Origin of the sequence: Maricaulis sp. (genome assembly GCF_048269565.1) — a bacterium.
Taxonomy (GTDB): domain Bacteria; phylum Pseudomonadota; class Alphaproteobacteria; order Caulobacterales; family Maricaulaceae; genus Maricaulis.
In genome coordinates this window covers 1-99,276 of sequence record NZ_JBLXIK010000008.1, presented here as the reverse complement: position 1 = coordinate 99,276, position 99,276 = coordinate 1, and the positions used below count along the sequence as shown (strand labels likewise).

91 protein-coding genes and 1 riboswitch are annotated in these 99,276 nt (G+C 63.9%); of the genes, 49 read left to right on the top strand and 42 right to left on the bottom strand.

The window, feature by feature from the left end; genetic code table 11:
• Positions 1-200: 200 nt before the first annotated feature.
• Positions 201-878: a DsbA family oxidoreductase gene (locus ACN0YL_RS13425; RefSeq protein WP_417498324.1), complete on the bottom strand. Its 678-nt coding sequence runs from the start codon at positions 876-878 to the stop codon at positions 201-203.
• Between the two features lie 310 nt (positions 879-1,188).
• Positions 1,189-2,694, bottom strand: coding sequence for a UbiD family decarboxylase (locus ACN0YL_RS13420; protein WP_417498323.1), 1,506 nt, complete (start codon positions 2,692-2,694; stop codon positions 1,189-1,191).
• A gap of 263 nt (positions 2,695-2,957) precedes the next feature.
• Between ACN0YL_RS13420 and ACN0YL_RS13415 the strand changes: the two genes are divergently transcribed.
• On the top strand, positions 2,958-3,401 hold the full coding sequence (locus tag ACN0YL_RS13415) for a BLUF domain-containing protein (RefSeq protein WP_417498322.1): 444 nt from the start codon (positions 2,958-2,960) through the stop codon (positions 3,399-3,401).
• Here ACN0YL_RS13415 and ACN0YL_RS13410 read toward each other — a convergent pair.
• The 7 genes from ACN0YL_RS13410 to ubiA form a co-directional block, all read right to left on the bottom strand.
• Entirely contained in the window at positions 3,398-4,816 is a 1,419-nt protein-coding gene (locus ACN0YL_RS13410; RefSeq protein WP_417498321.1) for a serine hydrolase domain-containing protein, read from the bottom strand. The genes ACN0YL_RS13415 and ACN0YL_RS13410 overlap by 4 nt on opposite strands.
• 27 nt (positions 4,817-4,843) lie before the next feature.
• The gene (locus ACN0YL_RS13405) at positions 4,844-5,614 is read right to left on the bottom strand and encodes an enoyl-CoA hydratase (RefSeq protein ID WP_417498320.1); all 771 of its coding nucleotides are present in this window, start codon (positions 5,612-5,614) and stop codon (positions 4,844-4,846) included.
• 123 nt (positions 5,615-5,737) lie between these two features.
• Positions 5,738-6,169: a MarR family winged helix-turn-helix transcriptional regulator gene (locus ACN0YL_RS13400; protein WP_417492592.1), complete on the bottom strand. Its 432-nt coding sequence runs from the start codon at positions 6,167-6,169 to the stop codon at positions 5,738-5,740.
• A gap of 41 nt (positions 6,170-6,210) precedes the next feature.
• Positions 6,211-6,861, bottom strand: a complete 651-nt coding sequence (locus tag ACN0YL_RS13395; protein ID WP_417498319.1) for a class I SAM-dependent methyltransferase — start codon at positions 6,859-6,861, stop codon at positions 6,211-6,213.
• 65 nt (positions 6,862-6,926) lie between these two features.
• The gene (locus tag ACN0YL_RS13390) at positions 6,927-8,345 is read right to left on the bottom strand and encodes a M16 family metallopeptidase (RefSeq protein WP_417498318.1); all 1,419 of its coding nucleotides are present in this window, start codon (positions 8,343-8,345) and stop codon (positions 6,927-6,929) included.
• Positions 8,346-8,370: 25 nt separating this feature from the next.
• Positions 8,371-9,807, bottom strand: coding sequence for a M16 family metallopeptidase (locus tag ACN0YL_RS13385; protein ID WP_417498317.1), 1,437 nt, complete (start codon positions 9,805-9,807; stop codon positions 8,371-8,373).
• 111 nt (positions 9,808-9,918) lie between these two features.
• Positions 9,919-10,845 carry a 4-hydroxybenzoate octaprenyltransferase gene (ubiA, locus tag ACN0YL_RS13380; RefSeq protein WP_417492588.1) on the bottom strand — a complete coding sequence of 309 codons (927 nt, stop codon included), beginning with the start codon at positions 10,843-10,845 and terminating at the stop codon, positions 9,919-9,921.
• A gap of 79 nt (positions 10,846-10,924) precedes the next feature.
• Between ubiA and ACN0YL_RS13375 the strand changes: the two genes are divergently transcribed.
• The 3 genes from ACN0YL_RS13375 (at position 10,925) to ACN0YL_RS13365 (ending at position 15,107) form a co-directional block, all read left to right on the top strand.
• The gene (locus tag ACN0YL_RS13375) at positions 10,925-11,689 is read left to right on the top strand and encodes a 16S rRNA (uracil(1498)-N(3))-methyltransferase (protein WP_417498316.1); all 765 of its coding nucleotides are present in this window, start codon (positions 10,925-10,927) and stop codon (positions 11,687-11,689) included.
• Positions 11,690-11,785: 96 nt separating this feature from the next.
• A complete protein-coding gene (locus ACN0YL_RS13370) occupies positions 11,786-13,162 on the top strand; it encodes a glutamate--cysteine ligase (protein ID WP_417498315.1) in 1,377 nt (458 codons plus the stop codon).
• Positions 13,163-13,298: 136 nt separating this feature from the next.
• Positions 13,299-15,107 (top strand): peptide MFS transporter, encoded by a 1,809-nt coding sequence (locus ACN0YL_RS13365; RefSeq protein WP_417467129.1) that lies wholly within the window; start codon positions 13,299-13,301, stop codon positions 15,105-15,107.
• 71 nt (positions 15,108-15,178) lie between these two features.
• Here ACN0YL_RS13365 and ACN0YL_RS13360 read toward each other — a convergent pair whose 3' ends face one another.
• The 4 genes from ACN0YL_RS13360 to tldD all read right to left on the bottom strand — a co-directional run bounded on the left by ACN0YL_RS13360 (position 15,179) and on the right by tldD (position 22,331).
• Complete coding sequence (locus ACN0YL_RS13360; protein ID WP_417498314.1) at positions 15,179-16,096, bottom strand: aspartyl protease family protein; 918 nt, start codon at positions 16,094-16,096, stop codon at positions 15,179-15,181.
• Between the two features lie 223 nt (positions 16,097-16,319).
• Positions 16,320-18,437 carry a TonB-dependent receptor plug domain-containing protein gene (locus tag ACN0YL_RS13355; RefSeq protein WP_417498313.1) on the bottom strand — a complete coding sequence of 706 codons (2,118 nt, stop codon included), beginning with the start codon at positions 18,435-18,437 and terminating at the stop codon, positions 16,320-16,322.
• Between the two features lie 200 nt (positions 18,438-18,637).
• A complete protein-coding gene (locus ACN0YL_RS13350) occupies positions 18,638-20,701 on the bottom strand; it encodes a TonB-dependent receptor plug domain-containing protein (RefSeq protein WP_417498312.1) in 2,064 nt (687 codons plus the stop codon).
• Between the two features lie 217 nt (positions 20,702-20,918).
• The gene (gene tldD / locus ACN0YL_RS13345; RefSeq protein ID WP_417498311.1) at positions 20,919-22,331 is read right to left on the bottom strand and encodes a metalloprotease TldD; all 1,413 of its coding nucleotides are present in this window, start codon (positions 22,329-22,331) and stop codon (positions 20,919-20,921) included.
• Between the two features lie 410 nt (positions 22,332-22,741).
• Between tldD and coxB the strand changes: the two genes are divergently transcribed.
• The 10 genes from coxB to ACN0YL_RS13295 all read left to right on the top strand — a co-directional run bounded on the left by coxB (position 22,742) and on the right by ACN0YL_RS13295 (position 30,763).
• Entirely contained in the window at positions 22,742-23,578 is an 837-nt protein-coding gene (gene coxB, locus ACN0YL_RS13340; RefSeq protein ID WP_417467119.1) for a cytochrome c oxidase subunit II, read from the top strand.
• A 14-nt stretch (positions 23,579-23,592) separates the two neighbouring features.
• The gene (gene ctaD / locus ACN0YL_RS13335; protein WP_417498310.1) at positions 23,593-25,221 is read left to right on the top strand and encodes a cytochrome c oxidase subunit I; all 1,629 of its coding nucleotides are present in this window, start codon (positions 23,593-23,595) and stop codon (positions 25,219-25,221) included.
• A gap of 5 nt (positions 25,222-25,226) precedes the next feature.
• A complete protein-coding gene (locus ACN0YL_RS13330) occupies positions 25,227-26,222 on the top strand; it encodes a heme o synthase (RefSeq protein WP_417492579.1) in 996 nt (331 codons plus the stop codon).
• On the top strand, positions 26,219-26,440 hold the full coding sequence (locus ACN0YL_RS13325; protein WP_417467114.1) for a protoheme IX farnesyltransferase: 222 nt from the start codon (positions 26,219-26,221) through the stop codon (positions 26,438-26,440). Before ACN0YL_RS13330 ends, ACN0YL_RS13325 begins: the two co-directional genes overlap by 4 nt.
• The gene (locus ACN0YL_RS13320) at positions 26,437-27,000 is read left to right on the top strand and encodes a cytochrome c oxidase assembly protein (protein WP_417492578.1); all 564 of its coding nucleotides are present in this window, start codon (positions 26,437-26,439) and stop codon (positions 26,998-27,000) included. Before ACN0YL_RS13325 ends, ACN0YL_RS13320 begins: the two co-directional genes overlap by 4 nt.
• A 70-nt stretch (positions 27,001-27,070) precedes the next feature.
• On the top strand, positions 27,071-27,910 hold the full coding sequence (locus ACN0YL_RS13315) for a cytochrome c oxidase subunit 3 (protein WP_417492577.1): 840 nt from the start codon (positions 27,071-27,073) through the stop codon (positions 27,908-27,910).
• Positions 27,911-27,987: 77 nt separating this feature from the next.
• Positions 27,988-28,284, top strand: a complete 297-nt coding sequence (locus tag ACN0YL_RS13310; RefSeq protein WP_417467108.1) for a DUF983 domain-containing protein — start codon at positions 27,988-27,990, stop codon at positions 28,282-28,284.
• A 33-nt stretch (positions 28,285-28,317) separates the two neighbouring features.
• The gene (locus ACN0YL_RS13305; protein ID WP_417498309.1) at positions 28,318-28,992 is read left to right on the top strand and encodes an SURF1 family protein; all 675 of its coding nucleotides are present in this window, start codon (positions 28,318-28,320) and stop codon (positions 28,990-28,992) included.
• A gap of 59 nt (positions 28,993-29,051) precedes the next feature.
• Complete coding sequence (locus tag ACN0YL_RS13300; RefSeq protein ID WP_417467104.1) at positions 29,052-29,630, top strand: GNAT family N-acetyltransferase; 579 nt, start codon at positions 29,052-29,054, stop codon at positions 29,628-29,630.
• Entirely contained in the window at positions 29,627-30,763 is a 1,137-nt protein-coding gene (locus ACN0YL_RS13295) for an EAL domain-containing protein (RefSeq protein ID WP_417498308.1), read from the top strand. Before ACN0YL_RS13300 ends, ACN0YL_RS13295 begins: the two co-directional genes overlap by 4 nt.
• Positions 30,764-30,767: 4 nt before the next feature.
• Here ACN0YL_RS13295 and ACN0YL_RS13290 read toward each other — a convergent pair whose 3' ends face one another.
• Positions 30,768-31,355 (bottom strand): YqgE/AlgH family protein, encoded by a 588-nt coding sequence (locus ACN0YL_RS13290; protein ID WP_417498307.1) that lies wholly within the window; start codon positions 31,353-31,355, stop codon positions 30,768-30,770.
• A gap of 98 nt (positions 31,356-31,453) precedes the next feature.
• On the opposite strand from ACN0YL_RS13290, the gene ACN0YL_RS13285 reads away from it, so the two are divergent.
• The 4 genes from ACN0YL_RS13285 (at position 31,454) to ACN0YL_RS13270 (ending at position 36,848) form a co-directional block, all read left to right on the top strand.
• A complete protein-coding gene (locus tag ACN0YL_RS13285) occupies positions 31,454-31,936 on the top strand; it encodes a peroxiredoxin (protein ID WP_417467099.1) in 483 nt (160 codons plus the stop codon).
• 62 nt (positions 31,937-31,998) lie between these two features.
• Positions 31,999-32,931, top strand: a complete 933-nt coding sequence (locus ACN0YL_RS13280; RefSeq protein WP_417492573.1) for an SPFH domain-containing protein — start codon at positions 31,999-32,001, stop codon at positions 32,929-32,931.
• Positions 32,932-32,961: 30 nt separating this feature from the next.
• Entirely contained in the window at positions 32,962-33,426 is a 465-nt protein-coding gene (locus ACN0YL_RS13275; protein WP_417498306.1) for an NfeD family protein, read from the top strand.
• Positions 33,427-33,533: 107 nt separating this feature from the next.
• Complete coding sequence (locus ACN0YL_RS13270; RefSeq protein ID WP_417498305.1) at positions 33,534-36,848, top strand: PAS domain-containing protein; 3,315 nt, start codon at positions 33,534-33,536, stop codon at positions 36,846-36,848.
• A 30-nt stretch (positions 36,849-36,878) separates the two neighbouring features.
• On the opposite strand, the gene rnhA is transcribed toward ACN0YL_RS13270, so the two are convergent.
• The 3 genes from rnhA to ispH are packed head-to-tail and all read right to left on the bottom strand — an operon-like array spanning position 36,879 to position 38,714.
• Entirely contained in the window at positions 36,879-37,340 is a 462-nt protein-coding gene (gene rnhA, locus ACN0YL_RS13265; protein ID WP_417498304.1) for a ribonuclease HI, read from the bottom strand.
• Complete coding sequence (locus tag ACN0YL_RS13260; RefSeq protein WP_417498303.1) at positions 37,337-37,762, bottom strand: DUF1801 domain-containing protein; 426 nt, start codon at positions 37,760-37,762, stop codon at positions 37,337-37,339. Before ACN0YL_RS13260 ends, rnhA begins: the two co-directional genes overlap by 4 nt.
• Positions 37,763-37,766: 4 nt before the next feature.
• Complete coding sequence (ispH, locus tag ACN0YL_RS13255; RefSeq protein WP_417492568.1) at positions 37,767-38,714, bottom strand: 4-hydroxy-3-methylbut-2-enyl diphosphate reductase; 948 nt, start codon at positions 38,712-38,714, stop codon at positions 37,767-37,769.
• Between the two features lie 122 nt (positions 38,715-38,836).
• Between ispH and ACN0YL_RS13250 the strand changes: the two genes are divergently transcribed.
• The 8 genes from ACN0YL_RS13250 (at position 38,837) to ACN0YL_RS13215 (ending at position 47,305) form a co-directional block, all read left to right on the top strand.
• Entirely contained in the window at positions 38,837-39,400 is a 564-nt protein-coding gene (locus ACN0YL_RS13250; RefSeq protein WP_417498302.1) for a hypothetical protein, read from the top strand.
• A gap of 4 nt (positions 39,401-39,404) precedes the next feature.
• On the top strand, positions 39,405-41,168 hold the full coding sequence (gene argS / locus ACN0YL_RS13245) for an arginine--tRNA ligase (protein WP_417498301.1): 1,764 nt from the start codon (positions 39,405-39,407) through the stop codon (positions 41,166-41,168).
• A 75-nt stretch (positions 41,169-41,243) separates the two neighbouring features.
• Complete coding sequence (locus ACN0YL_RS13240; protein WP_417498300.1) at positions 41,244-41,630, top strand: hypothetical protein; 387 nt, start codon at positions 41,244-41,246, stop codon at positions 41,628-41,630.
• A 169-nt stretch (positions 41,631-41,799) separates the two neighbouring features.
• A riboswitch (glycine riboswitch) is annotated at positions 41,800-41,889 on the top strand.
• A gap of 167 nt (positions 41,890-42,056) precedes the next feature.
• Positions 42,057-43,154, top strand: a complete 1,098-nt coding sequence (gcvT, locus tag ACN0YL_RS13235) for a glycine cleavage system aminomethyltransferase GcvT (RefSeq protein WP_417498299.1) — start codon at positions 42,057-42,059, stop codon at positions 43,152-43,154.
• Positions 43,155-43,208: 54 nt separating this feature from the next.
• Positions 43,209-43,574, top strand: a complete 366-nt coding sequence (gene gcvH, locus ACN0YL_RS13230) for a glycine cleavage system protein GcvH (RefSeq protein ID WP_417498298.1) — start codon at positions 43,209-43,211, stop codon at positions 43,572-43,574.
• A gap of 10 nt (positions 43,575-43,584) precedes the next feature.
• Positions 43,585-44,928 (top strand): aminomethyl-transferring glycine dehydrogenase subunit GcvPA, encoded by a 1,344-nt coding sequence (gene gcvPA, locus ACN0YL_RS13225; RefSeq protein ID WP_417498297.1) that lies wholly within the window; start codon positions 43,585-43,587, stop codon positions 44,926-44,928.
• The gene (gene gcvPB, locus ACN0YL_RS13220; protein WP_417498296.1) at positions 44,928-46,517 is read left to right on the top strand and encodes an aminomethyl-transferring glycine dehydrogenase subunit GcvPB; all 1,590 of its coding nucleotides are present in this window, start codon (positions 44,928-44,930) and stop codon (positions 46,515-46,517) included. Before gcvPA ends, gcvPB begins: the two co-directional genes overlap by 1 nt.
• A gap of 494 nt (positions 46,518-47,011) precedes the next feature.
• Entirely contained in the window at positions 47,012-47,305 is a 294-nt protein-coding gene (locus ACN0YL_RS13215) for a hypothetical protein (RefSeq protein ID WP_417467076.1), read from the top strand.
• 86 nt (positions 47,306-47,391) lie between these two features.
• On the opposite strand, the gene ACN0YL_RS13210 is transcribed toward ACN0YL_RS13215, so the two are convergent.
• The 9 genes from ACN0YL_RS13210 to ACN0YL_RS13170 all read right to left on the bottom strand — a co-directional run bounded on the left by ACN0YL_RS13210 (position 47,392) and on the right by ACN0YL_RS13170 (position 55,675).
• Positions 47,392-47,895, bottom strand: a complete 504-nt coding sequence (locus ACN0YL_RS13210) for a F0F1 ATP synthase subunit B (protein WP_417498295.1) — start codon at positions 47,893-47,895, stop codon at positions 47,392-47,394.
• Positions 47,896-47,907: 12 nt separating this feature from the next.
• The gene (locus ACN0YL_RS13205; RefSeq protein WP_417498294.1) at positions 47,908-48,507 is read right to left on the bottom strand and encodes a hypothetical protein; all 600 of its coding nucleotides are present in this window, start codon (positions 48,505-48,507) and stop codon (positions 47,908-47,910) included.
• 43 nt (positions 48,508-48,550) lie between these two features.
• A complete protein-coding gene (locus ACN0YL_RS13200; RefSeq protein ID WP_339739028.1) occupies positions 48,551-48,775 on the bottom strand; it encodes a F0F1 ATP synthase subunit C in 225 nt (74 codons plus the stop codon).
• Positions 48,776-48,823: 48 nt separating this feature from the next.
• Entirely contained in the window at positions 48,824-49,585 is a 762-nt protein-coding gene (locus tag ACN0YL_RS13195) for a F0F1 ATP synthase subunit A (protein ID WP_417467071.1), read from the bottom strand.
• A complete protein-coding gene (locus tag ACN0YL_RS13190; protein ID WP_417492559.1) occupies positions 49,586-49,906 on the bottom strand; it encodes an AtpZ/AtpI family protein in 321 nt (106 codons plus the stop codon).
• Positions 49,907-50,092: 186 nt separating this feature from the next.
• A complete protein-coding gene (gene smc, locus ACN0YL_RS13185) occupies positions 50,093-53,539 on the bottom strand; it encodes a chromosome segregation protein SMC (RefSeq protein ID WP_417498293.1) in 3,447 nt (1,148 codons plus the stop codon).
• A 68-nt stretch (positions 53,540-53,607) separates the two neighbouring features.
• Positions 53,608-54,357: a thioredoxin domain-containing protein gene (locus ACN0YL_RS13180; RefSeq protein WP_417498292.1), complete on the bottom strand. Its 750-nt coding sequence runs from the start codon at positions 54,355-54,357 to the stop codon at positions 53,608-53,610.
• A gap of 4 nt (positions 54,358-54,361) precedes the next feature.
• Positions 54,362-55,123, bottom strand: coding sequence for a thioredoxin domain-containing protein (locus tag ACN0YL_RS13175; RefSeq protein WP_417498291.1), 762 nt, complete (start codon positions 55,121-55,123; stop codon positions 54,362-54,364).
• A gap of 18 nt (positions 55,124-55,141) precedes the next feature.
• Positions 55,142-55,675: a DciA family protein gene (locus ACN0YL_RS13170; protein ID WP_417492555.1), complete on the bottom strand. Its 534-nt coding sequence runs from the start codon at positions 55,673-55,675 to the stop codon at positions 55,142-55,144.
• Between the two features lie 47 nt (positions 55,676-55,722).
• On the opposite strand from ACN0YL_RS13170, the gene mutY reads away from it, so the two are divergent.
• Positions 55,723-56,787 carry an A/G-specific adenine glycosylase gene (gene mutY, locus ACN0YL_RS13165; protein WP_417498290.1) on the top strand — a complete coding sequence of 355 codons (1,065 nt, stop codon included), beginning with the start codon at positions 55,723-55,725 and terminating at the stop codon, positions 56,785-56,787.
• Here the strand turns inward: mutY and ACN0YL_RS13160 are convergent.
• From ACN0YL_RS13160 to ACN0YL_RS13115, 10 genes are all read right to left on the bottom strand, one after another.
• Positions 56,784-57,863 (bottom strand): site-specific DNA-methyltransferase, encoded by a 1,080-nt coding sequence (locus tag ACN0YL_RS13160; protein WP_417467059.1) that lies wholly within the window; start codon positions 57,861-57,863, stop codon positions 56,784-56,786. The genes mutY and ACN0YL_RS13160 overlap by 4 nt on opposite strands.
• Positions 57,864-57,981: 118 nt before the next feature.
• Complete coding sequence (locus ACN0YL_RS13155; protein WP_417492552.1) at positions 57,982-58,590, bottom strand: ribonuclease HII; 609 nt, start codon at positions 58,588-58,590, stop codon at positions 57,982-57,984.
• Between the two features lie 86 nt (positions 58,591-58,676).
• On the bottom strand, positions 58,677-59,882 hold the full coding sequence (locus ACN0YL_RS13150) for a hypothetical protein (protein WP_417492551.1): 1,206 nt from the start codon (positions 59,880-59,882) through the stop codon (positions 58,677-58,679).
• Between the two features lie 50 nt (positions 59,883-59,932).
• Entirely contained in the window at positions 59,933-60,763 is an 831-nt protein-coding gene (locus tag ACN0YL_RS13145; RefSeq protein ID WP_417492550.1) for a peptidylprolyl isomerase, read from the bottom strand.
• Positions 60,760-61,464, bottom strand: a complete 705-nt coding sequence (gene narI / locus ACN0YL_RS13140) for a respiratory nitrate reductase subunit gamma (RefSeq protein ID WP_417498289.1) — start codon at positions 61,462-61,464, stop codon at positions 60,760-60,762. The genes ACN0YL_RS13145 and narI overlap by 4 nt, the downstream gene beginning before the upstream one ends.
• Before the next feature lie 12 nt (positions 61,465-61,476).
• The gene (gene narJ, locus ACN0YL_RS13135) at positions 61,477-62,169 is read right to left on the bottom strand and encodes a nitrate reductase molybdenum cofactor assembly chaperone (protein ID WP_417492548.1); all 693 of its coding nucleotides are present in this window, start codon (positions 62,167-62,169) and stop codon (positions 61,477-61,479) included.
• The gene (gene narH / locus ACN0YL_RS13130; protein WP_417498288.1) at positions 62,169-63,695 is read right to left on the bottom strand and encodes a nitrate reductase subunit beta; all 1,527 of its coding nucleotides are present in this window, start codon (positions 63,693-63,695) and stop codon (positions 62,169-62,171) included. The genes narJ and narH overlap by 1 nt, the downstream gene beginning before the upstream one ends.
• Positions 63,692-67,429, bottom strand: coding sequence for a nitrate reductase subunit alpha (locus ACN0YL_RS13125; RefSeq protein ID WP_417492546.1), 3,738 nt, complete (start codon positions 67,427-67,429; stop codon positions 63,692-63,694). The genes narH and ACN0YL_RS13125 overlap by 4 nt, the downstream gene beginning before the upstream one ends.
• Before the next feature lie 9 nt (positions 67,430-67,438).
• Positions 67,439-69,046: an antiporter gene (locus ACN0YL_RS13120; protein ID WP_417492545.1), complete on the bottom strand. Its 1,608-nt coding sequence runs from the start codon at positions 69,044-69,046 to the stop codon at positions 67,439-67,441.
• A gap of 92 nt (positions 69,047-69,138) precedes the next feature.
• Positions 69,139-70,464, bottom strand: a complete 1,326-nt coding sequence (locus tag ACN0YL_RS13115; protein WP_417498287.1) for an MFS transporter — start codon at positions 70,462-70,464, stop codon at positions 69,139-69,141.
• 296 nt (positions 70,465-70,760) lie between these two features.
• Between ACN0YL_RS13115 and ACN0YL_RS13110 the strand changes: the two genes are divergently transcribed.
• From ACN0YL_RS13110 to ACN0YL_RS13095, 4 genes are all read left to right on the top strand, one after another.
• On the top strand, positions 70,761-71,408 hold the full coding sequence (locus ACN0YL_RS13110) for a helix-turn-helix domain-containing protein (protein ID WP_417498286.1): 648 nt from the start codon (positions 70,761-70,763) through the stop codon (positions 71,406-71,408).
• On the top strand, positions 71,392-71,943 hold the full coding sequence (mobA, locus tag ACN0YL_RS13105) for a molybdenum cofactor guanylyltransferase (RefSeq protein ID WP_417498285.1): 552 nt from the start codon (positions 71,392-71,394) through the stop codon (positions 71,941-71,943). Before ACN0YL_RS13110 ends, mobA begins: the two co-directional genes overlap by 17 nt.
• Before the next feature lie 89 nt (positions 71,944-72,032).
• Complete coding sequence (gene moaA, locus ACN0YL_RS13100) at positions 72,033-73,076, top strand: GTP 3',8-cyclase MoaA (RefSeq protein WP_417498284.1); 1,044 nt, start codon at positions 72,033-72,035, stop codon at positions 73,074-73,076.
• 2 nt (positions 73,077-73,078) lie between these two features.
• Positions 73,079-73,327, top strand: coding sequence for a MoaD/ThiS family protein (locus ACN0YL_RS13095; protein WP_417491120.1), 249 nt, complete (start codon positions 73,079-73,081; stop codon positions 73,325-73,327).
• On the opposite strand, the gene ACN0YL_RS13090 is transcribed toward ACN0YL_RS13095, so the two are convergent.
• From ACN0YL_RS13090 to ACN0YL_RS13075, 4 genes are all read right to left on the bottom strand, one after another.
• The gene (locus tag ACN0YL_RS13090; protein ID WP_417498283.1) at positions 73,324-74,517 is read right to left on the bottom strand and encodes an NnrS family protein; all 1,194 of its coding nucleotides are present in this window, start codon (positions 74,515-74,517) and stop codon (positions 73,324-73,326) included. The two genes, ACN0YL_RS13095 and ACN0YL_RS13090, sit on opposite strands and share 4 nt — an antisense overlap.
• Positions 74,518-74,903: 386 nt before the next feature.
• The gene (locus tag ACN0YL_RS13085; protein ID WP_417498282.1) at positions 74,904-76,064 is read right to left on the bottom strand and encodes a methyl-accepting chemotaxis protein; all 1,161 of its coding nucleotides are present in this window, start codon (positions 76,062-76,064) and stop codon (positions 74,904-74,906) included.
• 48 nt (positions 76,065-76,112) lie between these two features.
• On the bottom strand, positions 76,113-76,691 hold the full coding sequence (locus ACN0YL_RS13080; protein ID WP_417491123.1) for a PAS domain-containing protein: 579 nt from the start codon (positions 76,689-76,691) through the stop codon (positions 76,113-76,115).
• Positions 76,692-77,139: 448 nt separating this feature from the next.
• Positions 77,140-77,937 (bottom strand): uracil-DNA glycosylase, encoded by a 798-nt coding sequence (locus ACN0YL_RS13075; RefSeq protein ID WP_417498281.1) that lies wholly within the window; start codon positions 77,935-77,937, stop codon positions 77,140-77,142.
• Between the two features lie 240 nt (positions 77,938-78,177).
• Between ACN0YL_RS13075 and ACN0YL_RS13070 the strand changes: the two genes are divergently transcribed.
• From ACN0YL_RS13070 to ACN0YL_RS13055, 4 genes are read left to right on the top strand one after another with little or no spacing between them, the layout of a single operon-like run.
• On the top strand, positions 78,178-79,851 hold the full coding sequence (locus ACN0YL_RS13070) for an electron transfer flavoprotein-ubiquinone oxidoreductase (RefSeq protein WP_417498280.1): 1,674 nt from the start codon (positions 78,178-78,180) through the stop codon (positions 79,849-79,851).
• Positions 79,852-79,904: 53 nt separating this feature from the next.
• Positions 79,905-81,617 carry a tetratricopeptide repeat protein gene (locus tag ACN0YL_RS13065; protein WP_417498279.1) on the top strand — a complete coding sequence of 571 codons (1,713 nt, stop codon included), beginning with the start codon at positions 79,905-79,907 and terminating at the stop codon, positions 81,615-81,617.
• Positions 81,614-82,501, top strand: coding sequence for a 4-(cytidine 5'-diphospho)-2-C-methyl-D-erythritol kinase (locus tag ACN0YL_RS13060; protein WP_417498278.1), 888 nt, complete (start codon positions 81,614-81,616; stop codon positions 82,499-82,501). Before ACN0YL_RS13065 ends, ACN0YL_RS13060 begins: the two co-directional genes overlap by 4 nt.
• On the top strand, positions 82,494-83,504 hold the full coding sequence (locus tag ACN0YL_RS13055; RefSeq protein WP_417498277.1) for a hypothetical protein: 1,011 nt from the start codon (positions 82,494-82,496) through the stop codon (positions 83,502-83,504). Before ACN0YL_RS13060 ends, ACN0YL_RS13055 begins: the two co-directional genes overlap by 8 nt.
• A 13-nt stretch (positions 83,505-83,517) precedes the next feature.
• Here the strand turns inward: ACN0YL_RS13055 and ACN0YL_RS13050 are convergent, their stop codons facing one another.
• Complete coding sequence (locus ACN0YL_RS13050; RefSeq protein ID WP_417498276.1) at positions 83,518-84,513, bottom strand: polyprenyl synthetase family protein; 996 nt, start codon at positions 84,511-84,513, stop codon at positions 83,518-83,520.
• A gap of 144 nt (positions 84,514-84,657) precedes the next feature.
• On the opposite strand from ACN0YL_RS13050, the gene ACN0YL_RS13045 reads away from it, so the two are divergent.
• The 14 genes from ACN0YL_RS13045 (at position 84,658) to ACN0YL_RS12980 (ending at position 98,619) form a co-directional block, all read left to right on the top strand.
• Complete coding sequence (locus tag ACN0YL_RS13045; RefSeq protein WP_417469671.1) at positions 84,658-84,873, top strand: DUF2007 domain-containing protein; 216 nt, start codon at positions 84,658-84,660, stop codon at positions 84,871-84,873.
• A complete protein-coding gene (locus ACN0YL_RS13040) occupies positions 84,870-85,607 on the top strand; it encodes a tRNA1(Val) (adenine(37)-N6)-methyltransferase (RefSeq protein WP_417498275.1) in 738 nt (245 codons plus the stop codon). The genes ACN0YL_RS13045 and ACN0YL_RS13040 overlap by 4 nt, the downstream gene beginning before the upstream one ends.
• A gap of 121 nt (positions 85,608-85,728) precedes the next feature.
• Positions 85,729-86,616: a glycine--tRNA ligase subunit alpha gene (locus tag ACN0YL_RS13035; protein WP_417498274.1), complete on the top strand. Its 888-nt coding sequence runs from the start codon at positions 85,729-85,731 to the stop codon at positions 86,614-86,616.
• Positions 86,616-87,074 carry a GFA family protein gene (locus ACN0YL_RS13030; protein WP_417491131.1) on the top strand — a complete coding sequence of 153 codons (459 nt, stop codon included), beginning with the start codon at positions 86,616-86,618 and terminating at the stop codon, positions 87,072-87,074. The genes ACN0YL_RS13035 and ACN0YL_RS13030 overlap by 1 nt, the downstream gene beginning before the upstream one ends.
• A 17-nt stretch (positions 87,075-87,091) precedes the next feature.
• A complete protein-coding gene (gltS, locus tag ACN0YL_RS13025) occupies positions 87,092-88,306 on the top strand; it encodes a sodium/glutamate symporter (RefSeq protein ID WP_417498273.1) in 1,215 nt (404 codons plus the stop codon).
• Between the two features lie 21 nt (positions 88,307-88,327).
• Positions 88,328-90,529 carry a glycine--tRNA ligase subunit beta gene (gene glyS / locus ACN0YL_RS13020; protein WP_417498272.1) on the top strand — a complete coding sequence of 734 codons (2,202 nt, stop codon included), beginning with the start codon at positions 88,328-88,330 and terminating at the stop codon, positions 90,527-90,529.
• 15 nt (positions 90,530-90,544) lie between these two features.
• Positions 90,545-93,220: a pyruvate, phosphate dikinase gene (gene ppdK / locus ACN0YL_RS13015; RefSeq protein WP_417498271.1), complete on the top strand. Its 2,676-nt coding sequence runs from the start codon at positions 90,545-90,547 to the stop codon at positions 93,218-93,220.
• Between the two features lie 200 nt (positions 93,221-93,420).
• Positions 93,421-94,188, top strand: coding sequence for a cell wall hydrolase (locus tag ACN0YL_RS13010; protein WP_417491135.1), 768 nt, complete (start codon positions 93,421-93,423; stop codon positions 94,186-94,188).
• A 192-nt stretch (positions 94,189-94,380) separates the two neighbouring features.
• Complete coding sequence (locus ACN0YL_RS13005; RefSeq protein ID WP_417498270.1) at positions 94,381-95,262, top strand: hypothetical protein; 882 nt, start codon at positions 94,381-94,383, stop codon at positions 95,260-95,262.
• A gap of 377 nt (positions 95,263-95,639) precedes the next feature.
• On the top strand, positions 95,640-96,152 hold the full coding sequence (locus tag ACN0YL_RS13000) for a curlin-associated protein (protein ID WP_417469686.1): 513 nt from the start codon (positions 95,640-95,642) through the stop codon (positions 96,150-96,152).
• A gap of 96 nt (positions 96,153-96,248) precedes the next feature.
• Positions 96,249-96,638 (top strand): curli-like amyloid fiber formation chaperone CsgH, encoded by a 390-nt coding sequence (gene csgH, locus ACN0YL_RS12995; RefSeq protein ID WP_417491137.1) that lies wholly within the window; start codon positions 96,249-96,251, stop codon positions 96,636-96,638.
• A 131-nt stretch (positions 96,639-96,769) separates the two neighbouring features.
• Positions 96,770-97,282 (top strand): DUF1993 domain-containing protein, encoded by a 513-nt coding sequence (locus ACN0YL_RS12990; RefSeq protein WP_417498269.1) that lies wholly within the window; start codon positions 96,770-96,772, stop codon positions 97,280-97,282.
• A gap of 79 nt (positions 97,283-97,361) precedes the next feature.
• Positions 97,362-97,925 (top strand): SRPBCC domain-containing protein, encoded by a 564-nt coding sequence (locus ACN0YL_RS12985; protein WP_417498268.1) that lies wholly within the window; start codon positions 97,362-97,364, stop codon positions 97,923-97,925.
• 58 nt (positions 97,926-97,983) lie between these two features.
• Positions 97,984-98,619 carry an LON peptidase substrate-binding domain-containing protein gene (locus ACN0YL_RS12980; protein ID WP_417498267.1) on the top strand — a complete coding sequence of 212 codons (636 nt, stop codon included), beginning with the start codon at positions 97,984-97,986 and terminating at the stop codon, positions 98,617-98,619.
• A 3-nt stretch (positions 98,620-98,622) separates the two neighbouring features.
• Here ACN0YL_RS12980 and ACN0YL_RS12975 read toward each other — a convergent pair whose 3' ends face one another.
• A complete protein-coding gene (locus ACN0YL_RS12975) occupies positions 98,623-99,009 on the bottom strand; it encodes a hypothetical protein (protein WP_417469696.1) in 387 nt (128 codons plus the stop codon).
• Positions 99,010-99,276: the final 267 nt, after the last annotated feature.

Sequence of the window (99,276 nt, the reverse complement as noted above, 5' to 3'; positions counted from 1 at the left end):
GCCATCTGCCGACCGCCGCGCCTGCCATCCTCACCAGCTCCGACCGCTTCGCGGCCACCTCTTCCATCAAGGAAGAGGAGGGAGATCATCGAAGCGGGTGAGATCAAACGCCCACCTCTTCCTTGATGGAAGAGGTGCGCCGGACGTAGTCCGGGGCGGAGCTGGTGGCGGCCTCGCAGTGACGTTTGCAGGCTGTCACCTCAGCACCAGCTCGCCTGGTCTTCCGGCGGGTTGCGCAGCAGTTCGAGCACATTGGCTTCGATCAGCCGGTAGCCGACATTGCCGAACAGGCGCTGGCGGCCCTCATTCATGACAAAGGTCGGGCTGCCCTTGATGGCGTGGTCGCTGCAGGTCTGGTAGTCGCGCAGCAGGGCGGTGATCGCTTCCGATGTGCACAGTTTTTCCTCGATGCGGGCGCGCGCGACGCCGAGCGCGTCGGCGATGGTGCACTGGACCTCGTAGCTGGAAATATCCTGACCCTGCTCGAAAAAGCGGCAGCGCAGCGCCCACGCAGCCTTGGCCGAGGCGCGTTCCGGCCAGGGCAGGGCGACGCCATCCTCGGTCTCGATCAGCTCGATTGCCTTGACGAAAAGGTGCGCACTCGCCGAGGAGCGCGGCCGCGCCTCGAGCCAGACGCGCGGATTGAGTTCGACATGGGGAAATTGCGCCACCACCTCGCAAAGATGCGCATTGAAGCCGTCAAACCCCTTGCCGCCTTCGATCTTGCCCCAGGCATCGGAGAAGACCGAACAGAAATGCGATTCGATCTCTATTCTGTCGCCGAACTTGGTGACCAGCTGATCGAGGCGCCGTTGCCCGATCCAGGCCCAGACGCAGAGGATATCGGAATAGTAGGTGATCTTGATGGGGGCGGGCATGGCGGGCCGGATGCTGCGGTCGGGAGCGATCTGTTTGCCTCATGCCAGACGCACTGGCGATGCGGCATATCGAGCCAGAGTTTGGCGCCCAGCCGGGACATGCTCCGGCGTCCAGCCGGTGCGTGTCCCGACTTGGTGAGGTCTCGATGGCCGCCCCGGTTTCGCGCGACCGCCGGTCAGTCCGCAGGCGTCGCGTCCGGAACCTCGCGAGTCGGGACACGCACCGGCAGAGCCGGAGCATGTCCCGGGTGCGAGACCGGGGCTTTGGTTCCACCCTGCGCTGGAATGACGGTTGGAGAATTTGGTTGGATTAAAGCTTCAACCCCAACTCCCCCCACATCGCATCAACCCGCGCCTTCGTCGCCTCATCCATATCCAGCTTTTCGCCCCACTCGCGCTGGGTCTCGTTGCCGACCTTGTTGGTGGCATCGAGGCCGATCTTGCTGCCCAGTCCGGAGACCGGCGAGGCGAAGTCGAGATAGTCGATCGGGGTGTTTTCGACGGTGACGATGTCGCGGGCCGGGTCCATGCGGGTGGAGACGGCCCACATCACGTCTTTCCAGTCGCGCGGGTTGATGTCGTCATCCACGACGATGATCCATTTGGTGTACATGAACTGGCGCAGGAAGGACCAGGCGCCCATCATCACGCGCTTGGCATGGCCGGCATAGGCCTTCTTCATCGAGATGACGGCGATGCGGTAGGAACAGCCTTCGGGCGGCAGCCAGAAATCGAGGATTTCCGGATATTGCTGCTGCAAGAGCGGGATGAAGACCTCGTTGAGGGCTTCGCCGAGGACTGAAGGCTCGTCGGGCGGGCGGCCGGTATAGGTCGACAGATAGATCGGATCCCGGCGCATGGTGATGGCGCTGATCCTGAAGACCGGGAAATGCTCGACGGAATTATAATAGCCGGTGTGGTCGCCATAGGGTCCTTCCGGGCCGTATTCGTCGAGCATGACATGGCCCTCGAGCACGATCTCGGCCTCGGCGGGCACTTTCAGTGGCACGGTCTTGCAGTCGACCAGTTCCACCTTCTGGCCGCGCAGGATTCCTGCGAACTGGTATTCCGACAGCGTGTCGGGGATGGGGGTGACGGCGGCGAGAATGGTGCCGGGATCGGCACCGAGCACGACGGCGCAGGGCAGGGGATCGGGCTTCTTGTCTTTCCAGCGGGCGAAATGCTGCGCTCCGCCGCGATGCTTGAGCCAGCGCATCAGGGTGTGATCCTTGCCCAGCTTCTGCATGCGGTAAATGCCGAGATTATAGTCGTCCTGCTTGTCGGATGAGGGGCCCTTGGTGACGACGAGCGGCCAGGTGATCAGCGGTGCCGGCTCGCCCGGCCAGCAGGTCTGGATCGGCAGGCGGTCGAGATCGATCTCGTCGCCGGTGAGGACAATATCCTGGCAGGGCGCCGATTTGACGGTCTTCGGCCGCATCGACATCACCGTCTTGGCCAACGGCAAGAGCTCGATAGCGCCCTTGAAATCGCGCGGCGGCTCGGGCTGGCGCAGGAAGGCGAGCAATTCGCCGACTTCGCGCAGCTCGCCGGCCGTCGAGCGCGGCTTGCCGCCGAGCGTCACCGCCTGGGCGACGCGGCGCACGGTGCCGAACAGATTGACCAGCACCGGCATTTCGCTTTTGACGCCCTGCTCATTGACGACATTCTCGAACAGCAGCGCCGGGCCGCCGGCGTGCAGGGTGCGCTTGTGGATCTCGGTGATCTCCAGATCGGTCGAGACCTGCGTCGTGATGCGCACGAGGTCGCCATCACGCTCGAGCTGGTCGATGAAGTCGCGCAGGGATTTACAGGCCATGTCGGGGTCTCGCTTGCACCGGGTGTAGAAACTGCAACTTCGCCGCAGAAAATGCCAGTGCGCGATGCGCCGCAGCCATGGGTTGGTTGTTTGTAAAAACCTGAGTGTGGCAAGGCATTTGCCGGCCGGCAGGCGCTCGGGCCGCCTCGATTGTCTCAGGTTTTATACGTGTTTGAGTGAAATTATCACCGTCTTTGAGACGAAGCCTTCAAGCCTTCACGCTACTCAGCAGCGGACAGGATTTTGAACGGGTAGCGGCGACGATGTTGTACAGGGCGGTGATGGTCTCGAAAGCGCAGGTCGATCTGGGCGTGGGTGCGCTCAATGGCGAGTTGGGCAGTGTCCTGGCCTGTTGCATGAAGGCGAGCACTGACCGGCAAATGACCGGCGCCCTGGTCTGGGATTATGGCTGGTTCATGGAAGAGCTCGAGGGCGAACGCGAAGTGCTGGAGGCGTTCTGGCACGGCATTGCCGGCGACCCCCGTCATGCCGATCCGCAACGCCTTGAATTCGTGCCGCTGCTGAAACGACGATATCAGACCTGGTCGGTGGGCACCTCGCGCCGCGGCCCCGCCAATCATGCCCTGATCAAAACCCTCCGCCGCAATGTCCCGACCGCCGGTGAGGTGCGGACTCACGTCCGCACCGTCATCGCCTCCGGTCTGGTTGCGGAATCGCCGCCGCTGGTGTGTGTGGCGCGCGCCTAGAGGGGCTCGTCTTCGCTGGCCCCGGCCTCTGGCACCTCAACCGGTGGCACCTCAACCGGTGCCGGGGGGCGCAATGCATCGACGACTTCGCGCGCCAGACGTCCGGAGCGTGAACTGACGCCGATCGTCGCCCCGAAGCGCACGATCACCAGCTCCTGCGCGGGCAGGACATAGCCCCACTGGCCCTGGAAGCCGCTCATCATGATGGTTTCCGGCGGCAGGCCCGTGGCCTCGGTCGGCAGCCAGAACCCCATGCCATAACCGCCGCCCGACCCCGGTGTCGGCTCGGCGACGATTGAATACCAGTCTTCCGGCAGGATGCGGGTGCCATTGGCGACGCCATTGTCGAGATAGAGCTGGCCCAGCCGCGCCCAGTCCTGGGCGGTGGCATACATGTAGGACGAGCCCTGGAAGACGCCATTCTCGCCCGGTTCCATGATGGCGGAATAGATGCCGAGCGGTTCATAGATGCGCGCCCGCAGGGCGGCGATCTGTTCCGGCAGGCTGTCGCCGAGCCGGCGCTGCATGGTGTCGGAGGCGAGGATGGTATTGCCGCTCATATATTGCCAGTGATCGCCGGGCGCATGCAGGCGTTCACGGGTGGCGGCGAAATGCGGCATGTCCCACGCCGTGAACAGCATCTGCGAATTGGGATCCATGCCGTTATTGAGCTCGGCAATCGCCAGTCCGCCGGTCATGCGCAACAGGCTTTCGACCGTGATGTCGGCGAGGCGCGGGTCGCCGACCGCGGCCAGGGCCGGGATATCGCCCTCGGCGCGGATGTCGAGCATTCCGTCCTGGACCATGGAGCCGGCCAGGGTGGTGATGACGCTCTTGGTCATCGACCAGCCATGGAAGCGGGTTTCGCGGCTGGCACCGGGAGCATAATGCTCGGCGACGAGCCGGCCCTGGTGCAGGATGGCGACGCCAAGCGTATTGCGGCTGTCCTGCGCGGCATCATCGAAAGCGCCCAGCACGGCGGCGTCGAGCGCCTCGCGGTCGAACCAGGCATCGCGGTGGGCGGTATCCAGCTCCATCGGCATGAAGTCATGCGCGACCGGGACGGTCAGGTCGGGATCGAAGCCATGGCCGCCATGCACCAGGGTGCAGCCGAGCCCGTCACGCCAGACCGCGCGCTGGGTCCAGAACAGGCCGAGGAAATTCGCGGTGACCTGGTGATTGTCGGCATCGATATGGTGGGTCAGCACGCTGCCGGCATCGCCGAGCAGCGGGTCGAGATACATCGCCCGCGCCTGGTCCGGATCAAGGCCGGAGACCCAGGTGAGTGAACACATCTGCTTGGCGACAATCCCGGTCGCCGAGGGCAGATAGATCTGCCCGATCGGTGACAGGTTGAGTGCGGCCAGGCCGGCGGCCAGAACGGCGCCGCTGGCGCCCAGAATGATACGCAGCATGTGATCGCTCCCCCTGATCGGTTCAGTCTAGCCGAAATTCGAGAAATCCGGCTTGCGGCGTTCCATGAAGGCCGTTGCCGCCTCGGTGAATTCTTCCGAGCGCAGCAATTCGGCGAACATGCCGCCTTCCAGCGTGATGCGCTCCTGGATGGCTTCGGGCGGGCGGCGCATCAATTCCTTGGCGGCGCGCAGCGAGCCGGGAGCCTTGGCGGCGAGATTGGCAGCGCTGGCCCGCGCCAGCGCCTCGACATCATCGGCGACCTCATTGATCAGCCCGTAGCGCGCGGCCTTGCCGGCATCCCAGGTCGAGCCCAGCAGCAGCAAATCGGCCGCGATGACATGGCCGAACATGCGCGGCATCACCTGGCTGGAGCCGTATTCCGGCGCCAGGGCGAGATCGACGAAAGGGGTCTTGAATGTGGCGCGCGGCGAGGCATAGACCAGATCGCAATGCATCAGCATTGTCACGCCAATGCCGATGGCGAGGCCGTCGACGGCGGCGACGACGGGCTTTTTCGCATTCAGCAGCGCGCGCATGAAGCACTCGACCGGCGGTACATCGCCACCACCGATATGCGGCGGGGCCTGCATGAAATCGACCAGGTCATTGCCGGCGGTGAAAATGCCGCCGGCACCGGCGATGATGAAGACACGGATGGCCGGATCGGCATCGCCGCTTTCCAGCGCGTGGGCTGCAGCGGAATACATCGGTCGCGTCAGGGCGTTCTTCTTGTCGGGACGGTTGAATCGGATTGTGCGGACACCTTCGGCGTCCTCGACCAGAACCAGCTCGCTCATCGCAGTCTCCCATTTGATTTTGCGGCAGACTAGAGCATCCCGCGGGCGCTTGGCCAACGCTTTTGCGCTTACGTATGCGTCAAGCAGGCTTGGCGATCAGGCCTGCCGGGCGGGCTGTCGCGATCAGCTTTCCGTGGCCAGCCGGGTGAGGACGCGGTGCAGCATGTCGCTGTCATCCTCGCCGAGCCGCGCCTCGAGCTCGGTATTGAGGCCGCGCAGGCTGATATCGGCGGCATCGCCGAGGGCGCGGCCCTTCTCGGTCAGCGAGACGACGGCGGAGCGTCCATCGGTCCTGGAGGCGGATTTGACGACCAGGCCCAGGGTCTCCATGCGGCTGACCAGGCCGGTGACGGCCGGCGGGTTGAGCGAGAGCGTGTCGCCGATCTCGCCCATGCGGCGCTCGCCGCGCCGCGCCAGCAGGAAGAGCACGGCGGCCTGGGCCGAGGTGACGCCGGCCTCGGCCTTCAGGCGTGCGTCGGCATCCCGGTTGAGACGCCGGGCGGCGATTTCGATCAGAAGGAATAATCGCCGGTCTACGGCGCGGATGCGGGCCATGGCGCGAAGCTGGCTTGATTCTGCTGTCCGGGGGAGTGGCGCTAGCGGAATTTCCAGACCTTGGCATAGCGCACCTCGCGATCTTCCAGGTCGCGCGTTACCGGCACGGTGTATTCGGCCAGCTTCTCCAGCCGGTCCTGCGGCAGGAAGGAACGCCCCGGATCGCCAATCAGCACGGTGGCGCCGCGCCGGGCGAGGTCTTCAAGCCAGCCGCCGATCAGCCGCGCCGGACCGTCTTCGTAGAAGACATCGCCGGCGAGCACGACATCCCAGCCCTCATCCGTGCCGACCAGGTCGCCGAGCCGGGTTTCCAGTGTGACGCCATTGGTCTCCGCATTGGCCTCGATCGCGGCGATGGCGAAGGCGTCGAGCTCACAGGCCAGCACCGATGTGGCGCCGGCCTGCATCGCGGCAATTCCGGAGACCGCGCCACCGGCGGCGAAATCGAGCACGCGCCGGCCGGCGACGATCTCCGGATTGTCGAGGCAATAGCGCGCCAGCGCCTGGCCACCGGCCCAGGCAAAGGCCCAGAAGGGCGGCGGCAGGCCCAGGGCGCCGAGTGCTTCCTCGGTCTGCTCCCAGATGGCCACTGTCTCGACAGCGAGATGCAGCGAGATTTCGGGCACCAGCGGCGGAGCCATCAGGGCGGTGTGGGCGCGGACAAAGCCGATCGGGTCGAGGGGGTCGGTCATGGGCGCCGTATAACGCAAAACGGCCGGACGCAAAGGCCCGGCCGTCATGGCGATGACTCTGAGTGTCAGTCCTCGGACGCCGTGATGAAATGCGCACCCTGCAATTCGGGCAGGGCGCGGACATCATCGCCGATCAGCGAAAGGTCTCCGACCAGCACCAGAACCATCTCGTCGAGCGGCAGGTATTGGCCGGCCATTTGCGAGATATCCTCATCGCTGACGGCGAGGATATCGGGCACATAGGTGTCGAGATAATCCTGCGGCAGACCCCAGAAATCCCGGTTCGCCAGCTGGCCGATCAGTCCGGCTGTGGAGGCATTCTGCAGGATGAAGACGCCCGACAGCCAGGAGCGGATATTGCCGGCCTCGGTTTCAGTCGGGGTTTCGTCCTGCAGCCGGCGGATCTCCATGAAAGTCTCGCCGAGGGCGGCTGCAGTGTCGGCGGCCGTGACATCGGCATTGAAGGTCCAGACCCCGCCGCCCATCATCCAGGTCGTGCCGGAGCCGGGCGAATAGGTATAGCCCTTTTCCTCGCGCAGATTGCGGGTCAGGCGCGAGGTGAAGGAGCCGCCGAGCAGCGCATTCATCACCGTCATGGCCGGCGCATCCGGATCGGTGATCGCCATCACCGGAAAGCCGAGCCGCAGCGTGGTTTGCGGCGCGCCGGGACGGTCAATCAATTGCACGATCGGGCCATGCCGGGCGGGCGTGCCCTGCGCCTGGTCGGGTTCGCCGCGGGCCCAGTCGTCAAAGGCGTCGCGGATCGCCGCTTCCATTTCCGCATCGTCAAAACGGCCGGCGACATAGATACGGGTGCGCCCGGCACCGAAATTGGCAGCGTAGAAGTCGCGGACATCGTCGAGCGTATAGCTGCGCAGTTGTTCCTCAGTCGGCATGTAGCGGCCATAGGGATGGCTGTCGCCAAACAGGATGCGGTAATAGGCCTCGGTCGCGATCGAGCCCGGCTGGGCGCGCTGGATATCGACATTGCGGATCAGATTCTGGCGCACGCGGTCAAATTCGCTTTCGGCAAAGTCGGGCCGGCGCACGACATCCGCGAGCAGGGCGGTCGCGTCGGCGCTGTATTGCGACAGCACATTGGTGCTCACACCCGACGAGTTCCAGCCGATGCCGACATTGATCGACCCGCCCATCGCGGCCATTGCGGTGGCAAGTTCTTCCTTGGACTGGCCGGCCGAGCCTTCTTCCATCATCGCGCCGGTGAGGTCGGAGACCCAGGTCTGGTCGCCATCATCGACATTGCCGACCCGCATCTGGACCGAGATGCGAGTTGTCGGCGCGAGGCCAAACGGAATGAAGGTGACTTCCAGACCATTATCGAGCGTGAAGCTTCGGGTCTCGGGCAGGTGGAAGGCGGGCGGCGGGCCGACCGGCGGTTGCTGATTGCCCTGGGCCAGTGCCGTTGCGGGCAGGAGGGCCAGGCTGGCGGCGGCAAGCGTCGCGCGGAGAAGTGTGTTGATCATGGTTTTCGCTCCCATCAAGGCCTGGCTATTCCGGTGAACCGGCATCATCACCGGCATCATCCGGCGCGAGCCGGACCTCGAGCACGGTGCGATTGGTCGGGCGAAGATACTCCTCAGCGGTGGCGCGGATCAGTTCCGGTGTCACCTGTTCGAAGCCCTCGGTGATGCGGTTGATGCGCGACGGGTCGTCATCAAACAGGGCGAAGGCGGCGAGCAGGTCGACGAGGCCAAAGCGGGTGCCGGTATCGGCGGTGGCGTAGAAGTCGGCGAGCAGCTTGGTTCGCGCGCGTTCGACATCGGCGGCGCTGAACGGCTCGCTGCGCACCGTCTCGATCGTGGCATCAAGCGTGCCCATCACCTCACTGACGGTGAATTCGCTGTCATGGATCAGTCCGACCGTCCACAGCATCGGGCCATCATAATTGAAGGCATTGCCGAGCAGATTGATACCGCCGAACACGCCGGAGGCATAGCCTTCCTCATTGACCAGCGAGGCGGTCAACAGGCTGTCATCACCCTGCAGCAAAAGCTGGTCCAGCATCGCCATGGCATAATATTCCGGCGTGCCGCGCTCGGGCATGTGATAGCCGACGGCGAGAGCCGGCTGATTGGCCAGCGCGTCCTCCTGCGAGGCGAATTTCTCGGCATTCTGGCGCGGCTCGCTGGTATCGATCTGTGGCAGCGGCGCACCCGCTTCGATCGGGCCGAACATTTCCTCGATCCAGGCCAGTGTCTCGCCCTTGTCGATATCGCCGGCGACAACGAGCACGGCATTGTTGGGCGCGTAGAATGTGTCGAAGAAGCCTTGCGCGTCGGCGAGGCTGGCGGCGTCGAGATCGCTCAGATCGCCGTAGAAATTGTGCGCATTGTGCCAGTTCTCGTTCGCCGCCATCGGCAGGTCGATCCAGATCCAGCCGCCATAGGGCTGGTTGATGACATTGACGAAAACCTCGTTGCGCACGACCTCGCGCTGATTGTCGAGCTGGCTCTCATCGAGATTGGGTGAGGCCATGCGGTCGGCCTCCGCCCACAATATCGCCTGCAGCGCATTCGAGGGGACGACCTCGTAGTAATTGGTGAAATCATAGCGGGTCGAGCCGTTATTCACCCCGCCCGAGCCATAAATCAGATTGTCGAAGGCACCGTGAGGCAGATTGGCCGAGCCCTGGAACATCAGATGCTCGAACAGGTGGGCAAAGCCGGTGCGGCCCTGCGGCTCATTGCGGAAGCCGACGCCGTAATAGACCCCGACCGTCGCCGTCGGCACGGTGTGATCCTCCGACAGCACCACGCGCAAGCCATTGTCGAGCTGGTAATAGCTGACATCGACCTGGAAGCTCGTGTCATGAGCGACAACCGCTTCATCAGTGGTGGTCTCCACGGCATCGACCGTGTCTGCCGGCTGGCAGGCGGTGAGGAGAAGGGCGCCGAATCCGGCCGCCAAGCCTCGATAGAGTGTCATGTTTTCCCCTTGGGTCGGCTCAAGTCTGCTGGCTACCATCAAAGACCCAAGCGGGCAGCCGGTCAAAGGGGGGTGACGAAGATTTAATGTCGCAGGCGGGTGCTGCGGGGCTCAGAGCAGGGCGGCGAGGCCAAGCGTTGCGACCAGCAGCAGGCCGGTGGTGCGGTTGGATTTGAAGATCGCCAGGCATTGCTCGCCATTCTCGATGTCGAGGAGGCGGACCTGGTTGAACAGGTGCGCGGTGTAGAGTGTGTAGGGGATCACGACCCAGGGCGTTGCGGCGCTGAGCCAGATCGCGACGCCGACCAGCACGGCATTGAGGCCGTAAAAGCCGGCAACCCAGAGCTGGGAGCTTTCGCCAAACAGGCGGGCGGTGGATTTGACCCCGACCAGGGCGTCGTCCTCGCCGTCCTGATGGGCGTAGATCGTGTCATAGCCCAGCGTCCAGAAGATCGCGGCGGCGTAGAGCACGAAGAGTTCGGGATCGAAGCGGCCGGTGGCGGCGACATAGGCGACCGGAATGCCCCAGTTGAAGGTCAGGCCGAGCCAGGCCTGGGGCCACCAGGTGATGCGTTTCATGAAGGGGTAGGCGGCGACCAGCAGCAGCGAGGCCAGCCCGACCGCGATCGCCGGCAGCGGCAATTGCAGCAGCACGACCAGGCCGACGAGGCATTGCGCCGCGACGAAGATCCAGGCCTGTTTCAGCGTCACCGTCCCGGCCGGCAGCGGCCGGTTGGCGGTGCGCGCAACGCCGGCATCGAGATCACGGTCGACAATGTCGTTATAGGTGCAGCCGGCCCCGCGCATCGCGATCGCGCCGATGGCGAACAGTACGCCATACCAGAGATCGATCCAGCCCAGCCCCTGGCCGGCCCGCGCCAGCAAAAGGCCGTGCCAGCACGGCAGGGCGAGCAGCCAAAAGCCGACCGGACGGTCATAGCGCGCCAGGCGCAGATAGGGCCGCAACGCCTCCGGCGCTTCATCTACCCAACTGCTTGGCAGGGAGTCTGCGACTCGCCGATCGAAATTCAATTGCATCCGCAAATGTGTTGCAAAGCCGGGCGGCCAATTCAAGGCAGGCTTGACGGCAAGACGCAGTGACGCCAAAGCCAAGGGCATGTCGACCGATCCCCGCCTTTTCCTTGATGCGCCCTTCGCACCCGCAGCCCGTCTCGCGCTGAGCCGCGAGGACACGCATTACGTGCTCAATGTGATGCGGCGCGGCGAGGGCGATGGCGTGCGCGTTTTCAATGGCCGTGATGGCGAATGGTCGGCGCGCATTGCCGATGCCCACCGCAAGGGTGCTATCCTCGAACTGCTGGCACAGACCCGGCCGCAGGCGGGCGTGCCCGATCTGTGGCTGCTGTTCGCGCCGGTCAAACGGCAGAAGACCGATCTCATCATCGAGAAGGCGACCGAGCTGGGCGTGCGCGAAATTCATCCCGTCACCACACGGCGCACCCAGTCCGACCGTATCAAGCCGGAGCGTTTCCATATCCTCGCCAAGGAGGCGGCCGAACAGACCGAACGCCTCGACCTGCCGCTGATCGCACCGATCGAACGGCTCGAGCGCGTGCTCGAGGGCTGGGATGGCACGCGCACGCTGTATTATTGCGATGAGGCTGGCGACGAGGCCGATGCCGCCTGGGGCGGACAGGCGGGGCGGGCGCGGCCGATGCTCGAGGTCTTGCGCGACACCGGCGCCGGTCCGGCAGCGCTGCTCATCGGGCCGGAGGGCGGATTTTCCCCGGAGGAGCGGGACCGGCTGCGCCAGCTCGATTTTGTCCGCGCCGTCTCGCTGGGGCCGCGGATTTTGCGTGCGGAGACAGCCGTAATCGCGGCGCTGGGTCTGTGGCAGGCCAGCCTGGGCGACTGGGCCTGAGCCTCACGTCAGCGTGAAACACAGAGGCTCGCTCTTGTTCAATGCGCCGCGCCTCCATATTTGAGACGGATATCAATTGCGACCGGGGGCCTTGGCATGAGCGGCACGTATAACCAGGGCGGCGAAGGCGCTCCCATCGAAGATCCCGGCCAGCTGGCCGCATATCTCGCCTCCGGCTGCAAACCGCGCGACTCTTTCCGCATCGGGACCGAGCACGAGAAATTCGGCTTCGCGCTGAAGGACCACACGCCGATTCCCTATGAGAGCGATGGCCCGAGCGTGAAGAAAATGCTCGAGGGTCTGACCCGTTTCGGCTGGGAGCGCGTCGAGGAAGACGGCAAGCTGGTCGCCCTCAAGCGCAATTCGGCCTCGATCACGCTGGAGCCGGGCGGGCAGTTCGAGCTCTCCGGCGCGCCGCTGGAAACCGTGCACCAGACCTGCGACGAGGTGAACCTGCACCTGTCCGAAGTGCGCGAAGTCGCTGACGAGATCGGCGCCGGTTTTCTCGGTCTCGGCTTTTCGCCGAAATGGTCACTGGAAGAAACACCGATGATGCCGAAGGCCCGCTACGGGCTGATGAAGGCCTATATGCCCAAGGTTGGCACGATGGGGCATCAGATGATGTTCCGCTCCTGCACCGTCCAGACCAATCTCGACTTCTCGAGCGAAGCCGACATGGTCAAGAAATTCCGCGTCTCGCTGGCGCTGCAGCCGCTGGCGACGGCGCTGTTTGCCAATTCCCCCTTCAAGGATGGCGAGCTCAACGGCTATCTCTCCTATCGCGGCCATGTCTGGACCGACACCGATAATCATCGCACGGGCATGCTGCCCTTCGTGTTCGAGGACGGCATGAGTTTCCAGCGCTATGTCGACTGGGTGCTCGATGTGCCGATGTATTTCGTCAAGCGCGGCGGCAAGTATATCGACGCCACCGGCCAGAGCTTTCGCGATTTCCTCGACGGCCGCCTGCCGGCCCTGCCGGGTGAAAAACCGGTGATCAGCGATTGGGAAGACCATATCGGCACCATGTTCCCGGAAGTGCGTCTGAAGACCTTCCTGGAAATGCGCGGCGCCGATAGCGGCCCGTGGAATACGCTCTGTGCCCTGCCGGGCTTCTGGGTCGGTCTCCTGTATGACGACACCGCCCTGGATGCCGCCTGGGATCTGGTCAAGGGCTGGAGCGCCGACCAGCGCGAAGGCATGCGCCTTGCCGCCGCCGTGCACGGCATGCGCGCCGGCTATGACGGTGACCGCTCAATGCAGGACCTGGCGAAGGAAGTGCTCGCGATTTCGCGCGCCGGCCTCAACGCCCGCGCCCGGCTCAACAATTACGGCGAGAACGAAGCCCATTTCCTTGATGATCTTGACGAGATCGCCGCCACGGGCCTGACCCGCGCCGACGGGCTGATCGAGCGCTTCAAGGGCGAGTGGAAGGGCTCCATCGAGCCGGTCTTCACCGAGTGCGCCTACTAGGTTTTTGCCGGCTTCACGTTGATTTGTAATCCAGATGAACGGCAAAGCCGTAACTCAGACTTGAGCCTTACCCCCGGGCGTGGTCAATTGCGCGCCAGAAATTGACCCGCATGATGCGGGAAAAGGGGAGGTTTGCGTGACTGATACCAATGCCACGCCGTCGGCGGCATCTGCGGATACGTCGTTTTTCGGTCACCCGAAAGGGTTGGCCATTCTGTTTTTGACCGAGATGTGGGAGCGCTTTTCCTATTACGGGATGCGCGGCCTGCTGGTCATTTATCTGACCCAGCATTTCCTGTTCTCGGATGAGCGGTCAACATTGATCTACGGGGCCTATACGGCCCTGGTCTATGTGATGACCATCATCGGTGGCACGCTTGCTGACCGTTATCTCGGGCAGAGAAAGGCCGTCACCTTCGGGGCGATCCTGCTCGTGTTTGGGCACGGGATGATGGCGTTCGAGGGGGAGGGCTCGCGCGAGATCCTCACCTATGACGGCAGCGCCTACGAGGTCACGCTCGATGGCCGCGGCGGCGATGCCAATCAGATCATTGTCTCGGATACGGGGCAGTCACTGATCACATTCGAAGATGAAGGCACTCGCCTTGTCGTCGCCGACCCCGATGCGGTTGGCCTCCCGGCTGAAATCCCGTTCTCCAGCGACATGACCCGCATCGAGCAGGATCCACTCTACGTCAATATTCTCTACTTCGCCCTGGCCCTGATCATCGCCGGCGTCGGCTTCCTGAAAGCCAATATCTCCACCATTGTCGGCTCGCTCTACAATCTCGGAGACACGCGGCGGGATTCAGGTTTCACCCTGTTCTATATGGGGATCAATCTGGGTTCCTTCCTGTCCTCGATCACGGTGGGCGTTATCGGCATCGTCTATGGCTGGAACTGGGGCTTCGGCCTCGCCGGCGTCGGAATGTTGCTGGGCCTGTTCACTTTCCTGTTCTTCCAGGGCTGGCTGGGTGGCCGCGCCGAACCACCAAATCCGGAGAAGCTCAAGGAAAAGGTCTTCGGGCCAGTCAATGTCGAGATGGCCTGTTACCTGGCCGGTTTGGGCATTATCGCGATTGCCATGCTGGCCGTGATGAATCCGGAGTATATGGGGGGCATCCTTGGCCCGCTGGGGATCATTATGTTTGTCGTGCTGGTCGGGTATGCGATCTTCAAGACCACCGGCACGGAACGTGGCAAGATGTTCGCGGCGATCTATTTCGTCCTCGCACAAATTCCATTCTGGGCGCTGTTCGAGCAGGCTGGCTCTTCGCTGACCCTGTTCACGGACCGTCTCGTCGACCGCACGATGTTCGGCATCTCGGTGCCGACCCCGGTGTTCCAGGCGCTCAACGCAGGCTTTATCTTCATTTTTGCACCGCTCGTTGCGTGGCTCTGGATATGGCTGGCGAAACGCGGGCGCAATCCCTCGACGCCGGTCAAGTTTGCGCTCGGCGTCTTCATGGCGGGGCTGGGTTTCTACGCCCTGGTCGGCGGCATGGGCGTTAGCGGCGGTGCTGGCCTGACAGCCGTCTACTTCGTCTTCCTGATCTACTGGATCCATACCATGGGTGAGTTGATGCTCTCCCCGGTCGGATTGTCGGCGGTTACGAAGCTGGCACCTCCGGCTGTCGTCGGCATGACGATGGGGGCCTGGTTCCTGTATTCGGGCCTGTCCAACTTCCTCGCCGGCGTGATCGCCGCATCAACCGGCGCGGAAACCATTGGTGGCCAGCTGACGGATGTGGCTGCAGCCAAGGCGACCTATACCGAGATCTACTCGCAAGTCGGGATGATCGCGATGGGTGTCGCCGTCGTGATGTTGCTGATCTCGCCGATCATCAAGAAACTGATGGGCGATGCCGATGGCACCATGACGCCGCATCCGGCTGAAACCGAAGCCGGCGGGCCATCCATGGACCGCTCGTCCGGCGCCCCGTAGGCACCGGACCGGCTGACAAATCAGGCCGCGGAGCACATCGCTCCGCGGCCTTTTTTGTCTGGCGGAATGGATCAGTGGCTGTCGCGCTCGCGGGTGAGGGGGATGACGCGTTCGCCATGGCAGGCATTGGCCGCGTCGGAGGCGCTGATCTCGAAAGTGCCGGCCTCACGGTCGACGGTGATGGTGGCGTGTTGCAGCACGTCCATGCCGATCACCATGGCCGGCATCTGGCCCCAGTCGAGAGCCTCGAAAATTTCGAGGTCGGCCTGCAGTCCGAGGACCGAATTCAGACACAGCCCGCCCAGCTCGAGTTGCCGCAGCAGGACCGGTTGGGCTTCGGCGCTGGTATCATCGATCAGGCGGCTGCCGACGCCATCGATCGTATAGCTGACGCGGCGGCCGCGCTGCTGCACCTGGGCGCGCAGCCGCGCATTGACGAGGGTTTGGGCGCTGCCGGAATCGATCAGAATCCGTACGCCATGCATGCCCTGGCTGAGATCGGCCTGGCCGAGCAGCAGGTTCTGGGCATTGACGTAGCCGTCAGCATGGTCCGGCCTGTCGGCATCGAGTGTCAGTGTGGCGCTGGCGAAGTCGAGCGCATATCGCGTTGCCGGGATCGCATCGGCGCCAAGCAGGCCGGCGACCGGACGCTCGTGCGTGCCATCGACCGGGATGACGACGCTGTCGAGCGAGACCGGCCCCAGACCGGCAAAGCGCAAGTCCTGCAGCATGAAATACTCGGCCGAGAAGCGCGCCGTCAGCGACTGGACATCGCCATAATTCTCCCACGCCGACTGGAAACCGAGCGCTTCGGCGACCGGCTGCGCGATCGCCGTGTTGCTGGCACCTGTGTCCAGCAGGAAAGTGTAGGGGCCGTCGGGGCCGATATGAACCTGGGTCAGCAAATGCCCGCTCGGCGCGCGTTCCAGCTGGGTGATGGTCTCCGCATTGCCGGAGGCGGCAAGACCCAGCGCGGCAAACCCGGCCATCAAGACCTGTCGGGACCGCCGGCCGGGCGTGGGGCCTGGGGGACGGGGCTGTGGGGCCATCATCAATCTCCTGCGGTGAGGCCGATCGCGGCGCGCCGGCCTGGAGCGGGCCGAAGCCGCGCCCCGGTCCGCACAGGGAGGCTAACGGCCTTCATCCGGCTTCGCCATACGGATGGGCCCGGCCTCGCGAAGACGTGAACGCTCCGCGAGGCCGGGCACTGGGTCAGAAGGTGCCGCGTATCTGCAGATACCATGTGGCGCCATAGCTTTCGTTTCGGTATTCGGTGCCGGTGACCAGGCCGGTCGCCCGTGAGCCGTTATAGAAAACGCGCTGCCGGTCATCGCCATTGTCAATGGCCTCGTTGACGCCCAGACGGGTGGTCACACCGCCCCAACGTGTGGTCTCGATATAGAGGTCGAGATCGCCATCGGTCGTGCCCTGGACGCGATATTCCTGCGCCCGGAAGACTTCGCTGTCGGAATACCAGTGGTAATCCCAGCCCCAGGCGATCTGCAGCGCCGGGAAGGTCTGGCGGAAGTCCAGTCCCAGCTCCCATTCGCTGTAGCCGGAGAAAGGGCGATCCTCACCGGTCAGGGGATCCTGGACATTGGTGTCATACCATTCCGCGAACACGTCGAGCACGGCATTCGACAGGCCGATTGTATCGAGCGGTGTCGTGAGATTGCCGGTCACGCGAAGGACGGTGCCATCGCCGATATTGCCCGGGGCATCAAACACGCCGCCTGGCGTGTTGACCGGGATCCAGCCATCGAGATCCTCGATCCAGTCCTGCCCCACTTTCAGGGAGAAGGAGCCGTCATCGCCAAAGCGCCGTTCCCACTCGGCCTCGAGCGTCCAGGTGCGCTGGGGCACATAGTCCGGATTGCCGAGGGTGGAATTATTGTCGGCGATGTCGACGGAGCTGGCGAATTTTCCGAAATCCAGCTGATCGACATCGCGCTGTGCCGTGAACCGCCAGCGATTGCGTTCACTCTGGCGCCAGTTGAGCGTCACGCTCGGCTTGAGATAGGCGAAGGAGCGCGACTGGTTGGCGTCGCCGGTCTGGACGATTTCGGAAAATTCATAGCGCAGGGCGCTTTCCAGGCTAAACGCCTCGCTGATCGTCCAGGTATGATTGACGAAAATCTCGCTGCGCGTCTCCTCGACACGGGTATTGGCGACCGGTAGCGGGATGGGGGTGAGGGATGTGCCGTCATCCTCGAACAAGGCCAGATGGGTGTCGCGTGCATTCACCGCGATCTCGCCGCCAATCTCGACCGTATTGCGCGCATTGGGCGTCCAGTTCAGCGTCTGCCGCAAGGCGGTTTCCTCGGAATCGCCGCCGCCATTGACGATGATGGCGCCGAGAAAGCCGCTCGCAGGATCGTAGGTCTCGTAGGCTTCGGGACCGTCATCCCAGGAATCCCGGCGCAAGTGCGCCATGGTCTGGCTGGACAGGGTGTCGTTGAACGCGTGCGAATAGGTCGCGGACGCGACGTGGAAACTGCCGTGATTGTCTGTCGAGTTCTGCTCGTAGCGCAGGGGTGTGACGCCCGCGCCGGCCGGTGCATCGATGAAGGAGACCTGCTGGTTCGCCCACCGCCAGACAGTAGCCTCGATATCGAAGCGCAGGCTCGAGCGGTCATCGATCTGCCAGTTGAGCGAGAGGGATGGCGCGGCCTCACGATAGGCCTGCTGGTCATTGTCGTGCTGGATTTCGGTCAGCATGTCCGCACCGTCGAACCGGGTGCTGCGGCGACGGACCCGGTCGCCCGAACTGGTCGCGTAGAGGCCGACGGTCAGGTCGACCGGCCCGATGACCCGGGCCCAGGAGATATTGGCCTGCGGGCCGACGCGACCGGATGCCGACACGTTCAGGGTCGCATCCCACGAGCCCGAATTGCCGGCGCCCTCGACGAGAATGACGTTCACCAGGCGCGCGTGTCCGCGCATATTGTATTCCGGCAGGGCTTCGGAGATGAGCTCGATACGGTCGACATCACTGATCGGAATACGTTGCAACACGGTGCCGAGCGAGAGCGATTTATTGGACGGGCGGGCGCCATTGATCAGCACATTGCCGAAGCTGTCGCCGAGCCCTCGCCGGCCCGTGTCGCCGTTGGAGACAGAGAAGCCGGGCAGGCGCGTGACCATGTCCAGCGCCGTGACCGGTGAAAAGGGTTCGAAAAAGGCTTTGGAAAACACCGAAACGCCATTGCGCAGTTCGGTCGTTTCCGAACCGGTTTCACGGATGGTGTCCTGTGCTTCACTGAAAGCCGGAAATAAAACACTCGCCAGCAGCGCCGTTCCGGCAGCTGTTGATCTGAAATATGTTTGCATGTGTCCCCACAAAAATTGTCGACCCCCGAGGCCCAGAACCAATGAAATAGTCGGTTCGAGTGCGACAATCTATGTAAAGATTGGTAATTGTGGAGACAAGTAGAGGTAATTAAATGGGCAATTGATTGAGTAATTTTAATGGAGACGGACTTAAAGTTTGAGTATTTTGCATTCGCGAGTCCGGACTCACTGCTCTGATCTCAGAACGTGCCGCGCACCCGCAGATACCAGCTTGCACCGCTGCTTTCATTGCGGTGCTCGATGGCGTCCACAACGCCGGCTGCCCGGGAGCCGGCGTAGAAAACCCGCTCGCGGTCATCGCCATTATTGAGCAGGCCATCCACCCCGAGCCGGGTCGTCACACCGCCCCAACGTGTCGTCTCGATATAGAGGTCGAGATCGCCATCGGTATTGTTGTGAAGGCGCTGCTCCTGGGCGAGGAAGACCCGGCGGTCACTGACCCAGTGGTAATCCCAGCCCCAGGCCAGCTGCTGCGCGGCGAGGGTCTGGCGGAAGTCCAGGCCGAACTCCCACTCCCGCACGGCGGCGAAGGGAATGTCGGCACCGGTCAGCGGATCCTCGACACTGGTCTTGTACCATTCGGCAAAAATATTGAGCACGGCATCGGCAACACCGAAGCCATCGAGTGGTGTCGTCAGATCGGCGGTGACGCGAAAATTGGTGCCGTCGCCGATATTGCCCGGCGCGTCGAACACGCCGCCCGGCGTGGTGACCGGGACCGACCCATCGAGATCCTCGATCCAGTCATGGCCGACCTGCAAGGAGACCGAGCCGTCCTCGCCGAACTGGCGCACCCATTCAGCCTCGAGCGTCCAGGTGCGCTGGGGTACATAGTCGGGATTGCCGAGGGTCGCATTGTTGTCCGCGATATCAACAACGCTGGCGAAATTGCCGAAATCGAGCTGGTCGACATCACGGCGCGCTGTGACACGCAGACGATTCTGATCGTCCTGGCGCCAGTTCAACGTCACAGCCGGTTTGGGGTAGGCGAAGGAGCGCGATTGCTGGAAGTCACCGCTCTGGACAATTTCGGAGAACTCGTAGCGCAGGCCGCTCTCGACACTCAGGCGGTCGCTGACCGTCCAGGTATGATGAGCGAAGATCTCGCTGCGGGTTTCCTCGACGCGGGTATTGGCGACGGGAAGTATGATTTCGGTGATCCGGGTGCCATCATCCTCGAACAGCACCAGGCCGGTATCGCGCGCATTGACGGCAATCTCGGCGCCAAACTCAAATGTGTGCCGCGCATCGGCTGTCCAGGCGAGGGTCTGGCGGAGTGCCGTTTCCTCGGTCTCGCCGGTCGATGAGACAATGATCGCACCGAGATATCCGATCACAGGATCATAGGTCTCGTAGGCTTCCGGCCCGTCATCCCACATCTCGCGATTCACCAGCCCCATGGTCTGGATCGAGATGGCATCGGTCAGGTCACGGCTATAGGTCACCATCCCCTGATAGGAGTGACCATGATTGCCGGTCTGGTTCTGCTCATAGCGCAGCGGCGCAACGCCGCTGCCGGCCGGCGCGTCGACGAAGGAGGTCTGGTTGCGGTGCCAGTCCCACACAGTGCCCTGCAGGTCGAAGCGCAGGGTTGACCGATCATCGACGGTCCAGTTGAGCGAAAGGGTGGGAACGGCTTCGCGATACTGGCGCTGATCATTGTCGCGCTGCAGCTCGAGCACCGCGCCGCTGGCGTCCTGGAGGGCGCGGCGGCGCCGAATCCGGTTTCCCGACGTGCCGGTGTCGAGGCCAAAGGTGAGTTCGACCGGCCCCTGGACCGTGGCGTAGGCGATGATGCCGCGTGGTCCCAGCCGGCCGGCAGGCGAATATTGCAGGCGCGCGTCCCATGAGCCGGAATTACCCGCCCCGGGCGCCAGGATGATATTCACCAGCCGGGCATGGCCGCGCATATTGTATTCCGGTTGCGCGCCCTGGATCAGCTCAAGCCGTTCGACATCGTTGATCGGAATGCGCTGCAGGACGGTGTCGAGGCTCAGGGACTTGTTGGACGGGCGGCGGCCATTGATCAGGACATTGCCGAAACTGTCACCGAGACCCCGACGGCTGGTATCGCCATCGGAGACCGAGAAGCCGGGAATGCGCTGAACCATGTCGAGCGCCGTGACGGGCGAGAACTGATCGAAATAGGCCTTGCTGAAAATCGACAGCCCGCGACGGGCTCCGGTTTCGGTTTCCGCGCCGGCGACCGGCCCGTCCTGCGACCAGGCTGGTGCGTCGATCACGGCAAGACAGGCCGCGCCCGCTATCGCGGATGTAAGTAGTCCTCGCATATGTCCCCACAAAATGCGCCTGCCCCCAGGCTGTCCCCGGGATAACAATTCACCGTGGCACACACCATGTAACGATTGGTAACGTAGCTCACATCCGCGCGATCCCGGCGGTGAAAACCACGGCCGGAGCCTTCTATGGCAGGCCTACACCAAAATCATTGTTTTTCCGTCAGGCAGCGCCGCCGACGGTCAGGCCGGTGATTTTCAGGCTCGGCTGGCCGACCCCGACCGGCACGCCCTGACCGCCCTTGCCGCACATGCCGACACCCGGATCCATCTCGAAATCATCGCCGATCATCGAGATCTGGGTCAGCGCGGTCGGGCCGTCGCCAATCAGGGTGGCGCCCTTGACCGGCGCCTCGATCTTGCCGTTGCGGACCCGGTAGGCCTCGGTGCACTGGAAGACGAATTTGCCGGAGGTGATATCGACCTGGCCACCGCCGAAATTGACGGCGTAGATGCCGTCGGTGAGGCTGGCGACCATTTCCTCGGGCTTGTGCCGGCCGGCGAGCATGTAGGTATTCGTCATGCGCGGCAGCGGCGGATAGGCATAGGATTGCCGGCGGCCATTGCCGGTCGGCTTCTGGCCCATCAGGCGCGCATTCATCCGGTCCTGCATATAGCCGACCAGGATGCCGTCCTCGATCAGCACCGTGCGCTCGGTCGGCGTGCCCTCATCATCAATGGTCAGGGAGCCGCGGCGCTTCTCCATCGTGCCATCATCGACAATGGTGACCCCGGCAGCGGCGACGCGCTCGCCCATGCGTCCGGCAAAGGCCGAGGAGCCCTTGCGGTTGAAATCGCCTTCCAGGCCGTGACCGACGGCCTCGTGCAACAGCACGGCCGGCCAGCCCGGTCCGAGCACCACATCCATGACCCCGGCCGGGATGTCGACCGCGTCGAGATTGACGCGGGCAATCCGCATCGCCTCGTTGGCGAGACCCTTCCAGGCGTCGGGGGCGATCCACTGGTCAAACTCGGCGCGTCCGCCGGCCCCGGCCGAGCCGGTCTCACGGCGGCCATCGCGTTCGACGGTGACGGAGACATTGAGCCGGACGAGCGGGCGAATATCGGTTTTCATGTCGCCGTCGGCGCGCAGCACCGAGATCGAACGCAACGAGCCGGCGATCGAGGCGCTGACCTGCACCACGGACGGATCCTTGGCGCGGCAATAGGCGTCGATTTCCTGCAGCAGGGCCGATTTGACCTCGAAGGCCGGATTGGCGACCGGGTCGATGGCGTCATAGAGCTTGCGATTGGTGCCGGCCGGCGGCGGCGCGAGGACGGCGGCAGGCCCCCGCTTCACGGCCGAAGCGGTTTCGGCGGCGCGCTTGACCGCGGCCAGCGTCGGGTCCGAGGAATGGGCAAAGCCGAAGGCCTCGCCGGAGACGCAGCGCAGGCCGAAGCCGCGGCTGGTGTCGAAACTGGAGGCCTTCATGCGCCCATCGTCGAAGACGAGTGATTCGGAGGCGGCGGTTTCCAGGAAGAGCTCGCCGTCATCGGCGCCATCAAGGGCCTCGGCCAGCACCGGCCGGACGTCGTCCGCATCGAATTCGAACTGGCTGATCGGTTCGTCGGACATGATGGGCCTCGCTTCTCGCTTTTCGGATGCGCTAGACATAGTTCAGCCTGCGCCGCTAGGGAATAAGCGCGGGCGGGGGCAATCGCAGCGCGTCATCCCCAGGTGCCGTGCGACTCGCGCGCCTGGCCCCGCGCAGCCCGGTGAGACGATTGGACGCAGAACGCGCGTAAAATTGCCGCAGGATGGGCAATCGGGCAGCAATTTCATGCGGAAAGCGGCTTTATTGCAGTCGCTGACCTCGGACTTAAACGTCTGATCAGCTTGAATTTTCGCTCAAAACCGATCATGCCCTGCGCAAGGCACTACAAAAAGTGTGCTTGGTGACCTGACAGCGCAGGTGACCGGCTCTATATTCCGCCGCCATCGGTGAGGGTTTCCTCGCCTTCACGCCTGACTTGTATGGGGAAGCCATGCGTTTCTTGACCGCAATCGTGCTCACCTGGATCTGCGCATCCACCTCCGCTTTCGCGTTTGACGTGCCGGTGGACGGGGCGCTGGGGCTCCAGCCTGCCGTTACGCCGATCATGGAGCGGATCACCGAGTTCCACACCTTGCTGCTGTGGATCATCATTCCGATCACGCTCTTCGTCATGGCCCTGCTGATCTGGGTCATGGTTCGCTACAATACGAAATCCAATCCGGTTCCGAGCAAGAACAGCCATAATACGCTGCTCGAAGTGGTCTGGACGGCGCTGCCCGTCGTGATCCTGATCGCGATCTCGGTCTTTTCCTTCCCGCTTCTGTATTATCAAGAAGAGATTCCTGACGCCGATTTCACGATCAAGGCGACCGGCAATCAGTGGAACTGGACCTATGAGTATCCGGACCAGGGCGCGATGGAATATCTGTCCATCATGATCCCGGATGACGAGATCCAGCCGGGGCAGCACCGCAATCTCTCCGTCGACTACCCGCTGGTTGTCCCGGTGAATGCGATCGTCCGGCTGCAGGTCACGGCAACCGATGTGATCCACAATTTCGCCATGCCGGCCTTCGGCACCAAGATCGATGCCATCCCGGGGCGCATCAATGAGGCCTGGTTCCAGGTCACCGAGGAAGGGGCCTATTACGGCCAGTGCTCGGAATTGTGCGGCCAGGGGCATGCCTTCATGCCGATCGAGATCCGGGTCGTGTCCCAGGACACGTTCGACGCCTGGATCGCGGCCGAGCCGGGCACCGATGAATCGAATGCCGTTATTGCCGCATACGAAGCCGCGCGGGATACGCGCTTGGCGCAACTCGATTAGGAATGGGCTGAACCATGTCTGCTGACGCCGCAAATCACGACGCTCACACCCCAAGCATGTGGGACTGGAAGCGCTGGGTCTTCTCCACCAACCACAAGGACATCGGCACGATGTACCTGATCTTCGCGATTATCGCGGGGGTTATCGGTGGCGGCATGTCCGGCCTGATCCGCTGGGAACTGGCCGAGCCAGGCCTGCAGGTCTTCAACGGTACGGCGTTCGGCGGCTTCTTCGGTGATGCGCAGAACTACAATGTCATCACGACCATGCATGGTCTGATCATGATCTTCTTCATGGTCATGCCGGCCATGATCGGCGGCTTCGGCAACTGGTTTGTGCCGCTGATGATCGGCGCGCCTGACATGGCCTTCCCGCGCATGAACAACATCTCCTTCTGGCTCCTGCCCTTCGCACTGGCGCTGGCGCTGATGTCGATGTTCGTGCCCGGTGCCGGCGCCGCCAATGGTTTCGGTGGTGGCTGGGTGCTCTATCCGCCGCTCTCGACCACGGGCCATCCCGGACCGGCGATGGATCTGCTGATCCTGTCGCTGCACATTGCCGGTATCAGCTCGATCCTCGGTGCCATCAACTTCATCACCACGATTTTCAATATGCGTGCCCCGGGCATGACCATGCACAAGATGCCCCTGTTCGTGTGGTCGATCCTGGTGACGGTCTTCCTGCTGCTGCTCTCGCTCCCGGTTCTCGCCGGCGCGCTGACCATGCTGCTGACCGACCGCAATTTCGGCACCGCCTTCTTTGATCCCGCCGGTGGTGGCGATCCGGTGATGTTCCAGCATCTGTTCTGGTTCTTCGGTCACCCGGAAGTCTACATCCTGATCCTGCCCGGATTCGGCATGATCTCGCACATTGTCTCGACCTTCTCGCGCAAGCCGGTCTTCGGTTATCTCGGCATGGCCTATGCCATGGTCTCGATCGGCGCGATCGGCTTCATCGTCTGGGCCCACCACATGTACACCGTGGGCATGCCGGTCGATCTGAAGGCCTATTTCGTGGCCGCCACCATGGTCATCGCGGTGCCGACCGGCATCAAGATCTTCTCATGGGTCGCGACGATGTGGGGCGGTTCGATGGAATTGCGCACGCCGATGCTGTGGGCGATCGGCTTCATCTTCCTGTTCACCGTTGGCGGCGTCACCGGTGTGGTCCTGGCCAATGCCGGCGTCGATGCCTCGCTGCATGATACCTATTACGTCGTGGCCCACTTCCACTACGTGCTGTCGCTCGGCGCCGTGTTCGCGATCTTCGCCGGCTGGTACTACTGGTTCGAGAAGATCTGGGGCGTGAAATACAACTCCGTCCTGGCGCGTCTGCAATTCCTGTTCTTCTTCGTGGGCGCCAACGTGATCTTCTTCCCGCAGCACTTCCTGGGTCTGCAGGGCATGCCGCGGCGCTATGTTGACTACGCTGACGGTTTCGAGCTCTGGAACAAGGTCTCCTCCTACGGTTACCTGATCATGCTGGTCGGTATGGTCCTGTTCTTCGCCGTGCTGATTGATGCCGCGATCCGCCGCCGCAAGGCCGAGGCCAATCCATGGGGCGAAGGCGCAACCACGCTGGAGTGGACGCTGTCCTCGCCACCGCCTTTCCACCAGTTCAATGAGCTGCCACGGATCAAATAGGCGCCATGGCGGACACCTCCACCAATCCCGGCGTTCATCGCATAGAGGGCGGGGCCGTTTCGACGGCCTCGCCCCGCGACTTTTTCGACCTGATGAAGCCGCGCGTGATGACGCTTGTCGTCTTCACCGCCTGTGCCGGCCTGGTGGCAGCACCGGTCGACATGGACCCGGTGCTGGCGGCGATCGCCATTCTCAGCCTGGCCGTCGGCGCCGGCGCCGCTGGCGCACTCAACATGGCCTATGACGCCGATATCGACGCCATCATGCAGCGCACCCGCAAGCGGCCAATCCCGCGCGGCGCGGTGAGCAAGGCCGATGCCTACGGTCTGGGCATCATCGCCTCCATCCTGTCGGTGATGATGATGGCGCTGGCGAGCAATTATCTCGCCGCCGGCCTGCTGGCTTTCTCGATCGTCTTCTATTCCGTCATCTACTCGATGTATCTCAAGCGCTCGACGCCGCAGAATATCGTCATCGGCGGCGCCGCCGGTGCTTTCCCGCCGATGATCGGCTGGGTTGCGGCGACCGGGCATATCTCGCTCGATGCCATCATCCTGTTCATGATCATCTTCCTGTGGACGCCGCCGCACTCCTGGGCGCTGGCGCTCTACAAGTGCGGCGATTACGCCGCCGCCGGCATCCCGATGATGCCGGTCGCAAAGGGGCCGAAATCGACGCGGCTGCAGATCCTGCTCTATTCCATCGTGCTGGTGATCTTCGCCGGTGCGCCGGTGCTGACCGGTCTGGGCGGCATCGCCTATGCGCTGACCTCGCTGGGTGGCGGCGCGCTCTTCCTGCTGCTGGCCTGGCGCGTGTTCAATTCCCGCGCCGGCGAGGCCGGGTCGGCCGAAGAGGGTGCACTCTATGCCGTGCGCGCCGGCGACAAGGCGGCGCGTGACCTGTTCGCCTATTCGATCGGGTATCTGACGGTGCTTTTTGCCGCATTGATCATCGAACACGGTTTTGGTGCCTATATCGCGGTGCCGGGAGTGAACGGATGACATCGCAGGACGACAAGCCCGCTGAAGACACGCCATTCGGTGGCCGTGAAGGCCGCGTCGTGCCGGGCGAGACCGTGGTCCTGACCCCGGAGCAAATCGCCGCGCGCAAGCGCCGCAATCTGGCGATCGGCTTCAGCCTGTTGGGATTTTGTGTGCTGGTCTTCGTCGTCACGGTGATCCGGATCGGCCAGAACCTGGCCCAGGCAGGTGCGGTATGAAGCGGCTGCAGGACAAGAATGCGCGTACAGCGTTGTTTGCCGGCATTGCCGCGGTCACCATGGTCGGCGCCGCCTTCGCATCGGTGCCGCTCTACAGCCTGTTCTGTCAGGTCACCGGCTATGGCGGCACCACGCGTGTGGCGGTCGGCGAGGCGGGCGAAGTGCTCGACCGCGAGGTCACCATCCTGTTTGACGCCAATACCAGCCGCGATATCCCGTGGGATTTCCAGCCGCTCCAGCGCGCCCTGACGCTGAATGTCGGCGAGAGCGGCCTGGCCTATTACCGGGCCACCAACACCTCCTCGCGCCGGGTCACCGGCGTGGCGACCTATAATGTCGCGCCCTACAAGGCCGCGTCGTATTTTTCCAAGATCGAGTGCTTCTGTTTCACGGAACAAACACTTGAACCCGGCGAGAGCATCGATATGCCGGTGCTGTTCTTCGTCGATCCGCTAATCGCGGAAGAGTCCTATCTGGATGATGTTCACACCATCACCCTGTCCTATACGTTTTTTGAAACCGATGAGGCTGCGTCTTCGCCAAGCGACGCCGCGCCTTAACATTGAACCTTTGCCCTGCGGCGGTTATCACGACGCAACAGGGCTGATTTGAAGTCGCAGGAGATTCGCGATGGCTGGGCATGCCGTAAAACACGATTACCACTTGGTCGATCCAAGCCCGTGGCCGTTTGTCGGCTCCCTGGGCGCCTTCCTTCTCGCCGTCGGTGCCGTCGGCAATATGAAGGGGCTGGTCGAACCCGACAGTCCGCTGGCGATCCTGTATGCCGATGGCGAGTGGGGCGGTCTGATCCTCGGTTTCGGCGTCGTGATCTACACGATGATCGGCTGGTGGGGCGATGTCATCAAGGAAGCCAATCGCGGTGACCACACCCCGGTCGTCGATCTTGGCCTGCGCTATGGCATGATCATGTTCATTGCCTCGGAAGTGATGTTCTTTGTCGCCTGGTTCTGGGTCTTCTTCGAATACGCCATCTTCCATGATGTCCGGCTTGATCCGGCGCTGGCCTCCTGGCCGCCTGCCGGTGTCGAGACCTTCAATCCCTGGCATATCCCGCTGATGAATACGCTGGTGCTGCTGCTCTCGGGCACGACCGTGACCTGGGCGCACCACGCGCTGCAGCATGGTGACCGCAAGGGCGCCAAGCTCGGCCTGTTGCTGACCGTGATCCTGGGCATGTGCTTCACCGCACTGCAGGCGGTTGAATATCTTGAAGCCGGGTTCTCGATCTCGGGCAATCTGTATGGCTCCGCCTTCTTCATGGCGACGGGCTTCCACGGCGCACACGTCATCATCGGCACCATCTTCCTGGCGGTCTGCCTGATCCGCCTGATGAATGGCCAGATGAGCCCGCAGAAGCATTTCGGCCTCGAAGCGGCTGCCTGGTACTGGCACTTCGTTGATGTGGTCTGGCTGTTCCTGTTCACCTTCGTGTACGTCGTCTACCAGTAAGCGGGACTGACATGGAAAAACCCTCCCCCCTCGTCGCCGGCCTCACGGGCCGCTGTCCGAAGTGCGGGGAGGGCGCCATGTTCAAGGGCCTGCTGGAGATCGCGCCGCGCTGCGATGTCTGTGGCGCCGATTTCCAGAGCGCCGATGTCGGTGATGGTGCGGCGGTGTTCGCCCTCTTCATCGTCGGCTTCCTGGCTGTCGTGCTGTTTCTGCTGACGGCCGTGGCTTTCCGGGGCATGCCCTGGTGGGGTCATATGATGATCCAGGTGCCCTTTATCTTCGGTGCCTCGATCCTGTGTCTGCGCCCGTTGAAGGGACTGCTTTTCGCGCTCCAGTTCGAGCATGATGCCCAGCAGGGCCAGCTAGACGAATAGGCTGGTCGGGGCTTGCCCGGGAGGATGATCCCCATGCCACGCTTCAGACCGCTTCCCGTCCTCACCGTCTTCACCCTGCTCAGTCTCGTGCTGCTGCTGTCGCTCGGCGTGTGGCAATTGAAGCGCATGGAGTGGAAGGCCGAGCTGATCACCGCCTATGGCCAGCGCGGCGCTGTCACCTCCTTCCGCCAGGCCCTTTGTGGCGATCATGACGGCGCCTTCGGGCCGAGAATCACCGCACCGGCACCGCTGGCCGGGCCGCAGTTGCGCTACTATGCGCTGCGCGGCCAGCCGGGCTGGGTCCGGGTCGGGCTGATGCCAGCACCGCGCTGCGATGCCGACGATCCGCAGCGTTTCCTGTTCGTGGAATCCGGCTTCGAGGACCTTGACGGCAATCTGGTCAGCCGGCCCGAAGCCTGGCGCATCGAACTGCTGCCGCGGCCGGGAAGCTTCGTCAGTGGAAACGATCCGGATACCAATCAATGGTACAACTTTGATCGGGACATGATGGCACGGGCGCTCGGAACCGATCCGGGGCGTGTGCTGGATATGTGGGCGCGGGCCGATCTTGGCTTGCCCGTCAGCCTGACCCAGACACCGCCGGCCAAGCATCTGGGCTATGCGGTGACCTGGTTCGGACTGGCGCTTGCGCTGATCGGCGTATATCTGGCCCTCCACATCGCCCGCGGGCGACTGGGGCGGGGCTGAGGCCGGCGCGGCCAAAGGACAGACAGCCGGGCGCGAACCGGCGAGACGGGAGCAGGCGAGTGGCACTTTGGCGCGATGCAGAGATGGAAGAACCCCTGATGGCCCAGGGGATTCGCTTGTGTGCGCCAACACATGACGATTACGAGAGCTGGGCCAAGCTGCGCGGCGCCAGCCGTGCGCATACCGAGCCCTGGGAGCCGGCCTGGACGGTCGATGAACTCAGCCGCAGCGCCTACAAGCGCCGGCTTGAACGCTATCAGCTGGACCGCCAGTCGGGCGCCGGCTATCCGTTTTTTGTCTTCCGCAGCCGCGACAATGTCCTGCTCGGCGCCTGCAATCTCAACAATGTCCGTCGCGGCGTGCAGCAAAGTGCCGATATCGGTTACTGGATCGGCACGCCCTATGTGCGCCAGGGCCATACCCGTGCTGCCGTGCGGCGGATCCTGGCCTTTGCCTTCGACAGGCTGGGCCTGCACCGGGTCGAAGCGGCCTGCCGCCCTGAGAACAAGGCCTCGCGGCGGCTGCTTGAGGGCGTCGGCTTTCAGCATGAGGGCCGGGCTCGCGCCTTCCTCAATATCGCTGGCGAGTGGCGCGATCATGATCGCTTTGCCCTCCTGAACACAGATCCGCGCCTGTGACGGCGGTGGACTTCGAGGCCGGCGCCCGCGCCGCCGGGGCGGTGGCCTTCGCCATCGGGCTCGGTGAAGGCGGCCGGATCCGGTTTACAGGCGCGCTGGAGGCCTTCGGGCTCGAGCGGGATATTTTCGACTGGGCCAGCTTCTGTGCCCGGCTGGGCCCGGCCGATCATGCCAGTCTCGATGCCGCCCTGCGCGGGGACATACTTGATCTGCGTGTGCGCCTGATCGGCGAAGCCGGCAGTGTCGCCTATGTCCGCCTGCTCGGGCGCCGGGTTGCCGAGCAACGTTTTGAGGGCCTGATGACGCCGGCGGGGCTGAGCGGCGATGGCGCGCTGCGCATCCGCGAGGAGCACGCCCTGGCCAATGCCGTCGCAGCCGGCGAAGTGCGGGCCTGGTATCAGCCGATCATCGCCCTGGAGAGCGGACGCCTGGCCGGTTTCGAGGCGCTGGCCCGCTGGGAACGCCCCGGTGTCGGCGTGCTGGCACCGCAGGATTTCCTCGCCATGGCCGATGATCTCGATCTGCTCGACCGCATCAGTACCGAAGTCCGCGCCTCGGCCATTGCCGACCTGTCGCTGTGGCGCACCGTGTGTGCCGGCGGCGAGGGCCTGTTCGTCGCCGCGAATGCCACGGTCAGCGAGCTGGTCTCATCGACCTTCGCCGATGCGCTGCTCGATGCGGTGCGGCAGGCAGAATTGCCGGCCGGCGCCTTCAAGCTCGAGATTGCCGAGACCGAGATCATGCGGGATCCCGATCTTGCCGCCAGTGTCATGACGCGGCTGTCCGAGGGCGGCATCGCGCTGGCGCTGGATGATTTCGGCACCGGCTATTCCTCGCTGGCGCGGCTGGAAATGCTGCCCTTCAATGTCGTCAAGATCGACCGCTATTTCGTCCGCGCCATGGCCGCCAATGAGAGCGCCGGCACGGTGGTGCAATCGGTGATCCAGATTGCGCGCCATTTCGGCATGAAGATCGTCGCCGAGGGCATTGAGAGCGCCGAGGCTGCCGAAGGGCTCAAGGCGATGGGCTGCGATTTTGGCCAGGGCTATCGCTATGCCGGCGCCCTGGCGCCCGACCAGGCCCTGCTGGCCGTGCGCGAGGGCATTGCCGGACGCTTCCTGCCGCCGGCCTGAGCGATCAGGCGGTGCCGGAGGCGCCGGACAGGTGTTCCGGACTGATGCCGAGAATGCTCAGCGCGTTTTGCCACTTGCCTTCGATGTCGGAACTGAAGACCAAGGCCTCGTCGGCATCGGCCACCAGCCAGGCATTGGCCGCCAACTCGTCCTCCAGCTGGCCCGAGCCCCAGCCGGCATAGCCCAGCGCCAGCAGCGACCGGCGCGGCGGTGTGCTGGAGGCCATCGCATCGAGCGCATCCTTGGTGGAGGACAGGGCGATATCACCGGTGACGGGCAAGGTGGAATCACTGGTCTGGAAATCATTGGTGTGCAGCACGAAACCGCGCTGACGCTCCACAGGCCCGCCGAGCAGGACCGGCCGGTCGACCGTGTCCTCGGTGATCTCGACGCCCAGCTGTTCAAACACTTCCGGCAGGCGCAGGCCCTCGACGCGCTTGTTGAGCACAATCCCCATCGCGTGCTCGGCGGAGTGGTCGCACATCAGGATCACCGAGCGGTCAAAACGCGGGTCGCCAATGCCGGGCGAAGCGATCAGCAGCTTGCCATTGAGGAAACCGTCGTCCGGCCGGGGTGAGTCGTCACTGTTCATAACTCCATGATGCGGTCAAAAAGGGGGATGCGTCCAGCGGCGTTCCCGCTATCTTGCCGTGCGCAATCGCGACTAGTCTTTCAGCAGGAGAAACAGCCATGACCATTTCGGTGGGAGATCGCATTCCGGACGCCAGCTTCATGACCATGACAGCGAGCGGCCCAAACCGCGTCAGCACCGCTGATGTGTTCGGTGGCAAGACCGTGGCGCTGTTTTCAGTGCCTGGCGCCTATACGCCGACCTGTTCGGCCAAACACCTGCCGGGCTTTGTGCAGCATGCGGCCGAGATCAAGGCAAAGGGTGTCGACACCATCGCCTGCATGTCGGTCAACGACGTGTTCGTCATGAATGCCTGGGGCAAGGACCAAGGCGTCGGCGACGATGTCATGATGCTGGCCGATGGCAATGGCGATTTCGCCAAGGCGCTCGGTCTGGAAATGGACGGCACCGGCTTTGGCATGGGCACGCGCGCCCAGCGTTTCTCGCTGATCGCCAAGGATGGCGTCGTCACCGAACTGAATGTCGAGGCACCGGGTGAATTCAAGGTGTCGTCGGCTGACCATATCCTCGGCCAGCTCTAGGCTGGACGGGAACTGCGGGACCGGGCACTGGCCCGGTCTCAAACGGCTAAGGGAGGGTTCGCATGGATCTCATCGTCACCGGCGTACTGCTGCTTCTGGCATTGGCGATCATCGCCTCGGTCATCAAGACCGTGCCGCAGGGCAAGGAATTCACCGTCGAGCGTTTCGGACGCTTCACGCGGACCCTTAAGCCGGGTCTTCACTTCATCATGCCGTTCATCGACAGTGTCGGCTACAAGATGAATATGCGCGAGCGTGTGCTCGACGTGCCCAATCAGGATGTCATCACCAAGGATAATGCGACGGTTTCGGTCGACGCGGTGATCTTCATCCAGGTACTCGATGCGCCACGCGCAGCCTATGAGGTCGACAATCTCGATTTCGCGATTCTCAATCTCTGTCTGACCAATGTGCGGACCGTGATCGGTTCGATGGATCTCGACGAGACCCTGTCCAAGCGCGACGAGATCAATGCGCGTCTGCTGACCGTGCTCGACTCCGCAACCAATCCCTGGGGCGTCAAGGCGACCCGGATCGAGATCCGCGACCTGTCGCCGCCGCACGACATCACCGAGGCGATGGCGCGCCAGATGAAGGCCGAACGCCTGAAACGTGCCGAGATCCTTGAAGCGGAGGGTGCCAAGCAATCGGCCATCCTGCGTGCCGAGGGCGAGAAGGAAGCCGCGATCCGCGAAGCCGAAGGGCGTCGCGAGAGTGCCTTCCTCGACGCCGAGGCCCGTGAGCGGGAAGCCGAGGCCGAGGCCAAGGCGACCGAGCTGGTTTCCAACGCCATTGCATCGGGCGATGTTTCGGCGATCAACTACTTCCTCGGCCAGAAATATATCGAGGCCTTCGGCAAGTTGGCGACCAGCGAGCAACAGCGCACCGTCATCATTCCGGCGGAATTCTCGAATATTCTCAGCACGATCACCGGGGTCGGCGAGCTCGGCAAGGCCGCGCACGAAGCGATCCGGGAGACGACCCGCAAGCCCTGAGCGGCGGGTATTTGAAGACGGAGGTCAGTGATGGATGTTTTGGTATCCCTGCTGGAACGCCTGAGCCTGTGGGCCTGGTGGGCCCTGGCCGGCCTGTTCCTGATCGGTGAGGTGCTCACCGGCACCACCTTTCTCCTGTGGCCGGCGGCCGCAGCCTTTCTGACCGGCTTTCTGGCGCTCGAAATTCTCGGCGCCAGCTGGCCGGTGCAGCTGAGTGTCTTTGCCGTCCTGACCCTGGTTCTGGTCTGGATCGGTGATCGCTGGGTCCGTCCGGCGATCAATCGCGGTGGTGAAAACGGGCTCAATGACCGCTCCGCCCGCATGGTCGGGCAGACGGTCCGGGTCGTCAGCGATTTCTCGACCGGCCGCGGCCGGGTGCATTTCGGCGATACGGAATGGGCCGCCCAGACCCAGGACGGTTCGGACCTGCTGGCCGGAAGCCAGGTCGTGGTGGATGAAATCCGGGGCGTGGTGCTGATCGTGCGCGCCGCCTGAAAATAGCAGTGCCGGTTCATCTGGTGTAAACCTGCAACCAATCATGTTGCGGTGTTGAGGTCGCCCGACCCCGATTCGATTCGACGGGCGCAGGGCGCGGAGCAGGCATGGATCCGATCAAGGAAGAACAGAGGCTGGCGGCGTTGCGAGGCCTCAACCTGCTGGACACGGATCCGGAGGAGGCGTTCGACTCGATCACCGATCTCGCTGTCACCCTGACGGGTGCGTCGATGGCAGCGATTTCGCTGATCGACGAGGACCGGCAATGGTTCAAGTCGATCATTGGTCTGGATGTCAGCGAAGGGCCGCGGGACATTGCTTTCTGTGACCACGCGATCCGTGAGGATCGCACGCTCTATGTCCCCGACGCGCTCCGGGATGACCGCTTCAGGGATAACCCGCTGGTGCTGGGTGCACCGCATCTCCGGGGCTATGCCGGCGTGCCGCTGCAAGTGTCCGGCGGCCACCGAGTTGGCACGATTTGCGTTTTCCATGACCAGCCGCTTGAGCTGGACACCGCGACGCTTGAGCGGCTCGGCGGCCTCGCGCGGATCGTGGAAGACCAGATCAAGACCCGAACCCAGAGCGCCGCAGCCGAGCGAACCAATCGCCTGCTGGCCCTAATTTCCGATATCCAGAGAGCGTTCATCTCAGACGCCTCCACGATTGACCGGGCATTCGGACATCTGCTTGAGGCGATGCTGGAATTCACCGGTAGCCAGGGTGGGTTTATTGGCAATGTGGTCGACACTGCAGGCGGACGCGGACTGCGGACGCTTGCCATCAGGGGCGCTGCGGGCGCCGGAGCGCCGGATCAGACGGCGCGCGACTTCTCCGATGCCGGAACACTGATCGGGCACACGATCCGTACCGGCGAGACGGTGATCGCCAATGATCCGAGCGCAGACCCGCGTGGCACCCATGCGATGGACGCCTTCCCCGACGTCCGGAGATATGCCGGCATCCCGCTGATGCAGGCGGGCAAACCGGTGGCGATGATCGGTTTGACTGACCGGCCCGGCGGGTATTGCCAGGGCTTGCTGGCCGAATGCCAGCCCCTGATCAGCGCGGCTGAAACCTTGATCCACGCCCACCTCACCGAGATGGCGCGGGACGGCGCGATCTCCGACCTGGAGGTCAGCCGGGCGCGTCATGAGCTGGCCATTGCCGGCAGTGCCGCCGGCGTCTGGGAGATCGACTTCTCTGCAGGCAGCATGTTCGCCTCGCAACGGCTGAATGATCTGGTTGGCGGGCTTCCGGGCATCACTGCTCCCGGCGGCATGGCGGTTTTCCTGGACCGCGTGCATCCGGCAGACCGGGATCGCGTGCAAAAGGCGCTGGACGACCATCTCAGGCACCGCTTCCCCTATGCACTTGATTTTTCCTTCCGGCATGGAGACGGGCGCTATCTGATGCTGTCGGCCTTCGGGCAGGCGGAATGGGACGAGAGCGGCGCGGCGATCCGGATGGCGGGTTCGATCGAGGACGCCACCCAGCGCTCTCAAATACTCGCCGAGCGCGAGAGTACCAGCGCCCGCCTGGCCGCAGTGACCGAACTCGGCGGGATTGGCAGCTGGGAAGTCGACCTGGATGCCGACACCATCCTCTGGGATTCGATGACCCGCCGCATCCACGAAGTCGATGATGATTACGTGCCGGACCTGGAGACAGCGGTCGAATTCTACGCGCCCGACGCGCGCGAGGCGGTGCAGCAAGCCATCGAGGAAGCCATTGCCCAGGGCGAAGCCTGGGATCTCGAACTGCCCTTCATCACTGCCAAGGGCAATCACATCTGGGTGCGCGCTGTCGGCCGGGCAGTTGTCGTCGACGGTCGGGTCTCAAGATTGCTGGGTTCGTTCCAGAATGTCACCGAGCGGCGAAACCGCGAGGACGAGTACAAATCGCTGTCGACCCGGCTCACCGTGGCGCTTGATGCCTCCGATCTCGGCCTTTGGGAGTATGAGGTCGAGACCGGTGAGATCACATGGGATGCCCGGCTCAAGGAAATTTTCGGCCGGTCGGATCTGCCGACGCCGGGCTTCGACGAGTGGGCGACGATGCTCCATCCCGATGACCGTGATTCTGTGCTCGCCCGTTCGCGCGATGCCATGAAGCGCTGTGAGGACTATTCGCACGCCTACCGCATTGTGCTCGCCGACGGATCGATCCGGCATGTGCGCTCACGCGGCCTGTTCCGCAAACGGCTGGACGGCGGACTGACGATCACGGGCGTGTTGGCCGACATCACCGCTGATGTCGAACGCGCCCTGGAACTGGAGATCCAGCGCGAGCGGGCGGAGAGCGCCAACCGGGCCAAGACACAATTTCTCGCCAATATGAGCCATGAAATCCGCACGCCGCTCAATGGCGTGCTCGGCATGTCGCAATTGCTCAACCTGACGCCGCTCTCCGAGGTGCAATCCAAATATGTTGCGACGCTGCAGTCGTCGGGCAAGGCCCTGTTGGAGCTGGTCGAGGACATTCTGGACATCTCCCGCATCGAGGCCGGCAGTGTCAAACTGGTGACAGAGCCGTTTGATCTCCGGCCCCTGGTCGAATCTGTCCTCGACATGGTTGGGCCGGCCGCGTCGGAAAAGGGCATCGAGGTGCGGCTGCAGGAAGATGAGGGCGTGCCGGCCAGCGTCCTGGGCGACCAGAAGCATTTGCGCCAGCTTCTGATCAATATCATCGGCAATGCAGTGAAATTCACCGGCGCCGGTTCGGTCCATGTCCGCATCATACCGCAGGCGGATACGCGCCTGCGCTTCTGTGTCACCGATACCGGCCCGGGCATCGAGGCCGACCAGCTGGAGCGGATCTTCGACCGCTTTGCCCAAGTCGATACTTCGCAGACGCGCGAGCATGGCGGCAGCGGGCTTGGTCTGGCAATCTGCCGTGACCTGGTCCGGCTGGCCGGTGGCGAGATCGGTGTCACAAGTACGCCGGGCAGGGGATCCGAATTCTGGTTTGAGCTTCCGCTTCCGGCCGCATCGGTCATCGTCGATGCCGCGCCGCGTCCGGCGCTTGAGGCGGGGCCGAGTGGCCCGGCCCGCATTCTGGTCGTCGATGATGTCATGACCAATCGGCTGGTGGCTTCGGCCCTGGTCGAGAATGCCGGGCATATGGTGAAGCTTGCCGGCAACGGGCTTGAGGCGATCGAGGCGCTTGATTGCGACCGGTATGATGCCATCCTGATGGATATCCAGATGCCGGTCATGTCCGGCGACGAGGCGATCCAGAAGATCCGGGGCAGTGGCAAACCCTATTCGGGTATCCCGATCTATGCGGTGACCGCTGACGCCACCAAGGGCGCGCGCGAGCACTATCTCGACCTTGGCGCCACGGGCTATCTCTCAAAGCCGCTCGATATCAAGGAAGTGACAGCCGCGCTGGATGAAGCCCTTCGCGGCGCGATCCACTGAGTCTGTCCAATTCACAGCGCCTGTATCCGGTCAGCGACGGGCCGCGCGCGCATCGGCCAGGCCCTGGCGTGCCAATTCATCGGCGCGCTCATTGCCCGGATCGCCGGTATGGCCGCGCACCCAGCGCCATTCGATCTTGTGGCTCTGGGCCAGCAGGTCGAGGCGTTGCCACAGATCGACATTCTTGACCGGTTTGCGGTCGGCGGTCTTCCAGCCGCGCTTTTTCCAGCCGTGAATCCACTTCATGATCCCGTCGCGCAGATAGCTGCTGTCGGTGATCAGGATGATGTCGTGATGATTGGCCTTCATCGCCTCAAGCGCCTGAATGGCCGCCATCATCTCCATGCGGTTGTTTGTGGTGTCGGCCTCGCCCCCAGATATTTCCTTGCGGTGACCATTCCATTCCAGAATCGCGCCCCAGCCGCCCGGTCCCGGATTGCCGGAACAGGCGCCGTCGGTATGGATCGTCACCGTACTCGTCTTGGCGCTCATTGCGGGTATTTCCGCGCCATATCGTCGAGACCGGCCTGGATGAGTTCCTCGAGCACGGCCAGGTCCACATCGGCCAGCTTGGTGATGTAAAGGCAGGACTTGCCCATCTTGAACTTGCCGAGCCGGTCAAGGATCAGGTCGAAATTGCTGTAGCCCGGCAGGATGTAGACCACTTGTCCGGACTTGCGCGGCGAGAAGCCGGTGCGCATGGAGTCGCCCTCGCGGCCGCTGTCGTATTTGTAGTGGTATTGCCCGTAGCCGATGATGGAGGGCCCCCACATGCGGGGCTCCTCCCCGGAGAGGCGGCGCATCATCTCCAGCAGGACCAGCGCATCGGCCCGGCGCACCGGGTGGGCAATGTCCGCGATGAAGGCTTCCGGGCTGACTTCGGTCGGCTTTGTCTTGTTTTCAGAATTTGTCATCGGTTCAGGCCACCACTCTTGGAAGTTTGAAAATAACATCTTCTTCGGTGACGCGGATATCCTTCTGGACCACGTCATAGCGCTCGCGAAACGCCGCGATCAGTCCCTCGACCAGGTCTTCCGGTGCCGAGGCGCCGGCGGTGATGCCAACTGTTTCGATATCACCGATCATGTCCCAAGCCACATCCTCGGCACTTGAGATCAGCTGCGAACGGGGAGCTCCCGCCCGTTTGGCGACCTCGACCAGGCGGACCGAGTTGGACGAATTGGGGGCGCCGATCACGAAGACGATGTCGCAATGCGGGGCCAGCGCCTTGACGGCGGCCTGGCGATTGGTGGTCGCATAGCAGATGTCCTCCTTGTGCGGGGCCTCGATCTGCGGAAAGCGCGCCTGCAGGGCAGCGACGATGGCCGAGGTGTCGTCAACCGAGAGGGTTGTCTGGGTCACAAAGGCGAGGCGGGAGGGATCCTTCGGCGCGTAGGCCATTGCATCCTCGACCGTTTCGATCAGCGCGATCGCGCCTTCGGGCAATTGCCCCATCGTGCCGACGACCTCGGGATGGCCGGCATGGCCGATGAGCAGGATTTCGCGTTCACTGGCCTGGTGACGCTGGGCCTCGACATGGACCTTCGACACCAGCGGGCAGGTCGCATCGACATAGATCAGATTGCGCCGTTCGGCCTCTTCCGGCACCTGTTTGGGCACGCCATGGGCGGAAAACACCACCGGACGGTCATCGGGACACTGGTCGAGCTCCTCGACGAAAACCGCCCCGAGCGCCTCGAGACGCTCGACCACATGGCGATTATGGACGATCTCGTGGCGGACATAGACCGGGGCGCCGAAACGCTCCAGCGCCCGTTCGACGATCTGGATCGCGCGGTCGACGCCGGCGCAAAATCCCCGTGGCGCGGCCAGCAGGACAGTCAGGGGTGGGCGCTTGCCGCTCATCGGGTTCAGTTCTCCATCAGCGATACCGTTGCACACGCCTCGTGCGCATCGTATGACCGTCCTAACAAAGAGGCTTGGCGCTATCCAGAGGCCGGGCGGGTATTCAAGTCAGGTAATGCATCATGCGTTCTTTTGCCATTCTCGCCGCCGCCGCCCTGTTACTCAATGGCTGTCAGACCGTCAGTGACGTGTTCACCGAACCGCAGCCGAATATCGGCCCGTGCCCGACCGCGCTTTCGCTCTATGACGCACACCGGATTGTCGAGCTTGAGGACGGTATCGTCGCCTATGACAATGTCGGTTTCACCGGCGAAATTCTCGCTGTGCGCTCCCTGTGCAACTATTATGGCGAGCGCCCCATCATCGCCAATCTTGAGCTCGACATGGCCTTCGGCCGTGGCCCGGCCGCCGAGGGTGATTCGCATGTTTATGAGTATTTCGTCGCGGTGACGCGCCGCGATATCGCCGTGATCGAAAAGCAGGTCTTCCCGATCACCATCCGCTTCCAGGCCGGCGAGGACCGGGTTTACCTCACCGAGACCATTGAAGCGATTTCGATCCCGCGGGCCACTGCCGAGACGTCTGGCGTCAATTTCGAAATCCTGACCGGTTTCGAGCTGACCCCGGAACAGCTTGCCTTCAACCGCAGCGGCCAGCGTTTCCGCGTGAGTGCCGGCCAGGACTGATTTCATGCCCTCAATTGCCGATCAGCTCAGTGAAAAACTGGGCGACGCGTTCGCTTCCCTGCGGCTGCCGCGGGAGCTGGGGCGTGTCACGCCTGCGACCAAATCGGGCACTGCGCCCTTCCAGTGCAATGGCGCCATGCCGGCTGCAAAGCAGGCGAAGACGAATCCGCGTGAACTGGCGCAGAAGATCGTCGACGCCATCGCCGGCGACCCGCTGATCGCGTCGGCCGAGATCGCCGGGCCCGGTTTCATCAATCTGACCCCGGCGCCGGGCGCCTATGATGCGCGCGCTGCCGAGATCGCGGCCGATGATCGCGCCGGCGCACCGCTGACGAAGACGCCGCGCAAGGTGATGATCGATTTCGGCGGCCCCAATGTCGCCAAGCCGATGCATGTTGGCCATCTGCGCTCCTCGGTGCTGGGCGACAGCCTGCAGCGCCTGCTGCGTTTTCGCGGCGACGAGGTTGTCTCCGACATCCATCTCGGTGACTGGGGGCTGCAAATGGGCCACCTCATCACCGAGCTGCGCGAAGAACAGCCCGACCTGCCCTATTTCGATGCCGATTTCACCGGACCCTATCCGGACGAGCCGCCGGTCGATATTGACGATCTGGCGCGGCTTTATCCGCAGGCATCGCAAAAGGCCAAGGCCGATGCCGAGCGGCTGGAACTGTCCCGCATCGCGACAGCCGAGCTGCAGGCCGGCCGCCCCGGATACCGGGCGCTGCTGAACCATTTCATCGCGGTCTCGATTGCGGCGCTGAAGCGCGATTTCGATGCGCTCGGCGTGCATTTTGACCTGTGGAAGGGGGAAAGCGATGTCGATCCGCTGATCCCCGCCATGGTCGAGGATTTCAAGCAGCGCGGCATTGCCGAGCTCAGCGATGGTGCCTGGGTGATCCATATCGCCCGCGAGGACGACAAGAAGGAATTGCCACCGCTGATCCTCGTCACTTCGGGTGGCGCCTCGCTCTATGGCACCACCGATCTGGCAACAATCCTCGACCGCAAGGCGAATTTCGGCCCCGATCTGACGCTCTATGTTGTCGACAGCGCCCAGGGCAATCATTTCCAGCAAGTCTTCCGCGCCGCCGAAAAAGCCGGCCTGGTCAAGGAAGGCGCGCTCGAGCATGTCAATTTCGGCTCGGTCAATGGCACTGACGGCAAGCGCCTGCGCACCCGTGACGGCGGCACATTCCGCCTCGCGGATCTGATCGCCGGCGCCATTGAGCGCGCGGACCAGCGGATCAAGGAAGCGGGGCTTGCTGCCGATGTCGGCGCTGAAGAGCAGGCCCGCGTCGCGCGCATGGTCGGGCTGGCGGCGATCAAGTTCGCCGATCTGCAGAATTACCGCACCACGAATTACGTGTTCGACCTCGATCGCTTCACCAGTTTCGAGGGCAAGACCGGCCCCTATCTCCTCTATGCCGCCGTGCGAGTGAAATCCCTGATGCGCAAGGCCGCCGAAGCCGGCGTCACGCCGGGGCCGATCTCGATTGTGGCGGATGAGGAACGCGATCTCGTTCTGGCGCTGGATGCCTTTGGGGCCGCCATCGACCAGGCGATCGATAATCGTGCGCCCAATGCGCTGTGCGATCACGCCTTCACGCTGGCCCAGGCCTTCTCGAAATTCTATTCCGCCTGCCCGATCCTGTCCGCTCCGGACGAGGCGACAAAATCCTCGCGCCTGGCCCTGGCGGAAGCGACGTTGAAACAGCTTGAGCTGAGCCTGCACCTGCTCGGCATGGAAGCGCCGGACCGGATGTAATCCTCCCCTGAACAGGGGAGGGTGCCGGGGCCGCAACCGGCTAGTCTCACCTTTGATTTCAGAGGATTATTGTAGATGTTCGTCAGCCTGCTCCTTGCCGTTACCGGCCTTGCTCAGCCCGCTTTTTCCGAAGATCCGCAGCAGTATTCCACCTGGCTGCAGCATGGCTGCCGCCTGCAGCAGGTCGGCTATAGCGGTGGCGAGCCGGCCGATCACACCGAGTTTTGCGCCTGTTTCGACGCCCATGTCAGCGACGCGGGTGATGAGGCGACTTATCGGGTCTTCGCGCTCGGCATGCAGGGCGCCCTGCGCGAGCGCTCCCTGATCGAGGACTGGGAGGGCGCCCGCGATACGGCCGCGGCCGAGGCGGGTGCGATGCCGTTGACGGCGCAGGCCGGATTCGGACAAACCCTGCAAAACGCGCTGCTGACCTGCATGCCTCTGTCCTATCAGGGCGAGTAGGCGCTTTGATGTCAGGCGTGGCTATCGGGTCGGCGATGACGGCCCGATCCTGGCATTTTCCGCCGCAAAAGCACGCTTTCGCCCGCCTTCCTGCATTGACTCCGCCCCGGCTTGTCCTAAGAGTGCGCGCCAACCGGCAGGTCCGTCGCGAGACGCGTCTGCCGGGCGATATCTCCTCGCGGGAGAGACCGGCGAACAGGCCGGCGCCGAAGGCGCAACCGCCCCGGAAACGCTCAGGCAGACGGACCGCGAGAGAGACAAACGCTGGAAAGTGAGTAGGGCCGTCAGGCTTTGACTCCACCGACGGAGCAAGCGTGTCTCGCAAATGCGGGTTCGCGCGGAATCTCTCAGGTCACGGGACAGCGGGGGCGACGGCTTGCCGGCGGTTTTCGCAGGCAGGATCAGCGCTCTTGTCAGGACCCGCCAATGACCGAAACTCTCCACAAAACACCGCTTCACGCCCTGCATCTCGAACTCGGCGGCAAGATGGTCCCGTTCGCGGGCTATGACATGCCGGTGCAGTATCCGCTCGGGATCATGGGCGAGCACAAGCAGACACGCGAGAAGGCCGGCCTGTTCGATGTCTCCCATATGGGTCAGGCGCGCTATACCGGCGATGAGGCCGCGCTCGAGGCGCTGCTGACCTGCGATCTCGCTTTGCTCGGCGCCGGCGAACAGAAATACACCCTCCTGCTCAACGACCAGGGCGGCATTCGCGATGATCTGATGGTCTCGCGCCCGGACGGCAACGGGATTTTCCTCGTCGTCAATGCGGCGATGAAGGATCAGGATTTCGCCCATCTTGAAGCCGTCACCGCCGGCAAGGGCAAGCTCGTCCGCCTGGAAGACCGCGCGCTGCTGGCGCTGCAGGGCCCGGCCGCGAAGGACGTGATGGCGCGGCTTTGCCCGCAGGCCTGCAAGCTGGTCTTCATGCAGTGCGGCGTGTTCCAGCTTGATGGTGTCGAAGTGATGATGTCGCGCTCGGGCTATACCGGCGAAGACGGGTTCGAGATTTCCATCCCCGAGGCCGATGCGGTGCGGGTCGCAAAACTGCTTCTGGCCCAGGATGAGGTCGAGGCGATCGGCCTTGGCGCGCGCGATTCGCTGCGTCTGGAAGCCGGGCTCTGCCTCTATGGCCATGACATGGACACCAGCCGCACACCGGTTGAAGCCTCGCTGATCTGGGCCCTGGCCAAGACGCGCCGCGAGCGCGGGGATTTCCCGGGCGCGGCCGTGATCCAGAAACAGATCGACGACAAGACCTGCCAGAAACGCATCGGCCTGACGCTGAGCGGCGCGCCGGCGCGCGAAGGCGCCGAGATCGCGACGAAGGATGGCAAGATCATCGGAATCGTGACCTCGGGCGGTTTCGGCCCCACGGTCAACGGGCCGGTGGCGATGGGCTATGTTGATCGTGACTACATGGCCGAGGGCACCGAGCTCGACCTGATCGTGCGCGGCAAGCCGCGTCCGGCGACGGTGACCAAATTGCCGTTCGTGCCGAACAATTTCTTCCGGGGCTAGGCCCCCTCAATCCAGATCAAACCCATTCCACACTATCGGGGCAGGAGACACACCATGACCACGCGTTACACCGAAGACCATGAATGGATCACCGTTGAGGGCGACACCGCCACCGTCGGCATCACCGCCCACGCCGCCGAACAGCTCGGCGATGTCGTGTTTGTTGAATTGCCGGATGTCGGCAAGACCGTCGCCAAGGGCGATGAGTTCGCCGTCGTCGAGTCGGTGAAGGCTGCTTCGGAAGTCTACGCGCCGGTCGATGGCGAGATCGTCGCCGTCAATTCCGTGCTCGATGACGAGCCGGCCAAGGTCAATGAAGACGCCGCCGGTGCCGGCTGGTTCGTCAAGATCAAGCTGTCCGACGCCGCCCAGCTCGACGGTCTGATGGACGAAGCCGCCTATAACGCCCACATCGCATAAGGCCTGTTTCATGCGCTACCTTCCCCACACAGATACCGACCGCAAGGCCATGCTCGAGGCGATTGGCGTCGCCTCGTTCGACGACCTCTTCACCGATGTGCCCGAAGCGGCGCGTCTGAAGGGGCTGGTGGCTTTGCCGCTCAAGCAGGGCGAGCTCGCGGTTGAGCGCGCCATGTCGGCCATGGCGTCGAGGAATGTCGCGGCCGGATCGGTGCCGTTCTTCCTCGGGGCAGGGGCCTATCGCCACCATATCCCGTCGACGGTGGATCACCTGATCCAGCGCTCCGAATTCCTCACCGCCTACACGCCCTACCAGCCGGAAATCAGTCAGGGCACCTTGCAGACCCTGTTCGAATTCCAGACCCAGGTCGCGCTCCTGACCGGCATGGATGTCGCCAATGCCTCGATGTATGACGGCTCCACCGCCTGCGCCGAAGCTGTGATGATGGCGGCGCGGGTGACCAAGCGGAACAAGGCCGTGATGGCCGGCACCGTGCACCCGCATTATGTCGAGGCGACCAAAACGCTGTCGAAACACTCCGTCGTCGAGATCGCCGTCACCACGCCCGGCCTGGGTGGGCTGGACGAGGTTGTCGCCGCCATCGACGAGACCACCGCCTGTGTCGTGGTGCAGACGCCGGATATCTTCGGCCGGCTGCACGATCTGCGCGCCATCTCCGAAGCCGCCCATGCCAAGGGCGCGCTGGTGATCGCTGTCTTCACCGAAGCCGTTTCGCTCGGCCTGGTCGAGGCGCCCGGCGATATGGGCGCCGACATCGCCGTCGGCGAAGGTCAGTCGATCGGCGTCGGGCTCAATTTCGGTGGCCCCTATGTCGGTCTGTTCGCCTGCAAGAATGAGCGCAATTTCATCCGGCAAATGCCCGGCCGCCTCGCCGGCGAAACCGTCGATGCCGATGGCCGCCGTGGCTATGTGCTGACGCTGTCGACGCGCGAGCAACATATCCGCCGCGAGAAGGCGACCTCGAATATCTGCACCAATGCCGGCCTGTGTTCTCTGGCCTTCACCATCCACATGACACTGCTCGGCGAAGCCGGACTGCGCACGCTGGCGCGTCTCAATCACGAGACCGCCTGCGAGCTTGCCGACCGTCTCGATGCCATTGACGGTGTTGAGGTGCTCAACAACAGCTTCTTCAACGAATTCACCGTGCGCCTGCCGCGCCCGGCCGCCGAGGTGGTCGATGAACTGGCGCGGGTGGGCGTGCTTTGCGGCGTGCCCGCCAGCCGGCTCTATCCCGGCCAGTTCGAGGACCTTCTCCTCGTCACGGCGACGGAAACCAATACCGAGAACGATATGATCGTGTTTGAAAAAGCTCTGCGGGGTGTCCTCTGATGGCGATGAACACACAAGGACGTCCGACCCGCATGGCTGAAAATGTCGCCACCGGCGGCTATGCCGACACCGTTTCCGGCTCACGCGGGCTGGAACAGGCCGAACCGCTGATCTTCGAGCGTGGCGGCGTCGAAAATACCGGTGTCGACTTTCCGGCTCCCAAGGGGACAAAGACCCGGCTTGGCGGCCTGGAGCGCAAGGCAGCGATCGGTCTGCCCGGCCTGTCCGAGCCGGAAGCCATGCGCCATTATGTGCGCCTGAGCCGGAAGAATTACGCCATCGATCTCGGCCTCTACCCGCTCGGCTCGTGCACGATGAAGCATAATCCACGCCTCAACGAGAAAGTTGCGCGCCTGCCCGGTTTTGCCGATGTGCATCCGCTGCAGCCGGCCTCCACAGTGCAGGGCGCCTATGAGGTCATGGACGTGCTGGCCCATTGGCTGCTCACCCTGACCGGCATGCCCGCCGTTGCCCTGTCGCCGAAAGCCGGCGCGCATGGTGAGTTCTGCGGCATGATGGCGATCCGCGCCCGTCTCGACGCCGATGGCCAGACCCATCGCCGCCGCGTGCTGGTTCCCGAATCGGCCCACGGCACCAATCCGGCTACCGCGGTGCAGTGTGGCTTCACCGTTGACGAGATCCCGGCCAATGTCGGCGGCCGCGTCGATATGGAAGCGCTGAAGGCCAAGCTCGGCGATGATGTCGCCGGTATCATGCTGACCAATCCCAATACCTGCGGCCTGTTCGAACGCGATATCCGCGAGATCGCCGATCTGATCCATGAGGCTGGCGGTTATTTCTATTGCGACGGCGCCAATTTCAACGCCATTGTCGGCCGCGTCCGCCCCGGCGATCTCGGCGTCGATGCCATGCATATCAACCTGCACAAGACCTTCTCCACCCCGCATGGCGGCGGCGGGCCCGGCGCCGGCCCGACGGTGTTGTCAGAAGCGCTGGCCCCGTTCGCGCCGCTGCCGCTTCTGATCGTCGACCGGGACAATCCCAAGGGCATGGCGATCATGCACATGGCCGAGCATGAGGACGATCTGGCGGGCAAGGGTCTGCATCCCTTCGGCCGCATGGCCGCCTTCCATGGCCAGATGGGCATGTTCACCCGGGCGCTCACCTATATGATGAGTCATGGTGCGGACGGCCTCAAACAGGTCGCCGACGATGCGGTGCTCAACGCCAACTACATCCTGGCGCGCCTGAAATCCGTGATGACCCCGGCCTTCGATGGCACCTGCATGCACGAAGCCCTGTTTGACGACCGTTTCCTCAAGGATACCGGTGTGACGACGCTCGACTTCGCCAAGGCGATGATCGATGAGGGCTATCATCCGATGACGATGTATTTCCCGCTCGTCGTCCATGGCGCCATGCTGATCGAACCGACCGAGACCGAATCCAGGGGCGGGCTTGATCGTTTCATCGACGTGATGGAAGCGCTCGCGCTGGCGGCCAAGGCCGGTGAGGTCGCCCGCTTCCAGGCGGCCCCGGTTCACGCCCCGATGCGACGCCTCGACGAAACCCGCGCCGCACGCCAGCCTGTCCTGCGCTGGACACCATCGACCGCCGCAGCGGAATAGGACAGCGCGCTCCCTCCGGTTGAGACCGGGGGGAGCACGGCCTGCCCCTCAACGCACGGGCTGTTGCCGTCACCGCGATTGCCCCATTCGCAGGCAGGCCTGCCCTGAGACGGGCAATTGCCGCGTGTTGCCAAATTTTCATGCGGATTGCAGGACGGTCATCTTGCGTTCAGTGGCGAGAGGCCTCATTTGAGAGTCGGCGGTTCACTTCGGGCCGGGTAAATTATGCACGCTGCGTTTCGGCCCGGGTCGGGCACGCGCGCTGAACCTCCCGGTGTTTCAGGAAATCGCCTGCCCTGGTTGAAGCCTCCGGGCCGATTCCGGTGCGCAGATGCAACAGCTTCGTTGCGACTGGAAAAAGATGCCTGATTTTCGGCTCTTTTGCCTCGCATAGGGGTCATGATTAGGAATTAGGTGTTACCCATATTGTCCCGCACCCCGGCGCCGCTGGCGGTCGCATGAGGGACAGGGCGGGTTAGAGGATGACGACGGCGATGAATGAGACGCTGAACGGATTGGCACGGTCGAACGCATTTGGTGCGGCGCTGGTGTTTATTATCCGCACGGTTGTGATCTCGATCGGTGTGACCCTGATGGTCATCGCGGTTCCGGTCGGCTTCTTCACGCCCTTCATTCCGATCGGCCTGCCGATGGGCCTGCTCGGTCTCGTGCTGGTGGCCGCAGCCTCCAAGACCGCTCACACCTTTATCACTGACGGACTGCGGCGCATGCCGTGGGTGTGGAAGCGCGTCCGCTTCGCCTTCGGCGAAAAGGATCCTGCCGAATAGGCGGTTTCACCAGAGACCCGGACGCAAACAAAAAGGCCCGCAGCGAGATTGCTGCGGGCCTTTTTCTGTCTGTGCTGCGGTAATGCCTAGTTGAACTGGCTGCCGGCCAGCTTGATGTCGGCATCGACCAGCTTGTTGAGATCCGCTTTTTTCATCGAGGATTTCAGCAAGGTCTCGGCCGCAGCAGTGGCGAGGTCCGCAGCGGCGGCGCGGACATCGGCGGCAGCGGACGCTTCGGCCTGGGCGATGCGTTGCTCGGCGAGAGCGGTGCGGCGTTCCAGACGCTCGGCCATTTCCTCACGCGCCTGCTTCTTCAGCATTTTCGCTTCATTCTTCGCCTGGGCGACGATGGATGCGGCTTCTTCGGCGGCTTCCTGCTGCCGGCGCTGGAAGCTGGCAAGCAGTTCCTGGGCCTCTTCGCGCAGGCGGCGCGCTTCGGTGATCTCGTCGGCAATCCCCTGGGCGCGGGCGTCCAGTTGCTTGGCGACCAGGCCGGGCACGCGGACATAGATCAGCACGCCAATGACGATGACGAATGACAGCGCGACCCAGAAGGCAGCCTCGTTTGGATGGATCCAGTCGAAACTCATGATTTGGGTCCTCTAGCGGGCGTCATTGACAGCAGCTTCGATCGACTTGTCGTCGAGTTCGGCCCCCGTCAGTTGAACGATGATGGCCCGTGTGGCGTCGACAGCGATCGTATTGACCTTTGTCAGTGCCTTGGTCCGCATGTCGGCGATGCGCGCCTCGGCGGCATCCTGACGCTTGGCGATTTCGAGATCGGCTTCGGCGGCCTCGGCGGCCATCGCCTTCTCGACCTCGCTCCGGCTGTCCTGGGCCATGGCATGAGCCTTGGCGCGGGCTTCCGAGAGCAGGCGTTCATATTCGGCAGCGGAATCGTCTGCCTTCTGCTTGAGATCGGCGGCCGCATCGAGGTCGTCGGCGATGCGGTCGCGCCGTTCTTCAATGGCATTGCGGATGCGTGGAAGCACAACCTTCCACATCATCATGAAGAGCACGGAGAAGGTGACCGCCAGCCAGAACAATTGTCCTGGCCAGGTCGAGACGTCCAGCTGCGGCAGGCCGCCGCTGGCATGCGCCTCGGCGGCATGTTCGACCGCCGCATGGGTTTGATCGGCTGCGGCTTCGCCATGCGGCTGGGCCTGGCTGATCAGCCATGTGGATTCGGAGAAATTGATCATCTTCGATGCTCTTTGAACGGCAATGGGCGCAGGTGGAGACGGATCAACCGAAGAGGATGATCATCGCCACGACGAAGCCCAGCAGACCGGTAAACTCGGTCAGGGCGAAGCCGATCAGAAGGGTGGTGAACTGACCTGCGGCGGCAGACGGGTTGCGCAGTGCGCCGGCGAGATAGCTGGCGAAGATGGTACCGATACCGACGCCGGCGCCGGCGAGGGCGAGAGCTGCAATGCCTGCACCGATTTGCTTGGCTGCTTCGATTTCCATGGGATGGCTCCTGTTGAATAAGGTGTGTGGCTGGAAGGGTGAAAAACTCTAGTGCGACGGATGCAGTGCATCATTGAGATAGATGCAGGTCAGAACCGCGAACACATAGGCCTGGAGGAAAGCAATCACCAGCTCGAGCGCGGTGACGGCTGTGGCGACGGCCAGCGGCAGTACCGCGCCGGCAATGCCGATCGCGCCCAGGCTGGACAGGGAAAGGACGAAGCCGCCGAACAGTTTGAGCAGGGTGTGGCCCGCCATCATGTTGGCGAAAAGCCGGATCGCGAGCGAGAAAGGCCGGCTCAGGAAGGAGATGAACTCGATCGGAACGATCAGGATATACATCACCGGCGGCAGGCCGGCCGGCGCGAACAGCTTGAGGAAGCCAAAGCCGTTCTTGATGAAGCCGGTGATCACCACCAGGGTGATCGAGGTCAGACCCAGCGCGAGGGTAACGACCAGCTGGCTCGTGACCGTATAGCTTCCGGGCAGCATGCCGAGCAGGTTGGCGACCAGAATGAAGATGAATAGCGTGAAGACATAGGGGAAGACCGCGCGGCCTTCCTCGCCCATGATCGAGCGTACCATGTCGGCGACAAAGCCGTAGAGGATTTCGGCGATCGACTGCGACCGCGTCGGCACCATGGCGCCGCGGCCGGTCAGAAGGATCAGGCCGAAACTGGTGACCAGCGTCGTCGCGATCATGAACAGCGCCGAATTGGTGATTGTCAGGTCGATTCCGAACAGGGTCGGCAGCTCCAGGACGGGCTGCACGACGAATTGGTGCATCGGATCTGTTTCGAGCAAGGCCATCTAGTCTTCTTTCGTCGCGTCAGAACCCGGCATGGTGCCGGCTTTATGTTCAGTCTCTTCGGCCTTGGCCGCATTCTCGGCATTCGCCGCTGCCGCCTCGCGCATGATGTTGCGCACGCCAGCTGCGAAACCCAGTATCATCCCGACCAGCATGCCCCACGGTGCGATCTCGAAAACCTTGTCTGCTGCCCAGCCCAGGCCGGTCCCGACCAATACGCCACCGGCAAAGCCGCTACCGTATCTGACGCTGACACTCCAGGCATTGCTCGTCTCGGTGTCTGGTCCGGTCTTGCCACGGTGCTGCGCGATCTTGTCGCTCAAGCGCCGGTCGAAGTCCTTTAGATCATCGCTACGATCAGGTGTTTTCGGTCTATCGTCTCGTTCAGACATGGAAATCGGTCCGCCAGCCGAGCCTCCCGGCAGGCGCGCGCAAACTAGACTCGGCCCCCTGGAGTGTCAAGCAATGGAGCTGGGTCAATAAATATTTGAAAAGCTTGCTAAAAATGATCATTCCGCGGCAACGAGCTGTTCCGCGCCGACCAGGTCGACCGATACCAGCTGGGAAACGCCTCGCTCCGACATGGTCACGCCATACAGCCGGTCCATGCGCGACATGGTGAGCGGGTTGTGGGTGATGACGAGAAAGCGCGTTTCCGTCATGCGCCGCATCTCGTTGAGCATGCGGCAATAGCGATCGACATTGGCATCATCGAGCGGCGCATCGACCTCGTCGAGCACGCAGACCGGGGCCGGGTTTGACAGGAAGACCGCGAAAATAAGCGCCGAAGCGGTCAGGGCCTGTTCGCCGCCGGACATCAGCGACATGGTCTCGAGCTTCTTGCCCGGCGGGCAGGCGAAGATTTCCAGCCCGGCCTCAAGCGGGTCGTCATTCTCGGTCAGGCGCAATTCGGCATGACCACCCTCGAACAGGGTCGCGAACAGGGTGCGGAAATGTCCGTCAACCACGTCGAAAGCCTCGAGCAGGCGGGCGCGGCCCTCGCGTGACAATTGATCGACAGCCTTGCGCAGGCGGTCGATGGCGGCGTGCAGGTCGTCGCGCTCGCGGCTCATCTCCTCAACGCGGATAGCGAGCTCCTCGGCCTCTTCATCGGCGCGCAGATTGACGGCGCCGAGACGGTCGCGCGACAGGCGGGCCTCATCGAGCCGGCGTTCGATGTCGGCGGCGCTGAGCGAATCGATCTCGTCATCGCTGACCCGGCCCGACAGCGCCTCGGGAGAATCGCCGGTCGCGTCCTGCAGGCGTTCGGTTGTCTCGGCCAGCCTGTCGCGGGCCGAACCGAGCCGCGCCTCTGCAGCGGCGCGGCCTTCGCGCGCGGCCGAAGCGGCGTTTTCGGCCGAGCGGGCGGCGCTTTCGGCGAGCTTGAGCTGGTCCTCGGTGTCTGCTGCGGCCGCGCGGGCCTCATGCGCTGCGCGCTCGGCCGCCTCGAGCCGGTCGGTCAGGGCGTGCAGGCTCTGTTGCAGCTCCTCCGGCCGGCTGATGGCCTGTTCGAGTGCGGTGCGGGTTTCGTCATTCTGTTTGGCAATTTCGGCGATTCGGTCGGATGCCGCCTGGCAACGTTCGGCCCAGGCATCGCGGTCACGGCGTGCCGCAGCATGGCGCTGGCGGCGCAATTCCGATTCGCGGCGCACACTTTCCAGCGCGGCGCGCGCATCGGCCGCGGCGCGCCGGGCACTTTCGGCATTCTGGCGGGCCGCTTCCAGCGCCGCATTGTCATCCCCGGCCTGCGCAGCGGTTTCCACCACGCCATTCGCGGCCTCGAGCGCCGCTTCACCATCGGCGGCCTCGCTGGCCAGGCGTTCGAGCCGCTCGCCGAGGGCGTCGGCGCGGGCCGAGGCCTTGGCAGCGGTTTCGCGCAGACCGGCAATCCGGTCCTGGGCGGTGCGGATGGCGCGTTCGGCTGGCGCGATCGCACTGCGGGTGCTCTGTTCGGCCTGACGGCGCGTGGCCAGGTCTGATTGCGCCCGGTCGCGACGCGTGGTTGCTTCGGCGAACAGCGGCTCGCTCTCGGAAAGCGTTTCGCGAATCGCGTCGAGCCGGTTGCGTTGTTCCAGCCGTGCCACAGCGGCTGATGGTGCGTCGGCGCGCGCGACCAGTCCGTCCCAGCGCCACAGATCACCCTCGCGCGTCACCAGGCGCTGGCCAGGCTTGAGCCTGGCGGCGGCGGTTTGCGCCTTCTCCGGCTTGATAACTCCGACAGCGTCGAGCCGGGCCTTCAGGGCCGCAGGCGCCTCGACATGATCGGAGAGCGGCACGCAGCCGCCGGGCAGGGCATCGGCATGGCAATCGGTCTTGTGCCAGTGCCGCGCCGCGTTTTCATCGAGCGAGGCGTCGAGATCATCGCCCAGCGCGGCAGCGAGCGCGTGCTCATAGCCGGGACGGGCCCGCACCGCATCGAGGGCGGGCGAGACATTGTCCTGCAGCGTGCTGGCGAGCAGACGCTCGATGGTCGACGCTTCACGCGCCAGGCTGTCGCGCTCGGTTGAGAGTTCGCGCCAGGCTTCGGTCGCGGCCTGTTGTTCGGTCTCCGCGGCCTGGCGGGCCAGTTCGGCAGCGTTGAAGGCCGACTTGGCAGCCTCGAGCGCGGTCTCGCTGGCGACAAGGTCAGCCTGGGCGGTCTCCAGTTCGGCCAGGGCCGAGGAGCCGAGCAGGGCCTCGCGTTCCTGTTGCGCCGCTGCGACCTCGCGTTCGATCTGGGTCAGGCGGGCGGAGAGGCGTTCGGCCTCGCGGCGCGCGCTCTGCAATGCCGCCTGGCGTGCTGCCGCATCGCCGGCCTTGGCATCAAGCAGGGCCTCGCGCTCGCGGCGCTGGGTGTCGGCATCGAGCGCGGCGGCTTCCGCCCCTGCCAGACTGGTCTTTTCCCGCGCCATTTCAGCTTCAAGCCGCTCGACCTCCAGCGCGGCCTGGTCGCGGCTGGCGGTGGCGTCCTCGACGATATGCTGTTCGCGGCCAGTGGCCGAGGCGAGCTCATCGAGCCGCGCTTCGAGATTGGCGATATTGCGCTGGACATCGCTGGCATCGCGTTCGATCCGGTCGCGTTCGCGCTCCAGATTGCGCAGCGCTGCCGCAGCCTCGGCCTCTTTCAGCCGCGCCGGTTCACGCATAGCGGCGAGTATTTCTGCCTGGATCCGCGCCTCGGACGCCGCGGCGGTCGCTGTTTCGGCGTGTTCGCGCTTCTCGACCAGGGCCGCCTCGCTCTCCTCGACCAGGCTGGCAGCGGCGCGCCAGCGGTTGAGCCAGACGGCGGCTTCCAGTGTGCGGATGCTGGCGGAGAGCTTGCGATAGCGTGCGGCCTGGCGCGCCTGTTTCTGCAGCGAGCCATGGCGGGCGCCGATCTCGTCGATCACTTCCTGCAGCCGGTCGAGATTGGCCTCGGCGCCGCGCAGGCGCAGTTCGGCTTCGTGACGGCGGGCGCGCAGACCGGCAACGCCGGCGGCCTCTTCCAGGATGCGGCGGCGGTTTTCCGGCTTGGCGGCGATCAGCTCGCTGATCTGTCCCTGGCGGACCAGGGCAGCGGAATTGGCACCGGTACCGGCATCGGCGAACAGAAGCTGGACATCCTTGGCCCGCACTTCCTCGCCATTGATCTTGTAGGCCGAGCCGGCGCCGCGCGTGATGCGGCGGATGACGTCGAGACTGGCGGCATCGTTGAAACGCGCCGGAGCGAGCTTGGCCGAATTGTCGACAGTCAGCATCACCTCGGCATGATTGCGCGCCGGGCGGTTATCGGTACCGGAGAAGATCACGTCTTCCATGCCGCCGCCGCGCAGGGATTTGGCCGAGGTGGCGCCCATCACCCAGCGCAGGGCTTCAAGCAGGTTGGATTTGCCGCAACCATTGGGTCCGATCACGCCAGTCAGGCCGGGGTCGATCCGCAATTCGGTCGGATCGACGAATGATTTGAAACCGGTCAGCCGGAGCTGCGTGAATTTCACCCGACCTCCATCGCGTTGGGACTGCCGATCATCGGCAATCCGGTCCTGCACTACCGGTCAGACCGCCTTCAATGCGCGGTTTCTGACCCATGATCGATCCCGTGAGCGCGATCATCAAGGAAGTGAAGGATGATTCGGCGGAACGTGTCTCCGTCCAATTGACCGGGAACCCTGTCTCCATTGATCACAAGCGGCACGCCGCCCCAGTTGAAGACTGCGCCTTCAGCGCTCGTTCCCAGATTCAGGATCTTGCCGCCGATCACAAAGCTTGGCGTCCCGGCAATGCCGTCCTCATTCGCCTGCAGCGCACCGGCATTGACCATTTCGGACATTGCCGGATCGGCGAGACACGCGTCCAGCGCCGCTTCGGACAGCCCGACCGCCGCTGCAATCCGGTAGTAGATCGCGGCGACATCGCCCTGGGCCTGTGCCGCTTCAAATATTGTGGATTGTTCGGCAAACAGGAGGTCGGCGGCGCTGAAATAACGGTCCTCGTCCGCGCATTCCGCCAGGACGATGCCGATCGCGGCCAGTTGCGGCGGTGCGGTCAGCATTGGCCTGAAGATATAGCGCACCTCACCGGTCTCGACGAATTCCGAGCGTATGACGGGCCAGACATCGGTCTGGAAATGGGCGCAATGCGGACAGGCGAAGGAGGCGTATTCCACCATGAGCAGCGGGGCATCCTCCGAGCCGGTGGCGTGATCGCCGGGGCGTTCGGCCTGGGCACGATGTTCAGCCCCGGCCGAGGCCGTAAACCCGCCCGATATGAAGGTGGCCAGAGCCAGGCCGCAAAGAAGGCGGGGTACGCTTTGCACGATCTCAGTCCTCCGAGCCGGAGCCGCCGGCATCCGCATCGCGCCGGGCGAGGAGATGATCGATCAGGCGGCTGAACGTGTCGGCATCGACGATGCCGGGCACGGGCTCACCATCAATGATCACCTGGCTGTTGCCGAGGAAATAGGTGTACTCGGTCGCACCCGGAGCGCGGCGTGCCTCGAGCAGTTCGCCGTTGAACAGGAAACGCGGCGTGCTGTCGATGCCGTCGGCGAGCGCACGGTCGTGGGCGGCGACGATCTCGGCATTGACGTCCTGGTTGTTGAGGCAGGCATCAAAGTCCGCCTCGCTCATGCCCATTGAACGGGCGATGGCGAGATACTGGCCCCGCGCGCCGCCGGGCTGGCTGGCAGCCTGGAAAATGGCGCGTTGCTGCTGGAACAACACATCGAGCATGTCGAAATAGCGCTCAGGCGCCACGCAATGCGCCAGCGCGAAGCCGGCGATGGCGAATTGCGGTGAACCGGTGATCATTTCGCGGAAAACGTAACGCACCTGGCCGGTTTCGACATAATCAGCGTTGATTGTCGGCCAGACTTCTTCATGGAAGCTGGCGCAGTGACCACAGGCGACCGAAGCGTACTCGATCATGGTGATCGGCGCATCGGCATTGCCGATGCCGCGATCGCTGCCGCGTTCATAGCTGGACTGGCCGGCGCCGGCCGGGTCGGAATTGCCACCACAGGCCCCAAGGGCCAGGGCTGCGGTGAGAGCGATGGCAGAAAATACGCGTCGGTTCAGTTGCATTACGGGTGTCCCCCTGGGTCACAAATCGGTGCCGTTCCGGCTTTTGACACTATTGCCGAAACGATCAAGCGCGGACAATAGCCGCGCCTCAAGGTTTTCCTCCACCCTCTCGCTCACTTGTGATGCGGATGGAGGTTTTGTCATCTGTTGTGTGGCGGGCAGTGGCGCGCGTGTCACCCCCTGCAGAACGCGCAGCCGGGTTGGCGATCGCTCGCCGGCAAACATGCGGACGCGCTCGAGTATCCGGCGGCTTTCAGCCTGCAGGACAGCGGCAGCCGGGCCGCGCGCGCGGATCACCAGTGTGCGGTTGCCCCCGGAATTGCTGATCGCCTCGGGCAGGCACCATTCGGCCAGGCGCGCGCCGACAATTTCCGGCCAATGCTCGACCAGACGCTCGACCCCGACACCGAAACGCCTCGCCAGCGGTTTGAGGATGCGCTCCGCCGCCCGTCCCGCTGGCGGCGCGGCGCGGATCGCGCGGCGTCCGCGATGGGTTTCCAGGAAGCGGCGCGCCTGCCGTTCGAGAGTTGACGAAGGGGGTTTCGAGACCATGCTGGTATTCTCGCCCCGATAGGGCGCCGCGGCAAGTTACGGAACATATGGACCAGTCGAAGGAAATTGCCGCCCTGCGCGAGGCGCTGCTGGACTGGTATGACCGCCAGGGCCGGTCGCTGCCCTGGCGACGACGTCCGGAAGACCGGCGCGCCGGCCAGGTGGCTGATCCCTATGCCGTCTGGCTGTCGGAAATCATGCTGCAACAGACGACCGTGCCGCATGCGACGCCCTATTGGCACCGTTTCCTGGCCTTGTGGCCACGGGTCGAGGATCTCGCTGCCGCACCGCGCGAGGATGTGATGCGCGAATGGGCCGGGCTGGGCTATTACGCCCGCGCCCGCAATCTGCACGCCTGCGCCATTGTGGTGGCGAGCGAGCTGGGTGGCCGCTTCCCCGACAAGATGGAGGGCCTGAGGGCGCTTCCCGGGATCGGCGACTACACGGCCAACGCCATTCTCGCAGCCGCCTTCGACAAGCCGGCCAGCGTCGTCGACGGCAATGTCGAGCGCGTCCTGACCCGTTTTTATCGTATCGAAACGCCGATGCCGAAGGCCAAGCCGGAAATCCGCCGCCTCGCCGCCACGCTGGCCGATCCGGACCGGCCCGGCGATTACGCCCAGGCGATCATGGATCTCGGCGCCACCGTCTGCACCCCGCGCAGCCCCGATTGCGCCGCCTGTCCATGGCAACCCGGCTGCGCCGCCCGGGCCGCGGGCGACATGCTCGCCTATCCGCGCAAGCTGAAGAAGATCGCCCGCCCGGTCCGCCATGGCACGGCCTGGCTGGTGCGGCGACGCGGGCGGATCTGGCTGCGCCAGCGCGCCGACAAGGGCCTGCTGGGCGGTATGATGGAAGTGCCCTCAAGCGAGTGGGGCGATTCGGGCACCGAAGGCGCGCCGCCCTTCGCCGCAGCATGGGAGGATCGCGGCGAGATCCGCCACGTCTTTACCCATTTCGAATTGCGCCTGTCGGTGCACGAGGCCGAGGCGGCACCGGGCTGGGAGCCACAGGAGGGCATCTGGGCCGACGACGCGCAATTGGGCGATCACGCCCTGCCGAGCGTGATGCACAAGGTGGTCTCAAGGCGCCGGGGCGCCAGCGAGGACTAGTTTTCCAGGGTGGCGCGAACTTCGGCCCGCATCACGTCGATCGGGGCGAGGCCCTGCTTGGTGCGGATATGCCAATAGGTCCAGCCATTGCACGAGGGGGCGCTCTGGATCTGGGCCCCGACCTGGTGGATCGAGCCGGCGCGATCGCCGGCAATGATCGAACCATCGGCGCGAACCCGCGCGGTATAACGGCCCTTGGGGCAGTACAGCGTGTCGCCCGGCTTCACCATGCCGCGCTCGACCAGTGTGCCGAACGGAATGCGCGGCTGGGCGCGTGGCGACTGGGTCACGGTCATGGCGTCGCGGCTGGCCGGCTGGATTTCCGCCAGGCGGGCCTTGGCGACCTTGAGATATTCGGGGTCGCGCTCGATGCCGATATAATTGCGGCCCAGCCGTTTGGCGGCCGCGCCTGTGGTGCCGGTTCCGAAGAAGGGGTCGAGCACAAGATCGCCCGGATTGGTGGTCGAGAGCAGGACGCGGTGCAGCAGGGATTCCGGCTTTTGCGTCGGATGCGCCTTCTTGCCGTCATCGCCCTTGAGACGTTCACCGCCCGAGCAGATCGGCAAGGACCAGTCCGAGCGCATCTGAACGCCGTCATTGAGGGCCTTCATCGCGGCATAGTTGAAAGTCGGACGGCCGTCCTTGGTCTTGGCGGCCCAGATCAGGGTCTCGTGCGCATTGGTGAAGCGCGTGCCCTTGAAATTCGGCATCGGATTGGTCTTGCGCCAGATGATGTCGTTGAGCACCCAGAAGCCGGCATCCTGCAGGATGCCGCCGACGCGGAAGATATTGTGATAGCTGCCAATCACCCAGATGGCGCCGTTCGGCTTGAGCACGCGGCGGGCCTGCTCCATCCACTGCCAGGTGAAGAGGTCGTAATCGTCAAAGCCGCCGATCTGGTCCCAGTCATTATCGACCGCGTCGACCTTGGAATTGTCGGGGCGGTGAAGATCGCCGCCGAGCTGGAGATTATAGGGCGGGTCGGCGAAGACGAGATCGACGCTGGCATCGGGAAGCGATTTCATCACTTCGACGCACTCGCCCTCGAGAATCTGATCGATCGGGGTCTTGACCATAACGCACCACTCCACTCGTCTGCATGAGGGGCAGTTCTCAGCCCTTCAGGCCTAACGGGTCGTTAAGTACGAATCAAGTTATCCACATGGAGTCCGGATTTGCGCAGCGAGTCCGATTCTACGCGTCGCGCATTTCGAGTGCCGCGCGGACCGGCGCATAGCTGAAACGGTGAATCGGGCAAGGGCCGAGCGCGATCAGGGCCTTGCGGTGGACGGCGCTGGGATAGCCCTTGTGCGCTTCAAAGCCGTATCCGGGAAAACGCAGCGCCGCGCGCAGCATCAAGTCATCACGCAGCGTCTTGGCGATGATCGAGGCGGCGCCGATCGCGGCCTCGGAGGCATCGCCTTTGATGATCGCCTCCGCGCTGCACGGCAGGCCTTGGGGGACGCGATTGCCGTCGATCAAGATGTGATCCGGAAGGCGCGGCAGATTGGATACGGCCCGCGCCATCGCTGTCATCGTCGCCTGCAGGATATTGATCCGGTCAATCTCCTCCGGTTCGGCAATCCCGACCCCGACCCAGGCCGATTGCCGGATCTGCAGCGCGAGTGCCGTGCGCCGCTTCCCGGAGATCACCTTGGAATCCCCCAGGCCTTCAATCGGCCGGCCCGGATCGAGTATCACCGCTGCCGCGACGACCGGCCCGGCAAGCGGTCCGCGCCCGGCCTCATCGACGCCGGCGATCTGGCGGTGCTGCACCGCGGGGCTGAAGAGGTCTGCTGACATGGCAGCAGGCATAGCCATTGCGGTGAGACGCGGCAATGAGGAGGACAGGGGGCCTAACAGTCCGGCTGTCGCGTTCCGGGGCTCACCTAGCGGCTATAGGTGATCGCGAACCAGAGCTTGCTGCGGTCGGCCAGGGTGCTGTCGCCGCCATCATACAGGGCCGTCTTGAACTCCAGGGCGACATGTTCACTCAGCTGTGAGGTGAGCACGGCATCGAACTCCGATCCGAGATCGGCGCCGCCATTTTCCGTTTCGAAATCATGGAAGACGATGCTCGCGCGCAGCGCCGAGCCGAAAGGCGGGTTGGCGAAGGCATAGCCGGCCCGGCCATAGATATCGCGAATGCCGTCCGCCGGCGTCGTCAGGAAGACATCGGCCCAGCCCTGATAGCCATGCAGTGTCGCCAGCGGCGTGGCGAAACCGCGCGCGCCATCACCCGAGAGCGATTCAATCCCGAGCGCACCGCTCAGACCGTTCTGGCTGAGGCTGGCCTCGGCCCGGAACATGTCGAGATCGAAGGCGGCGGGTGAATTGCCGTAATCGGACTGGGCGGCGTATTCGAACCGGTAGCCGAAGGTCGGCTGACCGTCCCGGGCGATGGAACCGCTCCAGTTGACGCCATAGGTCGCGCTGGAAAGGGCGGGCGCGTCCTCCACTTCGGCGAGGATGGCAAAGCCGGTGACGGTGCCCGCCGGGACCGTGAAAGCCGCCGTCAGCGCATGCGCATCGAGATCAAATTCGCCGGCCGGGTGGTCATCGCCGAAAATGCGATGCACGCGATCCAGATAGGCATAGGTCAGGGTCACATCCTCGATCGCCGTGCTTGTGGCGAGGACGGCATCGAATGTCTGCTCGTTCTGGCGGAAACCGACATTGCCGAGATAGCGGGCATCGCCGAGGATAATGCGCTGGCGCCCGAGCGTCAGGCGGGTGTTCTCGATCCCGCCATAGGTGAGTTGCAACCGGTTGAGCTCGGTTGCTTCCGGATCGGCGACAACGGGATAGCCGGCCGCCCCGTTGACCGTATCATTGAAGTCATCGACCAGATGCAGCACGTTCTCGCCCTCGATCAGGAAGGTGAAACCCGCCATCTCGCCGGTCTGATAGCCCAGACGCGTGCGCAGGGTGATCGCGGTGGCGTCATTGGCGAAACCGTCCTGGTCGACCAGCTCGGTGCGCAGGCGCGCATTGACCAGGAATTGGCCCTCGGCCCGGGCCGGCGAGGCCGCGCCCATCACAACCAGGCTCGCCGCGCCCAGCAGGGCGGCGCGGCCGACAGCATTCCAGCTCATGACATTTCCTTTCAATGCCCGGGTCCTTCAGACCCGGATCAAGCTCACAATCACTGCACGAGGGGCGAAGTGGCTCCGCGTATCTCGATGCCGGAAATCTTCGCCTCGCCGACGACCAGCGACACGAACTGGGCCACGGCGCGGCGCCAGCTGGCATCGCGCAGGAACTCCTCGACCAGCGGCCGGGCCAGTTCGAATTCCGGCACCTCACCGCGCACCAGATGGTCCAGCCGGATAATGTGAAAGCCATAGGGCGTCTCGACCGCTTCACCGGTCATCTCGCCGGGCCGCAGCTTCATCATTGCCGCCTCGAAGGCCGGCGTCGTCTGGCCGCGCGTCACCTGACCGAGCCGGCCGCCATCACTGGCGGAGGAACAGTCGGAGCGGTCGCGGGCGATGCGGTCAAAATCGTCCGGGCGCTTTTGCAGATGTTCGACCAGGGTTTGCGCCTCCAGCCGGGCGCGCTCATAGCCGTCGCTATCCTCCTTGCTGGCCTGCAGCAGGATATGCGCCGGCTCATAAAGATCGGGCGCGCGCAGCTTGTCGCGATTATTGCTGAAATAGCGCCGGCAGGACTCCTCGTCCGGGTCGGGCGTAGTCACCTGCTGGTCGACGAAGGCCTGGATCAGGGCATCTTCCTCGACCTCCCTGACCGGCTCGGTCTCGGTGGCGGGCGGGGCCGTCACGCCGCGGGCCCTCGCGGCCTGCAACAGCGCTTCGCGGATGGCGAGGGCCTCGGCGGCGGCCTGCCAGGCGGCTTCCGGCCGGCGGGCCGGATGGTGCTGGGTCTCGGCCGCGATGGCCTTGGCTGGGATGACGACGCCATTGACCGAGACTTCCGGCGTTGGTGCCTTGGGGGTGATGATCGAATGTCCGGTCATTTTTCAGCTCCGGGAACGGGCTTGCGGCGCACAACCTGATAGCCCTGGCGGAAGATATAGCGCACCGGTGCGCTGAACATGTGCACCAGGCGGGTGAAGGGAAAAACGAGGAAGATCGTCAGCCCGAGCAGGATATGGGTCTTGAAGATCCAGTGGGCGTCGATGATGTAGCTCGAGGCCCGGAAGTCGAAGGTGAATATGCCCTGGGCCCAGTTCATGAAGGTCACCATTTCATGGCCATCAAGATGCTGGACCGAAATGAAGATCGTGCCGAGCCCAAGCAGGAGCTGGACGTAGAGCAGGGTCAGGATCGCATTGTCGGCAAAGCTGGAATGCTTCCGGATCCGCGGATCGGCAAAACGGCGATGCATCAGCAGGGTCGCACCGACCAGGGCGAGGAATCCGGCGACACCGCCGGCAACCACGGCCAGCACCTGTTTGGCGCCGTGCGGAATGCCGAGTGCGTCGAACACCGCGATCGGGGTCAAAAGGCCGACCAGATGGCCGAAGAAGACCACCAGAACCCCGAGATGGAACAGCACCGAGCCGAGCACCAATTGCCGCCGGCGCAGCAGCTGGCTTGAGCCGGCTTTCCAGGAATAGGGCTCGCGGTCATAGCGGACAATGGAGCCGATCGCGAGCACGGACAGCGCGATATAGGGGTAGATCCCGAACAGGGCTGTGTTGAGATATTCACTCATCTGGGTCTCTCCCTAACCACGCGCCGGGGCCGCTGGCGCGGCCGGCAGGTTCATTTTCTCGAGCATTTTCTCGGCGACATTGCAGCCGGCCTCGCCGGGCCCGAAGGTGACGGGCTCCTCGGCCCAGGCCTTGTCGAGGGCCTCGAGATCATCCGGTTCTTCGTCCTCGGTCTGGATTTCAGGCTGATCGGCATTGGCGTCGACTTGCGCCAGCGTCAGCAGTGAGCGGAAGACGGCGGCATAGATGCTCTTGCGCTTGCGCAGGCGATCCCGCAGCGCCTCGAGCACATGCGAGGTTTCACCGAGCAGCGAGCGGGCCTCGTCGAGGGGCAGGATCGAGAGGAATTCCAGGAAGAGCGGCAGAAAGTCCGGCAATTCCTTCGCGTTGATCTCGAGACCATGCTCGCCATAGACATTCTGCAGATCGACCATCGCCTGTCCGCGCGCCCGGCTCTCGCCATGCACATGCTCGAACAGGTGCAGCGACAGCGTCCGCGATCGGTCAAACAGGCCGACATAGCGCTCCTGCAGATCGTAGAGGTCGCGGCTTTCCAGCTGGTCGATCAGATGCCCGAGGCGGGCCTGTTGTCCGGCGGAGAGCAGTGCCTCCTCGGCCAGAACCCCTTTGAGCTCCGGGCCGGCAGCCTGGATTTCGGATTCCGGATAACTCAGCAATGCCGCCATCACCTTGAAAGTCCTGGCCATCACGCCTTCTCCATCGGTGTTATCGGTTTGTTGGATTTGCCCTTGCCGAACAGCGAACCGACGGTGGAACCGTCCGAACAGCCATTGCCGAAGCTGAAGCCGCACTCGCCGCGCAGGTCATAGGCATCCTCGGCCCATTCGCGGTGCGTCGTCGGGATGACGAAACGGTCCTCGTAATTGGCAATCGCCATGATCTGATACATGTCCTCGATCAGATCCTTGGTGAGGCCGACCCGCTGCGGAATAGTCTCGTCGATGACGCCATCGACCGTCTTGGCCCGCATATAGGCGCGCATGGCGAGCATGCGCTCCAGGCCGGAGGCAATCGGTGCCTCGTCACCGGCGGTGAGCAGATTGGCTAGATAACGCAGCGGGATGCGCAGGGAGCGCACGTCCGGCATGCCGTTCTCGATATTGATCGCGCCGGCCTCGGCTGCCGAATTGATCGGCGAGAGTGGCGGCACATACCAGACCATCGGCAGGGTGCGGTATTCAGGGTGGAGCGGGAAAGCGATCTTCCAGTCCATCGCCATCTTGTAGACGGGCGAGCGCTTGGCGGCTTCCAGCCAGGCTTCCGGCACGCCATCGCGGCGGGCCTGGGCCTGCACTTCCGGATCATGTGGATCAAGGAACATGTCGAGCTGGGCCTGGTAGAGGTCCTTCTCGTCCGGCACAGAAGCCGCGGCCTCGATCTTGTCAGCGTCATAGAGCACCACACCGAGATAGCGGATGCGCCCGACGCAGGTTTCCGAACACACGGTCGGCTGACCGGCTTCGATACGCGGATAGCAGAAGGTACATTTCTCCGACTTGCCGCTCGACCAGTTGAAATAGATCTTCTTGTAGGGGCAGCCGGAGACGCACATGCGCCAGCCGCGGCATTTTTCCTGATCGATCAGGACAATGCCGTCTTCCTCGCGCTTGTAGATAGCACCCGACGGACAGGCTGCCGCACAGGCCGGGTTGAGGCAGTGCTCGCACAGGCGCGGCAGGTACATCATGAAGGTGTTTTCGAACTCGCCATACATCGCTTTCTGGATGCCTTCGAAATTGGCGTCCTGCGAGCGCTTGGAGAATTCACCGCCGAGGATTTCCTCCCAGTTGGGGCCCCATTCGATCTTCTCGATCCGCTCGCCGGAGATCAACGAGCGCGGCCGCGCTGTCGGAAAGGCCTCGCTCTCGCCGGCGCGCTGGAGATGGGTGTAATCGAAGGTGAAGGGCTCGTAGTAATCATCGATTTCCGGCAGATCCGGATTGGCGAAAATCTTCGCCAGTATCCGCCATTTCGAGCCCATTTTCGGTCGTAGCGAGCCATTGCTGGCGCGGGTCCAGCCGCCATTCCAGCGCTTCTGGTTCTCCCAGTCCTTGGGATAGCCGATGCCGGGCTTGGTCTCGACATTGTTGAACCAGGCGTATTCAACGCCCTCGCGATTGGTCCACACATTCTTGCACGTCACCGAGCAGGTGTGGCAGCCGATGCATTTGTCCAGGTTGAGGACTTTGCCGATTTGCGCACGAATCTTCATTCCGCTGCCTCCATGGCGTCTGCCGCCGGGCCTTCAAGCCAGTCGATCTTGGTCATCTTGCGAACGATCACGAACTCGTCGCGATTGGAGCCGACCGTGCCGTAATAGTTGAATCCATAGGATTGCTGGGCATAGCCGCCGATCATGTGGGTCGGTTTGAGCGTCGTGCGCGTGACGGAGTTATGGATCCCGCCGCGCTGACCGGTCATTTGCGAACCGGGCACATTCACCGTCTTTTCCTGGGCGTGATACATGAAGAGCGTGCCCTCCTTGATCCGCTGCGAAACGACGACGCGGGCCACCAGCGCCCCGTTGGCGTTGTAGGCCTCCACCCAGTCATTATCCTCGAGCCCTGCCTTGGCGGCATCGGTCTCGGACATCCAGACGATCGGGCCGCCGCGTGACAGGGTCAGCATCAGCAGATTGTCGGTATAGGTGGAGTGGATGCCCCATTTCTGGTGCGGCGTGATGAAGTTGAGCACGATCTGCGGCTCGCCATTCGACTTGGAATCGATCACCGGCGCCACCGCCTTGGTGTCGATTGGAGGCCGGTAGACGCACAGGCCCTCACCGAATGCGAGCATCCATTTATGGTCCTGATAGAGCTGTTGGCGGCCACTCAGCGTGCGCCAGGGAATGCGCTCATTGATATTGGTCCAGCCGGCATTGTAGCAGACCTCCTCGCTCTCGATCCCCGACCAGGTCGGTGAGGAGATGATCTTGCGCGGCTGGGCGACGATATCGCGGAAGCGGATCTTCTCGTCTTCCTTGGCCAGGGCCAGATGCGCGTGCTCGCGGCCGGTCGCCTTGGACAGGGCATTCCAGGCCTTGACCGCCACTTCGCCATTGGTCTCCGGTGCCAGCATCAACAGGGTCTCGCAGGCATCGATCGCGCTGACGATTTTGGGTTGGCCCTTGCTGACACCATCCTCGAGGACGACACCATTGAGCTCGCCGAGCAGATGGACCTCGTGCTCGGTATTCCAGCCGATCCCCTTGCCGCCATTGCCGAGCTTTTCCAGCAAGGGCCCCAGCGAGGTGTATTGCTTGTAGAGATTGGGGTAGTCGCGCGTCACCACGGTGATATTCGGCATCGTCTTGCCGGGGATCGCCTCGATCTCGCCCTTGCTCCAGTCCTTCACATCGAGGCCCTGGGCCATTTCGCCGGGGGTATCGTGCAGGATCGGGGTCAGCACGACATCGGTTTCGACGCCGAGTTCTTCCGGGGCAATCTCGGAGAATTTCTTCGCCAGACCCTTGAAGATTTCCCAGTCACTGCGTGCCTCCCAGGACGGATCGACCGCCGCGGTCAGCGGGTGGATGAAGGGGTGCATGTCGGAGGTGTTGAGATCGTCCTTCTCGTACCAGGTCGCGGTCGGCAGCACGATGTCGGAATAGACACAGGTGGTCGACATGCGGAAATCGATCGTCACCAGCAGGTCGAGCTTGCCGCGTGGTGCCTTCGCGGCCCATTTGACCTCGCTCGGCCGCATATCCTCGGAGGCTTCCTCGCCGAGAACGCCGTGATTGCCCCCGACCAAGTGTTTGATGAAATACTCATGCCCCTTGCCGGACGAGCCCAGCAGGTTGGAGCGCCAGACAAACAGGTTGCGCGGCCAGTTCGCCGGATTGTCCGGATCGTGACAGGACATTTCCAGTTCGCCGGACTTGAGCGATTTGACGACATAATCGGCCGGCTCCAGCCCCTGCGCTTTCGCGGTGGCGGCGATGGAGAGCGGATTGGTCTGCAGCTGCGGCGCCGAGGGCAGCCAGCCCATGCGTTCGGCGCGGACATTATAGTCGATCATCGTCCCGTCCCAGGCACCATCCGGTGCGGTGGGCGAGAGGATCTGGTCGACATTCAGCGTCTCATAGCGCCACTGGTCAGAGTGGGCATACCAGCACGATGTCGAGTTCTGGTGCCGCGGCGGCCGGTTCCAGTCGAGACCGAAGGCGAGCGGTTGCCAGCCGGTCTGCGGCCGCAGTTTTTCCTGGCCGACATAGTGGGCCCAGCCGCCGCCCGACTGGCCGATACAGCCACACATCACCAGGAGATTGATGATCCCCCGGTAATTCATGTCCATATTGTACCAGTGGTTCAGACCGGCGCCGAGAATGACCATCGACTTGCCCTTGGTCTGCTCGGCATTATTGGCGAACTCGCGCGCCACCGCGATGATCCGGTCGCGCGGCACGCCGGTGATGGCCTCGGCCCAGGCCGGCGTATAGGGCATCATGTCGTCATAGGAGGTGGCGACGAAATCACCACCCAGACCACGGTCGAGGCCGTAATTGGCGCAGAACAGGTCGAACACCGTCGTGACCAGGGTCTCGCCATCCTTCAGCTTCAGCTTCTTGACCGGGATCTTGTGGATCAGCACGTCGGGATGGTCGGTGCCGGTGAAGGCGTCATGGCCCTTGTTGGCAAAATAGGGGAAGCCGACATCGACGACATCATCCTGGTTTTCATCGAGGATGAAGGTGGTTTCCAGATCGATCGCTTCGCCCTGGCTGTCCTTCTGTTCGATATTCCATTTGCCGGTCTCGCCCCAGCGGAAGCCGATCGAGCCCAGCGGGGTGACAATCTTGCCGCTCTTGCGGTCCCAGGCGACGGTCTTCCAGTCGGGATTATTGTCCTCGCCGAGATCATCGCTGAAGTCCGAGGCGCGCAACAGACGGCCGGCGACATAGCGGTCACCCTGTTTTTCCAGCCGCACCAGATTGGGGAAGTCGGAGTTTTCGCGCACATATTGATCGAAATAGGCGGCCTGCCGGTCGAGATGGAATTCGCGCAGCACGACATGGCCAAAGGCCATCGCCAGCGCGGCATCGGTGCCCTGCTTCGGGTTGAGCCAGATATCGCCGAATTTCGAGGCTTCCGAATAGTCCGGACAGATCACCGCGCTCTTGGTGCCGCGATAGCGGGCCTCGGTGTAGAAATGGGCGTCGGGCGTACGGGTCTGCGGCACGTTCGAGCCCCAGATCAGCAGGTAGCCGGCATTGAACCAGTCAGCGGATTCGGGAACATCGGTCTGCTCGCCCCAGGTCATCGGGCTGGCCGGCGGCAGGTCGCAATACCAGTCGTAAAACGACATGCAGACGCCGCCGAGAAGCGACAGATAGCGTGAGCCCGCCGCATAGGAGACCATCGACATGGCCGGGATTGGCGAGAAGCCGAACACCCGGTCCGGGCCGTAGGTCTTGGCGGTATAGGCATTGGCGGCGGCGATGATTTCAGAGACCTCATCCCAGTCGCCGCGCACCAGTCCGCCGGCGCCGCGCTTGGAGACATAGGATTGGCGCACCGCATCATCCTGCTGGATCGAGCGCCAGGCGGCGATCGGCGGCAGCGTCTTGCGCGCGGCGCGCCAGGCCTTGAGCAGGCGCGCGCGGATCAGCGGGTATTTCACCCGGTTGGCCGAATACATGTACCAGGAATAGCTGGCGCCGCGGGAACAGCCGCGCGGCTCGTGATTGGGCAGGTCCGGCCGCGTGCGCGGATAGTCGGTCTGCTGGGTTTCCCAGGTCACCAGCCCGCCCTTGACGTAGATCTTCCAGCTACACGACCCGGTGCAGTTCACCCCATGGGTCGAGCGCACGATCTTGTCGTGTTGCCAGCGCTTCCTGTAGGCGTCCTCCCAGCCGCGGCCTTCGGTCGTGGTGATGCCGTGCCCGTCGGAAAAACGCTCGGAAGGCCGGGTAAAGAATGTGAGACGATCTAGAAAATGGCTCATCAGGGTCTCCTATGGGTTTTTCACGTAGGCGCCGGGGCGCAGGTAGAACCACCAGTTCAGGGCAATGCAGACGACGTAGAAGGCGGCAAAGCCGTAGAGCGCGATCTCCGGCGTGGTGGCGCGGATCTGTTCGCCGAACACCTGCGGGATGATGAAGGCGCCATAGGCGGCGACCGCCGAGGTCCAGCCCAGCACCGGGCCGGCCTGTTCGCGGTCAAACACGACGGCGATGGTGCGGAAGGTCGAGCCATTGCCGATACCGGTCGCGGCAAACAGGATCAGGAACAGCACCAGGAAGGGCACGAAGAACTCTTCCGGCGTCGCCGAGGCATAGGCCTGCTTCATGCACCAGGCGACGCCAAGCGCGGCGACGACCATCACCACCGAGACGATCTGGGTGACCAGCGCGCCGCCGAACCGGTCGGCAATCTTGCCGCCGACCGGGCGGATCAGCGCGCCGATGAAAGGCCCCGTCCAGGCGAACATCAGGGCACTCGGGCCGTCGGCATTGATGGTGGTGTGGGTCATCACGCCATCGACCATCAGGTGCTGGAAGCCGAAGATGACCTTGATCGCCAGTCCGAAGGCGGCGCTGTAGCCGATGAAGGAGCCGAAGGTCATCGTGTAGATGACGGTCATCGACCAGGTGTGCTTGTTGTTGAAGATCTTGTACTGGCGCTCGAGGCTCTTGTGGATCGGCCCCGGAATGAGTTTCAGCGCATAGACCGTCGCGGCAATTACCAGCGGCAGGACCAGCCATTTCGAGACGTTCCAGCCGGAGCCGCCGGCATCGGCGGGCAGCATCAGCCACAAGCCGATCGAGGCGGTGACGAGCCCGATCGCGAGCATGCCGAGGATTTTGGAGAAGGCGGCGACGGGCGTGCCGATATTCGGCGAGACATGCTCGTCGCGGATATTGTTCATGCCGACCCAGGTCGCGATCACGACCGGGATCAGGATGGCGACCCAGATGAAACCGGCATTGTGCAGGAAGGTGGCCGTGCCCGCCGGGATCCGGCCGATCAACGTGCCCGAGGTGTTCTGAAGCACCATGGAAGTGCCGCCAAAGATCCCGACCGTCATCACCAGCGGGATCAGGATCTGCATCGTGGTGACGCCGAAATTGCCGAGGCCGGCATTCATGCCGAGCGAATAGCCCTGGATCTTCTTCGGAAAGAAGAAGCTGATATTCGACATCGAGCTGGCGAAATTGCCGCCACCGAAACCCGATAGCAGCGCCATCAGCTGGAATTGCCACAGCGGCGCGTCAGGGTTCTGCAGGATGATGGCCGTGCCCGCCGATGGCAGCAGCAGCAGGGCCGTGGTCAGGAAGATCGTGTTGCGGCCGCCGGCGATGCGGATGAAGAAGGTCGAGGGAATGCGCAATGTCGCGCCGGACAGGCCGGCGATGGCGGTCAGGGTGAAGAGTTCAGCCTGGCTGAAGCCGTAGTTCAGATTGATCATCTGAACCGTGATGATGCCCCAGTAGAGCCAGACGGCGAAGCCGCACAGCAGGGCGGGAATTGAAACCCACAGATTGCGTGTCGCAATCGCTTTGCCGGTTGCGTCCCATTGCGCGGGATCGTCCGGATTCCAGTTCTTCAGGTCCTTGCCCATCAGGGGCTCCTTGATCTGTCTTGTTGGACTGTCCGGACATCGCCGCCTGCAGTTCCGGGGAGAGGCGCAAGGCGGCGAGGTCCGGGCCCGCCTCAGTTGGCAACCGGGGCGGGAAGCGGGTTGTCGGGAAGGTCGGAGAGGAAGTTCTCCGTCGCGAGTGTCGGGTATTTGCTGTGTTCCTGCCGGCGGATCGCGACGTGCATCCAGATCAGCGAAACCGCGACGAGGACAAACATCAGCATGAAACAGCTGGTCCAGATGCCGGTCAGGTCGTTGACGATGCCGAAGGAGATCGGCAGCACGAAACCGCCCAGCCCGCCGATCATGCCGACCAGGCCGCCCACCCCGCCGACATGGTGCGGGTAATAGACCGGGATGTGTTTGTAGACAGCGGCCTTGCCGAGCGACATCACGAAGCCGAGCGCGATCGTCAGGCCGGCGAAGACCGGCACACTCGTCGCGAGGCTGAAGCTGATCGGGCCATTGATGCCGTCAACCACATAATGGGTCGCCGGATAGCTCAGGATGAAGAGGCAGACCAGCGAGACGATGAAGGTGAAATACATCACGGCGCGGGCACCGAACCTGTCGGACAGCCAGCCGCCCAGGGCCCGGAAGACCGAACCGGGCAGCGAGTAGGCCGCCGCCAGCATGCCCGCGGTCTGCAGCTCGAGCCCGTAGGCGCCGACATAATAGCGCGGCAGCCAGGAGGCGAGGGCCACGAAGGCGCCGAAGACGAAGAAATAATAGGTCGCGAAACGCCAGACGCGCGGGTCGCGCAGCGGCTCAAGCTGCATCAGGGCCGAGACGGGTTTTTCGCCACTCTTGCGGCGCGCGACCAGGGCCGGATCATCCTTGGTGAAGACCCAGAACAGGATCGCGATCAAGGTCAGTGCGGCGGCGTAGATCTGGGCCGTCTGTTGCCAGCCAAAGGCGACGACGAGGAAGGGGGCGCCGAAATTCGTCACCGCCGCGCCGACATTGCCGGCGCCGAAAATGCCCAATGCCGTGCCCTGGTTCTTCGCGTCATACCAGCGCGAGACATAGGCAATGCCGATGATGAAGGAGCCGCCGGCCAGGCCGACCCCGAGCGCGGCGAGCAGGAAGAGCGGGTAGGTCGTGGCTTGCGAGAGCAGAAGCGTGGCCAGTGCGGTCGTCAGCATCTGGATCGGGAACATCACCCGGCCGCCATATTGCTCTGCGAGGATGCCGAGGAAGACCCGGCTGATCGAGCCGGTGAGGACCGGGGTTGCGACCAGCAGACCAAACTCGGTCTCGGACAGCGAGAGCTCCTGTTTGATCTGCACGCCGATGATCGAGAAAATCGTCCAGACCGCGAAACAGGCGGTGAAGGCGAGCGTGCTCATCCCCAGCGCCTGGTTCTGTTGTCCTCGCGTCACGTTTTCGAGCGAATCCATGAAATATCCCCTGCGTCCCGTCCCGGTTTGGTTGCGGTTCATCATCAGCGATACGGGGAAGCGCCATTCGCGGCAACCGGGCAGCGCGCCGCGCGTCCGATTGCCGCAAATATTTGTAACTAAATGCATATTTTGCCATTCCCACTAAATATTAGTGGTTTAGGAAATTGCGATTGTTCACGGGCTCATTTGATCTTTGTCAAAGATGCCTTATAGGTTTCCCGGTAGCCGAGCCGGAGCGGAAAATGAGGCCAGAGGATTGCGAATCAGTCCGTGCGCTCTCCCTGTTCAGGGAGATGGACGCGAAAGTGTTCGAGGGACTGGTGGCTGCGGCCTATCTGCAGCGTTTCCCGGCACAGATTGAACTGATCAAGGAGGGCGATCCGGCGGACTTCCTCTACATCATGGTCGAGGGCTGCGTGGAGCTGTTCTCCTCCGCCAATGGCCGCGAATCCACCATGGCGATGGTGCGTCCGGTCTCCACCTTCATTCTCGCAGCCACCATCAAGGACGCGCCCTATCTGATGTCGGGCCGGACCACCGAGCCCAGCAAGATCCTGTTGATCCCGTCTGATGATGTCCGCCATGCCTTTGCCGTCGATGAGGCCTTTGCCCGCGCCATCGTGGTCGAGCTGGCCAATTGCTATCGCGCGGTCGTCAAGTCGATGAAGAATCTCAAATTGCGCACCTCGGTCGAGCGCGTTGCCAATTATATCCTGCGCATGCAGGTGCGCGCCGGCGGCGCCAGTGAGCTGGAGCTGCAGATCGGCAAGCGCACCCTGGCCTCGATGCTGGGCATGACCCCGGAGAATCTGTCGCGCGCCTTTGCGGCGCTGCAGGCGCATGGTGTTACGGTCGAAGGACGCCGGATCATGATCGATGATGGCGAGCGCCTGGCCCGCTATGCCAAGCCGACCCGGTTGATCGATGACCCCGCCGGTTGAGCGCGGCAGGCTTGCCGGACTGATCCTCGCTGGCGGCCAGTCCGTGCGGATGGGGCAGGACAAGGCCCAGCTCGTCTGGCGTGGCCGCAGCCTGCTCGACCACGCCCGGGCACTCCTGCTCGCAACCGGCGTTGCAGCCATTCATGTCGGCGGCCGGCCGCAGGAGGCTGATGGCCTGCCCGACAGCCAGCCCCATGCCGGCCCGGCCCGCGCCATCCTCGACGCCGCCCGCCTGTTGCGGGGCCGCTTCGACAGCCTGCTGGTCATTCCCGTCGATATGCCCCTGCTCGGCCCCGACCAGCTAGCACCCCTGCTGGCGGGGCCGTCCGGCCAGGCCCGTCACTGGGCCGACCAACCGCTGCCGGCCCTGGTACCGATTGAGCCATGCCTTGCCCTGGATCATGAGGATATTCATTCGATCAAACGCCTGCTCGCGAGCCTTGATGCCCGGGCACTGCCGCGGGACGGGGCGACCTCACCCTTCAGCAATATCAACACACCGGACGCGCTGGCCCGTCTGGATGCAGACGGCTGAGCCACCCGCCTGCCTGGGCTGGCCCCTCGCATGCGACGAGACGCCGCCTCGCTTCCGCCCCGTTTTTGATGTTTGTCAAGTTAATCGCAATGACTGGCAGGACAGGAAAACCCGTGGACGCCTTCGCCCAGACACCGCCAGCCCGCCCGCTGATTGATCATTTCGGGCGGCATATCACCTATCTGCGACTGTCGGTGACGGACCGGTGTGACCTGCGCTGTGTCTATTGCATGAAGGCGCGGCCGGAGTTCCTGCCGAAGTCGGAACTGCTGACCCTCGAAGAGCTGACGCAGCTGGCCGACGCCTTCATCGCCCGCGGCGTCAGCAAGATCCGCGTCACCGGTGGTGAGCCGCTGGTGCGGCGCGATGTGATGACTCTGATCGAAAATCTCGGCGCCCGCATCGGCAGCACCGGTCTGGAGGAGGTCTGCCTGACGACCAATGCGACACAGCTGCCGCGCTTTGCCGGCCGGCTGGCGGCGGCCGGCGTCAAGCGCGTCAATATCTCCCTCGACACGCTCGATGCGGCGACCTTCGCCCGCCTGACGCGCGGCGGCAAACTCGCCGACACCCTGGCCGGGATCGATGCCGCCGATGCTGCGGGCCTCAAGGTCAAGATCAATACCGTCGCGCTGAAGGATGATAACGAGCATTCCCTGCGCCAGCTGATCGCCTGGGCCCATGGCCGCGGCTTCGATACCACGCTGATCGAGATCATGCCCTTGGGCGAGGTCGATGCGGCGCGCTCGGATCAATTCCTGTCGCTGGCCGAGGTCAAGGCCGATCTCGAGCAAGGCTGGACCCTGACGCCGCTGAGCGACAAGACCGGCGGTCCGGCGCGCTATCACCGCGTTGAGGAGACCGGTGGCCGGCTCGGCCTGATCACGCCGCTGACGGAGAATTTCTGCGCCGGCTGCAACCGCGTCCGCCTGACCTGCACCGGCCAGCTCTATATGTGCCTGGGCCGCAATGGCCGCCTCGATCTGCGCGCGGCGCTGCGCGAGGGCGGGATGGACGCCGTCGACGCCCTGCTCGACGAGGCGATGGCGCTCAAGCCTGAGGCGCATGATTTTGATGTATCCGCCGGTGCCAGCCCCGAGGTCGGGCGCACCATGGCCCATACCGGAGGCTGAGCATGGCTCTCAATATCCGCTATTTTGCCGCCCTGCGTGACGCGATGGGCCGCTCGGAACAAACACTCGACACGCTCCCCGCCGCCACCGGCGAGGCCCTGATCGACTGGCTCGCCCGCCAGGACCCGGCCGCATCGGCGCTGGCGCACCCCTCCGTCCGCCTGATCATCAATGACGCAATCGCCCCGCGCAGCCAGCCCCTCCGGGACGGCGACACCATCGCCTTCTGCCCACCCTTCTCGGGAGGCTAGCGGGTCGGGGCCGCCGCCGGTGGCTTCGCCCCGAACAGCATCGGTGCATAGCCAATACAGAACAACAGGAATGCCCCGCTCCACAGCGTGGCGCCGGCTATCAGCAAGGCCGGTTCATTGTCCCTGAGGGCGGCACAAATCCGCAGGACCGCACCGAGATGGGCCAGGGCATAGATCAGCGTTGTCACCTGGTTGGCGCTTCGGGGCCGGCCCGTATGGCCGAGGCTGGCACGGGTCATCACCGCCAGTGTCATGGTGCCGATGAGCCCGGCTGCCATCGCGTGCAGGCCGGCCGAGGGTGGCATGGAGGCCGGCCAGAGGATGCCGGCGCCGGTCAGTCCGGCCGCAATACCCAGCCACCCATAACCGGCATGCAATGACCAGACGAGTGGTTCCGACAGGGTCGCCAGCCCTTTCCAGCGCGCCAGGCGCACGATCTGGCTGAGCCCGGCGAGCAGGAGCAGGATGCCCGTCAACGGCTCAACCGGGATCAGGGTCCAGCAGAGAAGCGCAAGGACCAGGATGGCAATCGATATCTTGTCATAGGCTTTCATCGGCCCGGGCATGGTCGCCGTGTGCGGGCTGTCGATCGAGGCCAGCCAGTTCCGGGTGAAGCTGGGAACAATCCGGCCGCCGATCACCGCGATCAACAGGGCTGCAACCGAGAGGGTGCCGCGGATCGCGCCAGGGTACCAGGCGGGAAGATGAAACAGGAGATGGGAGAGGGCGAACAGGGTGAGCAATCCCGCGACGGGTAGATTGCGCCAGTTCTGACCCGCCAGGATTTCGCGCCATGCCACCGCGGCCAGCGCGAACAGGAAGGCGATATCGATAATTGTGGCAGCCATGGCGTCGAAACCGATGGATGCCGCCCGCCCGGCGATCCAGACCGCAAACAGCGCCGCAAGCCCCGTGCCGGCGACGGGCGCCCGGCCGGTCCAGTTGGGGATTGCGGTCAGGGAAAACCCGCAGATGATCGCCGCGAGATAGCCATAAAGCATTTCATGGGCATGCCCGGCAAGGCCAAGCGACGCCAGCGAGCCGTGCCCGCCGCCGGCATATTCCCACACCCAGAGCGGGACGAGGGCCGCGGCCCAGAATGCCCCGGCCAGGAAGAAGGGCCGAAAAGCGTTTTGCAGGAAAGGAGGCGCGGCACGACGGCGTGTCCCCCTGTCAGCGACTCTGTCCATTTTCAGGCCCTTGCCTCGGGTTTCTTGATATTTCTCAAGTCTATCCGATCGCGCAGTTTCGCCGATGAGACGCATTGTCACGGCAGGCACGGATCCGGCATCAAGCGGCCCTGGCACTGCAGGTCCTGAACTGCGTGCCGGCCAGCCGGCATTGGCCGGGCGGTTGCGGGCCCAAACATGGCGGGATATCCGTCCTGGATGAGGCCTGCGTGCTTCCTTGAGTCAGACTGTGAGGAGAGGTTTGACCGAGCGCCTCGACCCCGGGGCGGCGGGGTCAGTATTGGGGCATTCAGGGCGTAGCCTCCCGGGCGCCCGGTCATGGGAGGATTATGCTGAACGCTCAGAACAAATCAAGAACAAAAATTCCAGGTCCGTGAACTGCCGCCCTATCCGACCCGGCGCAGCTCGCTGAGGAAGCCGACGATATTGGTCCGGAGCTCGATCAGATTGCATTCCTGCTCGGCCAGAACGCTGGAGGATTGCACCACGGTAGACATCGTCTCGCGGGTCTGGTCGGTCGCGGTCTGTACGGCATTGATGCCGCTTGAGACGCTGCGCGTCCCCTGCGCCGCTTCATCGACACTCCTGGCGATCTCACCCGTGGCGGTGCTTTGCTGGGTGACCGAAGCCGCGATTGCGCCGCAGGCCGCATTGATATCCCCGATGGCCGAGCTGATCGCGGCATTGGCCGAGACGGCCTCGATTGTGCTCGTCTGGAGGGCGTTGATCTGGGCGCTGATATTCTCGGTCGCCCGGGCGGTTTGTCCCGCCAGGGTCTTCACTTCCTGGGCGACGATGGCAAATCCCCGGCCGGCATCACCGGCGCGCGCGGCCTCGATGGTTGCGTTCAGGGCGAGAAGGTTGGTTTGCTCGGCAATCGCATTGATCAGCTCGACGACCTCTCCGATATTGCGGGAAACGGCGCTGAGGCTTTCGATCTGGGTATTCATCGAGCGTGATTTCTCGACGGCAGCGGCGGCGAGATCTGTGGAACTGCCCGTCTGGCGGTCGATTTCGCTGATCGAGCTGGTCAATTCCTCGGCTGCCGCGGCCACACTCTGCATGTTGGACGAAGCCTGTTCCGCGCCGGCGGACACATTGATGCACTTCTGATTGGCCATGTCGGTGATGCCATTCAGCTCCTCGGTGGCCTGGTTCAGATTCTCGATTGTGCCCGATACGCCGGTCACGACATCACCCAGCTCCGATTCCAGCCGCGTGGCGAGGGCAACCGCGTCGTCATGACGTGTCTTGATCGACTGGATAGTGGCATTGATTGATTGCGCTGCATTGCGGAATCCGCCAACCATGCCGGTCTCGGATATCAGCCGGAAATGCTTGTTCTGGCGAACATAGTCGAAGCAGGCGTGCGACTCGCGCAGATAGGCGTCGGCGCGGTCGATCAGCAGGTTGATCGCCAACTCCATCTCCGCAATTTGCGGGTCGGACGAGATATGGATGATGCGCTGCTCGAAATCGCCATTGGCGACGGCGCGCACGATCTGGCCGGCGCGGCGAATGGCCTTGCGATCATTGCTTTCGAACATCTGGGCCTTCCTTTGCGGCGGGGTTTCGCGTGGCGCACGGGCGCCCGGTTACTGATCCTGTCCGAGCGTGCAGACGAACCGGTCATATTCGAGCCCGAGTCCGGCGAGCTTGCTGTCCAGCATTTCCGTGGAGGCGGCGAGGGCCTGTTTCGGGCGCTCATGCCGCCGCTCCTCGGCGCGCAATTGTGCGTAGAGCGGGATGATGTGCTCCTGCACGAGATCGCGTTCGGGCCTGCGCCGGTTCGAGTGATAGCCGATGATTTCGCCGGCATCATTGAAGCTGGGGGTGACATGGGCGTGGACCCAGTAGTGATCGCCATCCATCGCGCGATTGAGCACATAGGCAAAGATCTCGCGGCCGTCCTGTATCGTCCTCCACATCAGATCGAATATGCAGCGCGGCATGTCCGGGTGACGGATCAGATTGTGCGGCGCCCCGAGGCATTCGCGCTCTGTCAGGCTGGATAGCGACTGGAAGACCTCGTTGGCATAGGTGATATGGCCTTTGAGATCGGTTTTGGTGACGATCACCTGATCCGCGGCGAATGTCCGCTCATGCCCGGTCAGGTGGCCGGTTTGCGGTGCGCGTCGCGCGTGGCTCAATTGTGGGTTTGTGTGTCCGGTCATGTCTTATGCCCAAGGGTCGGGATCGTTTCGGCGAACAGGCTCGGTGGGCGAGGTTAACCGAATCTGAAGTGCGCAGAGCCTGCAGCATCGGCCCGGCCGGGCCGGTGGCTGATGTAACAATGCGGTCCACAGGCGGCGGTTGCGCCGGGCATTTCCGGGGCGGGAATAACGGTGCCAGGATTGATGGGGTATTCCCGAAAATCTTGCCGAAAAACGCCGAGATGCGGGCTGATGGTGCCAAGCATTGCCGGCCGGGTGAGCCGGACCGGGCCACTACATGTCGTGAGCCCGGCGGCGGGCAAACCGCGACCGCATGCCGCACTTTCCCCTGGCTCCGTCAGTGCGCCGCAGTCGCGTCAGGCGCGCAATTCAGCCGGTATGTCCGTGCGGCCAACCGCCAGCGCGGTGCGGCTGGTGACGCATCGGACAGCGCCTGACCGGGCCCGGGCTAGCCCTGCAGCCGCTTCGCCAGCGTCAGCATATCCTGCCAGGCAAAGCGCTTTTCCGTCGGCCGTCGCAGCAGATAGGCCGGATGGAAGGTCGGCAGGGCGGGAATGGTTTTGCCGGTCGGCTCGCCGGCCGGATCGCGCAAGGCGTAATCGGCCCATTTGCCACGCAATCGCGTGATGCTGTCGCTGGTGCCAAGCAGGGACTGGGCCGCGATGCCGCCCGCGAGGACGAGGAGGTCCGGTTCGATCAGGGCGATATGGCGTTCGACCAGCGGCAGGCAGGTGGCAATCTCTTCCTGGGTCGGGCTGCGATTGCCCGGCGGTCGCCAGTTGAGGATATTGGTGATGTAGATCTGCTCACCACCAAGGCCGATCGAGGCAAAGATCCGGTCGAGCAGGTGGCCGGCCGGTCCGACAAAGGGCTCGCCGGCCAGATCCTCGTCGCGGCCGGGCGCCTCGCCGACAATCATGACTTTCGCCTGCGGATTCCCGCGGGCGAATACCGTATTGCGGGCGGTATTGCGCAACGGGCAACCGTGAAAGCTTTCGATGGCCGCGCGCAGGGCCTCCAGTGTTGCGGTATTGGCGACCAGTTCGCGGGCGTTTGGCCCGTCGCTGGCGGCGTCGCCAAAACCGGCAGCCTTGGCCGAGGCAGCCGTCGCGGCGGCGGGGCGTTTCTCGGATGTGCGGGCTGGCGAAGCTGTGGCCGCTCCCGTTCCGGTCTGCCCCGTTCCGGTCTGCCCCGTTCCGGCCTGGACCGCCGGGGCCCGGCTGGCCAGCGGCGCCCGCGGGCGCACGACCGGCTCGTCGAGCGGAATGCCGGCATCTTCCCACCAGGCGAGCAGCGCCTTGAGGGCTTTTTCGTCCGACGAGGAGAGGGCGGGAGCGGGGATGATAGCGCCTTACGTGAACGTCAACGTCAAAAAACTTGATATCCTGCGCCGCAAGCGCTGGAAGCTGGCGCGATCCTAAGCTATGACCGGATACCCGCAAGCCGGATATGTATCGAATCCGAAGAGACAAGAGGTCGCCGCCCCATGACTGACGCCCCCATCGAACGCGAATCCATGGATTATGACGTTGTCATCGTTGGAGGCGGGCCCGCCGGCCTGTCTGGCGCGATCCGTCTGAAACAGCTCGCCGCCGAAGCCGGGACCGAGGTCTCGATCGCCGTGCTGGAAAAGGGCGCCGAGGTCGGGGCTCATATCCTGTCCGGCGCTGTCGTCGATCCCAAGGCGCTCAACGAGCTGCTGCCCGACTGGAAGAATATGGGCGCGCCGATCAATGATCCGGTCAAGACCGATATCTTTGAAGTGCTCGGTCATCACGGTTCGATCAGCCTGCCAACGATTTTCTTCCCGCCGCTGATGAGCAATCATGGCTGCCATATCGTCTCGCTTGGCAATGTCTGCCGCTGGCTTGGCGAACAGGCCGAGGCACTTGGCGTCGAGATCTATCCCGGCTTCCCCGCTGCGGCGCTGGTTGAAGAGGACGGCACGATCAAGGGTGTGGTCACTGGCGATTTTGGTCTCGCCAGGGATGGCGCTCACAAGGATGGCTATCAGCCGGGCATGGAATTGCGCGGCAAATACACGCTGATCGGCGAGGGCGTGCGCGGCTCGCTGGCCAAGCAGCTGATCGAGCGCTTTGATCTCTCCGCCGGCAAGGAGCCGCAGAAATTCGGCATCGGCCTGAAAGAGCTGTGGCGCGTGAAGCCGGAGAATCACAAGCCGGGCATGGTGAAGCACACGATGGGTTGGCCGCTCGACGGCAAGACCGGCGGTGGTTCCTTCATGTATCACTATGGCGAAAACCTGGTCTCGATCGGTTTCGTCGTTCACCTCAATTACAAGAATCCCTATCTCTCGCCGTTCGAGGAATTCCAGCGCCTCAAGACGCATCCCGCGATCGCCGATATGCTTGAGGGTGGCGAGCGCCTGTCCTATGGCGCCCGCGCCATTACCGAGGGTGGCTATCAATCCGTGCCGAAGCTCGCCTTCCCGGGCGGGGCGCTGATCGGCTGTTCGGCCGGCTTCGTCAATGTGCCGCGCATCAAGGGCAGCCATAACGCCATGAAGACCGGCATGCTGGCCGCTGAAGCTGCCTTTGCCGCGATCCAGTCGGGCCGCGCCCATGACGAGCTGAGCGAGTATCAGACAGCCTATGAGAATTCCTGGGTCGCCAAGGATCTCAAGCGCGTGCGCAATGTCAAACCGCTGTGGTCGAAATTCGGTACGCTGCTGGGCGTCATGTTTGGCGGCATCGATATGTGGTGCAACACGTTGTTTGGCGGCTGGTCACCCTTCGGCACGCTGGGGCATGGCAAGACCGACGCCGCCAGTCTTGAACCGGCGGCGCAGCACCAGCCCATCGCCTATCCCAAGCCCGATGGCGTGCTGACCTTTGATCGCCTGTCCTCGGTCTTCATCTCCAACACCAATCACGAGGAAGACCAGCCGGTCCATCTCAAGGTCGCCGACCTGTCGCTGCAGGAAACCTCGGAACTGGCGGTCTTTGCCGGACCGTCGACGCGCTACTGCCCGGCCGGCGTCTACGAGTGGATCAAGGACGAGACGACGGGGCAGGAGCGTTTCCAGATCAACGCCCAGAACTGCGTCCACTGCAAGACTTGCGATATCAAGGACCCGAACCAGAATATCAACTGGACGACGCCCGAGGGCGGCGGCGGTCCGATGTATGCCAATATGTAGGCCATAAGTGCTGGGCCCTTGCACGCAGGGCCCCGGAGAGCGAGCATGACGCCATGATCAAGATCCTGCGCGTCCTGCCCCTCTTCCTTGCCGTTTTGGCAACGGCCTCCTGTGCGACCACCATGCCGGAGGATGAGGCAACAGCCTACGGCGCCTTCCTGGCGGCGCGCCATGCCGGGGTGAACCGCGATGCGCAAGTAGCGGCAGACTTCTACGCCGAGGCGCTGCGCCTGATGCCCGGCGATGCGATCCTGACCGACCGGGCGTTCATCACCGGGATCCTGGCCGGTGAAATGGACCGCGCGGTCGGGCTCGCCGCGGCCAGCTCTGCCTCCGGTGATCCAAGCCGTCTCGCCAGTCTGTATCTGGCGGCTGACCAGATCCATGCGCGTCGCTATGCGCAGGCGCTCGATACCCTGCACGACGCGCCCGATTACGGCCCCTTCAACACCTTCCTGGCGCAGATCTGGTCGCAATGGGCGCTGCTCGGTGGCGGTGCTGTCGACGAGGCGCTGGCCGGTGCTGAAGACCTCACCGCACCCGGTTTTCTCTCGCCATTCATTCCGATTCACCGCGCCATGCTGTTCGACGCCGCCAACCGGGTCGAGGAGGCCGACGGTGCCTATCAGTCGGCTGTATTCGCCTCGCCCTTTCCGCGCATGGCCACCGAGCTCTATGGCAATTTCCTGGAGCGTCAGCGGCGTCCCGACGATGCCGCCGCGCTCTACAATGCCTACCTTGAAGGTGATGCCCAGGACGCCAGCGTGCGCGCCGCGCTCGAGCGTGTCAGTGCGGGCCGCCGGCCGCCATCGCGCCCGACCATTGCGCAATATGCCGCCCGTTCCGCATTCGGTCCGGCCGCCAGCCTTGCGGCCCAGGCCGATATGGACCTGTCGGTGATCTATCTGCGCATGCTGCAACGCCTCGATCCGGCCGACGCCTCGATCCGGATCATGCTCGGCGAGACCCTGCAGCGCATCAATCTGCCCGAGCTGGCACTGGTGGAATATGCCGCTGTGCCGGACGGGCCGCTCAAGACCGCAGCCGAGATAGACCGCATCTGGCTGATGGCGCGGCTTGGCGATCTCGAGCCGGCGACGCTGGCTGCGCAGCAGCTGTCACAGCGCACCGGCGATACCGAGGCCCGGCTTATCCTGGCCGATCTGCTGCGGGTGCAGGGGCGCTGCGACGAGGCGGTCGAGCTCTATCATGGCGTGATCGTCGACCGGCATGCCGCCGGCCAGCCCGATGACTGGCGCCACTATTATTTCCGCGCCGCCTGTCTCTACGATGCTGCGGACTGGCGGCAAGCCGAGGCGGCCTATCTGGAAGCGCTGGAAGTCGCGCCGCGGGAGCCGCAAATCCTGAATGATCTCGGTTATTTGTGGATTGACCACGGCGTCAATATCTCGCGCGCCTTCGATATGGTCTCCCAGGCCGCCGAGCTGGAACCGGAGCAGGGCAATATCGTCGACAGTCTCGGCTGGGCCCATTATCGCCTTGGCCAGTATGAGGCTGCCGTCGTCGAGCTGGAACGCGCTGCGGCGCTCGATCCGGGCAATGCGACGATCAATTACCATCTCGGCGATGCCTACTGGCAGGTCGGGCGCCAGCTCGAAGCCGGCTTCCAGTGGCGCCGCACCCTCGATCTGGAACCGGACGAGACCGAGCGCGCCGGGATTGAGCTGCGCCTGCAATCGGGTGTGCCGGCTGACGAGTCCATCCCGATCGAGGTTGAGGCCGAGGTCGAGGTCGGGGCGCCGTGACGGGCATCGAGATCGTTGAACACGCAGGCGCCAAGGTCAATCTGACCCTGCGGGTCGGACGTGCGCGTGAGGATGGCTATCATCCGCTCGACAGCCTGGTGGTGTTTGCCGACTGGGGTGACACCATCACCGTGCGGCCCGCTTCCGGATTGACCCTGAGCCTGTCGGGCGAGGCCTCGCGGGCGCTGGCCGGCGAGGGCAATAATCTGGTGATCCGCGCCGCACGGGCGCTGCAGCTGGCGGCCGGAATCGACAGCGGCGCTGCGATCCATCTGGAAAAGCGGATCCCGGTCTCGGCCGGGCTCGGCGGGGGCTCGGCCGATGCGGCGGCAACGCTGCGCGCGCTCAACCGGCTGTGGCAGCTGGACTGGCCGATCGAGGATCTGGCGCATCTCGCCTCTGATCTCGGCGCCGACATCCCGGCCTGCCTGTATTCGCAACCATTGCGGATGCGCGGGATTGGTGAGTGGATTGAATTGCTGGGAGAATTCACGCCGCTCTTTGGCGTTATCGTCAATGCCGGCACTCCCGTCTCCACCGCCGACGTGTTCAGGCGTTTTGATGCAGCCGGGCCCGCCAAGCTGACAGAATCGGCGCCGGATCTGCAGCGGCTGCCGGCCTGGCTTGCGGTCGAGCCGAATGATCTTGAAGCCGCGGCGCTATCGGTTGCGCCGGAGATTGCGCGGACGCTGGACGTGCTTGCTGCGGCCGGCCAGCCGGGCCTGGTCCGCATGTCGGGATCCGGGGCCAGTTGCTTCGCGCTGTACGATAGCCGCGATGCATCGCGGCAGGCGGCGGCGATGCTGGCGGCGGCATTGCCCGACTGGACGGTGGTGCCCGTACAGTTGGGGGCGGGGCAATTGGGAGCCGGCAATAATGATTGAAATCGTGCCCTTGCTTGCCGCCTTCGCCACCGCCCTGCTGCTCGGCTGGGTGATGCGCCGCGCCGCGATCATTGACCGGCCCAATCAGCGCTCCAATCACGACAAGCCAACGCCGCGCGGGGGCGGGCTGGGCATTCTGGCCGGTTTCTTCATCGCGCTGGCCCTGTTGCCCGAACAACCTCCCGCCAGCGCGGCGATGCTGGCCGGCCTGGCCCTGTGCGGCGGCATTGCCGGTGCGGCCGGCCTGCTCGACGATCTCTTCACCCTGTCGGAAACGCTCAAATTCATCGTGCTGGTCGCGCTCAGCCTCGCCCTGGCGGCGATGGCCGGACCGGTGACGCATCTGGGCATCGCACTGCCCTGGAGCATCGGTCTGCTCGGTTCGGCCCTGTGGGTGTTTACCACGGCCAATGCCGTCAACTTCATGGACGGCTCCGACGGGCTGATTGCGGCCTGCCTGGTCCCGGCCTGTCTCGTGCTCGCGCTGGCTGGCGGCGGCGATGTCGCACCGGCGAGCCTGGCGCTGGCGGCAGCGCTGGCCGGGTTTGCGGTCTGGAATGCACCGCTGATCCGGGCTCGGGGCACCCTGTTTGCCGGCGATGCCGGTGCGCTGGGGGCTGCGGTGCTGTTTGCCGGACTGGCCCTGCGTTGGGCCGCGACCGGGCCGGACGGCACGGTCTGGCTGGCCGCATTGCTGATCCTGCCGCTGCTCGGCGATGTCCTGTTGACGATGGCGGCGCGGGCCAAGGCCGGGCGCCGCCTGTTCGTGCCACACCGCGCCCACGCCTATCAATTGCTGATCCGGCTGGGGATGAGCCATCGCCGCGTCGCCCTGGTCTGGGCCGGGCTCAGCCTGGCCTGCGGCACGCTGGCATTGATTGGCGCCGCCGGGCCGGAGGCCCTGAAATTCGGGGTGTTCCTGATCGGTGTGGCCGGCTTCACCGTCTTTCACCGCAGTGTCCGAAAGCGCGCGGCGGCGGCCGGCGAGGACATCACGCAATAGCGTATTGCCGTGCCTAGTGGACGCGCTCGACGACGAAGCCGGCGAGGGCCTCGAGCGCCTGGCGCCATTCATTGGCCGGGAAGATCGACAGGGCCTCACGCGCCTTGTCGGCGCGGGCGTGGGCGGCTTCGATCGTGGCCTCGATCGCCTTGTGTTCGCGCATATAACCCAGCGCGATCTCGAAATCGCCGTCGCGCTGGTCGAGCTGGCCGATCACCCGGTCCCAGAATACCCGTTGTTCCTCGTCGGCCGACAGGATGCACAGGGCAACCGGCAGGGTGACCTTGCCCTCGCGGAAATCATCCCCGACCGATTTGCCGAGCTTGGCGGCGGCGCCGTCATAATCGAGCGCGTCATCGACCAGCTGGAAGGCGAGGCCAAGTTCGCGGCCATAGGTCTGCAGCGCTGTTTCCTCGACGATCGGGCGCGCGGCGACAATGCCGGCGACCTGGGCGGCGGCCGAGAACAGGGCGGCGGTCTTGGCGTCGATGATCTCCAGATAGGTCTCGACCGAGACGCCGGTATCCTTGACGGCGGCAAGCTGGCGCACCTCGCCCTCGGCAATCGTCGAGGCGGCGGCCGAGAGCACACCGAGTGCCTTCATCGACCCGGCTTCGACCATCAGCGAGAAGGAGCGCGCAAACAGGAAATCGCCGACCAGCACGCTGGAGGCATTGCCCCAGACGAGATTGGCCGCGGCCTTGCCGCGCCGCATGCCGCTTTCATCGACGACATCATCGTGCAGCAGCGTTGCGGTGTGGATGAACTCAACGGCAGCGGCGAGCTTGACCGGGGCCTCGTCGCGGCAGCCGATCATGTTGGCAGCGGCAATCGTGATCATCGGGCGCACGCGTTTGCCGCCAGCCTCGATCAGATAGCGCGCCAGTTCCGGGATCAATGTCACATGGCTCTGCAGCCGGTCGAGGATCAGCGCATCGACCCGGCGCATATCGTCGAAGGCAAGCGTGGCGAGGCGCTCGGCGGCGTTCAGCTCTGCCGGTTCGGGCATGGGAGCCGTCGCTTTCACTCTCACTATGCTGTCCACGCGGGAGTTTCCCTTGAAGCCTGTAGAAACGTGATGACAATAGAAATCCCCGTCATGTCCGGCAAGCGGCCATAACGGTGGCAATTCAGCACAGGAGTTTGTGCCCCCATGAAAGAGGTTCTGAGAACCAATGATCCGGTGCGGTTATCCTACGCCCAGAGCCTGCTGAATGATGCCGGCATCGAGGGGGTCGTGCTCGATGAGGGCATGTCGACGCTCTATGGCGGCGGCCTGCCTTTCATCAAGCGGCGCCTGATGGTGATTGATGAAGATGAGGCTCGGGCCCTGCGCCTGCTGGCTGAAGTCCTGCCGGAGGAAGAATGAGCGAGACCACGCTCGACCATCTGCTCGGTGGCAAGGTGCAATTGCGCCAGTCGGCCCGCGGCTATCGCGCCGGCATGGATGCGGTGTTGCTCGCGGCCAGCCTGGCGGCAAAACCGGGTGAATTGCTGGTCGAATTCGGTTGCGGTCCCGGCGCTGCGCTGCTGTGCGCGGCCCAGCGCATGGCGACCAGCAGTTTTCTCGGCATCGAGATCGATCCGCAGGCCGTCACGCTGGCGAATGAAAATATCGCCGCCAACGCGCTCGGCGAGCGGGTGAGGGTGCGCGAGGGGGATATCGCGGCGCCGCTCGCTCCGCTCAAGGCGCATCAGGTCTTCTTCAATCCACCCTATTTCGACGATCCGGGATCGCTGCGCCTGCCCAAGGCCGAGAAGCAACGTGCCTGGCTGGCTGGTGATGTGCCGCTGGCAGACTGGATCAGGGCCGCCGCCGGCGTGCTGGCACCGAAGGGACGGGTGAGTCTGATCCACCGCGCCGATGCGTTGGGCGAAATACTCACCGCGCTGGCACCGCGCTTCGGCTCCGTCGCGATCCGGCCGGTGCATCCGCGCGCCGACCGTCCGGCCAAGCGGGTGCTGGTCACCGCGCGGCTTGGCGGCAAGGCACCGCTGGTGATCCTGCCGCCACTGCTGCTGCACGACGAGAGCGACGCGGCCCATACGCCGCAAGCCGATGCCATCATGCGCGGCCAGGCGCTGATTGCGATGGATGTGTGAGTGGCCGGCTGGCAATGTTGCAGCGCAAAAAGATAAGGCTTCACCGGCTTGATTACAGGGCCGCGCTTGCCTAGTGTCCGCGCCAATTCAAGCCGACATTCGATCTGACGGGAAAATTGCCATGGCCGCCGACAAAGCGCCGTCCTTCCAGGACCTCATCCTGCGTCTGCAGCACTATTGGGCCAGCCATGGCTGCGCCATTCTTCAGCCCTATGATGTCGAGGTCGGCGCCGGCACCTTGCACCCGGCAACCACCTTGCGCTCGCTGGGGCCAAGGCCGTGGAAAGCCGCCTATGTCCAGCCTTCGCGCCGTCCCGGCGATGGCCGCTATGGCGAAAACCCCAACCGGCTGCAGCATTACTATCAGTTCCAGGTGCTGCTGAAGCCCTGCCCCGATAATCTGCAGGACCTCTATCTCGGCTCGCTCGACGCCATCGGCATCGATCGCGATCTGCATGATGTCCGCTTTGTCGAGGATGACTGGGAGAACCCGACGGTGGGCGCCTGGGGGCTGGGCTGGGAAGTCTGGTGTGACGGCATGGAAGTCAGCCAGTTCACCTATTTCCAGCAGGTGGGTGGCCAGGATGTCGATCTCGTCTCCGGCGAGCTGACCTATGGGCTCGAGCGGCTGGCGATGTATGTCCAGGGCGTCGACAATGTCTATGACCTCGACTTCAATGGCGCCGGCCTCAGCTATGGCGACATCTTCCAGGAAGCCGAGCGGCAATTCTCCGCCTTCAATTTCGAGCACGCCGATGTCGACATGCTGACGCGCTGGTTCGAGGACGCGGCCGGTCAGTGCAAGGCGCTGCTGGCGCTGGATAAACCGCTGCCGTTGCCGGCCTATGATTTCTGCCTCAAGGCCTCGCACATCTTCAACCTGGTTGATGCCCGCGGTGCGATTTCGGTCGCCGAGCGCGCCAGCTGGATCGCCCGTGTGCGTGAACTGGCCAAGGGCTGCGCCGATGCCTGGGTGGCGTCGGAGCGTGCCGTGCTGGAGCCAGCCTGATGAAACTCCCCTTGCGCGGCGGCTGCCAGTGCGGCGCCATCCGCTTCGAGATCACCAAACAGCCGCTGACGCTGTATTGCTGCCATTGCACGGCCTGCCAGCAGCAATCCTCGAGCGCCTTTGGCATGTCGATGCTGGTCGAGCGCGACGGGTTTCGCTTTCTCAAGGGCGCGCCGACGGCGTTCGAGATCGAGACCAAGAGCAAGACCGCCAAGATGGGCCTGTTCTGCGATGCCTGCGGCACGCGCATCGCCCACGATACCAAGGGCAAGCCGGCGCTGTCGCTGAAGGCCGGCACGCTGGATGATCGCGCCATGCTGCGGCCGGTCGGCCATATCTGGATCCGCAGCGCCCAGGACTGGATCACTTTCCGCGATGAGGATCTGATCTATGAAGACGCGCCCGATGACGGCTATTTCGCGCTGATGGAGCGCTGGGCCGCACAAGAGCACGCCTGATGCCTGGTCCGGGCCTGTTGGCGGACATAACGAATATCCCGGAATTCGAGACCTTCACCCTGGCGATGATCGTCTATTTCGGCGGTGTCGCGATTACGCGGCGCTTCAGCCTGCTGCGCGAATTCAACATCCCCGAGCCCGTCGTCGGCGGGCTGGGGCTGGCCCTGGTCCTGCTGGCGCTGCATTTGGGACTGGGCATGGATATCAGTTTCGGCACCGAGACGCGCGATCTGCTTCTGGTCTATTTCTTCACCTCGATCGGCATCAATTCCCGCTTCAAGGACCTGCTCGCTGGCGGGCGCCCGCTGGCGATGCTGCTCGGGCTGACGCTGGTCTTCATGATCGTGCAGGATGTGGTCGGCGTCGCCGGTGCACGCCTGTTCGGCCTGCCGTCCGGTACCGGTGTTCTCGTCGGCACCGCCTCGCTGATCGGCGGTCATGGCACGGTGATCGCCTGGGCACCGGAGATTGCGCGCCTGAACTCGACCGGCGGCATGATGGAGCTTGGTGTCGCCAATGCGACGCTGGGGCTGATCGTCGCGGCCTTTCTTGGCGGGCCGATCGCGCGCTTCCTGATCTCGCGCGACCATCTCGCTCCCAGCCATGAAGACACCCGCGAGGGCCCCGTCGTCGGCCTGTCCCACGATCCCAATCTGACCGAGGAAGTGTCACAGACCTCGATGATGGCCTCGCTTCTGGTGCTCAATATCGCGGTGATTATCGGCTTCATCATTCATGGCCGCGTGCAGGCGGCGGGGGTGAATCTGCCGCTTTTCGTGCCCTGCCTGATGGTCGGCATCGTGATGTCCAATACAGTGCCGCATATCTTTCCCGGCTGGCGCTGGCCGGCGCGGACGCGGGCACTGGCGCTGCTGTCGGACTATTCGCTGTCGATCTTTCTGACCATCTCGCTGATGAGCCTGCAATTGTGGACATTGTCCGGGCTCGGCCTGGCGCTGATCCTGATCCTCGCAGTCCAGGCGCTGGCCGCGGTGGTGTTCACCGTCTTCGTGCTTTTCCCGCTGATGGGGCGTGATTACAACGCCGCGGTCCTGTCTGCGGGCTTCGCCGGATTCGTGCTCGGGGCGACGCCGACGGCGATCGCAAACATGACCGCAGTGCGCAAGCGCTATGGACCCGCGCCGCTCCCCTTTATAATCCTTCCTATTGTCGCTGCTTTCTTTGTGGATCTGGCCAATGTCGGCCTGATTCATGTCTTCTCCCAATTCTGACAAAGGCCTTATCCTCTGCCCATGTCCGAGCTTCTGTTTGAAATCTTCTGCGAAGAAATCCCCGCCCGCATGCAAGCGCGTGCCGAGGCTGATCTGGCGCGCCTGCTGGGCGAGCGTCTGAAAGCCGCCGGCCTGGGCTGGGAGACGCTGACCACTTTTGCCGGCCCGCGCCGCCTCGGCCTCGCCATCACCGGCCTGCCGGTCAAGACCGAGGATGTGCGCGAGGAGCGCAAGGGGCCGCGCACCGATGCGCCGGAAAAAGCCGTGCAGGGCTTCCTGCGCGGTGCCGGGCTGGACAGCCTCGACGGCTGCGAAAAGCGCGATGACAAGAAGGGCCAGTTCTGGGTCGCGGTCATCGAAAAGCCGGGCCGGGCGACCGTCGATGTCGTCGCCGAGGCCATTCCGGCCGTGATGAAGGAATTCCCCTGGCCGAAATCGATGAAATTCGGTGAGGACGGGAAACTGCAGCGCTGGGTGCGCCCGGTGCATCGCCTGACCTGCCTGTTCGACGGCGCCGTGGTGCCGTTCGAGGTTTTCGGCCTGCAGGCCTCCAACATCACAGAAGGCCATCGCCGTCACGGGCCGGGCCCGTTCGAGATCTCCGATTTCGCGCAATACACCAAGGTCCTGCGTGAAGACGGTCATGTCGTGCAACAGCGCGAGGAGCGCGAGGCGATCATTCTCGCCGGCGCGCGCAAGGTCTGCGAGGACGCCGGTCTGGAACTGGTCGAGGATGCCGGCCTGTTGCATGAGGTCGCGGGCCTGGCCGAATGGCCGGTGCCGCTTTTGGGCCAGATGGACCCGGATTTCCTCGACCTGCCGCCCGAAGTCATCACCCTGACGATGAAGACCCACCAGAAATACTTCGCCGTGCGCAAGCCGGGCGAGGCGGGTCTGGCTGCCCATTTCGTGGTCGTCGCCAACCAGGCCGCGCCCGATGGCGGCAAGGCGATCGCGGCGGGCAATGCGCGGGTGTTGTCGGCCCGGCTCTCCGACGCGCGGCATTTCTGGGACAATGACCGCAAACAACCGCTGTCGGGCCGTGTAGCGGAGCTCAGCAAGATCACCTTCCACGACAAGCTCGGCTCGGTCGCCGCCAAGGTCGAGCGGGTCGCCGGGCTGGCGCGCGACATCGCGCCGATCGTCGGTGCCGACCCCAAGCTGGCTGACCGCGCGGCGCGGCTGGCCAAGGCCGACCTGGTCTCGGAAATGGTCTATGAATTTCCCGAGCTGCAAGGCGCGATGGGCCGCTATTACGCGCTGCAACAGGGCGAGGATGCCGCCGTCGCCGATGCGATCAAGGATCACTACAAGCCGCAAGGCCCGGCCGACAGCCTGCCGCTGGCACCGGTCTCGGCGGCCGTGGCGCTGGCCGACAAGCTCGATACGCTGGCCGGTTTCTGGGCCATCGACGAAAAGCCGACCGGCTCAAAGGATCCTTTCGCCCTGCGCCGTGCGGCGCTGGGGGTGATCCGCATCGTGCTCGAGGGCGGCTTCCGCTTCTCGACCCTCAAGGCGATCGCGCGCCAGTATCAGCGCGTCGACAATGCACTCACCCATGCCGATATCCAGGCCAAGCGCGAAGCGGTGATGGAGGCCCAGGCCACACTCGGCCAGCCGCTCGTGGCGCTGCGCCGGACCTCCAATGTCAATCCGCTCGCCGAATACAAGGAGCGCATCCGGGTCGGAACGCTGTCCCTGTTCGATTTTTTCGCTGATCGCCTCAAGGTGCATCTGCGCGATGAGGGCGTGCGCCATGATGTGATCGATGCCGTCTTTGCGCTGGGCGATGATGACCTCTATCGCGTGACAGGACGGGCGCGTGCGCTGCAGGCCTTTCTCGACACGGACGAGGGTGCTGCCCTGCTGGCCGGTTTCAACCGCGCCGCCAACATCCTCAAGGCCGAGGAAAAGAAGGATGGCGAGGCCTTCAAGGGCGCGCCGACCGACGCCTATCTCGCCTCGCCGCCGGAACAGCCCGAGCGCGAGCTGATCGCGGCGCTGGCTGCGGCGCGGGTTTCGGCCGGGGCGGCTCTGCGCAGCGAAGACTTCACCGCCGCCATGGCGGCGCTGGCGCTGCTCCGCGCGCCGATCGATGCGTTTTTCGAGACTGTTACGGTGAATGCGGACGAGCCCGTGTTGCGCCGGAACAGACTCCTTTTATTGTCCGATATCCGGACGGCGATATGTGCCGTGGCCGATTTCAATCGGATCGATGGCTGAACAGGGACTGATGCGATGAGTGCAGGCAATAAATGGGTCTACGCCTTTGGTGCCGGTTATTCCGAGGGCGAAGCGGGGATGCGCGAGCTGCTTGGCGGCAAGGGCGCCAATCTCGCCGAGATGGCAACGCTCGGCCTGCCGGTCCCGCCAGGCTTTACCCTGACGACCCAGGTCTGCACGGCTTTCTACGAGAACAAGCAACAATACCCCGCCGATCTGAACGAACAGGTTGAGGCCGCCCTGGCCAAGCTGGAAGCGACCGCCGACAAGGTGCTGGGCGATCCGGCCAATCCGCTGCTGGTCTCGGTGCGCTCGGGCGCGCGCGCCTCGATGCCGGGCATGATGGATACTGTGCTCAATCTCGGCCTCAATGACGAGACCGCGGCGGGCCTGGCCGAATTGTCGGGTGATCGCCGCTTTGCCTATGACAGCTATCGCCGCTTCATCCAGATGTATTCCGATGTCGTTCTCGGCCTCGATCACGCGATTTTCGAGGACATTCTCGACGGCTTCAAGGACGAGAACGACTATTCCCTCGACACCGATCTGAGTGCCGATGACTGGGAAGAAATCGTCGCCCGCTACAAGAAGGCCGCGGCCGATGCGCTCGGCCGGCCTTTCCCGACCGATCCGCGTGAACAGCTCTGGGGTGCCATCGGCGCCGTCTTCATGAGCTGGATGACCGAGCGCGCCAAGACCTATCGCCGCCTGCACGACATTCCTGCCAGCTGGGGCACCGCGGTCAATATCCAGGCGATGGTGTTCGGCAATATGGGCGAGACCTCGGCCACAGGCGTTGCCTTCACCCGCGACCCGTCGACCGGCGATAGCGGCTATTACGGCGAATTCCTCGTCAATGCCCAGGGCGAGGATGTCGTTGCCGGCATCCGCACGCCGCAATGCCTGACCGAGGCGATGCGCGAGCGCATGGGGGATCATTCGCCCTCAATGGAAGCGGCGATGCCGCAGAGCTATGCCGAGCTCTCCGCCGCCTTCGACAAGCTGGAGCGCCATTATCGCGACATGCAGGACATCGAGTTCACGGTCGAGCGCGGCCGGCTCTGGATGCTGCAGACCCGCACCGGCAAGCGCACCGCCAAGGCGGCGCTGCGTATCGCCACCGACATGGCCCAGGAAGGCCTCATCACCGAGGAAGAGGCGGTGATGCGGATCGATCCGTCGCATCTCGATCAATTGCTGCACCCGACGCTCGATCCCGATGCCGAGCGCGATGTGCTGACCACCGGCCTGCCGGCTTCGCCGGGCGCTGCAACCGGCCGGGTCGTGTTCGACTCCGACGAAGCGGAAGAACGCGCCAAGGCGGGCGAGAAAGTCATCCTCGTGCGCATCGAGACCTCGCCGGAAGACATTCATGGCATGCATGCGGCCGAGGGCATCATCACCGCACGTGGCGGCATGACCAGCCACGCCGCCGTGGTCGCGCGCGGCATGGGACGGCCCTGCGTTTCCGGCGCCGGCCAGATGAAGATCGATTACGCCAAGAAACTCTTCATGGTCGGCCGCCGCGTCGTCCATGACGGCGAAATGGTCACCATTGACGGCTCCAACGGCCAGGTCCTCTTTGGCGAAGCCCGGATGATCAAGCCGGAGCTGACCGGTGAATTCGCCATCCTGATGGCCTGGGCCGACAAGGCGCGCCGCATGAAGGTGCGCACCAATGCCGAAACGCCGCAGGATTGCCAGGCTGCGGTTGAATTCGGGGCCGAAGGTATCGGCCTGTGCCGTACCGAGCATATGTTCTTCGATGGCGAGCGCATCGCCGCCGTGCGTGAGATGATCCTGTCAAATGACCAGGATGGCCGCGTCACGGCACTCGACAAGATCCTTCCAATGCAGCGCGATGATTTCGCCAAGATCTTCCGGATCATGGGCGAATTGCCGTGCACGATCCGCCTGCTCGACCCGCCGCTGCACGAATTCCTGCCGCACACCGAGGAAGACGTGATGGACGTGGCGCGGGCCACCGGCCTGCCAGCCGACCAGTTGATGTCGCGGGCGCGCGATCTCGCCGAAAGCAATCCGATGCTCGGCCATCGCGGCTGCCGTCTCGGCATCACCTTCCCGGAAATCTACGAGATGCAGGCGCGGGCAATCTTCGAGGCCCAGGTTGCCGTCGAGAAAGAGACCGGCTTCCAGCCACTCGCCGAAGTGATGATCCCGCTGGTCGCCACGGCCGCCGAGCTCTCCATCCTCAAGGCACGCGTCGCCGGTGTCGCCCAGGCCGTGGCCGAGGAGACCGGTGCCAAGCCGAAATACATGATCGGCACGATGATCGAATTGCCGCGCGCCTGCCTGATGGCCGGTGATATCGCCAAGGATGCGCAATTCTTCTCATTCGGGACCAATGATCTGACCCAGACCACATTTGGCCTGTCGCGCGATGATGCCGGCAAATTCCTCGGCGATTATCTCGAGGCCGGCATTTTCGAGAAGGACCCCTTCATCACCCTCGACCGTGACGGGGTTGGCGATCTGGTGCGTATCGCCGTGGAACGCGGCCGCACGACCCGCCCCGAATTGAAACTGGGGATTTGCGGCGAGCATGGCGGTGACCCGGCATCGATCGATTTCTGTGAGGAAGTCGGGCTCGATTATGTGTCCTGTTCGCCCTATCGCGTGCCGATTGCGCGCCTGGCGGCGGCGCAGGCCAATTTGCGTCGGCGAACATAAGTCGTTGAACCTGTGGCGTGAAATGGCTCTCTTCTTGTTTCTGGAGAGTCATTTCTTATTTGTAATCGTGCCGCGTGCTTGACCAGGCCAGCCTGCTCTCATAGAGAGGCGCGCTAATTTTCGAGCAAGGCCGCGTTAGTTTGTGCGTGGTATATTGATTGCATCGCCTCGATTCGACCGGGGCATAAACAGGAGTGCGGATGAGTTCCGAAGCAGCACGCCGACAGCAAGAGCAGGTCGCGACCGCCTTCCATACGGTGGTGTTCGTGGTGCTGTGCCTGTTGACCGTGCTGGCGCTGAACACCGCGTCCGGCCGCGCCCGCGAACAGGACGAGACCGTCATCTGGCAGTCTTTGGCCCTGCGGTATCTGCATGAAGGCGATGTCGAAGAAAGCTGGGATGCCCCGCGCACCCTGCAGGTCGCTGCGCTTTCGCTTGAAGCCGACCCGCTTGAGGGGGCTGTCCTGAGCGGGCGCCCGATCGCCGACCTTCAGACCTTCGACAGCTCGCACTTCAATATGGCCGCCGATTTTGCTGCCGAACTGAACTGTCTGTCACAGGCGATCTATTACGAATCACGCAGCGAGGCCTTTGTCGGCCAGCTGGCCGTTGCCCAGGTGATCATGAACCGCGTGCGCCATCCGGCCTATCCGGACTCGATCTGCGGTGTTGTGTTCCAGGGGTCCGAGCGCAGCACGGGTTGCCAGTTCTCCTTCACCTGCGATGGCTCGACCATCCGCACGCCGCGCGGTCGCGCCTGGCGCCGTTCCGAGCTGGTGGCGCAGCACGCCTTCATGGGCTTTGGCCGCGACGTTACCCGCCGCGCCACGCATTATCACACCGTCGCTGTTGATCCGCACTGGAGCAATACCCTGGTGCGGACCCGCCGGATCGGGACCCATATTTTCTACCGCTTTCCGACCCGCCGCGAACGCTCGGCCGGTGTCGTGGCGGGCCGCGACGCCTGATCATCGCCATGGCGTGAAACAATCAGGGCCCCGCTTTCCAGCGGGGCCCGTTTTGTGTCTGGCCTGCGTGGCCCCGCTTCCCCCGGCATCGTGCCGGCGCCGCGATTGCAGGCCGGGTATCGCTTATTAAGAAATAGCTGGAAGACTGCGCAGGGCCGGGACCGTGTTGAGTTGCCCGGTCCCGGGGTGGATATGAGCGCGACAGACATTTCATCGACACCGCGACGGCTCTGGCTGTGCATGGCTGACAGCCCGCGTATGCGCAATCTGTCGCGCGCGCTGGCCGAGGGCATGGGCGTGACGGTCTATCTGGGCCCCAACATCGTGCCCGATGGACCGATTGCTGTCATGCTGGCCGACGATGCCAATGCCGGACGGGTCCAAACGGCGCGGCAGCACGCGGCCCCGCGCCAGAAAGTGGTCCTGGTGACCGACAGTGCGAAACCGACAGTCGCTGCCGACCTTCGGCTGCCCAGGGATATCGATGCCGGAAGCCTTGGCACTGTCATCGAAGGCCTGTTTGCCGTCCGGGACTACGAGATGTCACCGGGCTCGGCGCTTGAACCGGCGACGACCCTGCAAAATGCCACCTTCAGCGTGCAGACGCTGGCGCAAGCCCGGCAGCTCGCAGGCTTCCTTGGAACCGCGATGCCGCGCGCCTGCGAAATGGCTGTCGGTCTTTATGTCATGCTGGCAAACGCGATCGAACTGGGCAATCTGGGCTTCTCGGTCGCCGAGAAGGCGCAGGGTCTTTCGACGGGCACGTGGGAACGCAAACTGGCGAAACGATTGTCAGAACCCACCTATGCCTCGCGGCGCGCGCAGGTCGAGTTCCAGCGCGGCGAACGCCTGATCTCCATCCTGATCCAGGATGATGGCGACGGAATAACCACCGGACCCGAAGGGCAGGGGAATACACTGCGCTCGGATTATCGCGCCCGCAGCACGCAATTGCTCAAGGCTCTGGGCTTTGCCGAGCTGGCCTGGCTGGGCGGCGGCAGCACGCTGGCCGCCAGTATCGTGCTCGCGCCGGTCAGCAGACCGGCCATGGTCAGGGCCCCGGCGAGCTCCTGACGGCGACCAGTCGATCCAAAACGCTGACCCGGCTCACACCCGATCCCTCCGCATCCCCCCGCAAGCCGGCCTCCTGTGCTGTCTGCAGGCTGTGTCTGACGTAATTTCAGCGCCTGCGCCGCTATTTTTCGCGCTTCGTGACCGCCAGGCCGATATGGCCAATGCGCGGCCGCACGCGTCGATATGCGTGCCCTGACAGGGAAATTCGCGCCGCAGGACAAGGCGATCCTGCTGCAGCGAGGCCCTTTGACAGCCGCGGTTCATGCACCTGTCGGCTTTCTGAATGCAGGCCTCAGGATCGGCTCATCCGGCTTCACATAGAACAGCATCAGTCTTCGATGCATTGGGCGTCGGGCAATCATAAATGGAGTGAAGCCATGAAAATCCGTCTTTTCCTCGCCAGCGCCCTCGTCGCTGTTTCTGTCCTTGGCACGGTGGGTGCTGCTGAAGCCCAGTCGCGCAATCGCGTCGCCATCAGCCAGCAGGGCTATAACAACGACATCGCCGGCCGCCAGAACGGCACGCGCCAGTCGATGGTGATCAATCAGCGCGGGGACCGCCAGTATGTCACGGTCATCCAGGACGGCGCCCGCAACGGCACCACGGTTGGCCAGACGGGCCGCTATAATGGCGCCCATGTTGATCAGTTCGGCCGCAATAATGACGCGGTGATCGGCCAGCAGGGCTACAATAATTACGGCACCAGCGTTCAGACCGGCAATCGCAATCTTTCCGGGATCGCCCAGATCGGCCGCAACAATACCGCGACGATGGACCAGTACGGTTCCAACAACGCCGCCGGCATCATCCAGGTCGGCAACGGCCAGAACGCCCGCGTCAACCAGACGGGAAGCGGCAATGTGACCCTGGTCATCCAGGGCGAGCACTAACACCGGGGGCCGCCCGGGGAGGGCATCCAGCCCTCCCCACACGGCTTTTTCGTTTCCCGGTATTCCCATCCACGCGCAGTTGAGAAGGAGACTGTCATGAGCATGAACATACTAGCTGCAAATCTGACGGCGCTCGCAGGCGCAACCCTGCTGGCGCTCCAGCCCGGCGAACCGGATGCCGTGATCCAACCGGCCGCCAATGCCGCCGGATCGGCCTGCCATATCGAGCTGGCCGACACTGCCGACGGGCTGCTGGTGACGGCCTGGGGCCAGGGCGAAGCGGGAAGCAATTACCGCATGGTCGTGACCCAGCGCATGGGTGGTGGCGGTTTCGATATCGTCCAGGAGGGTGATATGCCTGCCAACGGGGCCGGCGATGCGCTGCTCTCCGACATCCTGCTCGACACCGAGGCTGATTTCACGGCCCGGCTCTCGACCTGGGATGCCAGTGGCGAACCCTTGTGCAACTGGAATGAGCGGGTCTGACCCCGTCCGGCCATCACGGCAAACCCGTGGTGGCCGTCCTGCCGTCTTCAATAACAGGTATTCACCCCGGCCCCTCTGGCCCTTTGGCGCAAACATCGCCATCTCTTGGCCTTCAACCAAGGGGAAGACCGATGTCCATTTCACTGTCCGCCATTGCCCGCACCCAGCTCGACCAGACCTATCGCGCGCTGGACGGCATTCTTGTCAGGGCCGCGGCCCATGCGGCCGAGCACAAGGTCGATGAAGCGATCTATCTCGACTGGCGTCTGACGCCCGACATGTTCGCGCTCAAGCGCCAGGTCCAGCTCGTCAGCGATTTTTCCGTGCGCGGCCTGTCGCGCCTCGCCGGTCAGGAGCCGGTCAGCCTCGCCGATACGGAAGCCTCATTTGAAGACCTGCGCGCGCGCCTGGCGGCGGCCCGCGACGCTGTGTGGGCCCTGCCGGTGGCCGCGATTGATGCTGATCCGACGGGCGATATCAGCTTCCCCGCCGGCCCCGGCAAGGAAATGACCCTGCCACGTCAGGCCTATGTGCAGAATTTCATGCTCGCCAATGTGCTGTTTCACGCCGCGATGATCTACGCGATCCTGCGCAGTATCGGTGTGCCGGTCGGCAAGCGCGACTTCCTAGCCGTTCCCGGCTGAGACCGGGCCGGCAGGGATGCGTCTGGCGTCCTGCGGCGCCCGCCTGTAATCTCCTCCGTCTGACGGGACGGGGGAGATCATGTTTTTTGCATCGCTGATTATGGCCGGCCTGATGGCCAGTCAGCCGGCCGGGGTCGAAGCCTTCGAGCCGCAGGGGTTCACCGCGAGCTTCAGCGTCGAGATCGCCGCGCCGCGGGAAATCGTTTTCGATGCCGCCACCGGCGACATCACCGGCTGGTGGGATCACAGCTTCGCCCTGGATCCGGCCGTGCTGGCGATCGAGCCTGTCGCCGGTGGCCGCTTCTACGAACAATTGCGCCCGGACAGTGAGGACGGCGCCCTGCATGCGCGGGTCATCTATGTCGATGCGCCTTCGGCGCTGCGGCTGCACGGACCGCTGGGCCTGTCGGGGCGGGCGGTCGATCTGGTGGCCAGCTGGACCCTGGAGCCCGTGGGCGGCGATGACGGCGAGGCGACGCAGTTCCGGGTTGATCTGGCCATGTCCGGGCAGATTGATGCCGAGCTGGCCGGCATCGTCCTGGCGACCTGGCAGCATTTCATCGCCGGGCGCTTGAAGCCCTGGGTCGAGGCGGGCTGTCATCTGGCACCGCAGGCTCCATGCCCGGCCTGGGACGAGCCCTGACACCGCCGCTTCGCTGCGAAACCTTGGCGCGGGGCGCCGGGCTTCCTATCTTGTAGGCATGAACGATACACGGACACTGCCCGCCTCACTGCCGCTCTTCCCGCTCGCCGGCTGCATTCTTCTGCCTGGAGAATTGCTGCCGCTGAACGTGTTCGAGCCGCGCTATCTCAACATGATCGATGATGCCCGCCGCGACGGTGGCCATATCGGCATCATCCAGCCCGAAGCCGGCACCGGCACCGGTGAACCGCCGCTGCGCCGGATCGGCACCGCCGGGCGTATCAAGTCCTTCGTGGAGACCCGCGATGGCCGCTATCTGGTGACGCTGGACGGCGTCAGCCGGTTCGAACTCGCCGCCGAGGCTGATGCGGCCACGCCCTACCGTATCGGACGGGTCGATTACCGGCCCTTTGCCCAGGATCTCGCACCGCGTCCGTCGCTGCAGGGTGACCGCGAGCGCTTGCTGCGCCTGTTGCAGATCTGGTTCGGTGATGCCCGTGTCGAGACCGACTGGCCGACGCTGGAAACTATGCCGCTGCAGGCCCTGGTCGACCGGCTGTCCATGCTGGCACCATTGCCGCCGCAGGCACGGCAGGACTTGCTGGAAGCCCCTGACGGTGCAGCGCGTCTGGTACTGATGGAGAATCTCGTCGCTGGCCTGATCGCCGGCAGCGCCGGTGGAACCCTGCAATAGGGTTCACGCTGGCTGGCGCGCAGTCTTCAGCCAGGCGAGGGCTTGCTGGCGCGACTGGAATCCGCGCGCGGTGCCGTCCATCTTCTCGATCGTCTGCACCGCGGCGCGGACTTGGCCGCGCTGGTCACCGCGCCCGATAAAGGCGAGGGGAATTCCGCGGCACTGGCGGCCGATATAGCGAATGCGCGATTCCAGTTCGACACTCGAGAAACGAAAATCGGCGGCGCGAATATCGAAAGCGATCATCTCGATCGATTCGCCCCGCAACAGGCTGGAAAAGGCCCGCTCGCCATCACTGCCGGTTTGTGACACGCGCGTCCCCTCGCTCCGCATTTCCAGCAGGCCGTCCCTGATCCGGATTTCGAATTCGGTGGTCGAATAGATGCGCAAACCGGCCAGGTCCCGTTCTGGTTAACAATAGCCGGGCGGTATGCAGGCGAAGTTTGCACATAATGCGGCGAAAAGACGATTTTATGCCGATTTCTGCCGCAATTGAGGCCTGTATCTTTCCGGGAAAGGGCGGGGGTAGCGAAAACTGTTCCGCAGGACCGCCGGCACCGCCCCGGACCTCCTGCCGCGCCTAGGTCATGGACTCATAATGTCTGAGCCAGAGTCTGACTGAGACGATGGCGACTGCTGCGAGGAAGTTTCTGGCGA

Coding starts and splice junctions, on each gene's coding strand:
- ACN0YL_RS13425 (WP_417498324.1), bottom strand. CDS start 878: ATGCCCGCCCCCATCAAGATCACCTACTATTCCGATATCCTCTGCGTC.
- ACN0YL_RS13420 (WP_417498323.1), bottom strand. CDS start 2,694: ATGGCCTGTAAATCCCTGCGCGACTTCATCGACCAGCTCGAGCGTGAT.
- ACN0YL_RS13415 (WP_417498322.1), top strand. CDS start 2,958: ATGTTGTACAGGGCGGTGATGGTCTCGAAAGCGCAGGTCGATCTGGGC.
- ACN0YL_RS13410 (WP_417498321.1), bottom strand. CDS start 4,816: ATGCTGCGTATCATTCTGGGCGCCAGCGGCGCCGTTCTGGCCGCCGGC.
- ACN0YL_RS13405 (WP_417498320.1), bottom strand. CDS start 5,614: ATGAGCGAGCTGGTTCTGGTCGAGGACGCCGAAGGTGTCCGCACAATC.
- ACN0YL_RS13400 (WP_417492592.1), bottom strand. CDS start 6,169: ATGGCCCGCATCCGCGCCGTAGACCGGCGATTATTCCTTCTGATCGAA.
- ACN0YL_RS13395 (WP_417498319.1), bottom strand. CDS start 6,861: ATGACCGACCCCCTCGACCCGATCGGCTTTGTCCGCGCCCACACCGCC.
- ACN0YL_RS13390 (WP_417498318.1), bottom strand. CDS start 8,345: ATGATCAACACACTTCTCCGCGCGACGCTTGCCGCCGCCAGCCTGGCC.
- ACN0YL_RS13385 (WP_417498317.1), bottom strand. CDS start 9,807: ATGACACTCTATCGAGGCTTGGCGGCCGGATTCGGCGCCCTTCTCCTC.
- ubiA (WP_417492588.1), bottom strand. CDS start 10,845: ATGCAATTGAATTTCGATCGGCGAGTCGCAGACTCCCTGCCAAGCAGT.
- ACN0YL_RS13375 (WP_417498316.1), top strand. CDS start 10,925: ATGTCGACCGATCCCCGCCTTTTCCTTGATGCGCCCTTCGCACCCGCA.
- ACN0YL_RS13370 (WP_417498315.1), top strand. CDS start 11,786: ATGAGCGGCACGTATAACCAGGGCGGCGAAGGCGCTCCCATCGAAGAT.
- ACN0YL_RS13360 (WP_417498314.1), bottom strand. CDS start 16,096: ATGGCCGGGTTTGCCGCGCTGGGTCTTGCCGCCTCCGGCAATGCGGAG.
- ACN0YL_RS13355 (WP_417498313.1), bottom strand. CDS start 18,437: ATGCAAACATATTTCAGATCAACAGCTGCCGGAACGGCGCTGCTGGCG.
- tldD (WP_417498311.1), bottom strand. CDS start 22,331: ATGTCCGACGAACCGATCAGCCAGTTCGAATTCGATGCGGACGACGTC.
- coxB (WP_417467119.1), top strand. CDS start 22,742: ATGCGTTTCTTGACCGCAATCGTGCTCACCTGGATCTGCGCATCCACC.
- ctaD (WP_417498310.1), top strand. CDS start 23,593: ATGTCTGCTGACGCCGCAAATCACGACGCTCACACCCCAAGCATGTGG.
- ACN0YL_RS13330 (WP_417492579.1), top strand. CDS start 25,227: ATGGCGGACACCTCCACCAATCCCGGCGTTCATCGCATAGAGGGCGGG.
- ACN0YL_RS13325 (WP_417467114.1), top strand. CDS start 26,219: ATGACATCGCAGGACGACAAGCCCGCTGAAGACACGCCATTCGGTGGC.
- ACN0YL_RS13320 (WP_417492578.1), top strand. CDS start 26,437: ATGAAGCGGCTGCAGGACAAGAATGCGCGTACAGCGTTGTTTGCCGGC.
- ACN0YL_RS13315 (WP_417492577.1), top strand. CDS start 27,071: ATGGCTGGGCATGCCGTAAAACACGATTACCACTTGGTCGATCCAAGC.
- ACN0YL_RS13310 (WP_417467108.1), top strand. CDS start 27,988: ATGTTCAAGGGCCTGCTGGAGATCGCGCCGCGCTGCGATGTCTGTGGC.
- ACN0YL_RS13305 (WP_417498309.1), top strand. CDS start 28,318: ATGCCACGCTTCAGACCGCTTCCCGTCCTCACCGTCTTCACCCTGCTC.
- ACN0YL_RS13290 (WP_417498307.1), bottom strand. CDS start 31,355: ATGAACAGTGACGACTCACCCCGGCCGGACGACGGTTTCCTCAATGGC.
- ACN0YL_RS13285 (WP_417467099.1), top strand. CDS start 31,454: ATGACCATTTCGGTGGGAGATCGCATTCCGGACGCCAGCTTCATGACC.
- ACN0YL_RS13280 (WP_417492573.1), top strand. CDS start 31,999: ATGGATCTCATCGTCACCGGCGTACTGCTGCTTCTGGCATTGGCGATC.
- ACN0YL_RS13275 (WP_417498306.1), top strand. CDS start 32,962: ATGGATGTTTTGGTATCCCTGCTGGAACGCCTGAGCCTGTGGGCCTGG.
- ACN0YL_RS13270 (WP_417498305.1), top strand. CDS start 33,534: ATGGATCCGATCAAGGAAGAACAGAGGCTGGCGGCGTTGCGAGGCCTC.
- rnhA (WP_417498304.1), bottom strand. CDS start 37,340: ATGAGCGCCAAGACGAGTACGGTGACGATCCATACCGACGGCGCCTGT.
- ACN0YL_RS13260 (WP_417498303.1), bottom strand. CDS start 37,762: ATGACAAATTCTGAAAACAAGACAAAGCCGACCGAAGTCAGCCCGGAA.
- ispH (WP_417492568.1), bottom strand. CDS start 38,714: ATGAGCGGCAAGCGCCCACCCCTGACTGTCCTGCTGGCCGCGCCACGG.
- ACN0YL_RS13250 (WP_417498302.1), top strand. CDS start 38,837: ATGCGTTCTTTTGCCATTCTCGCCGCCGCCGCCCTGTTACTCAATGGC.
- argS (WP_417498301.1), top strand. CDS start 39,405: ATGCCCTCAATTGCCGATCAGCTCAGTGAAAAACTGGGCGACGCGTTC.
- ACN0YL_RS13240 (WP_417498300.1), top strand. CDS start 41,244: ATGTTCGTCAGCCTGCTCCTTGCCGTTACCGGCCTTGCTCAGCCCGCT.
- gcvT (WP_417498299.1), top strand. CDS start 42,057: ATGACCGAAACTCTCCACAAAACACCGCTTCACGCCCTGCATCTCGAA.
- gcvH (WP_417498298.1), top strand. CDS start 43,209: ATGACCACGCGTTACACCGAAGACCATGAATGGATCACCGTTGAGGGC.
- gcvPA (WP_417498297.1), top strand. CDS start 43,585: ATGCGCTACCTTCCCCACACAGATACCGACCGCAAGGCCATGCTCGAG.
- gcvPB (WP_417498296.1), top strand. CDS start 44,928: ATGGCGATGAACACACAAGGACGTCCGACCCGCATGGCTGAAAATGTC.
- ACN0YL_RS13215 (WP_417467076.1), top strand. CDS start 47,012: ATGAATGAGACGCTGAACGGATTGGCACGGTCGAACGCATTTGGTGCG.
- ACN0YL_RS13210 (WP_417498295.1), bottom strand. CDS start 47,895: ATGAGTTTCGACTGGATCCATCCAAACGAGGCTGCCTTCTGGGTCGCG.
- ACN0YL_RS13205 (WP_417498294.1), bottom strand. CDS start 48,507: ATGATCAATTTCTCCGAATCCACATGGCTGATCAGCCAGGCCCAGCCG.
- ACN0YL_RS13200 (WP_339739028.1), bottom strand. CDS start 48,775: ATGGAAATCGAAGCAGCCAAGCAAATCGGTGCAGGCATTGCAGCTCTC.
- ACN0YL_RS13195 (WP_417467071.1), bottom strand. CDS start 49,585: ATGGCCTTGCTCGAAACAGATCCGATGCACCAATTCGTCGTGCAGCCC.
- ACN0YL_RS13175 (WP_417498291.1), bottom strand. CDS start 55,123: ATGCAACTGAACCGACGCGTATTTTCTGCCATCGCTCTCACCGCAGCC.
- ACN0YL_RS13170 (WP_417492555.1), bottom strand. CDS start 55,675: ATGGTCTCGAAACCCCCTTCGTCAACTCTCGAACGGCAGGCGCGCCGC.
- mutY (WP_417498290.1), top strand. CDS start 55,723: ATGGACCAGTCGAAGGAAATTGCCGCCCTGCGCGAGGCGCTGCTGGAC.
- ACN0YL_RS13160 (WP_417467059.1), bottom strand. CDS start 57,863: ATGGTCAAGACCCCGATCGATCAGATTCTCGAGGGCGAGTGCGTCGAA.
- ACN0YL_RS13155 (WP_417492552.1), bottom strand. CDS start 58,590: ATGTCAGCAGACCTCTTCAGCCCCGCGGTGCAGCACCGCCAGATCGCC.
- ACN0YL_RS13150 (WP_417492551.1), bottom strand. CDS start 59,882: ATGAGCTGGAATGCTGTCGGCCGCGCCGCCCTGCTGGGCGCGGCGAGC.
- ACN0YL_RS13145 (WP_417492550.1), bottom strand. CDS start 60,763: ATGACCGGACATTCGATCATCACCCCCAAGGCACCAACGCCGGAAGTC.
- narI (WP_417498289.1), bottom strand. CDS start 61,464: ATGAGTGAATATCTCAACACAGCCCTGTTCGGGATCTACCCCTATATC.
- narJ (WP_417492548.1), bottom strand. CDS start 62,169: ATGGCCAGGACTTTCAAGGTGATGGCGGCATTGCTGAGTTATCCGGAA.
- narH (WP_417498288.1), bottom strand. CDS start 63,695: ATGAAGATTCGTGCGCAAATCGGCAAAGTCCTCAACCTGGACAAATGC.
- ACN0YL_RS13125 (WP_417492546.1), bottom strand. CDS start 67,429: ATGAGCCATTTTCTAGATCGTCTCACATTCTTTACCCGGCCTTCCGAG.
- ACN0YL_RS13120 (WP_417492545.1), bottom strand. CDS start 69,046: ATGGGCAAGGACCTGAAGAACTGGAATCCGGACGATCCCGCGCAATGG.
- ACN0YL_RS13115 (WP_417498287.1), bottom strand. CDS start 70,464: ATGGATTCGCTCGAAAACGTGACGCGAGGACAACAGAACCAGGCGCTG.
- ACN0YL_RS13110 (WP_417498286.1), top strand. CDS start 70,761: ATGGACGCGAAAGTGTTCGAGGGACTGGTGGCTGCGGCCTATCTGCAG.
- mobA (WP_417498285.1), top strand. CDS start 71,392: ATGACCCCGCCGGTTGAGCGCGGCAGGCTTGCCGGACTGATCCTCGCT.
- moaA (WP_417498284.1), top strand. CDS start 72,033: ATGACTGGCAGGACAGGAAAACCCGTGGACGCCTTCGCCCAGACACCG.
- ACN0YL_RS13095 (WP_417491120.1), top strand. CDS start 73,079: ATGGCTCTCAATATCCGCTATTTTGCCGCCCTGCGTGACGCGATGGGC.
- ACN0YL_RS13090 (WP_417498283.1), bottom strand. CDS start 74,517: ATGGACAGAGTCGCTGACAGGGGGACACGCCGTCGTGCCGCGCCTCCT.
- ACN0YL_RS13085 (WP_417498282.1), bottom strand. CDS start 76,064: ATGTTCGAAAGCAATGATCGCAAGGCCATTCGCCGCGCCGGCCAGATC.
- ACN0YL_RS13080 (WP_417491123.1), bottom strand. CDS start 76,691: ATGACCGGACACACAAACCCACAATTGAGCCACGCGCGACGCGCACCG.
- ACN0YL_RS13070 (WP_417498280.1), top strand. CDS start 78,178: ATGACTGACGCCCCCATCGAACGCGAATCCATGGATTATGACGTTGTC.
- ACN0YL_RS13065 (WP_417498279.1), top strand. CDS start 79,905: ATGATCAAGATCCTGCGCGTCCTGCCCCTCTTCCTTGCCGTTTTGGCA.
- ACN0YL_RS13055 (WP_417498277.1), top strand. CDS start 82,494: ATGATTGAAATCGTGCCCTTGCTTGCCGCCTTCGCCACCGCCCTGCTG.
- ACN0YL_RS13050 (WP_417498276.1), bottom strand. CDS start 84,513: ATGCCCGAACCGGCAGAGCTGAACGCCGCCGAGCGCCTCGCCACGCTT.
- ACN0YL_RS13045 (WP_417469671.1), top strand. CDS start 84,658: ATGAAAGAGGTTCTGAGAACCAATGATCCGGTGCGGTTATCCTACGCC.
- ACN0YL_RS13040 (WP_417498275.1), top strand. CDS start 84,870: ATGAGCGAGACCACGCTCGACCATCTGCTCGGTGGCAAGGTGCAATTG.
- ACN0YL_RS13035 (WP_417498274.1), top strand. CDS start 85,729: ATGGCCGCCGACAAAGCGCCGTCCTTCCAGGACCTCATCCTGCGTCTG.
- ACN0YL_RS13030 (WP_417491131.1), top strand. CDS start 86,616: ATGAAACTCCCCTTGCGCGGCGGCTGCCAGTGCGGCGCCATCCGCTTC.
- glyS (WP_417498272.1), top strand. CDS start 88,328: ATGTCCGAGCTTCTGTTTGAAATCTTCTGCGAAGAAATCCCCGCCCGC.
- ppdK (WP_417498271.1), top strand. CDS start 90,545: ATGAGTGCAGGCAATAAATGGGTCTACGCCTTTGGTGCCGGTTATTCC.
- ACN0YL_RS13010 (WP_417491135.1), top strand. CDS start 93,421: ATGAGTTCCGAAGCAGCACGCCGACAGCAAGAGCAGGTCGCGACCGCC.
- ACN0YL_RS13005 (WP_417498270.1), top strand. CDS start 94,381: ATGAGCGCGACAGACATTTCATCGACACCGCGACGGCTCTGGCTGTGC.
- ACN0YL_RS13000 (WP_417469686.1), top strand. CDS start 95,640: ATGAAAATCCGTCTTTTCCTCGCCAGCGCCCTCGTCGCTGTTTCTGTC.
- csgH (WP_417491137.1), top strand. CDS start 96,249: ATGAGCATGAACATACTAGCTGCAAATCTGACGGCGCTCGCAGGCGCA.
- ACN0YL_RS12990 (WP_417498269.1), top strand. CDS start 96,770: ATGTCCATTTCACTGTCCGCCATTGCCCGCACCCAGCTCGACCAGACC.
- ACN0YL_RS12985 (WP_417498268.1), top strand. CDS start 97,362: ATGTTTTTTGCATCGCTGATTATGGCCGGCCTGATGGCCAGTCAGCCG.
- ACN0YL_RS12980 (WP_417498267.1), top strand. CDS start 97,984: ATGAACGATACACGGACACTGCCCGCCTCACTGCCGCTCTTCCCGCTC.